General features: G+C 71.2%; 91 protein-coding genes. 33 read left to right on the top strand and 58 right to left on the bottom strand.

Features of this window, described 5'->3' with window-relative positions:
- Window positions 1-240: zf-HC2 domain-containing protein (locus JXZ78_RS30800; protein ID WP_238783475.1), on the bottom strand; the 240-nt coding region annotated here is incomplete at its 3' end.
- Between the two features lie 433 nt (window positions 241-673).
- Window positions 674-1,285 carry an RNA polymerase sigma factor gene (locus tag JXZ78_RS30790; RefSeq protein WP_030021318.1) on the bottom strand — a complete coding sequence of 204 codons (612 nt, stop codon included), beginning with the start codon at window positions 1,283-1,285 and terminating at the stop codon, window positions 674-676.
- A gap of 125 nt (window positions 1,286-1,410) precedes the next feature.
- Here JXZ78_RS30790 and JXZ78_RS30785 point away from each other — a divergent pair, with 125 nt between their 5' ends.
- Window positions 1,411-2,721, top strand: coding sequence for an alpha/beta fold hydrolase (locus tag JXZ78_RS30785; RefSeq protein WP_238783474.1), 1,311 nt, complete (start codon window positions 1,411-1,413; stop codon window positions 2,719-2,721).
- Window positions 2,722-2,742: 21 nt separating this feature from the next.
- Here the strand turns inward: JXZ78_RS30785 and JXZ78_RS30780 are convergent, their stop codons facing one another.
- The 4 genes from JXZ78_RS30780 to JXZ78_RS30765 form a co-directional block, all read right to left on the bottom strand.
- A complete protein-coding gene (locus JXZ78_RS30780; RefSeq protein WP_238783473.1) occupies window positions 2,743-3,801 on the bottom strand; it encodes an aminotransferase class V-fold PLP-dependent enzyme in 1,059 nt (352 codons plus the stop codon).
- A gap of 146 nt (window positions 3,802-3,947) precedes the next feature.
- Complete coding sequence (locus JXZ78_RS30775; protein WP_030021315.1) at window positions 3,948-4,679, bottom strand: DsbA family oxidoreductase; 732 nt, start codon at window positions 4,677-4,679, stop codon at window positions 3,948-3,950.
- Between the two features lie 269 nt (window positions 4,680-4,948).
- Window positions 4,949-5,212 carry a hypothetical protein gene (locus tag JXZ78_RS30770; protein ID WP_157851632.1) on the bottom strand — a complete coding sequence of 88 codons (264 nt, stop codon included), beginning with the start codon at window positions 5,210-5,212 and terminating at the stop codon, window positions 4,949-4,951.
- A 173-nt stretch (window positions 5,213-5,385) separates the two neighbouring features.
- Window positions 5,386-6,720: an NsdA family TPR-like regulatory protein gene (locus JXZ78_RS30765; RefSeq protein ID WP_078624382.1), complete on the bottom strand. Its 1,335-nt coding sequence runs from the start codon at window positions 6,718-6,720 to the stop codon at window positions 5,386-5,388.
- Window positions 6,721-7,307: 587 nt separating this feature from the next.
- Here JXZ78_RS30765 and JXZ78_RS30760 point away from each other — a divergent pair.
- Together JXZ78_RS30760 and JXZ78_RS30755 are read left to right on the top strand one after the other, a co-directional pair.
- The gene (locus JXZ78_RS30760) at window positions 7,308-7,613 is read left to right on the top strand and encodes a hypothetical protein (RefSeq protein WP_238783472.1); all 306 of its coding nucleotides are present in this window, start codon (window positions 7,308-7,310) and stop codon (window positions 7,611-7,613) included.
- 382 nt (window positions 7,614-7,995) lie between these two features.
- On the top strand, window positions 7,996-8,649 hold the full coding sequence (locus JXZ78_RS30755; RefSeq protein WP_030021312.1) for a class I SAM-dependent methyltransferase: 654 nt from the start codon (window positions 7,996-7,998) through the stop codon (window positions 8,647-8,649).
- On the opposite strand, the gene JXZ78_RS30750 is transcribed toward JXZ78_RS30755, so the two are convergent.
- Window positions 8,627-9,178, bottom strand: coding sequence for a GNAT family N-acetyltransferase (locus tag JXZ78_RS30750; RefSeq protein ID WP_030021311.1), 552 nt, complete (start codon window positions 9,176-9,178; stop codon window positions 8,627-8,629). The two genes, JXZ78_RS30755 and JXZ78_RS30750, sit on opposite strands and share 23 nt — an antisense overlap.
- Before the next feature lie 11 nt (window positions 9,179-9,189).
- The gene (locus JXZ78_RS30745) at window positions 9,190-10,782 is read right to left on the bottom strand and encodes an aldehyde dehydrogenase (NADP(+)) (protein ID WP_078624381.1); all 1,593 of its coding nucleotides are present in this window, start codon (window positions 10,780-10,782) and stop codon (window positions 9,190-9,192) included.
- Window positions 10,783-10,909: 127 nt separating this feature from the next.
- Between JXZ78_RS30745 and JXZ78_RS30740 the strand changes: the two genes are divergently transcribed.
- The 5 genes from JXZ78_RS30740 (at window position 10,910) to JXZ78_RS30720 (ending at window position 15,464) form a co-directional block, all read left to right on the top strand.
- Entirely contained in the window at window positions 10,910-11,680 is a 771-nt protein-coding gene (locus JXZ78_RS30740; RefSeq protein WP_030021309.1) for an IclR family transcriptional regulator, read from the top strand.
- Window positions 11,681-11,868: 188 nt separating this feature from the next.
- Window positions 11,869-13,062 carry a sensor histidine kinase gene (locus tag JXZ78_RS30735; protein ID WP_106968833.1) on the top strand — a complete coding sequence of 398 codons (1,194 nt, stop codon included), beginning with the start codon at window positions 11,869-11,871 and terminating at the stop codon, window positions 13,060-13,062.
- 119 nt (window positions 13,063-13,181) lie between these two features.
- Window positions 13,182-13,835 carry a response regulator transcription factor gene (locus JXZ78_RS30730; RefSeq protein WP_030021307.1) on the top strand — a complete coding sequence of 218 codons (654 nt, stop codon included), beginning with the start codon at window positions 13,182-13,184 and terminating at the stop codon, window positions 13,833-13,835.
- A gap of 341 nt (window positions 13,836-14,176) precedes the next feature.
- Window positions 14,177-14,683, top strand: a complete 507-nt coding sequence (locus tag JXZ78_RS30725) for a GVDTG sorting domain-containing protein (protein WP_030021306.1) — start codon at window positions 14,177-14,179, stop codon at window positions 14,681-14,683.
- A gap of 88 nt (window positions 14,684-14,771) precedes the next feature.
- The gene (locus tag JXZ78_RS30720; RefSeq protein ID WP_030021305.1) at window positions 14,772-15,464 is read left to right on the top strand and encodes a class F sortase; all 693 of its coding nucleotides are present in this window, start codon (window positions 14,772-14,774) and stop codon (window positions 15,462-15,464) included.
- A 33-nt stretch (window positions 15,465-15,497) separates the two neighbouring features.
- Here the strand turns inward: JXZ78_RS30720 and JXZ78_RS30715 are convergent, their stop codons facing one another.
- From JXZ78_RS30715 to JXZ78_RS30700, 4 genes are all read right to left on the bottom strand, one after another.
- Window positions 15,498-16,406, bottom strand: a complete 909-nt coding sequence (locus tag JXZ78_RS30715) for a DUF7916 family protein (RefSeq protein ID WP_030021304.1) — start codon at window positions 16,404-16,406, stop codon at window positions 15,498-15,500.
- A 16-nt stretch (window positions 16,407-16,422) separates the two neighbouring features.
- The gene (locus JXZ78_RS30710) at window positions 16,423-16,566 is read right to left on the bottom strand and encodes a hypothetical protein (protein WP_157851631.1); all 144 of its coding nucleotides are present in this window, start codon (window positions 16,564-16,566) and stop codon (window positions 16,423-16,425) included.
- A gap of 146 nt (window positions 16,567-16,712) precedes the next feature.
- The gene (locus JXZ78_RS30705; RefSeq protein WP_030021303.1) at window positions 16,713-17,951 is read right to left on the bottom strand and encodes a glycoside hydrolase family protein; all 1,239 of its coding nucleotides are present in this window, start codon (window positions 17,949-17,951) and stop codon (window positions 16,713-16,715) included.
- The gene (locus tag JXZ78_RS30700) at window positions 17,951-18,898 is read right to left on the bottom strand and encodes a 5-dehydro-4-deoxyglucarate dehydratase (RefSeq protein WP_030021302.1); all 948 of its coding nucleotides are present in this window, start codon (window positions 18,896-18,898) and stop codon (window positions 17,951-17,953) included. Before JXZ78_RS30700 ends, JXZ78_RS30705 begins: the two co-directional genes overlap by 1 nt.
- A 367-nt stretch (window positions 18,899-19,265) precedes the next feature.
- On the opposite strand from JXZ78_RS30700, the gene JXZ78_RS30695 reads away from it, so the two are divergent.
- From JXZ78_RS30695 to JXZ78_RS30685, 3 genes are all read left to right on the top strand, one after another.
- On the top strand, window positions 19,266-20,075 hold the full coding sequence (locus JXZ78_RS30695) for an NAD-dependent epimerase/dehydratase family protein (RefSeq protein ID WP_030021301.1): 810 nt from the start codon (window positions 19,266-19,268) through the stop codon (window positions 20,073-20,075).
- A gap of 132 nt (window positions 20,076-20,207) precedes the next feature.
- Complete coding sequence (locus JXZ78_RS30690) at window positions 20,208-20,480, top strand: GlsB/YeaQ/YmgE family stress response membrane protein (protein WP_030021300.1); 273 nt, start codon at window positions 20,208-20,210, stop codon at window positions 20,478-20,480.
- Window positions 20,481-20,583: 103 nt separating this feature from the next.
- Window positions 20,584-21,843, top strand: coding sequence for a TerD family protein (locus tag JXZ78_RS30685; RefSeq protein WP_238783477.1), 1,260 nt, complete (start codon window positions 20,584-20,586; stop codon window positions 21,841-21,843).
- Between the two features lie 174 nt (window positions 21,844-22,017).
- On the opposite strand, the gene JXZ78_RS30680 is transcribed toward JXZ78_RS30685, so the two are convergent.
- The 3 genes from JXZ78_RS30680 to JXZ78_RS30670 all read right to left on the bottom strand — a co-directional run bounded on the left by JXZ78_RS30680 (window position 22,018) and on the right by JXZ78_RS30670 (window position 24,422).
- Window positions 22,018-22,275, bottom strand: coding sequence for a hypothetical protein (locus JXZ78_RS30680; RefSeq protein WP_157851630.1), 258 nt, complete (start codon window positions 22,273-22,275; stop codon window positions 22,018-22,020).
- A gap of 270 nt (window positions 22,276-22,545) precedes the next feature.
- Complete coding sequence (locus JXZ78_RS30675) at window positions 22,546-23,733, bottom strand: helix-turn-helix domain-containing protein (protein ID WP_030021296.1); 1,188 nt, start codon at window positions 23,731-23,733, stop codon at window positions 22,546-22,548.
- Window positions 23,734-23,783: 50 nt separating this feature from the next.
- The gene (locus JXZ78_RS30670; protein WP_030021295.1) at window positions 23,784-24,422 is read right to left on the bottom strand and encodes an HAD family hydrolase; all 639 of its coding nucleotides are present in this window, start codon (window positions 24,420-24,422) and stop codon (window positions 23,784-23,786) included.
- A 100-nt stretch (window positions 24,423-24,522) separates the two neighbouring features.
- On the opposite strand from JXZ78_RS30670, the gene JXZ78_RS30665 reads away from it, so the two are divergent.
- Window positions 24,523-24,996 (top strand): flavoprotein, encoded by a 474-nt coding sequence (locus tag JXZ78_RS30665; RefSeq protein WP_106968831.1) that lies wholly within the window; start codon window positions 24,523-24,525, stop codon window positions 24,994-24,996.
- A gap of 91 nt (window positions 24,997-25,087) precedes the next feature.
- Here JXZ78_RS30665 and JXZ78_RS30660 read toward each other — a convergent pair whose 3' ends face one another.
- Together JXZ78_RS30660 and JXZ78_RS30655 are read right to left on the bottom strand one after the other, a co-directional pair.
- Complete coding sequence (locus tag JXZ78_RS30660; RefSeq protein ID WP_157851629.1) at window positions 25,088-25,984, bottom strand: hypothetical protein; 897 nt, start codon at window positions 25,982-25,984, stop codon at window positions 25,088-25,090.
- Complete coding sequence (locus JXZ78_RS30655; protein WP_030021292.1) at window positions 25,981-26,889, bottom strand: ABC transporter ATP-binding protein; 909 nt, start codon at window positions 26,887-26,889, stop codon at window positions 25,981-25,983. The genes JXZ78_RS30660 and JXZ78_RS30655 overlap by 4 nt, the downstream gene beginning before the upstream one ends.
- A gap of 525 nt (window positions 26,890-27,414) precedes the next feature.
- Here JXZ78_RS30655 and JXZ78_RS30650 point away from each other — a divergent pair.
- The 4 genes from JXZ78_RS30650 (at window position 27,415) to JXZ78_RS30635 (ending at window position 29,212) form a co-directional block, all read left to right on the top strand.
- On the top strand, window positions 27,415-27,921 hold the full coding sequence (locus tag JXZ78_RS30650; protein WP_157851628.1) for a hypothetical protein: 507 nt from the start codon (window positions 27,415-27,417) through the stop codon (window positions 27,919-27,921).
- 19 nt (window positions 27,922-27,940) lie between these two features.
- Window positions 27,941-28,267: a hypothetical protein gene (locus JXZ78_RS30645; RefSeq protein WP_030021290.1), complete on the top strand. Its 327-nt coding sequence runs from the start codon at window positions 27,941-27,943 to the stop codon at window positions 28,265-28,267.
- 145 nt (window positions 28,268-28,412) lie between these two features.
- Entirely contained in the window at window positions 28,413-28,865 is a 453-nt protein-coding gene (locus tag JXZ78_RS30640) for a hypothetical protein (protein WP_030021289.1), read from the top strand.
- An 80-nt stretch (window positions 28,866-28,945) separates the two neighbouring features.
- Window positions 28,946-29,212, top strand: coding sequence for a hypothetical protein (locus tag JXZ78_RS30635; protein WP_030021288.1), 267 nt, complete (start codon window positions 28,946-28,948; stop codon window positions 29,210-29,212).
- A 27-nt stretch (window positions 29,213-29,239) separates the two neighbouring features.
- Here JXZ78_RS30635 and JXZ78_RS30630 read toward each other — a convergent pair whose 3' ends face one another.
- Both JXZ78_RS30630 and JXZ78_RS30625 read right to left on the bottom strand, forming a co-directional pair.
- Window positions 29,240-30,355, bottom strand: a complete 1,116-nt coding sequence (locus JXZ78_RS30630) for an LLM class flavin-dependent oxidoreductase (RefSeq protein ID WP_050502635.1) — start codon at window positions 30,353-30,355, stop codon at window positions 29,240-29,242.
- A gap of 211 nt (window positions 30,356-30,566) precedes the next feature.
- A complete protein-coding gene (locus tag JXZ78_RS30625; RefSeq protein ID WP_030021286.1) occupies window positions 30,567-32,042 on the bottom strand; it encodes an alkaline phosphatase PhoX in 1,476 nt (491 codons plus the stop codon).
- 503 nt (window positions 32,043-32,545) lie between these two features.
- Between JXZ78_RS30625 and JXZ78_RS30620 the strand changes: the two genes are divergently transcribed.
- Both JXZ78_RS30620 and JXZ78_RS30615 read left to right on the top strand, forming a co-directional pair.
- Window positions 32,546-33,703 carry a chymotrypsin family serine protease gene (locus JXZ78_RS30620; RefSeq protein ID WP_078624378.1) on the top strand — a complete coding sequence of 386 codons (1,158 nt, stop codon included), beginning with the start codon at window positions 32,546-32,548 and terminating at the stop codon, window positions 33,701-33,703.
- 23 nt (window positions 33,704-33,726) lie between these two features.
- Window positions 33,727-34,167 carry a hypothetical protein gene (locus JXZ78_RS30615; protein WP_030021284.1) on the top strand — a complete coding sequence of 147 codons (441 nt, stop codon included), beginning with the start codon at window positions 33,727-33,729 and terminating at the stop codon, window positions 34,165-34,167.
- Between the two features lie 129 nt (window positions 34,168-34,296).
- On the opposite strand, the gene JXZ78_RS30610 is transcribed toward JXZ78_RS30615, so the two are convergent.
- Window positions 34,297-35,787 (bottom strand): hypothetical protein, encoded by a 1,491-nt coding sequence (locus JXZ78_RS30610; RefSeq protein ID WP_238783471.1) that lies wholly within the window; start codon window positions 35,785-35,787, stop codon window positions 34,297-34,299.
- A gap of 356 nt (window positions 35,788-36,143) precedes the next feature.
- Here JXZ78_RS30610 and JXZ78_RS30605 point away from each other — a divergent pair, with 356 nt between their 5' ends.
- The gene (locus tag JXZ78_RS30605; RefSeq protein ID WP_030021283.1) at window positions 36,144-37,955 is read left to right on the top strand and encodes a DUF8508 domain-containing protein; all 1,812 of its coding nucleotides are present in this window, start codon (window positions 36,144-36,146) and stop codon (window positions 37,953-37,955) included.
- An 87-nt stretch (window positions 37,956-38,042) separates the two neighbouring features.
- Here JXZ78_RS30605 and JXZ78_RS30600 read toward each other — a convergent pair whose 3' ends face one another.
- The gene (locus tag JXZ78_RS30600; protein ID WP_030021282.1) at window positions 38,043-38,408 is read right to left on the bottom strand and encodes an EthD domain-containing protein; all 366 of its coding nucleotides are present in this window, start codon (window positions 38,406-38,408) and stop codon (window positions 38,043-38,045) included.
- 141 nt (window positions 38,409-38,549) lie between these two features.
- On the opposite strand from JXZ78_RS30600, the gene JXZ78_RS30595 reads away from it, so the two are divergent.
- The gene (locus JXZ78_RS30595) at window positions 38,550-38,927 is read left to right on the top strand and encodes a MerR family transcriptional regulator (protein WP_030021281.1); all 378 of its coding nucleotides are present in this window, start codon (window positions 38,550-38,552) and stop codon (window positions 38,925-38,927) included.
- A gap of 116 nt (window positions 38,928-39,043) precedes the next feature.
- Window positions 39,044-39,955 (top strand): 4-hydroxy-tetrahydrodipicolinate synthase, encoded by a 912-nt coding sequence (dapA, locus tag JXZ78_RS30590; RefSeq protein ID WP_030021280.1) that lies wholly within the window; start codon window positions 39,044-39,046, stop codon window positions 39,953-39,955.
- Here the strand turns inward: dapA and JXZ78_RS30585 are convergent.
- The 3 genes from JXZ78_RS30585 to JXZ78_RS30575 are packed head-to-tail and all read right to left on the bottom strand — an operon-like array spanning window position 39,912 to window position 41,650.
- Window positions 39,912-40,733, bottom strand: coding sequence for an EI24 domain-containing protein (locus JXZ78_RS30585; protein ID WP_030021279.1), 822 nt, complete (start codon window positions 40,731-40,733; stop codon window positions 39,912-39,914). The genes dapA and JXZ78_RS30585 overlap by 44 nt on opposite strands.
- A gap of 57 nt (window positions 40,734-40,790) precedes the next feature.
- Entirely contained in the window at window positions 40,791-41,504 is a 714-nt protein-coding gene (locus tag JXZ78_RS30580) for a hypothetical protein (RefSeq protein ID WP_030021278.1), read from the bottom strand.
- Window positions 41,501-41,650 carry a hypothetical protein gene (locus tag JXZ78_RS30575; RefSeq protein ID WP_157851627.1) on the bottom strand — a complete coding sequence of 50 codons (150 nt, stop codon included), beginning with the start codon at window positions 41,648-41,650 and terminating at the stop codon, window positions 41,501-41,503. The genes JXZ78_RS30580 and JXZ78_RS30575 overlap by 4 nt, the downstream gene beginning before the upstream one ends.
- A 197-nt stretch (window positions 41,651-41,847) precedes the next feature.
- Between JXZ78_RS30575 and JXZ78_RS30570 the strand changes: the two genes are divergently transcribed.
- Together JXZ78_RS30570 and JXZ78_RS30565 are read left to right on the top strand one after the other, a co-directional pair.
- On the top strand, window positions 41,848-42,171 hold the full coding sequence (locus tag JXZ78_RS30570) for an SUKH-4 family immunity protein (protein WP_033038320.1): 324 nt from the start codon (window positions 41,848-41,850) through the stop codon (window positions 42,169-42,171).
- A gap of 574 nt (window positions 42,172-42,745) precedes the next feature.
- A complete protein-coding gene (locus tag JXZ78_RS30565; RefSeq protein WP_157851626.1) occupies window positions 42,746-43,534 on the top strand; it encodes a hypothetical protein in 789 nt (262 codons plus the stop codon).
- Window positions 43,535-43,599: 65 nt separating this feature from the next.
- Here the strand turns inward: JXZ78_RS30565 and dapD are convergent, their stop codons facing one another.
- The 4 genes from dapD to JXZ78_RS30545 all read right to left on the bottom strand — a co-directional run bounded on the left by dapD (window position 43,600) and on the right by JXZ78_RS30545 (window position 46,758).
- Entirely contained in the window at window positions 43,600-44,598 is a 999-nt protein-coding gene (gene dapD / locus JXZ78_RS30560; protein ID WP_030021275.1) for a 2,3,4,5-tetrahydropyridine-2,6-dicarboxylate N-succinyltransferase, read from the bottom strand.
- A gap of 113 nt (window positions 44,599-44,711) precedes the next feature.
- A complete protein-coding gene (locus JXZ78_RS30555; RefSeq protein WP_050502634.1) occupies window positions 44,712-45,725 on the bottom strand; it encodes a hypothetical protein in 1,014 nt (337 codons plus the stop codon).
- 170 nt (window positions 45,726-45,895) lie between these two features.
- Complete coding sequence (locus JXZ78_RS30550; RefSeq protein WP_030021273.1) at window positions 45,896-46,438, bottom strand: TetR/AcrR family transcriptional regulator; 543 nt, start codon at window positions 46,436-46,438, stop codon at window positions 45,896-45,898.
- Complete coding sequence (locus JXZ78_RS30545; RefSeq protein WP_030021272.1) at window positions 46,438-46,758, bottom strand: DMT family transporter; 321 nt, start codon at window positions 46,756-46,758, stop codon at window positions 46,438-46,440. Before JXZ78_RS30545 ends, JXZ78_RS30550 begins: the two co-directional genes overlap by 1 nt.
- A 78-nt stretch (window positions 46,759-46,836) precedes the next feature.
- On the opposite strand from JXZ78_RS30545, the gene JXZ78_RS30540 reads away from it, so the two are divergent.
- On the top strand, window positions 46,837-47,721 hold the full coding sequence (locus JXZ78_RS30540; protein ID WP_030021271.1) for an alpha/beta fold hydrolase: 885 nt from the start codon (window positions 46,837-46,839) through the stop codon (window positions 47,719-47,721).
- A 6-nt stretch (window positions 47,722-47,727) separates the two neighbouring features.
- On the opposite strand, the gene JXZ78_RS30535 is transcribed toward JXZ78_RS30540, so the two are convergent.
- From JXZ78_RS30535 to JXZ78_RS30525, 3 genes are read right to left on the bottom strand one after another with little or no spacing between them, the layout of a single operon-like run.
- A complete protein-coding gene (locus tag JXZ78_RS30535) occupies window positions 47,728-48,093 on the bottom strand; it encodes a VOC family protein (protein WP_030021270.1) in 366 nt (121 codons plus the stop codon).
- Between the two features lie 53 nt (window positions 48,094-48,146).
- Window positions 48,147-48,302, bottom strand: a complete 156-nt coding sequence (locus tag JXZ78_RS30530; RefSeq protein ID WP_157851625.1) for a hypothetical protein — start codon at window positions 48,300-48,302, stop codon at window positions 48,147-48,149.
- Window positions 48,289-49,113 (bottom strand): helix-turn-helix domain-containing protein, encoded by an 825-nt coding sequence (locus JXZ78_RS30525; RefSeq protein ID WP_030021269.1) that lies wholly within the window; start codon window positions 49,111-49,113, stop codon window positions 48,289-48,291. Before JXZ78_RS30525 ends, JXZ78_RS30530 begins: the two co-directional genes overlap by 14 nt.
- Before the next feature lie 119 nt (window positions 49,114-49,232).
- Here JXZ78_RS30525 and JXZ78_RS30520 point away from each other — a divergent pair, with 119 nt between their 5' ends.
- Entirely contained in the window at window positions 49,233-49,457 is a 225-nt protein-coding gene (locus JXZ78_RS30520; protein ID WP_030021268.1) for a hypothetical protein, read from the top strand.
- Window positions 49,458-49,510: 53 nt separating this feature from the next.
- Here the strand turns inward: JXZ78_RS30520 and JXZ78_RS30515 are convergent, their stop codons facing one another.
- The 11 genes from JXZ78_RS30515 to JXZ78_RS30465 all read right to left on the bottom strand — a co-directional run bounded on the left by JXZ78_RS30515 (window position 49,511) and on the right by JXZ78_RS30465 (window position 59,772).
- Window positions 49,511-51,697, bottom strand: coding sequence for a hypothetical protein (locus tag JXZ78_RS30515; RefSeq protein WP_050502633.1), 2,187 nt, complete (start codon window positions 51,695-51,697; stop codon window positions 49,511-49,513).
- Window positions 51,694-52,320 (bottom strand): ABC transporter ATP-binding protein, encoded by a 627-nt coding sequence (locus tag JXZ78_RS30510; protein WP_078624385.1) that lies wholly within the window; start codon window positions 52,318-52,320, stop codon window positions 51,694-51,696. Before JXZ78_RS30510 ends, JXZ78_RS30515 begins: the two co-directional genes overlap by 4 nt.
- A gap of 139 nt (window positions 52,321-52,459) precedes the next feature.
- Window positions 52,460-52,798 (bottom strand): hypothetical protein, encoded by a 339-nt coding sequence (locus JXZ78_RS30505; protein ID WP_157851624.1) that lies wholly within the window; start codon window positions 52,796-52,798, stop codon window positions 52,460-52,462.
- 297 nt (window positions 52,799-53,095) lie between these two features.
- The gene (locus JXZ78_RS30500; protein WP_030021265.1) at window positions 53,096-53,431 is read right to left on the bottom strand and encodes a metal-sulfur cluster assembly factor; all 336 of its coding nucleotides are present in this window, start codon (window positions 53,429-53,431) and stop codon (window positions 53,096-53,098) included.
- Window positions 53,428-53,886 (bottom strand): Fe-S cluster assembly sulfur transfer protein SufU, encoded by a 459-nt coding sequence (gene sufU, locus JXZ78_RS30495; RefSeq protein ID WP_030021264.1) that lies wholly within the window; start codon window positions 53,884-53,886, stop codon window positions 53,428-53,430. Before sufU ends, JXZ78_RS30500 begins: the two co-directional genes overlap by 4 nt.
- A gap of 20 nt (window positions 53,887-53,906) precedes the next feature.
- Entirely contained in the window at window positions 53,907-55,163 is a 1,257-nt protein-coding gene (locus JXZ78_RS30490; RefSeq protein WP_030021263.1) for a cysteine desulfurase, read from the bottom strand.
- Window positions 55,160-55,924: a Fe-S cluster assembly ATPase SufC gene (sufC, locus tag JXZ78_RS30485; RefSeq protein ID WP_030021262.1), complete on the bottom strand. Its 765-nt coding sequence runs from the start codon at window positions 55,922-55,924 to the stop codon at window positions 55,160-55,162. Before sufC ends, JXZ78_RS30490 begins: the two co-directional genes overlap by 4 nt.
- A gap of 6 nt (window positions 55,925-55,930) precedes the next feature.
- Complete coding sequence (locus tag JXZ78_RS30480; RefSeq protein WP_030021261.1) at window positions 55,931-56,266, bottom strand: non-heme iron oxygenase ferredoxin subunit; 336 nt, start codon at window positions 56,264-56,266, stop codon at window positions 55,931-55,933.
- The gene (sufD, locus tag JXZ78_RS30475; protein WP_030021260.1) at window positions 56,263-57,447 is read right to left on the bottom strand and encodes a Fe-S cluster assembly protein SufD; all 1,185 of its coding nucleotides are present in this window, start codon (window positions 57,445-57,447) and stop codon (window positions 56,263-56,265) included. Before sufD ends, JXZ78_RS30480 begins: the two co-directional genes overlap by 4 nt.
- Window positions 57,448-57,505: 58 nt before the next feature.
- Complete coding sequence (gene sufB, locus JXZ78_RS30470; RefSeq protein ID WP_030021259.1) at window positions 57,506-58,927, bottom strand: Fe-S cluster assembly protein SufB; 1,422 nt, start codon at window positions 58,925-58,927, stop codon at window positions 57,506-57,508.
- Window positions 58,924-59,772 (bottom strand): helix-turn-helix transcriptional regulator, encoded by an 849-nt coding sequence (locus tag JXZ78_RS30465; RefSeq protein ID WP_030021258.1) that lies wholly within the window; start codon window positions 59,770-59,772, stop codon window positions 58,924-58,926. The genes sufB and JXZ78_RS30465 overlap by 4 nt, the downstream gene beginning before the upstream one ends.
- Window positions 59,773-60,131: 359 nt before the next feature.
- Here JXZ78_RS30465 and JXZ78_RS30460 point away from each other — a divergent pair, with 359 nt between their 5' ends.
- The 3 genes from JXZ78_RS30460 (at window position 60,132) to JXZ78_RS30450 (ending at window position 63,077) form a co-directional block, all read left to right on the top strand.
- A complete protein-coding gene (locus JXZ78_RS30460; protein ID WP_030021257.1) occupies window positions 60,132-61,094 on the top strand; it encodes an ABC transporter ATP-binding protein in 963 nt (320 codons plus the stop codon).
- Window positions 61,091-61,897, top strand: a complete 807-nt coding sequence (locus tag JXZ78_RS30455) for an ABC transporter permease (protein WP_030021256.1) — start codon at window positions 61,091-61,093, stop codon at window positions 61,895-61,897. The genes JXZ78_RS30460 and JXZ78_RS30455 overlap by 4 nt, the downstream gene beginning before the upstream one ends.
- A 139-nt stretch (window positions 61,898-62,036) precedes the next feature.
- Window positions 62,037-63,077 (top strand): COX15/CtaA family protein, encoded by a 1,041-nt coding sequence (locus JXZ78_RS30450; protein ID WP_030021255.1) that lies wholly within the window; start codon window positions 62,037-62,039, stop codon window positions 63,075-63,077.
- Here JXZ78_RS30450 and JXZ78_RS30445 read toward each other — a convergent pair.
- The 3 genes from JXZ78_RS30445 to JXZ78_RS30435 all read right to left on the bottom strand — a co-directional run bounded on the left by JXZ78_RS30445 (window position 63,041) and on the right by JXZ78_RS30435 (window position 65,694).
- The gene (locus tag JXZ78_RS30445; RefSeq protein ID WP_030021254.1) at window positions 63,041-64,096 is read right to left on the bottom strand and encodes an amidohydrolase; all 1,056 of its coding nucleotides are present in this window, start codon (window positions 64,094-64,096) and stop codon (window positions 63,041-63,043) included. The genes JXZ78_RS30450 and JXZ78_RS30445 overlap by 37 nt on opposite strands.
- 140 nt (window positions 64,097-64,236) lie before the next feature.
- Window positions 64,237-64,620, bottom strand: a complete 384-nt coding sequence (locus JXZ78_RS30440; protein ID WP_030021253.1) for a hypothetical protein — start codon at window positions 64,618-64,620, stop codon at window positions 64,237-64,239.
- Between the two features lie 120 nt (window positions 64,621-64,740).
- Window positions 64,741-65,694 carry a heme o synthase gene (locus tag JXZ78_RS30435; protein ID WP_030021252.1) on the bottom strand — a complete coding sequence of 318 codons (954 nt, stop codon included), beginning with the start codon at window positions 65,692-65,694 and terminating at the stop codon, window positions 64,741-64,743.
- Window positions 65,695-66,212: 518 nt separating this feature from the next.
- Between JXZ78_RS30435 and tkt the strand changes: the two genes are divergently transcribed.
- From tkt to pgl, 5 genes are read left to right on the top strand one after another with little or no spacing between them, the layout of a single operon-like run.
- Entirely contained in the window at window positions 66,213-68,291 is a 2,079-nt protein-coding gene (gene tkt, locus JXZ78_RS30430; protein ID WP_030021251.1) for a transketolase, read from the top strand.
- Window positions 68,292-68,326: 35 nt separating this feature from the next.
- The gene (gene tal / locus JXZ78_RS30425) at window positions 68,327-69,445 is read left to right on the top strand and encodes a transaldolase (RefSeq protein WP_030021250.1); all 1,119 of its coding nucleotides are present in this window, start codon (window positions 68,327-68,329) and stop codon (window positions 69,443-69,445) included.
- A gap of 6 nt (window positions 69,446-69,451) precedes the next feature.
- On the top strand, window positions 69,452-70,975 hold the full coding sequence (zwf, locus tag JXZ78_RS30420) for a glucose-6-phosphate dehydrogenase (protein ID WP_030021249.1): 1,524 nt from the start codon (window positions 69,452-69,454) through the stop codon (window positions 70,973-70,975).
- Window positions 70,972-72,099 (top strand): glucose-6-phosphate dehydrogenase assembly protein OpcA, encoded by a 1,128-nt coding sequence (opcA, locus tag JXZ78_RS30415; protein WP_238783470.1) that lies wholly within the window; start codon window positions 70,972-70,974, stop codon window positions 72,097-72,099. The genes zwf and opcA overlap by 4 nt, the downstream gene beginning before the upstream one ends.
- Window positions 72,096-72,878 carry a 6-phosphogluconolactonase gene (gene pgl, locus JXZ78_RS30410; RefSeq protein WP_030021247.1) on the top strand — a complete coding sequence of 261 codons (783 nt, stop codon included), beginning with the start codon at window positions 72,096-72,098 and terminating at the stop codon, window positions 72,876-72,878. Before opcA ends, pgl begins: the two co-directional genes overlap by 4 nt.
- 644 nt (window positions 72,879-73,522) lie before the next feature.
- On the opposite strand, the gene JXZ78_RS30405 is transcribed toward pgl, so the two are convergent.
- The 13 genes from JXZ78_RS30405 to uvrC form a co-directional block, all read right to left on the bottom strand.
- Window positions 73,523-73,786, bottom strand: a complete 264-nt coding sequence (locus JXZ78_RS30405) for a hypothetical protein (RefSeq protein ID WP_030017960.1) — start codon at window positions 73,784-73,786, stop codon at window positions 73,523-73,525.
- Window positions 73,786-75,438 (bottom strand): glucose-6-phosphate isomerase, encoded by a 1,653-nt coding sequence (pgi, locus tag JXZ78_RS30400; protein WP_030017961.1) that lies wholly within the window; start codon window positions 75,436-75,438, stop codon window positions 73,786-73,788. Before pgi ends, JXZ78_RS30405 begins: the two co-directional genes overlap by 1 nt.
- 215 nt (window positions 75,439-75,653) lie before the next feature.
- A complete protein-coding gene (locus tag JXZ78_RS30395) occupies window positions 75,654-75,989 on the bottom strand; it encodes an RNA polymerase-binding protein RbpA (RefSeq protein WP_003986538.1) in 336 nt (111 codons plus the stop codon).
- Between the two features lie 157 nt (window positions 75,990-76,146).
- A complete protein-coding gene (gene secG, locus JXZ78_RS30390) occupies window positions 76,147-76,383 on the bottom strand; it encodes a preprotein translocase subunit SecG (RefSeq protein WP_030017964.1) in 237 nt (78 codons plus the stop codon).
- A 133-nt stretch (window positions 76,384-76,516) separates the two neighbouring features.
- Window positions 76,517-77,293: a triose-phosphate isomerase gene (gene tpiA / locus JXZ78_RS30385; RefSeq protein ID WP_030017965.1), complete on the bottom strand. Its 777-nt coding sequence runs from the start codon at window positions 77,291-77,293 to the stop codon at window positions 76,517-76,519.
- Window positions 77,294-77,299: 6 nt separating this feature from the next.
- Window positions 77,300-78,511 carry a phosphoglycerate kinase gene (locus tag JXZ78_RS30380; RefSeq protein WP_030017966.1) on the bottom strand — a complete coding sequence of 404 codons (1,212 nt, stop codon included), beginning with the start codon at window positions 78,509-78,511 and terminating at the stop codon, window positions 77,300-77,302.
- Window positions 78,512-78,625: 114 nt separating this feature from the next.
- Window positions 78,626-79,630: a type I glyceraldehyde-3-phosphate dehydrogenase gene (gap, locus tag JXZ78_RS30375; protein WP_030017967.1), complete on the bottom strand. Its 1,005-nt coding sequence runs from the start codon at window positions 79,628-79,630 to the stop codon at window positions 78,626-78,628.
- 171 nt (window positions 79,631-79,801) lie between these two features.
- Complete coding sequence (locus JXZ78_RS30370) at window positions 79,802-82,759, bottom strand: M14 family metallopeptidase (protein WP_030017968.1); 2,958 nt, start codon at window positions 82,757-82,759, stop codon at window positions 79,802-79,804.
- A gap of 156 nt (window positions 82,760-82,915) precedes the next feature.
- Window positions 82,916-83,812 carry a GNAT family N-acetyltransferase gene (locus JXZ78_RS30365; RefSeq protein WP_030017970.1) on the bottom strand — a complete coding sequence of 299 codons (897 nt, stop codon included), beginning with the start codon at window positions 83,810-83,812 and terminating at the stop codon, window positions 82,916-82,918.
- Between the two features lie 1,118 nt (window positions 83,813-84,930).
- Window positions 84,931-85,920 carry a DNA-binding protein WhiA gene (gene whiA / locus JXZ78_RS30360; protein ID WP_003987139.1) on the bottom strand — a complete coding sequence of 330 codons (990 nt, stop codon included), beginning with the start codon at window positions 85,918-85,920 and terminating at the stop codon, window positions 84,931-84,933.
- Window positions 85,911-86,975: a gluconeogenesis factor YvcK family protein gene (locus JXZ78_RS30355; RefSeq protein ID WP_030023513.1), complete on the bottom strand. Its 1,065-nt coding sequence runs from the start codon at window positions 86,973-86,975 to the stop codon at window positions 85,911-85,913. Before JXZ78_RS30355 ends, whiA begins: the two co-directional genes overlap by 10 nt.
- Entirely contained in the window at window positions 86,972-87,877 is a 906-nt protein-coding gene (gene rapZ, locus JXZ78_RS30350) for an RNase adapter RapZ (protein WP_030023515.1), read from the bottom strand. The genes JXZ78_RS30355 and rapZ overlap by 4 nt, the downstream gene beginning before the upstream one ends.
- Before the next feature lie 86 nt (window positions 87,878-87,963).
- Window positions 87,964-90,087, bottom strand: a complete 2,124-nt coding sequence (gene uvrC / locus JXZ78_RS30345) for an excinuclease ABC subunit UvrC (RefSeq protein WP_030023517.1) — start codon at window positions 90,085-90,087, stop codon at window positions 87,964-87,966.
- Window positions 90,088-90,410: the final 323 nt, after the last annotated feature.

Raw genomic sequence — 90,410 nt, 5'->3', positions numbered from 1 at the left:
GGCACGGGCCGCGGCCATCAGCCGCCCGCGCGCCAGGCCCGCGTTCGCCTTGCGCCCGGCGCCGCGGCCCGTGCCGCCGGGCGCCGGTTCGTCCAGCAGCCGCGCGGTCTCCCGCAGCCGCCGCGCTTCGGCCGCGCAGGGGGCGCAGTCGTGCAGGTGGTCGCGGACCCGCGCGTCGTCGCCCGGCATGTCGGCGCCGAGCGCCCACGCCGCGAGCAGCGCGCTGACCTCCTCGTGCACGGCAGACGGGCCGTCCGCGCCGCCGGGCTCACCGAGGCCGTCCGGACCGGCGGGGTTCCCGGGGGCGTCCGACCCTCCGCTCCCGCCAGAACCACCCGTCCCACCCGAACCACCCGTCCCACCCGAAGCACCAGCTCCACCCGGACCGCTCGCGCCGCCCGTACCACCCATGTCGCCCGGCTCTCCGGTACCTCCCGGACCACCCATGCCGCCCGTCCCCCCGGCACCTCCCGTACCACCCGGACCATCCGCACCGCCCGGACCGTCCGCACCCCCCGGACCGCCCCCCGAACCACCCGACCCACCCCGCCCATTCCTGCCTCCCGCGCCCATCACACACCCCTTCTCGCTGTTCCACCGCCCGGCCGGGCCGCGCGCCCGCCTGTCGTTTCCCTTGCTGCCCGCGGCCGCCGCCCGGCATTCAGAGCCTGTATCAGCACTCGTCCCGCGCCTCGTCGGCCGGGCTGCCGGGGCCGGCCGACGGCCCGGCGAGCCGGTCGGCCAGCGCGCTCAGGGCGTTCCGCAGCCGGGCGACGGCCGCCGTCTCCGCGATGCCCAGTTCCACCGCGACCTGCCGGTACGTACGCCCGGCGAAGCATGCCAGGTGCAGCGCCTCCCGTTCCGGCAGGGGCAGTTCGGTGAGCGCGGTGTGCAGTGCCACCCGCGCCTCCTCGACGGTCTCGGGCGCCGCCTCCTCCCCTTCCGTACCGCACGCCGCGCGCTCCGCCTCCGCCTCCCGGGCCCGGGCCACCGCGCCGTGGTGGCCGCGGATGCTCAGCCAGGCGCGCAGCGAGCCGTGGCCGGGTTCGAAGGCGTACGGGCACGTCCACAGATCGATGAAGACGCGCTGCGTGACCTCGCCGGCGACCGCCGTACTGCCGGTCACCCGCCGGGCCACCGCCCTGACCAGCGCGCTGTAGGCGTCGTACGCCTCGCCCAGCGCGGATTCGTCCCCGTACACCAGCCGCCGGTGCAGCTCCCGGTCGCGCGGCGGGTACCTGGTTGTCCCGTCCACCGGCACCACCTCGTGAGTGTGTGGTGACATTCCTAGCCTTTCGCCTTCCTCCGCGGTAGCCGTCCGTCCGGCCGAATTGCGCGGCGGCCGGTGGGTGCCGCACGATCCGGGGGGCTCCGAAGGGGTGCGGGGCCGAAGAGGACCAAGGAGCAATCATGAGGACCGACCGGCTGCCCGGTGTCGTACTGACCGACCACTTCCTGGACGTGCCGCTGGACCACGCCGTGCCGGACGGTGAGCGGCTGACGGTGTACGGGCGCGAAGCCGTGGCGCCCGGCCGGGAGCACGAGGAACTGCCCTGGCTGGTCTACCTCCAGGGCGGCCCCGGCTACGCGTCGCCGCGTCCGCCGGGCCGGACCTCCTGGCTGACGAGCGCGCTGGACCACTACCGGGTGCTGCTGCTGGACCAGCGGGGCACCGGCCGTTCCACGCCGGCCAACCGGCAGACCCTGCCGCTGCGCGGCGGCCCGCGTGAACAGGCCGATTATCTGGCGCGTTTCCGCGCCGACGCGATCGTGCGGGACGCCGAGCTGTTCCGCCGCGAACTGGCCGGCTCCGACGCGCGGTGGAGCGTCCTGGGGCAGAGCTTCGGCGGCTTCTGCGCCACGACCTATCTCTCGTACGCGCCCGAGGGCCTGCGCGAGGTCATGATCACCGGCGGTCTGCCGGGGCTGCGGGCCACGGCCGAGGACGTCTACCGGGCCGCGTACCCGAGGGTGGCCCGCAAGAACGCCGCGCACTACGCGCGCTACCCGCAGGACGTCGAGCGCGTCCGCCGTATCGCCGCGCACCTGCGGGAACACCCGGCGCGGCTGCCCGGCGGCGGGCTGCTGACGGCGGAGGCGTTCCAGGGGCTCGGCCGGATGCTGGGGACCGGCACCGGCTCGTACGTCCTGCACTACCTGATCGAGGACGCGTGGGTGACCGGCCCCGCCGGCCCCGAACTGGCGGAATCCTTCCTCCAGGCCGTGCAGGGCCACCTCTCCTTCACCGCCGCCCCGCTGTTCGCCGTCCTGCACGAAGCGATCTACGCCCAGCGGTCGGTGGCGTCCGGGGGCACCGGCTGGGCCGCCGAGCGCGTCCGCGCCGAGTTCCCCGAGTTCGACGTCGGCACGGCGCTGGACGGCGGACGGCCCGTCCACTTCACCGGCGAGACGGTCCATCCCTGGCTCTTCGACACCGACCCGTCGCTGCGCCCCCTCAAGGAGACGGCGCAGGCGCTGGCCGAACGCACCGACTGGCCCGATCTGTACGACGCCGACCGCCTCGCGGCCAACGGGGTCCCGGCCGTGGCCGCCGTCTACGCCGACGACATGTACGTCGACACCGCCCACTCCCTGGAGACCGCGCGGGGGATCCGCGGGCTGCGGACCTGGGTGACCAACGAGTGGGAGCACGACGGGCTGCACGCGGGCGGCGGCGTGGTGCTGGACCGTCTGATCCGGATGGTGCGCGGCGAGGTCTGACGGTCAGGGGCGCCGCCCCTGCTACCGCCGCCCCTCCCCCACCACCTCCAGCAACCGGTCCACGTCATCCGACGAGTTGTAGAGATGAAAGGCGGCCCGGAGGCTGCCCGCGCGCACGGCGATCCGTACGCCCGCCGCCGCCAGCCGGTCCGCCGCGTCGGCGAGCCCCGGCACGGACACGATCGCCGAGCCGGGCGCGGGCAGCGGGGTGTGGCCGAGCGCCGCGATCCCCTCGCGGTACCGGTCGGCGAGCGCGGTGTTGTGCGCGTACACGGTCTCGACGCCGATCTCGTTCAGCAGGGCGAGGGACTGCGCGGCGGCCACGTACGAGTAGTGGGCGTGCGGTTCGTCGTAGCGGCGCGCGCCGGGCGCCGGTTCCCGGATCGGCCCGTAGTTGGACTCGTACGGGTCCGCGCCGGCCACCCACCCGGCGTGCAGCGCTTCCAGCCCGTCGTCCCCGCACACCAGGAAGGAGGCGCCACGCGGACACAGCAGCCACTTGAACGCTCCGCACACCACGTAGTCGAAGTCACCGCCCCGCAGCGGCAGCCAGCCCGCGGCTTGCGTGGCGTCCAGGAGGGTGCGCGCTCCGTGAGCCGCGGCAGCGGCCCGTACCGCCTGGATGTCAGCGATCCGCCCGTCCAGCGCCTGCACGGCACTGAAGGCGACGAGCGCCGTACCGGGCCGTACGGCGTCGGCCAGCTCGGCGAGCGGCGCGGTACGGAGCTTGATCCCGGACCGGGCCGCGAACGGGTTGACCAGCGAACTGAACTCCCCTTCGGGCACCAGCACTTCGGCCCCGCTCGGGAGCGAACCGGCGATCAGCGCGGCGTGCACCGCGACCGCCCCGCCGATCGCGACCCGCTCCGGCGCCACGTCCATCAGCCGGGCGAAGGCGGCCCGGGAGGCGTCCGCCGGTCCGAAATAGTCCTGGCCCATGGTCCCGTAGGAGACGGACTCCTCGACGGCCGCACGCAGGGCGGCGGCCGAACGGGCCGGGAGCAGGCCGCTGCCCGCGGTGTTCAGAAATGTCGTCAGGGGCGCGAATTCGTCCCCACCGAGTGGCTCGATGCGCTGCATGTCCCCACTGTGGCCGCCCGGCCGCCCGCCGTCCATCGCGAATTCCGTTTGCACGGCGCCAAGCGGCTCTTATCGGCGCAGCTCAGCGCGGTGCCGCTGCGCCGGGGCCCGCAGGGATCATTTGTCCGTACCGGGGCCCGCCGGGATCAGTGCCCCGACCCCGTACCCGTACCGGGCCGGCACACGTCCCCCTCGCACCCCGGCGCGGCCGCCTCACCGCCGTCTCCGCCCGGCGCGAGTGCGGCACCCTCTTCCCACGCCCGCTCCAACGCCTGCCGGAACACCTCGGCGGGCTGCCCGCCGGAGATCCCGTACCGCCGGTCGATGACGAAGAACGGCACACTCCGCGCGCCCAGCTCCGCCGCCTCCCGCTCGTCGGCCCGCACCGCCTCCGCGTAGGCGTCCCGGTCCGCCAGCACCCGGCGCACGTCTTCCTCGTCCAACCCGGCGGCCACCGCCACCTCGGTCAGCACGTCCCCGTCCCCCAGCGCCCGCGCCTCCGCGAAATTGGCCCGGTACAGCGCGCCGAGCAGCGCGTCCTGGGCACCCCGCTCCTTGGCCAGGTGCAGCAGCCGGTGCAGGTCGAAGGTGTTCCCGTGAATCCGGTCGGACCGGTACCCGAGCCCTTCCCCCGCGGCCGCCTCGGCGACCCGCGCCTCCATGGCCTCGGCCTGCTCCCGCGACACGCCGTACTTCTGCGCGAGCATCTCCAGCACCGGCGTGCCCGCCGCCGGAGCCGCCTCCGGGTCGAGCTCGAAGGACCGGTGGACGATCTCCACCTCGCCCCGGTGCGCGAACCCGTCCAGACCCTTCTCGAAGCGGGCCTTGCCGATGTAGCACCAGGGGCAGGCGATATCCGCCCAGATCTCGACGCGCATGTCAGGTGTTTCCTCAGTTGATCAGTACGAAAGGGGACAGTCGCGGACAACCTTCCGGGGGTGGCGGCTATTCCCCGGCACGGTGGCGGGTGCGGGTGTGAGGCGTCACATGGCGGTACGGACGCCAGGACACGGAGGAGCCCCGCTGCCCCCGCGGCGGGGAGGGCGGGACTCGCGGGCCGGTCGGCCGAGGTCAGGTACTGGTATGCCGGGCGAACTGGACGAGCCGAGTTTGACCCAGCTTCGGGAGGATCTGGCTCAAAAGGAGATCACTCGGCACCCACGGATTTCCGATTCTGGATGCCGGGCAGACGAATATGCGAGCGGACATCCTCACGCCGACCGCGAAACGGCTCGGAGATGTTCGCGGTAAGGTTCGGCGGATACGAATGGACCGGGCCGTCACCGGGCTTATCAACGGCGGCGTTCAAGTGGACGATCTTGGACAGCTCAGGTCCCAGCCCGCGCTCCGCACGCGGGTTGAGTTCTACTGCGGCGTCGGGGTGTTCGGGGGCAAGGCTGCCGCTCGCCACACTGGCGTGTTGAACGGCTGATGGACTGAACAAAGCCTCGCGCCCGCTTCCGTTGACGGGTGCGGGATTGGGCCTGTCGGCTCTGGTGCGCGGCCCACGTAAGGCGTGAGTGAGCCCCGCCGCTCCATGGCCGAGTGGCAGGGCAGCTCAGAACCCAGCAACTCCGGCGGGCCTCAAATGGCTAGAGGTTTTGCCGCCTTGGCTCTCTCGTAAAGCGCATGAGCCAGACGGTTCTTGAGGTATGGGCGGATTTTCTCTCGCATCACCGCGATTCGGTGGTCGCACTGACCTGACCGCACATGAGGGTAAATGTCCAGCACCTTGCCCCACGTCTCGCACGCTGCCTCTAGGTGCCCGATCTCCAGCTGCCGTTCGGCCATAATGGACAAGAACCGGGAGCGGTTGCGCTGGAATGATCGATGGCGAGCTGCGTCAGACTCGCCTAGAGCAACGATGGAACCGCGCACATCCCCTAGTTCGTATGTGACTTGGCCGACGTGGTAGAGCAACGATGATGGGTTGTAGGAAGCGAAAGTCGTTGCGCGAGACTCTGCTTTCTCCATGGCAACTTCGGCTTCCTTCATGTACGACAGTGCGGCGTGCCGATTACCCGTTTGCGCATACGCATGTGCCTGCTGCCCCGCCAGGAAGGCGCGCATCCGTGGTCCCGCTTGAGGGGATGCGGCGGCAGCGGCATCGGCGAGCCGCAAGGCTTCCGCTCCGTGCCCGAGATCAACGGCTTGGACGCTCATACCGCGCAGGGTGGTGCAGTACGTGAGATGATCCCTTGCCGCCCCCGCGAGTTCGAGTGCCTTGACGTAGTACTGCTGTGCGAGATGGTGCTCCCCTTCATCTACGGCCATGTAGCCAGTTAGGTAGCACAGGTCAGACGCGGCGGATCGCATCGCTGCCCGGACTTCTTCCGATCCGTCTGCACTCAGCGCAGGGGCAACAGTGTTGATCAGAAAACTCGCTGCCATGGGGCGCGCATAACGTCCCCCGAACTCATCATCCAGGTCTGATACACGTTCTGTCATGGCAACGACCATCTGAACGTCAGCCATGCCGATTCGTGCCGTTTTCCCAGTCTGTATACCTTCGGCCCTGGCAACAACGTCAGGCCACCCAGGAACCGTCAACGCGACGGAGAAAAGACCGGCGCCGAGCACACCACGACGCGACGGGTCCACGTCCATCCTCCCCAACTCGATCAGCCCTTGCACCGTATTCGTCGGCTCGGATGATTGATCGACTGGATCGGGGAAGCCCGCTTCCCCTCGCGTGATGGGGCGGTTCAGCCGACGAGCGAACGCTTCGACGATGAGGGAGCGGACCGACTCCCGCGGCATCGTGCCACCGAGCCAATGATGCACAGCACTGCCGTTGTATCGCAGGGGCGTTCCCCTCTCGGTGCCCACGCGATTCACAGCTCGCGCGCACTGATCGAAAGTCCAAGCGCTCTCCGTGAACAGCCTGCGCAACCCGGTGTTTCCTGTCCGCTCGGCCATGCTCAACTCCCGGTTTAAAGGCTTTAAACACGCGCCCCCGCGCCAACGGTACCCCCGCTGTCCGTAGGGCAGTTGGCTGGTCAAGCAAACGCTACAGACAGGAGTGAACTTGAACATGCGTCCGCCCCCGCCGCTCCGCAGTGGTGCTGATCAGCCCGAGCCGGCCGAAGGTGCTACCCCCATAGTGACCCTGGAGTCGATGGTGCATCCCGGCTGCCGCGTATGCGTTGCGGCGGAACGGGTTCGAGCGCAGGCCCGGCGCGACGGTCACGCCATGGCAGTCGCCGACGCCAACCAGATCATTCTGGAGCACCCCCACCGGAGCACACCATGATCCGCGGTGCGGAGTTGCCGGAGCTGGACGGTGTACTTGTCCGGCCGTACATCTGCGCGGCCGACCGCTCAAAGACCGCTGATGACACGGCTTGCGCGCTCCCGCTCACCCCGCTTGGCGGACTTCGCGGCCTGCTCGTCTACCGACGCACCCCCAGAAACGGTGACCCCAATTGACCCAACGCACCCCTGGCCCCGGCCGGGAACACCTCACCCGGCTCATGCGCTCACGCGGGCACGACGGTGTGCTCCGTATGCGCACCAGCGGCGACGACGCTGCCCTCAACCTCCCCTGGCCCGAAGGTACGACCATGGCAACCCCCGCCCCCGTGCCGACGCGCATGGAAATTCAGATCACCGGCATCCGGAAGCACTTCGCCGAGTGCGTCACCGAACAGGACGGCGGCGAGATGTGCGACGCCTGCTCCTCCGGCTGGGACAGTCCCCTGCCGGCGAACGCGTGGATTCGCGCCCACGCAGACGAGAAGGGACACACGAAGTTCAAGAAGCACACGGAGGAGGACGTCACCACCTTTACGAAGCCTGCGACGGCGAAGTGAGGGACTAGCGGCGCGGTGCGGTTGAGGCGTCTGTGGCCGTGCTGGGAGCCTTCTTGATCGTCATGGGGATCGTGGCACTCGCCCTTTCCCGCGCGGTGCCCCAACAGCCCGCCCCTGCCCGCCCGGTCGTCTGGGTCCAGCGGCCGGACGGGTGAACCACAGCCCCGCCCGCGTGTGGTCACCGCACCGGGCAGGGCTCCCTGCTCCGCCCAACTCCCCTGCGGACAGGGACAGTGGCGGGCGGGCAGCCTTCCAGGGGGGCTATTCCCCCACCTCAGGGCGGCGGCCCCGTCCGGTGGCCGGCCGGCGGCTCGATCCGGACCGATGGCCGTACGACGCCGGAGCGACCGGCCGCCCCGCCCCTCCGCGGTAACGTCCGCCCATGGAGATGCGCCAGGAGACGCGGGAGTTCTGGGAGCGTGCCGGGGCCGCCAAGACCTTCACCCACCCACTGGATCGGGAGTTGCTGGACGCGTACGTGCCGCGCGATGTGCCGGTGCTGGACTACGGCTGCGGGTACGGGCGGCTGACCTCCGAGCTGCTGGCGGCCGGGTACGCGGACGTGCGGGGGGTGGATGTGTCGCGGGCGTTGGTGGAGCGGGGTGGGCGGGAGCACCCGGAGGCGCGGATCGAGCATTGTCCGAGGTTGCCGCTGCCGTTCGGGGACGGGAGTTTCGGGGCCGCGCTGCTGTTCGCCGTGTTGACGTGTGTGCCCGGTTCCGCACAGCAGCGGGAGATCGTCGCGGAGCTGGGCCGGGTGGTGCGGCCGGGCGGGGTGCTGTACGTCAGCGACATGCCGTTGCAGCGCGACCGGTGGGACGTGGCGCGCTACGAGGAGTACGCGGACCGGTTCGGGACGTACGGGGTGTTCGGGACGCCCGACGGCGGGGTGTTCCGGCACCACGAGCCGGACCGGCTGCGCGGGCTGGTCCGGGCGCACGGCTTCACGGTGGAGGCCGAGCGCACGGACACGGTGCCGACGCTGGACGGGCGCACCGCCGAGCGGCTTCAGATCATCGGGCGGCGGCGGGGCTGAGCGACAGCACGAGGTCGAGGTGGGTGGCGTCCGGGGCGGGGCGGCGGGACGCGTCCGGCTGCCAGCCGTGCCGGGTGTAGAAGGCGCGGGCCCGCTGGTTGTGCCAGTACACGTCCAGGCGGGCGGTGGTGACGCCTGCCGCCCGCCAGCCCGCGACGCAGGCGTCGTGCAGGGCGGAGCCGATGCCGCCGCGCCAGCGGTCCGGGTCCACGTGGAGCTGGAAGAGTTTGACGGTGTCGGCGGGCGCGCCGTCCTCGCGGCGGTAGGAGGCGACGCCGACCACCGCGCCGTCCCGTTCCGCGCACAGCAGGGTGGCGTCCGTACGGGCGAGGCCTTGCGCCCAGCCCTGGCGCCAGCGCTCGCGCTCGGCCGGGTCGTCCAGCTGCGCGTCGGGCACGCGGCCGCGGTAGTACGTCGCGCGGGCGCGCTGGTGCAGGTCCACTATGACGTCGAGGTCGGCGGCCGTGGCCTCCCGGACGAGGGTGGCGGGGGCGGCGGCCGTGGCGGGCGCTTCCGGGGTGTGGGTCATGTGCGCGTACGTCACCTTTCGGGGCGGCCGTCGACTCGGCGGGGCAGGTTCAGCGGGTTGTCCTCGCGCAGCTCCGGCGGGAGCAGGGCGGGCGGGGTGTCCTGGTAGGCGACCGGCCGCAGCCAGCGTTCGACCGCTGTGCCGCCGACGGAGGTGGCGGTGGAGGTGGTGGCCGGGTAGGGGCCGCCGTGGTGCTGGGCGGGGGCCACGGCGACGCCGGTCGGCCAGCCGTTGACGAGCACCCGGCCGGCCAGCGGGGTGAGCGCGGCCAGCAGGCGCGCGCCGCGCCCCGTACCGCCCGTGGCTGCCACGGTCCCCGTGCCGCCTCCGGACGCGCCGGTCCCCGCGTCCCCTCCCGCGCACTCCGCCGCTCCCAGCTGGAGCGTCGCGGTGAGGTTGCCGGGCAGCCGGGCCAGTACGGCGCCGATCTCGGCGTCATCGGTGTAGCGCGCGAGGACGGTGACCGGCCCGAAGCACTCCTCCAGGAGCAGGTCGTGGGTCCCGCCGTCCTCGGCGAGCCGGGCCGCCGGGACGGTGAGGAAGCCCGCGCTGACGGTGTGCTCGCCGCCCGCGCCAGGCGTCACGGGTGCCTGGACGTCCGGCAGCGCGGCCCGTTCCCGTACGCCGTCGAGGAAGGCGTCGCGCATCCGGTGGTCCAGGAGCACTCCGGCCTCGGTGTTGCTGACGGCCTCGGTGAGGGAGCGCTCCAGGCGGTCTCCGGCCGGGCCGCGCGGCGCCAGGACGAGCCCCGGCTTGACGCAGAACTGGCCGGTGCCGAGCGTCATCGAGCCCGCCAGGCCGGTGCCGATCTGCTCGGCGCGCTCGTCGGCGGCGGCCTCGGTGACCACGACCGGGTTGAGGCTGCCGAGTTCGCCGTGGAAGGGGATCGGGTGCGGGCGGGCGGCGGCCGCGTCGTACAGGGCGCGTCCGCCGCGTACCGACCCGGTGAAGCCCGCGGCGGCGACGAGCGGGTGCCGGACCAGCTCGACGCCCGCCTCGAAGCCGTGCACCAGGCCGATGACGCCCGAGGGCAGGCCGACTTCGTTCGCGGCGCGGCGCAGCAGGGCGGCGCTCAGTTCCGAGGTGGCCGGGTGGTCGGGGTGGGCCTTGACGACGACCGGGCAGCCGGCGGCGAGGGCGCTGGCGGTGTCGCCGCCGGGCACCGAGAAGGCGAGCGGGAAGTTGCTGGCCGCGTAGACCGCGACAACGCCGAGCGGGATCTTGTAACGGCGCAGGTCGGGGCGGGGCGGGGTGAGCCCGGGGTCGGCGTGGTCGATCAGTACGTCGAGGAAGGCGCCCTCTTCGACGACATCGGCGAAGGCGCGCAACTGGTAGGTGGTGCGGGACAGTTCGCCGGTCAGCCGCCCCGGGCCGAGCGCGGACTCCGCGTCGGCGGCCTCGACGATCCGCTCCCCGGCCCCGTCCAGCAGGTCGGCGGCGCGGCGCAGCAGGGCGGCCCGGACGCGGCGGTCGGCGAGCGCTCCCCGGGCGTCATGGGCAGCCCGTACGGCGGCCTCGACCTCGGCCGCCGTGGCTTCCACCGCGACCTGCTCGCGCCGCTTCCCGGTACGGGGGTCGACACTCCAGACTGGTGCTGCTGCCACCGCGCGTTCCTCCCGGCGAACCCTTGTCGCGTCCAGGACGCCGTTCGCTATGCTGAACGCCGTCCCAGCTGGTGAATGTGACGTCCGCCGGGACTCTATGGCTGTCCGAACTGAGGGGTCAAGGCCGATGCCCGCTGCCGAGACCACCGGAGCGCAGGTCAAGTCCGCGGTGCGCACGGTGGAGTTGCTGGAGTACTTCGCGGGCCGCCCCGGGATGCACAGCCTGGCCTCCGTCCAGGAGGCCGTCGGCTACCCGAAGTCCAGCCTCTACATGCTGCTGCGCACCCTCGTCGAGCTGGGCTGGGTGGAGACCGACGCCACCGGCACCCGGTACGGCATCGGCGTCCGCGCCCTGCTGGTCGGCACCTCCTACATCGACGGCGACGAGGTGGTGGCCGCCGCCCGCCCCACCCTGGACCGGCTCGCCGACGACACCACCGAGACCATTCACCTGGCCCGGCTGGACGGCACCAACGTCGTCTATCTGGCCACCCGCCAGTCCCAGCACTACCTGCGCCCGTTCACCCGCGTCGGCCGCCGGCTGCCCGCCCACTCCACCTCCCTGGGCAAGGCGCTGCTCGCCACGTACACCGACGACCAGGTACGGGCGCTCCTCCCGGAGAAGCTCGACGCCCTCACCGAGCACACCGTCACCGACCGCGAACGGCTCATCGGGGAACTGCGCCTGGTACGCGAGCAGGGGTACGCCGTCGACCGCGAGGAGAACACGCTCGGCCTGCGCTGCTTCGGTGTGGCGGTCCCCTACCGCACCCCGGCGCGGGACGCGGTCAGCTGCTCGGTGCCGGTGGCCCGGCTGACCCCGGGGCACGAGCAGCTGATCAAGGACGCGCTGCTCGACGCGCGGGACCGGCTGACGCTGGCGACGCGACACCTTTGAGAATCAGCTTGAGGTTCGGTTGGCGGCCCGGTGCGACGTCGGGTCCAGGGGGCGGTGCGACGTCCGGTTCACGGGCCGGTGCGACGTCGGACCGGAAGTCGGGTGCGACGCCCGGCGGGTCGCCGGCAAGCGGAACGCGCCTGTTTCTCGGCCGCTGGGTGCATCTCGTCCTCGGCGGCGCCCTGCTGATGCCGTACTTCCTCCTGGCGACGGTCCTCGTGCCGCTGTTCGTCCCCGGCGTGAACCCGTTCTCCGACTTCCTGTGGCAGTTCGCCGCGTTCGGTGCCGCGCTGCCGCTGGGCGCCCTCAGCGCGCTGCTCTTCCCGGTGCTGCGCACGCTGGAGTCGACCGCGGCGCGGTCGCTGTGCGGCCTGCCCCCGGCGGTGACCGCCGAACTGGCCGAGGAGCCTGCCGATTCGTGGGCGGCCCGGCGGCGTACGGCCTTGTGGTTCGTGGCGCACCTGGCCGCAGGCGGCATCGTCAGCGGCCTGACGCTGTCGGCACCGCCCGCCGCCGTGGTGCTGATCCTCCTGCCGGTGGCGGACCCGCTGCGGCACGAGGAACAAGGCTGGCCCGAGCTGGCGGGCGTGCTCGGCCCGCTGACCGGGCTCGGCCTGCTCGCCCTGGTGGCGGGCGCCACGTGGGCGGGCGGCCGGCTGCTGGCCCGCCTGGCGCCCGTACTGCTGGGCCGTACGCCCGCGGACCGGCTGGCCGCCGCCGAACGCCGGGCCGCCGACCTCGCCTCCCGCAACCGGCTCGCCCGCGAACTGCACGACTCGGTGGGGCACGCGCTCAGCGCGGTCACTCTCCAGGCGGGCGCGGCCCGCCGGGTGCTCGACGCCGACCCCGGATTCGCGCGGCAGGCGCTGCTGGCCATCGAGGAGACCACCCGGAGCGCGGTCGCCGAACTCGACACCGTACTGGGGATCTTGCGGGAGGACGGGGACGGCCCGGCCGGCGCTCCCGCTCCGGCGCTGGACACCCTGGACGCGCTGCTGGACCGCACCCGCGCCGCCGGGCTGCGGATCGACGCGGACGTCGACGACGGGTGCGGGCGGCTGCCGACGCTGGTCTCGCGGGAGGCGTACCGGATCGTGCAGGAAGGTCTCAGCAACGCGCTGCGGCACGCCGGTGCCGTACCGGTCCGGCTGCGGATCGCCCTGGACGCCGACGAACTGAGGATCACGGTGGAGAACCCCATGCGGAGAGAAACGGCGGACACGCCGAGCGACACGGCGGCGGGCACACCCCGCCCCGGCGGCGGGCGCGGCCTGCCCGGCATCGCCGAACGCGCCCGCCTGCTGGGCGGCGAGGCACGGGCCGCGGGCCGGGACGGCGTATGGCGGCTGGCCGTACGGCTCCCTCTGGGGGCGTCCCGGTGAGCGGCACGGACGGGGGGCGCGCGGACGCTCGTACCGACGTGGACGAGGGACGCACGGACGCCCGCACCGGCACGGACGAGGGGCGCGCGGACGCCCGTACCGGCACCGCCCCTCCCCCGTTGCGCATCGTCCTCGCGGACGACGAGCGGATGGTGCGTACGGCGCTGCGCGCGATCCTCGGCGCCGAGCCGGACATGGAGGTCGTCGGCGAGGCGGCCACCGGCGCCGAGGCCGTACCGCTGGTCCGCGAACTGCGGCCGGACATCGTGCTGATGGACGTACGGATGCCGGAGATCGACGGCATCCGCGCGACCGAACAGGTGCTGGCGGCCGTGGCGGATCCGCCACGGATCATCGTGGTGACGACCTTCGAGAACGACGCGTACGTGTACGACGCGCTGCGCGCCGGCGCCAGCGGCTTCCTGCTGAAGCGGGCCGGTGTGGAGGACCTGGTGCAGGCGGTGCGGATGGTGGCACGCAGCGATTCGCTGCTGTTCCCGGCAGCGGTACGGGAGCTGGCCGCCCGGTACGCGGGGGCGCGGGCCGCGGGCGCGTCGGCGCGGGCCCTGCGGGCGCGCCTGTCCGACCGTGAGGCGGACGTGCTGCGGCTGATGACCAAGGGCCTGACGAACGCGGAGATCGCGGGCCGGCTGTCGGTCGGCCCGGCGACGGTCAAGACGCACGTCGCGGGGGTACTGGCCAAGCTGGGGGTGCGGGACCGGACCCAGGCGGTGATCGCGGCGTACGAGAGCGGTTTCGTCCGGCCGGGGTGAGGGGCGGGAAGGGGTCGGCGGACCGGCGCCGAGGGGCACCCGGCCACCCTCCGTGACACCCGATTACGCAGCGCCACTACCACATTCCGCGCGAAATATCCGTCACCCGTTCAACCCAATCCGCAACGTCACCGAACGTCACGACCATCCAGCCTGTGACCTGCCAAAACGTACCCGATCATGCGCGACACGCCGACCGTGCGCGGGAGTTCTGACACCGCGTCAACAGGCTCCCGGCGCGCCCGGCCGTTTACCTCGATTGCAGGAGGCGCGGAACTTCCCCCAACTTCCTTTGCGGCGCTGCGGTGTGCCGCGGTCCGTGCCTCGTGGAGGTTCGTCCCATGCGTTCCACTCGCGTTCTCACCGGTGCCGCACTGTCCGTCGCCGCCCTCGGCCTGTCCACCTCCGCGGCCTTCGCGGCCACCGGCAGCATCGAGGTGACGCCCAACCCGGTCAAGGCCGGCAACTCGGTCAACCTCAACAGCAGTGCCTGCGGCAAGAACGGCTCGGCCACCGTCGACGCCAGCACTCTGGGCGCCGGCCGGATCACGCTGTCGTCGAAGGGCCAGACGCACACCGAAAACGTGCAGGGCTCCGTGCGGGTGCCGGCCGGCACCAAGCCGGGCAACTACGGCATCGGCGGCAAGTGCGCCAACGGGACGGAGATCTCCGGCACGGTACGGGTCACCGCCGGCACCACCCCGCACGGCAGGACGAAGACCGGTCTGGGCACCACCAGTGAGAGCTCAAGCACCACGGAGATCGTCGCCGGTGCGGGCGTACTGCTGGCGGCCGCCGCCGGTGGCGTGTGGATGGTGCGCCGCCGTCGCGCGGACGGCTCGGCCTGATCCTCCGCGGGCCGTCGGACGCGACCGGTCCGGCGGCCCGACGGTCCGCAGCGCACCCGGACACCCGGCTCCCGGAGGCACGACAGCCATGGCACACACCACCCGCCGCCGCGGCGACCAAGGCCTCATAGCCCTGCTCACCGCGGCCGCGATGGGCACCGGCATCTGGCTGATGGGCCACGGCGCCCAGGCTCAGGCGCCGCCGCCGCAACCCTCCGCCGACCAGGGGTTCGCCGCGGGCCCGCGACACCCCGGGCCGTCCGCGGCCCCCGCCCCGCCGCCTCCGCCGATGCCGGCCGCCCGGCCCCTGCGGGTGCGTATCCCGTCGGTCGGCGTGGACGCGCCGCTGACGCGCCTCGGTCTCGACGAGAGCGGCGGCCTGGCGACCCCGCCGCAGGAGGACAAGAACCTCGCCGGCTGGTACGCGGACGGCAACACGCCGGGCACCACCGGCACTTCGCTGATCGCGGGCCACGTCGACAACCGCTCCGGGCCCGCGGTCTTCTACAACCTCGGCTCCCTGAAGAAGAACCACACGGTGGAGATCGTCCGCGCGGACGGCCGGACCGCGGTCTTCTCCGTCGACGCCGTCGAGGTCTACGACGGCGAGGACTTCCCCGACAAGAAGGTCTACGCACCGGCTTCCCGCCCCGAACTACGGCTGATCACCTGCGGCGGCGGCTACAACAAGGCCCGGCAGGAGTACCTGGGCAACGTGGTGGTGTTTGGCCACCTGACCGGTACGAAGCGCGAACCGGCCCCCCGCGCGGGCGACGGCTGAGCCCACCCCGGCACCTCCCCCTTTTTCCCGGCCTCAGCCGGGGATGCGGTTCCCGCGCCCGTTGAGCGCCATCCGGTTCCACGTGTGGCGCCGGCCGCGGACCGCCACGGAGTAGGCGTAGAGCAGTTCCGGATCACACATGCCCGGCAGGAACGCGTCCCCGAAGTGGTGCGCGTCCACACCGATCTCCTTGGCCGTCAGCGCCAGTTGGGGAACGATGTCGGCGTGCGCGCCCTCCTGGCTCGTACCGATCGCCCCCATCACCACCGCGCCCGCGTCCTGGACTGCGGCGACCGCCTCGGCGGCCCGCTCCTTGGTGAGACCGGGCAAAGTGCCGGGCAGCGGCAGGACGACACCGTCGGCGCCCGCGTCCACCAGCGCGGTCAGCCGCCCGGCGGTCACCCGCTCAGGATGCCCCGCGTGGTGCATCTTGCCGGACCACAGCGCCACGTCGTCGCCGAGGCCCCGGCGCAGTTCGTCGGTGACGCGGGCCAGGCCGTCGAAGCTGCCGCCGGTGCCGGGATTGGCGGTCAGACAGAGCAGGGCGGCGCCCATGTCGACCAGGCGGCGGGCCTGCTCGGGCCCGGCCCGGCGGATCTCCGGCACGTCGCCCGGTTCGAGGTTGACGCCGATCGGGCGGCCCACGTACGAGGCGAGATCGGCGAAACTGGTGAAGGTGCCCAGCCCGGGCAGCCGCAGAGACTCCCCGTCCCAGGCCCGCTCGATGAGGTTGAGGACGACGATGTCCGCGCCGAAGGCGGAGACCAGCTCGATGTTGTGCACGCCCGCGTGGCCGTCGGGGTGCGGAGAGAGCGCCGCGCGCTCGGCGAAGACCTCGGCGACCATCGTGCGGCCCTCGGCGGCGGCGACCGCCTCGGTCAGCTCCCGGCCCCGCAGCGAAGCCAGTTCTTCCCGGTCGAGGTCGAGGATGCGCTGTGTCATGACATTCCTTCCAGGGTCATTTCATGGTCGTGCCCGCCGTCGTGCGCGCGGTGCGCTCGCGGGTGCCGGCGACGGCGGGCACATTGGCTTCTCCGGCGCGCGGCCCTGGCCGTACGGCGAGGAGCACGGCCGCGAAACGGGACGCGTTGTAGTAGATCACCGTGCGGGGCGGGCGGAGCGGAACGGGCGCGGTGGTCTTCGCGCAAGGGTTTTCACACGGCGGCGCGGGGCTCGTCCCCCGCGGCAGACGGCACCTGTACGCGCGGCCGCCGGCCTCCACCGTCACCGTTCGGCTGTGAGCGTCCCCTACCGTTTCCGTACGGCCGCCAGCCCACGCCGTACGGCCGCCAGGTCCCCGTCGCCCGCCAGGCCCGCGTGATACAGCCGCAGCTCGTCGGCGCCGAGGGCGGCGGCGTGCGCGGCATCGGCGGCGAGGGAGCCGGGGCGGCCGCCCATCGCCGTGACGACGGTGAGGTTGGCGGCGACGACGGGCGCGGGCGTGTCCGGGAGCGTGGCCGAGCGGGCCCGTACGTCCGCGAACGGCGCCAGCGCGTCCGTACGGGCCGCGTCGTCGCCCGTGCACGGCACCACCACCCCGTCGGCGTGCGTGAGGACGTCCGCCGGGTCGGCGCCCGGGTTCGCGCCGCAGCGGTGCCCGGCCGGGTCGGCGTGCAGCAGCACGCGGAATCCGTCGTCCGCGGCGGCCCGTACGGCCGCGACGACCTCCCTCCGGAGTGTGCGCGCGGCATCGTCGCGCCAGCGCCGTACGAGCCCCGACAGCTCGCCGCCGAGCAGCCGCTCGACTTCGCGCCACTCCCCCGCCCGCCCCTCGCCCGCCTCGCCTCCGCCTCCGTCCGCGCCTGCCCACACCGGCTCCAGCGCCCGTACGACCGCGCCTCGCACCTCCCGCGCCGGCACGCCCAGCGCCGTGCAGCCCGCCTCGCATATCTCGCAGAAGCACAACGACATCAGGTACTGGGCAGCGCCGGAGAGCGCTACGCCGCCGGTCTTGTCGTGGGCGTGCAGGTGCGCCAGCCCATACCAGCCGCAGGACTCCAGCTCGGTGCCGCGCGCGCTGGGCCGTACCGCCGCCTCGGCGGCCAGGTCACACAGATAGGCACGTACCTCGGGCCGGGCGATGCAGGGCGCCCAGGAGTAGCGGTCGCCGTAGGCATTGCGTACGGCGATGGCAGGGTGCTCGGTGCCCAGTCGCGTGTTGTGAGCCAGTACGACCCAGCTGTGCACCTCCAGGCCTGCGTCCGCCAGCGCCCGCACCGCCGCGCCGAAGGGGTCCGGGCCCGCCACCCAGTCCTGCCTGTACGGGCGCAGGGCGCGGCCCGCCCAGCGCTCCGCGTCCGACGGGTACAGGACGGCCGAGTGCCGGGCGGTGACGACGCGGTGGCGGGGGTGACGTGGAGTCAGCGCCCGGGTGGAGTGGTAGGCGGCGGCCAGGGTGACCTGCTGGACACCGAGGTCGGCGACGCGGCGGGCGGCGTCCGGGTCGCCGACCACGTCCCACGGGTAGAAGAACGCGGCGGCGCGCATCATCGGCCGTCCGCCGGGGCGCCGGCCAGCGTCAGGCCCTGTCCGATCAGCGCGGCCAGCGCCTCGACGTGCTCCGGCGCCGGTTCGCCGAGCGGCGGCCGGACCGGCCCGACATCCGTCCCGCGCAGCCGTACCCCCGCCTTGACCAGCGAGACCGCGTACCCCCGCCCCTGATTGCGCAGCTCGACCAGCGGCCGGTAGAAGCCGTCGATCAGCCGGCCGACCGTCGTGTCGTCGCCGTCTTCGAGGGCGCGGTGGAAGGCGGTGGCGATCTCCGGGGCGAAGGCGAAGACGGCCGACGAGTACCGGCGGACGCCGAGCCCGCGGTAGGCGAGGCCGGTCAGCTCGGCGGTGGGCAGCCCGTTGAAGTACAGGAACGTCTCCCCCCTCGCCTCGGTACGCACCGCACTGACGATCCGTTGCAGCAGATCGAGGTCGCCGAGGCCGTCCTTGAGGCCGATGATGCCGGGGGTACGTGCGAAGGCGACCACGGTCTCCGGGGTGAAGACGGCGTTGTCGCGCTGGTAGACGATGACGGGCAGCGCGGTGGCGGCGGCGAGGCCGGTGTAGTGCCGCAGCAGGCCCGCCTGGTCGGCGACGACGAGGTACGGCGGCATGGCCAGCAGCCCGTCGGCGCCGGCCGCCTCGGCGAGCCGGGCGTACCGTACGGCCAGCGCGGTGCCGTACCCGGCGCCGGCCAGCACCGGGACCCGCCCGGCCACTTCCTGGACGGCGGCGGCCACACAGTCCCGGAACTCCTCCGGGGTCAGCGCGTGGAACTCGCCCGTACCGCAGCAGGCGAAGACGGCGGCCGCGCCCGCGTCGACACCGGCGCGTACATGGGCGCGGAAGGCGGCCAGGTTCGGAGCGCCGTCGGGACCGTACGCGGTCACGGGGAAGAACAGCAGTCCGTCGAGGCGCTCGGCGAGCGGCGGGGCTGAGGTCACGGGCTCTCCCTGACAGGCTCGACATGCTCGTGAAGGAGACGCGTACGGGCAGGGTGGCGCCACCACCGATGCACATGCACGTCCCTGACCGGCGTCCATACCCATGAACGCGCTCACGCTAGGGCAGCACTTCCGGCCCGGTCAAGGACCCGAAACGACCGCACCACCCCCGAACCCCCGCCCTCACAACCGGACTTCACTGCCCGTCAAGCATCTTGACCCTCTCCGGCGCGCCTTCCTACGGTGACTACGATCGTCCGCTTACCTGAACGCCGTCCGCGGATGAAGCCGCACGCCCGAGCCCGGACGAAGCCGTACACCTGAGCCCGGACGAAGCCACACGCCCGGGCCCGCCCGGAGGAGCCCCATGCCCGCACCCCGCACCGTCCTGCTCACCGGCGCCGCCGGCGGCCTCGGCACCCTGATGCGCGAACTGCTGCCCCCGTACGGCTACCGGCTCCGGCTCCTCGACCAGCGGACCATCGACGACGCGCCGGACGCCGTCACCGCCGACCTGGCCGACAAGGAAGCCCTCCGCGAGGCCGTGCGCGGCGTGGACGCGATCGTCCACCTCGCCGGGATCTCCCTCGAAGCCCCCTTCGAGAAGATTTTGCGCGCCAACATCGAAGGCACTTACCACCTCTACGAGGCCGCGCGCGAGGAAGGCGTCCGCCGCGTCGTCTTCGCCTCCTCCAACCACGCCGTCGGCTTCACCCCGCGCCCCGCCGACGGCTCCGGCGCGATCCCCGTGGACACCCCGCGCCGCCCCGACACGTACTACGGCCTCTCCAAGGGGTTCGGCGAGGACCTCGCCTCCCTCTACTGGGACCTGCACGGCATCGAGACGGTCTCCGTCCGCATCGGCTCCTGCTTCCCGCGGCCCACCACCGTCCGCATGCTGTCGATCTGGCTGAGCCCGCCGGACTGCGCGCGCCTGCTGCACGCCGCGCTCACCGCCGAAGGCGTCGGCCACACGGTGGTCTACGGCTCCTCCGCCAACACCCGCCTGTGGTGGGACCTGACCACGGCCCGCTCGCTCGGTTACGTGCCGCAGGACGACTCCGAGCCGTACGCGGCCGGCCTCCTCGCCGCGCACGGCGCCCTCGACCCCGACAACCCGGAACACGCCCACCTGGGTGGCTCCTTCTGCGTCGATCCGCCCATCTGGCCGTACTGAGCACCCGCAGCCCTGACGGAAGCGCCCGCGCCACGACCCGACAGCCGCCGACGCAACCCCATCCCGCCTTCCCGGCGTCCTTGTCTACGTATCAATCATTTGCGCAACCGCGCAGGAAACGAGGAACGCACCATGGGTATCGTCAGCTGGCTCGTACTGGGACTGATCGCAGGCGTCATCGCCAAGGTCCTGCTGCCCGGACGGGACCCGGGCGGACTCGTCGGCACCACCCTCATCGGCATCGTCGGCTCCTTCATAGGCGGCTGGCTCTCCACGAAGTTCCTGGACAAGCCGATCCCGAAGGACTTCTTCGAGCCGTCGATGTGGATCGCCGCCATCGCCGGCTCCCTGGTCCTGCTCATCGCCTACCGCCTGCTGTTCGGCAACAGCCGCGAACGGCGCTGAGCCCTCACGGGGCAGCAGCTCCGTCCTGCCCCGTCCGGACCCGTCCGGCTCTCGGTAATGGAACCGCAAAGGAAGGCCACTCGTTATCCCCGGCATGACCGCTATGACTCCTGGCTCGAACCTCCCGCTCACCGCCCCGCGGGTGGCGGTGGACGTCACCGCGCCCGTGCGGCTCGATGTGTCGGGCCTGCTGCTCACCGCCGACGGCAAGGTGCGTTCCGACGACGACTTCGTGTTCTACAACCAGCCGGCCGGCCCGGGCGTGACCCACACGTCCGGCGCGTCCGGCGCGGGCGACACGATCACGGTGGACACCGCCGCGGTGCCCGCCGGCATCGAGAAGATCGTCGTGACCGCCAGCCTGGACGCGCCCGGCGCCACCTTCGCCGGCACCGAACCGACCGGCACGGTCCGCAACGCCGCCGACGGCAGCGTCATCGCCTCCTTCACCCCGCCCCAGCTCGGCGCGGAGACCGCCCTCGTGGTCGTCGAGATCTACCGGCGCAACGGCGCGTGGAAGGTCCGCGCGGTCGGCCAGGGCTATGCGAACGGCCTGGCCGGCATCGCCACGGACTTCGGCGTCAGCGTCGAAGAACCCGCCGCACCCGCCGCTCCTGCGGCACCCGCCCCGGCCCCGCAGGCTCCTCCGGCCGCCCCCATGGCACCCGCCACGCCCCCTTCCGCCCCGCCCGCCGCCCAGTGGGGCCCGCCCACCGGCGCCCCGGCCCCCATGGCCCCGCCGCCCGCGGCAGCCGCTCCCCCGGCACCCCCCGCGCCCGGCACCGGCAAGATCAACCTCGACAAGGGCCGCGTCAGCCTCCAGAAGAACCAGACCGTCTCCCTGGTCAAGGGCGGCCAACCGCTCCTCTCCTCGGTCCGGATGGGCCTGGGCTGGGAGCCCGCCTACCGCGGCAAGGACATCGACCTGGACGCGTCCGTGATCGCCTACGGCCCGGACCGCAAGAAGGTCGACAACTGCTTCTTCGGCAAGCTCCAGATCCTCAACGGCGCCATCCAGCACTCCGGCGACAACCTCACCGGCGAGGGCGCCGGCGACGACGAGGCCATCACCGTCCACCTCGGCGGCATCCCCCCGCAGGTCACCGGCCTGGTCTTCACGGTCAACTCCTTCTCCGGCCAGAAGTTCTCCGACGTCGCCAAGGCCTACTGCCGCCTGCTCGACGCCCAGACCGGCGAAGAACTGGTCCGCTTCGACCTCACCCATTCCGAACCGCGCACGGGCGTGATGATGGCCAAGCTCATCCGCCAGTTCTCCGGCGAATGGGAAATGACCGCCCTGGGCGAATTCGTCGACTCCCGCACGGTCCGAGGGATGGTCAAGCCGGGGGGTGCGGCGCTCTGACGCCCTGATCTCCACCAGGGGCGGCCCCGCGCGAACGGGTGCCGCCCCTGCGCCGTTTCTCCCGCTTCTCGTCGCACCCCGCACACAGCCCGACATCGGCCCCGCCCCCACTGGCCGCATGCACGGTACCGATGACGAACACCTCCCGTACGGAACCGCATTCCGCACACCCGATCACAGCGCGCCCTCCACGGCGATGACAGCCGCCCGCAAGGCCACCGCACTCGTGACCAGCGCCCCCGCTTCCGGCCGCACCCGCCACCACAGCCGCTCACTGCACATCTCCAGCCCCGGCACGTACAGGGCCGCCCCCACCCCCGCATCACCCCACAACGGCAGCCGCACCCCACCGGCCGTACCGGCGGGCACCAGCCAGCACATCCCGGCCGGACGCCGGTGATCCTCAATGATCGCTCCGGAACGCGCTCCCAACGCCCGGAGCACCCTCTCTCCCACAGGCAGCGCCAGCCACACGACATCTACACCGAGGCCATCCACATCACGCACAACCCGCAGCCCGGCCCCTCGGGGAATCCAAGCGGGAAGGCTGCTGGAAGACAGACATGGCGTACCTACCGAGGGACGTACGTGGATTGCGCCAGACACCGCGCTGGACATGGTCATTGCTAGCTCCTGTCGTTCGGACAGGGAGATGCTGACCTGCCGCAGACGGCTCAAGTACCCCTGCGCGGGGTAGTCCGGTCACTCGCCCGCGCGGCACCATTCAGCGAATTTCGACAGGTTCTCAGCGTCGCTACGCTTCAGCCGACGCAGCGTCGCGGCATCCTCGCGCACCCACGCATGTTCCCGGGTATGCTGCGGAGCAATGCGTCGCGCGGTCTGGAGAGAGACAAAGGCCCGATCCGCCTGGCCTGACCAGAGCTGGGCCCGGGCCAGTTCGATATAGAAACCTGATCGGCGTTCCGCAGTGAGGGCATCGGACGGAACCCAGGCACCAATGGTCTCCAGGACACCCCCTACGGAGCCGTCTCCCAAACTCACAGCGACGGACAGTTCATGAATGCGTACGCTGTCCGGGCCGAACCCGGTGCCTTGGTAGGTACCTTCCGGGACGTGCGCGGCGAGGCAACGCGCGTCGGCCAGGTGAGCAGCAGCGATTTCCGCTTTCCCGGCACGCCCGGCAATGACAGCCGCCCGCATGTGCAGAGCGCCACGTGCGGCATCGGCTACCGGGCCGGACGGACGGCGCGGCACGACTACCAATGCATGTTCCAAGGCACTTAAGCCGGCTGCATGGGCTTCAGCGGCAAGGTAAGTCTCAGCCCGTGTATAAGCGACCGCGGCTTCGAGCAGTGGATTGTCTGCCTGCGATGCAGCCCATCTCATGAGGTCGATCAGGCGGGCGGACAGGTCGTAAGCACCGTACTTGTACGCGACTGCATCGGCAGCCAGGTAAGCAGCGACAAGCAACTCGGCGATTTCGGCACGGCGCCACGTGGGCGCGCTGTGGAAGGCACGGCCGAGTTCAGCGAGAAGCCCCACAGCATGGCGTGAGATACGGACGTATTGAGCCGCGAGGCGCCAGACGACGGCCCCGGCGACCTCTTCCCGAAGTTCACTCAGCGGACGCGTGGGGCCGTCCTCCGGCATGTCATAAGTGGCGAGGACCGCGGACAGTTTGGGCATGACCCGGTGCACCCGGTCATCAGCGCGGTCACGTCCGGAGAGCAGGCAAGTGACGTCGACGCCGAGTGCTGCGGCAATAGCGTTCAGGACCCCCTCGCCGACGCCCCGCTCCCCCCTTTCGATCTTGCGTACGGTTCCAAGGGCGATGCCAGCCGCACGGGCAAGTTCCTGCTGCGTGAGGCGGGCCAGCCGACGCTGGTACGCAATCCGCTTTCCTGTACCAGTTGTGCCGTCGGCATTCATGGGTCACTCCGCTCTGGCTGCCTGAAGCACTTACCCAAGTTGCCGGCCGGTCAGCCCGTGACGATGCCCGGCAACTCGTCCAATCCGTTGATCCGCCAGTCGGCCAGTTCCGCTTCCGGGCTCGATGCCCACAAAAATCCGTACGGACCTCGGCGTACATGTGCAGTTCGCAGGCCCGCCGCGTGGGCGGGGGCGACATCGTTGGCCGGGTGATCTCCGACGTACAGGACGCGCTCCGGGGCCGTACCGGCGAGGCCGATGACCTTCTCAAAGAATTCGGTCCGGGGTTTGGCGACGCCCCACTCTCCCGATGTCGCGATGGCGTCGGCAGGCAGATTCAAGCCTCGGAGCAGGTCGCCGGCACGAGGAGTCTGGTTGCCTGCGATCAGGACCCTGACTCCGGCCTCGCGCAGTGCTGCCAATGCGGGTCGCACGTCCGGGTACAGGTCCGTCTCATCGAGATGTTCACCCTGTCCGGCTGCTTCACGCGCACGGTACTCATCGATGATGTCCGTACCTGGTCGCAGCAGGCGAATAGCGTCCGCGTTGTCACGCCCCTGGGCGACCACTGCCCCCACCAAGGCGGAGAGCGTGTGCCGGGGGATGTTCAGCCAGTCCGCCCAGTCGTGCCAGTACCGGTCGTCGCGGACCAGCGTCTCTCCCACATCGAACACCACCGCTTCGATCACCCTGACAGCCTAGGGGCAGTTCTGTCTGCCGGACCTGTGTACATGCAGCTGTACGGCGAGACGCGTTCCGGACGCCGCCGGGCCGAGTGGGGAGGCTGGCATGAGCAAGCAACGAGTGCTCTACATCATCGTTTGCGCGGCCGGCCCCGCTGCCCAAGTCGTCCGCCTGGTTGAAGCCGCCGTGGCCGATGGCTGGGACGTGTGTGTCATCGCCACGCCCGCGGTCGATGCGGGCGGGATTCTGAACGTACCCGCGGTGGAAGCCGCCTCCGGGCGGCCCGTGCGGAGCGACTGGCGTCGGGCGGGTGAGGTGAAGCGCAATCCGCCGCCCGATGCGGTGATCGTCGCGCCCATGACGATGAACTCCGTGAACAAGTGGGCCGCTGGGATCGCCGGCACCTACGCCCTCGGCCTGCTCACCGAAGCCGTCGGGCTGGGGCTGCCGGTGGTCGCGCTGCCGTTCTGGTCCACGGCTCTGGACGCGCACCCGGCCACCCGGCCACCCGGCGCTCGGTGCGGGTGCTGCGCGATCTGGGGGTGCCTGGGAGCCGCACACGCCCGGCACCGGTGGTGAGCAGTTGGACGATTATCCGTGGCGACTGGCGCTGGACGCGGTCGGTGAGGTGGGTGAGGTGGGCGAGGAGCGCCGGCCGGGTGGCCGGAGCTCACGCGGCGGACCGTCGCGCGTAGGCGACCCGGCCGAGCGCGCCCACGGCCAGGGCGAAGAGGACGAACAGCGCCGTAGCGGCTCCGGCGGGCAGGGAGCTGCCGACCAGGGCCTGGGTGAACGGGTCGGTGCCGGGCTCCGCGCGCATCGCGGCCCGGGCCGCGGCGAACGGCAGGACCTCGGTGATGCCGCCGAGGCCGGGGACCTTGCCGAGCAGGAGCCCGGTCAGTCGCTCGGCCAGGATCGGCCACAGCGTCAGGGCCAGGACGGTGGCGACCCGGCTGCGTAGCAGCGCGGCGAGGCCGGCTCCCAGGACGGGCCAGCAGCCCATGACGAGGAGGTAGCGCAGGACCGGGCCGCCGGCTTCGGTCCAGGCCGGTTGGGGTGCGCCGGTGAGGGTGAGTGTGGTTGCGCCCACCGCGGTCTGGAGTACGAGGCTCAAGGCGGCTGCGCTGACGACGGCCGTGACCCCGACCATGAGTTTGGCCGTGTAGGCGAGGCCGCGGCTGCCCACGGTCAGCCAGGTGGTACGTGCTGTCCCGTAACGGAGTTCGCCGGCGACGGGGCCGCTGCCGAAGACGAAGACGAGCAGCAGGGCGCTCAGCGGGACCTGCTGGGCGGTGGGGCTGTGTTGGAGCCAGTCGGCCAGGACGGCGGTGCTGACGGCGAGCGGTCCGCCGTTGGGTGCCGTCGGCAGGTCCGTCCGCAGCAGGATGCCGTTGAGGATGCTGACCACGCACAGGAGTCCCAGCACGATCCGGGTGGAGGCCAGGCCCCGGAGCCGCCGGATCTCGTATCGCACTGCTCGCCGCAGCGCGGTGACGAGGGAAGTGGGGGCGGCGACGGGGGAAGGGAGGACGTGGAGAGGGGGTGTGGCGGGCGCGTGGGGATTCACCGGGCTGCGAACTCCTGCTGTGCGACGGAAAGATAGAACTCTTCCAGGGACGGTCTGCGCTCTTCGAGCCAGTGCAGGGGTATGCCCTGCTCGGCGGCGTAGTCACCGATCCGGAAGCGGTCGATGCCGGATACGCGCGCGGTGCCGGGCCCGGTGGGTTCCAGGACGGCGTCGTGCCGGCGCACCAGGGGGAGCAACCGGTCGAGGTCCGGCCCCTGGACGACGACGTGACCGGTGGCCCGGTCGCCCAGCTCGGCGGCGGTGGCCTGCGCGACGACGCGGCCCTGGGCGAGCACGGTGACCTGGTCGGCGAGCTGTTCGACCTCGGCGAGCAGGTGAGTGGCGATGAGAACGGCCTTGCCGTCGTCGGCCAGTTGCCGCAGGAGCGTACGCAACCAGTGGATGGAGTGCGGGTCGAGCCCGTTGACCGGTTCGTCGAGCACCAGCACGGCCGGGTCGCCGATCAGCGCCTGCGCGATGCCGGCGCGTTGCCCCATACCCAGGGACAGCTTCCCGAGTCGCTGGCCGGCGGCGGCGGTCAGGCCGACGCGCTCCAGGACCGCGCCCACCACCTCGTCGTCGGCCCCCGCGCCGGCGGCGACCATGCGCAAGTGGTCGCGCAGCGTGTGCTTGGGGTGCCCGGCGACGCCGCCCATGACGGCACCGACCACCCGGGCGGGGTCCCGCCAGGCGTGCAGAGGCCGGCCTCCGTAGAGGGTGTGGCCCGTGTCGGGTTTCAACAGACCGAGCATCAGGCGTAGGGCGGTGGTCTTGCCCGCGCCGTTGGCGCCGAGGAATGCGGTCACGCTTCCGGCGGACAGCGTCAGGGATACGTCGTCCACAGCGGCCTTGCCGTTGTACGACTTGCTCAGGTTGTGGGCGACGAGCGCGGCATTCTTGTTCATGAAGCGGGGGTTCTGCTTTTCATGGAGAGCCCTGTCGAATAAACGGGCGATCGAGGTACGTGGGGCCGTATCGGCCGCGCCGGGCGGAGAAATGGTGTGCGGCGGCCCGCATCGCCTGCATTGAGGCGGGGCGTAAAGACTCTCTAATGCGTTGGCCAAGCGATGCAACTCTCGCCAGGCGGTTGAGAGGTAGGTCACCCAGCCCGGACGAGGGGTGCCGCCGGGGACGCTCGCCTCCCGCGCTCACCACCGAGTCTTGTCGTGAACATCTCCCGCGAAGTCTTACTTGAGGGCGCGAGAGGCGTCTATGACCATGGAAGCGATGGCTATCACGGAAACAAACCTTGACTTACAAGGGTGACCTGAGTCACAAAACACCATCACGGCTTGAAACTTTTGGTCTGGACCATGGACAGTCATCTCGTCCCGGCCTGACCAGCCGGGCGATTGGCAACAGGTAAAGCCCGAAATCCATTCGGGCCCCCGAGACCTGCCAAAGTTGTTTTCATGAAGAGGGGGTATCACGTGAACCGTAAGCACCTTCGGATGGCCGCTGCTGTTTCCCTGGCCGCTGTGGCGCTCGGAGTCTCGGCGCCTATGGCTTCAGCTGTGGAAGCACACCGGGCGCAGTCGCAGACCGCGACAGCGCTTCCCGTTTCCGACGCGGAGGCCGACCGCATTGCGGCGGCCATCGGGCAGCTGCCCGAAAGCCCGACGGCCGACGCGCTCGCCGAGGCGTTCTTCCCTGGCGACTCGCGTGCTCGGCACGACCTCGCCGCGGCGCTCTCCAGTACGACGCCTCAGCATCCGGCGTTGGCGGATGCCCAGCACGCGTGGCCCGTAAAGGTCGCCAAGCTGGTCTGGAAGTACGGCGCCGGTGTCGTCACCGGCGCCATCAAGGCCGCGAAGAACGGCGCGGGCGCGCTGAAGGAATACCTGAAGACGACCAAGCTGGCTCGCGATCCCAGCGAGATGCAGGCGTTCATCAACACCATCCTGGAGTTCTTCAGCGCACCGGCCCGCACCCGCTGACCGGGGCCGGTGATGGCTCATGAGTGAACGGGACCGACAGGGCTTCGCCTGGCCGGCGAAGACGCGGTGCGCCGTGTGGGCTGCGGGCAGCGGCCTCCTGGCGCTGCTGGGAATCTTCGCCGAATCCGCTCCCGCCCTGGTGGGCGCGGCTGTCGTCAGCCCTCTCGCGCTCTATTTCCTGACCGACGTCATCGGCGCACCCATGCCGCTCGGAGACTCGCTGCGTCTGTCGTACCGACGGATCGCGGACAGCGTGCGCGCAGCGCTGCGCGCCCCCTGGGAGCGGGGACTCCTGGCGGCTCTCGCACTGGCCGCGCTGTTCCTGGTCGGACGCACGGTGCTCTGACCGGGAACCGCACCCGGCCGAACCACCGAACGGGCGGACGAACGATCGCCGGCCCGTATCGGCATGTACACCACCAGACAGGTGGGCGGAGGAGAACTTTGACCGGTACCGCCCCCGCCCACCTCCCTGTATCACGGAGGATAACGTGAACAAGCGCCTGCGGATCGCCGCAAGCACCGCTGCGGCCGCTGTGGCCCTCGGCATCGCCGCCCCTGCGGCAAACGCCGTCGAGCACAACCGTCACGCGGCCACGCCCACCCTGACCGCGGCCGAGCTCGCGGCCCACAAGGCCGCGTCCCCGGCCACCGCCACCAACGGCGAAGCGAATCTGACCGCCGAGCAGATCGCCGAACTCGCCGCCGCGGCACAGCAGGTCGACGAGGCGCAGCACGCGAGCGCCAAGGTCGAAGCCCTCAAGGCCCTGCTCAAGAAGTCGGGTGACCTCCTCAAGCCGGCCATCGCCGCGGCCAAGCGGGGCACTGACGCCTTCAACCGCTGGGTGAACAGCCTGTCCAACTGGAACCCGGCCAAGTGGGTCATCAAGGCGTCCCCCGGCATGGTCCTGGATGAGCTGATCGGCTGGCTGACCGGCCAGTAAGAGCCAGTAAGAACCGTCCCACCGGTGCCGGGCAGTCCTCCCGGAGGGCTGCCCGGCACCGGCAGCAGTGGAGGAACCGCATGCCCAAGTCCCGGCAGCAAAGAGTCGAAGACGCCCTGTGGTCAGCACCGATCGTCCTGGTGATGCTGGCCTATCTGTCGTTCCGCATCGTGCAGAACGACATCGGCCGAACCGTGGGGTGGGGGTTGTACGGCCTGGGGTGGGCGCTCGTCATCGGGGGCTACGCGCGCCTCGCGGCAAAGCGCCGACGCCCGGGAGCCGGCGGAGTGCTGGCCGTTGTCTTCCTCGGCGCGTTCGGCCTGCTGTTCTGGGTCAACCACGGATAAGCGCTCGCGGGCCCGGCCGAGCCCGGCCTACGCCACCTTCCGCTCCGGCCGGGCCGCCCCCGTCAACCCCACCACCCGTGCCAATCGCTCATAAGACTCCATCAGCCCAGCGCGGTCGTACGTGCTGGTCGTCACCAGAAACTCGTCGGCGGCGGTCTCGGTGAGGAGGGTGTCGAGCTGGGTGGCGACGTCCGCTTCCGTGCCGTGAATGTGGCCGGTGAGGGCGGACTCGTACAGGTCGCGTTGTCTGGGCGGCATGGACGGTTCGCGGGCGGCAATGGACTCGGCCGGTTCCAGGGGCGGGAAGACGCCGTGGGTGCGGGAGTAGGCCATCGACCAGGCTTCGGGGAGCAGGAGCTCGCGGGCCGCCTCGCGGGTTTCGGCCACGGCGACCGTGCCGGAGACGATGACGTACGGGTGGGGCCGGAGCGGGGAGGGCTCGAAGGCGGCGCGGTAGCGGTCGATGGCGGCCCGCATCGCCTCGCGGCCGCGCAGGTCGCCGATGACCAGGGCCAGTCCGGCGCGGGCGGCGATGTCCGCGCCCGCGCCGGTGGCCAGGACGAAGGCGGGGACGTGCAGGCCCTCCGCCGGGCGGGCGTGCACCTGGGGGTGGGGGCGCGGGCCGTCGGTGAAGTAGGCGGTCAGTTCGGCGAGTTGGGAGGCGAAGGAGTCGGCGGCGTCCTTGTCGGTGCCGAGGGCGCGGCGGATGCCGTCGGTGAAGCCGACGGACCGGCCGAGGCCCATGTCGATGCGGCCGGGGAAGAGCGACGCGAGGACGCCGAACTGTTCGGCGACGACCAGCGGGCGGTGGTTGGGCAGCATGACGCCGCCCGTTCCGACCCGGATACGGGAGGTCGCGGAGGCCACCGCGGCGGCGAGCACGGTCGGTGCCGAGCCGGCGACGCCCGGCACGCTGTGGTGCTCGGAGACCCAGAAGCGGTGGTAGCCGAGCGCTTCGGCGTGCCGCGCGAGGTCCACCGTGTCGCGGAGCGCCTCGGCCTCCGGGTGGCCCTCGCGGGTGCGGGAGCGGTCGAGGAGGGAGAAGGGGGTACGGAGGCGGGGGGCCTGGTCGCCGGGCGCGTCCGGAGTCCCGGCCGGCTCCTTCCCGGGTGCCTGGGTCGTCGTGCTCTTCCGCGTGCTCACCCTCGGTACAACGTGCGTGTTCCGGCCGGGATTCCTGGTGGGGCGCGCCAGGTACGCCGCGTACGCCGGGTACGCCGCGTACGCCGGGTACGCCGGGTACGCCGGGTACGCCGGGTACACCGGGTACACCGGGTACACCGGGTACACCGGGTACACCGGGTACACCGGGTACACCGGGTACGCCGCACCAGGATCCCCGGCCGCGCGGCGGTCAGCGCTGCCGTCGCCAGGGCCCCGTGATCGCCAGCATGATCCCCGGCTGCTGGATGTTGGCGAAGAGGGTGCGGCCGTCCGGGGAGAAGACCGGGCCGGTGAATTCGCTGTATTCGGGGTCGTCGGCGGTGCCGATGTTGAGGTCGTTGCGGGCGACCGGGTACGTACGGCCGTCGTCCGTGGCGCCGAAGAGGTGCTGGACGCCCTCGCCGTCCTCGGCGATGAGCAGGCCGCCGTACGGGGAGACGGTGATGTTGTCGGGGCCGTCGAAGGCGCCGTCCCGGCCGGGGTCGGGGTTGACGCCGAGCAGCACCTTCAGGGTCAGGGTGCGGCGGCGCGGATCGTAGAACCAGACCTGGCCGTCGTGGCGCGCCGGGCTCTCCTCGCGGGCGTACGAGGAGACGACGTACGCGCCGCCGTCGGCCCACCACATGCCTTCCAGCTTGCGGGCGCGGGTGATCATCTTGTCGGCGAACTGCCGGCGTACGGGGGTGTGGCGGGCGTCGCGGTCGGGGACCTCGATCCAGTCGACGCCGTAGACCGTGCCGGTCCTCGTCGCGCGGGAGAGGTCGTCCACGAAGCGGCCGCCGGAGTCGTAGCAGCGGGGCGCGGCCAGGACGCCCGCGTCGTCGGCGAGCGTGCGCAGCCGGCCGCGGCCGTGCTGGAAGCCGTGCGGCGGGGTCCAGCGGTAGAGGAGGCCGTTGGGGCGGTCGGCGTCCTCGGTGAGGTACAGGTGGCCGCGCCCGGGGTCGACGACGACGGCCTCGTGGGCGTAGCGGCCCAGGGCCTTGACGGGGCGGGGAGCCCGGGTGGGGTGAGGGTCGTGCGGGGCGAGGGGGTCGACCTCGAAGACGTAGCCGTGGTCCTTGGTCATGCCGTTCCGGCCGGCCTTGTCCTCGGTCTCCTCGCAGGTCAGCCACGTCCCCCAGGGAGTGCGTCCGCCGGCGCAGTTGGTGGAGGTGCCGGCGATGCCGACCCGTTCGCAGACGTGCGAGCCGTCCCGGGAAATCTCGACCACGGTGCAGCCGCCTGCTGCCGCCGGGTCGTAGACCAGGCCGTCGGCGAGCGGTACGGGGTGCGGCCACTGCGCGCGCGGCCCCTTCAGCTCGTGGTTGTTGACGAGCAGGGTGGTGCCGCGCGGGCCCGGGAAGGTGGCGGTGCCGTCGTGGTGGGAGGGGGTGGGCTCACCGCTCTCCAGAGTGGTGACCCCGGCCCGGGTGATGATCCGGTACGAGAATCCGGCGGGCAGCGCCAGGATGCCCGCCGGGTCGGGGATCAGCGGTCCGTACCCCGGTGCGCGCCCTCGTGCGCCGGCGGCCGGGGCGGGCGCGTCCGCTTCGGGAAGCCCCTGTTCCGGGAGCTCCCGCCCGACGGCGCCGGGCGCGGTGGCCAGGACACCCACGCTGCCGGTCAGTGCGACGCCGGCACCGGCGGCGGTGGAGCGCTTGGCGAAGTCTCTGCGGGTGAGCGGCATGGTCATCTCCTGGACGGCCGGTTCGGTGTGCTCTGGCCCTGCGCCGCACACCCTCGCGCGCCCCGGCGAACACCGGTTGAACCCCGCACGACCCCGCGATGTCCGCAAGCGTGCCTCCTCGGCCCGGAAAACCATGGCAAACAAGGTCATCAGCGGCATCTGCACAGCAAACGCAAGATTTATCGCGTACCTCCTTGACCGCCGACCGGCCCGGCAATAGACAGTCCCTACCTGCATCACCCGTAGGGAGAGCGGAGAATCCGCGGCTGCACGGAGCTGCCCGGGGAGCAGTCCGTGCCGGGTTCCCGCCCTCCCCTGAGAGCCTGCCGCCGTGCGCGGCCCGGGCTCGTGAAGCGAACGCGGTCCCGCCCCGCAGCCGTGGCCGCCCGTCGCAGGAGCACTCCCGCCCGTAGGAGGGCTCCCGCCCGTACGGTCCGTCCGTACGGCCCGGGCGCACGGCTGAGAGCCGCGCGGGACGCCCACCGGGGAAGAGGTGGTCTGGTGTGAACCAGCCCGAGATGATGCGCGGACCCACCGGAGGTCAGGTCAGCGACACCTCCCGCCAACAGGCACTTTCCGACTTCATGCACCCGCAGAACCCGACCGCGAACGTCGTCGGCTTCGGGCACGGGGTGAAGTGGAGCAACGGCGAGCCCACGGGCGAGGAAGCCGTCCTGGTCTTCGTCACGCAGAAGGTCCCGGAGTCGATGCTCCCCGAACGGGACGTCATCCCCCGGGAGATGGACGACGGCACCCCGACCGACGTCCTGGCCGTCGGCCACATCTCCGCGCAGGCCCAGCAGCGCGTACCGGGCGCCCAGGGCCGGTCGATGACGCAGGAGCAGGGCCTCGGCAGCAACGGCGGCCGGATGGGCGCGCTCGCCCAGCCGCTGCTCGAAGAGCTGAGCCAGCTCGGCAGCGCCCTGGAGCCGCAGCTCCTCAAGCGCCGGATGCGGCCCTGCCCGGCCGGCTTCTCCGTCGGCAACGTGCAGGTCACCGCGGGCACGCTGGGCAGCGTGGTGTACGACTTCCTGCCCGGCGCGCAGACCAACCCGCCGGCGCCCGGCCTCGGCGTACCGGGCAAGTTCTACATCCTGAGCAACAACCACGTCCTGGCGGACTCCAACCGGGCGCCGCTGGGCAGCTCCGTGCTCCAGCCGGGCAAGTTCGACGGCGGTACGGACCCGGCGGACCGGATCGGCACGCTGGACCGTTTCATCTCGATCCAGTTCGCCCCGCAGATCCCGCTGACGCAGCACAACAACGTGGTGGACGCGGCCCTCGCGAAGATCGAGTTCGAGGACGCCACCCGGCAGCAGTACTTCAGCGGCGCGCCGCGCGCGTGGCGCCGCAAGTCGTCGGTCGCGGTGGGCGACCTGGTCAAGAAGACCGGCCGGACCACCAACATCAGCTTCGGGCGGATCGTCTCCACCGACGCCACGGTCGACGTCAACTACGGCACGGCCGGCACGGCGCGCTTCAAGGACCAGATCATGACCACGAACATCTCGGCGGGCGGCGACTCCGGTTCGCTGGTCACCTCGCTCGACAACGTCGCGGTCGGTCTGCTCTTCGCGGGCTCGTCGACGGTCACCGTCGTCAACCACATCGAGACCGTCCGCACGCTGCTGCGCGTCGAGATCGCCGAGCAGCTGGCCTGACCCACCGAGCCCGAGGGAGAGCCATGACAAGCGCAGCGCAGAAGAGGAAGGGTCCGGGCCGCGAGCACCAGTTCGTCAACGCCCAGGGGTCCGAGGTCAAGACCCGTGACGAGGCGTTCGCCGTACAGCGCGAGATCTCGGCCGAAGCCCTCCAGGTCACCCAGAAGATGGCGCTCCACAACCAGGCGCTCACCTTCGACATGGAGGTCAACTACAACCCGAACACCAACGCCATCACGGGCGGCCGGATCACCTCCGGCATCTGCGGCGCCCCGTGGGACATCACCGGCGGCTCGATCGGCAGCTCGTTGCGGATCGAGGGCAAGCGGCCGGGGACCGGCGGCAACTGCGCCACGACGGTCACCATCATCGGCCAGTTCCAGGTCCCGCTGTCCTACCGCGGCACCTACGGCTTCAACGGCCAGTCCACCACGTTCAACTGCGTGACGCAGCTGGTCTGCTGACCGCGCACCGCCGCGGAACGCGCCGGCGGGCGGCGGGAGCACCGAGGTGCTCCGGCCGCCCGCCGGTCACGTGGAGCCGGGAGGCCCCTCATGGCAGGGGGGCTTCCCCTGCCAGGAAGCCGCGACCGCTCAGCCGCCCTGCCGGGACCGCGCCTTGAACGCGGCCTTGCGGGCCTCCTTGGCGGTCTTCTTGTCCGGGTGGAGGCGGCCCATGGCTTCCAGCACGTCGGAGGTCGCCGGGTGGTCCACCCGCCAGGCGGCGTCGAAGAAGCCGTTGTGCTGACCGACCACGCCCTCGACGAGGCCGCGCAGCTCGGCCGCGCTCTCCTCGTCGGCCTCGGCCGCGCCGAGCTGTGCCGCGATGGTGTCCACGGTCAGCCAGAAGATCATGTCCTGGGTCGGCTCGGGGATGTCGGCCGCACCGCGCTCGGCGAGCCAGACCCGGGCCAGACCGCCGAGCTGCCCGTCGTCGAGCACCTCGCGCAGCGCGGGCTCGGCCTCCGCCCCGGCCAGCGACAGCGTCTGCTGGCAGGCCAGCCGGCGCCGCGGCCCGCCCTCGTCGTCGCCGCGGGCGGCCGAGAGCAGGTCACGGGCGGCGTCGACGGGCGTACGGGCGGCGAGCCACTGCTCGGACTCGGCCTGCGCCAGGGGCTCCGGGTAGTCGGGCAGCGCGTCCAGGAGGACGTCGGCGCCCTTGTCGGTGAGGTCGCCGACGGCCGGCGCGTCGACGCCCGCGTCCAGCATCCGGGCGCGTACGGCGTAGACGCCGAGCGGGGTGAGCCGGACCATGCCGTACCGGGAGACGTCCTCGTCCTCCAGCGGCTCGGCCGCGCGCGTCGTGCTGCCGTCCTCGTCCAGCTCCTCGATGAGCGCCTCGTCCACCGGCTGGTAGTCGACCAGGCCGATCGGCTGGAGCACCCGGAACTGGTCGTCGAGCCGCATCATCGCCTCGGAGACCTCTTCGAGGATGTCGTCGGTGGGCTCGTCCATGTCGTCGGGGACGATCATGGAGGCGGCGAGGGCGGGCAGCGGCACGGACTGCTCGGGGTCCTCGTTCAGGGCGGTGAGCAGGTAGAGGTTGCCGAGGATGCCGTCCAGCAGCTCGGCCTCCTCCTCCGGGTTCCAGTCGATCGCGTCCAGGTCCAGTTCGCTGCCCTCGGCGATCTGGTCGGCGATGTCGGACAGGTCCGGCGCCACGGCGTCGGCCAGTACGGTCTCCATGCCGCCGAGCCAGATGTCGAGGATGTCCTGCGGGCTGCCGGAGGTCAGCAGGGACAGTTCCTCGCCGGGAGCGGCGGTGCCGGTGGCGGCGTCGTCGGGCAGCTCGTCGCCGTCCTCCGCGCTCTCCTCGATCTCCACCAGACCGGTGTCGACCGCGAGCTGCCAGGCTTCGGCGGCGTACCCGACGCCGTCCTCGTCCCCGGCCAGGCCGAGGTGGTCGACGGCGCCGGGCAGCTGCTCCTCAAGAAGCTCGCCGCCGACTCCGACGGGGACACCGGCCTCGGCCCAGCGGGCCAGCTGCGCGGCACGGGCGAAGAGCGGTGCGCTCAGCGCGTCCCGCGCCAGCTCCGCGTCGGAGTGCAGCCGCACCGGCGGCAGGGTGGGGCGGTCTGCGGACATCTCGGGCTCAGCTCCTCGTGCGGACTACGGCTCGTGCGAAGCCCCAGCGTAGACGGAATTCCGTGCATCTCGGGCGGTTCACCTTGGTTTCCGTTCCCGTACACCCGGCGAGCCTTGACAACTGCCGTGGCCACGCAAGAGATTGACGCGCGTAGAGGCTGCCGGACCGTTTCCGCTCCGCTGCGTTCACGCCTTTCGCATGCTGTTTCTCACCCTCGCCCGCCTTCCGGAGGCTCTCCGTGTCCGCGCAGATACCGCCGCACGCTTCGTCCCGTACGCCTCGTACACCCCGTGCACCCCGTACACCCCGTACACACCGCACAGCCCTTTCATCCCGATCGCCCCGCCGCCGCGCCCTGCGCAGGCCCGCCACACTGACCGCGCTGGTCGCCGCCGCCCTGACCGGCGGGCTGCTCGCCGTCCCGCAGACCGCCTCCGCCGCGGTCACCCGTATCCACGACATCCAGGGCGCCACCCGGCTCTCGCCCTTCGCGGGCAAGCAGGTCGCCGACGTGCCCGGCACGGTCACGGCGGTACGGGCCTTCGGCTCGGCCCGCGGCTTCTGGGTGCAGGACCCGCGGCCGGACCGCGACCCGGCCACCAGCGAGGCGGTCTTCGTCTTCACCGGCAAGCAGACACCGAAGGCCACCGTCGGCGATTCCGTACGGGTCTCCGGCACGGTCAGCGAGTACTACCCGGGCGGCGAGCCGGCCGGCCTCCAGTCCGTCACCGAGATCACCGACGCCGCCTGGACCGTGGCCTCCTCCGGCAACCCGCTCCCGGCGGCCGTCGAGCTCACCGCCGCCACCGTGCCGGACCGCTACGCCCCGTCCGCGGGCGGCAAGAGCATCGAGGACCTGCCGCTGCGCCCGGCCGCGTACGCCCTGGACCGCTACGAGTCCCTGGAAGGCATGCGGGTATCACTCGCCGACGCCTCCGTCGTCGGCCCCACCACCTCCCACAACGAACTGTGGGCGACCGCCGAGCCCCGCCACGGCCGCACCGTGCGCGGCGGCGCGCTGTACGGCTCGTACCGGGACCCCAACCCCGGCCGCATCAAGATCACATCACTCATCCCCTTCGCCCAGCGGCCCTTCCCCGTCGCCGACACCGGCGACCGGCTGACCGGCACCACCGCGGGCCCGCTGGACTACGACAACTTCGGCGGGTACGGGATCGCCGCCACCGAGCTGGGCACGCTCGACGACCGCGGCCCGGCCCGCGAGACCACCCGCAAGCAGCGCGCCGACGAGCTGGCCGTGGCCACCTACAACGTCGAGAACCTCTCCCCCAAGACGCCGCCCGCCAAGTTCGCGCGCCTGGCCGAGGCGCTGGTGAAGAACCTCGCGTCGCCGGACGTCGTGGCGCTGGAGGAGGTGCAGGACGACAACGGCCCCACGAACGACGGAACCGTTTCGGCGGACGCGACGCTCCAGCGGCTCACCGACGCCGTCAAGGCGGCCGGCGGCCCCTCCTACGCGTGGCGGCAGATCGACCCGGTGAACAACCAGGACGGCGGCCAGCCCGGCGGCAACATCCGCACCGCGTTCCTCTTCAACCCCGCCCGTGTCTCGTTCACGGACGTCGCCGGGGGCGACGCCACCACTCCCGTCAAGGTGACCGGCTCGCACGGCACGCCGCGCCTCTCCGCCTCGCCGGGCCGTATCGACCCCGGCAACGCGGCCTGGGCCAACAGCCGCAAGCCGCTCGTGGGCCAGTTCTGCTTCCGGGGCCGCCCGGTCTTCGTCGTCGCCAACCACTTCAACTCCAAGGGCGGCGACCAGGGCCTCGACAGCCGCTTCCAGCCCCCGGCCCGTACGTCGGAGACCCAGCGCGTCCAGCAGGCGAAGGCCGTGCACAGCTTCGTCGAGGACGTCCTGGCCGTGGACCCGAAGGCCGACGTCGTGGTGGCCGGCGACCTCAACGACTTCCAGTTCTCCCCCGCTCTCAAGGCCCTGACCGCCGGCGGCGTCCTCACCGACCTCGTCGACCGCCTGCCGCGCGGCGAGCGCTACGGCTACGTCTACCAGGGCAACTCGCAGGTACTGGACCACATGCTCACCAGCCGCCACCTGCGCCGCGTGGACTACGACATCGTCCACATCAACGCGGAGTACGCGGACCAGTCGAGCGACCACGACCCGCAGGTGCTGCGACTGAAGCGGTAGCGCGCACCCCGCGGTGTTTCCTCGAAGGTCGCGCAGCCACGCGCGGAGGGGACGCCCCGGCCACAGGACAGGCACAGGCCCCGGCGATCATGGAGTTGCGAGCGGGCAGCCCAAAGGCTGGATCACGACCCTTTCCTCGGTGACCATCACCGCCACCGAACTCATATCGATGAACTTGCTCTCGTCCGGGTTCACCAACTCCTTGTAGTTCCGGGACGCGAAGAAGGCGTCGTGATCCACCCAGCTTTCGAACCAGATCTCCGTGAGGCCGTCGTAGGCGGGACCCGGATAGCCGTCAGCGGGTACCGGGTGGGAGACGGTGTACTTCTTCACGTACTGCCGCGCTTCCGGAATGGAGGTGAACAACGGGGCGTGGCGGTCCCGGTGATATTCGACAAAGTCCTCGACTGTCATTCCGTGGATACGGTTGATCATGAAAGCGAACTTGATCACGGGATTCTCTCTTTCGTGCTCGTCACGGCGAGAGGCCGACGACCGGCCCCGGCGACGGGTCGCGAGCGGTGGGGTTAACCTAAACGCTCACATCGATGTCAGGGGCAAGTTCCTGTGACCCAGTGCACACGAGGGGTTGAGATGCGGATCGGTGAGCTGGCCATCCGGACCGGAGCAAGCCGTCGATCGCTGCGCTACTACGAGGAACAGGGCTTGCTGGCCAGTACAAGGTCCCCCAGTGGCCAGCGGCACTACGATGATGATCACGTCCAGCGGGTGGCGCTGATTCAGACATTCCTGGCCGCCGGAATGTCCAGCAGAACCATCGCCCAGATGGTTCCCTGCATGACGGAGCCCACCATGGACAGGGCGCGGAAAGCCTTGACCGCAATGGATCAGGAGCGGACCCGCCTTTCCTTCACGATTGACAGCCTGACCGCCGCCAGAGAAGCACTTGACGGCCTGATCGACGTCAACCGGAACTATCTGGCGAACGCGGATGACGCGGCCCGGCGGTGAGCCGTTCAGGTACGTCGAGGCGCCCGGTCCACCCACGCGACCTCTCAGCGCTCCTTAACCTTCTAGCCAGTACAACTAAGTAGACCTGAAGACCGCGATGGGGTCAGACTCCGCTCATGAGTACCTCCGACACTCCGAGCGCCGTCCCCCCGCCGCCCTTCGGCCGCACCGTCGTCGCCATGGTCACCCCGTTCCGCACCGACGGCACACCGGATCTCGACGGCGCCCGGAGCCTGGCCGCGCGCCTCGTCGCCGAAGGCTGCGACGGCATCGTCCTGAGCGGCACCACCGGCGAGTCCCCGACCACCACCGACACCGAGAAGGAGGCCCTGGTGCGGGCCGTCGCCGAGGCGGTCGGCGACCGGGTGCGGATCACCGCCGGGGTCGGCACCAGCGACACCCGGCACGGCACCGAGCTGGCCCGCGCCGCCGAACGGGCAGGCGCGCACGGCCTGTTGGTACTCCCCCCGCCGTACTCGCGGCCGGGCCAGGAAGCCGCCGCACACCACCTGCGCACGGTCGCGGACGCCACCGGCCTGCCCGTGATGCTCTACGACATCCCCGGGCGCACCGGCACCGCCCTGGCCGCCGACACCCTGCTGCGCCTCGCGGGACACCCGCGCGTCCGGGGCGTCAAGGACTGCGCGTACGACCTCATGAAGACCGCGAAGGTACTGGCAGCGACCGACTTGGCGTACTACGCGGGCTGCGACGAGCAGACCCTCCCGCTGCGGGCGATCGGCGCCGTCGGCTGCGTCAGCACCGTCGCCAACGCCGCGCCCCGGGAGGTACGGGCGGTCCTCGACGCGTACGACGCCGGCGACCCGGCGGAGGCCACCCGCCGCTACCTCCGCCTCGTCCCGCTCGTCGAAGCGATGACGGGCACCGAGCACCCCGGCGCGGTCACCGCGAAGGCGCTGCTGAACGCGCTCGGGCTGCCCGCGGGACCGGTCCGCGCGCCACTGCTGGCGGCCGGGCCGGAGGTCACCAGCGCGCTGCTGGCGGCGCTGAAGGAAGCCCAGCGGTAGTCCCGGCCGCCTCCTGCGGGTCCTCTTCCCCCGCCTCCCCGCCGTCATCGGTGAGGTCCCGCACGAGAAGCGTCGCCCCGGCCACCGCGCCGGGCATCAGGAACACCGCCACGAACGGCACCAGGAAGGCCAGCACCAGCGGCGTACCGAACCCCACAGCGAGCCCCTTACGCCCCCGCAGCATCCGCAGCCGCTCCCGCACCGGGATACCGCGCCGCTGCATCGCCACCGAAGTCAGCTCCACCGTCAGGAAGAACCCCGACACACAGAACCCGATCGCGGGCACCAAGGTCTGCCCGACGACCGGCACGAACCCCAGCACAAAGAAAAGCAGCCCGAACCCGGCCGCCCGCACCAGCACATGCACACTGTCCTTGAGCGAGACCCACACCTCCCGCCACAACGACATCCCCGTACCCGGCGGGCAGCTGCCCTCGCTCTCCTCCACCTTCTCCGACAGCGACTCGTAGAACGGGTCGCCGATCAGCAGCGTGACGGCGGTGAAGGTCAGGACGGACAGCAGCAGCCCGCCCGCGAAGAGCAGCGCGACGAACAGCCCGCGCAGCACCCCCCGCCAGGGCGATCCCCAGCCGTCCGCGAAGGGCGTCGCCCAGGCCGCGAGGTCACCCGCGAAGAAGGCCAGCGCGACCAGCGCCCCCGCGTACAGCACGAGCGCGATGAGCGCGGGAATCATCCCGAACCCCCACCACCGGCCGTGCCGGGCAACCCAGCGCTGCCCTTTCCCCAGGTACCCCGTTCCCGCCACAAGATCGCGCATGGGCGTCAGCCTAATCGGCGCCCGGCCGGCCTCCGTCTCCGTACGGTACGGATCCGGTTACGAAACCTTGCCGCCACCGGCGAACCGGGCCAGCTGCCGCTGCAACCAGTCGAGCCGGGCCTGCATGAGCGAGGCCTCGGCGGCCAGCTCGGGCACCGACCGCACCTCGGTCACCGCCTCCCCCTTCGCGTCCGCCTCCCCCGCCTCCGGCTCACCACCCGCCACGATGCGCAGCGGCCCGCCCCCGCACCGTACGAACTCCGCGAAGTTCACCGCGGCCCACGGCGCGAACGCCGTACGCCCGCGCCGGTCCGCGCACTCCGCGCACACGGCCGTCAACACGCGCCAGCCCGTACGCCCCCATCCCGCGTCCGCGAACCCCGACGGCATCCGGCCGCACGCACACGCACCGACCCGCGCCACCCGCACCCGCTGCCGCTCGTACCGCATCCCGCGCTCGAAGCGGATGTACGCGCCGAGCACGGTGACCTCCAGCAGCACCGCTCGCCGATACTCACTCGCACACGCCAGGGCGAGCGCCTGGTCGAACGTGTGCAAGCAGTAGAACCCGCAGTCACAACGCAGCGCCGGGCAGCGATGACGCCTCCCGTACACACAGCGCGCCTCATCCACGAACCCGTACGGCAGCGCGCCACCGAGCGACACCCCGGCAAAACCGGCCCGCTTCCCGTCGTGGGAGATCACCGGATGCGCGAGCTTGAACCCGACGGGCGGACTGGCGGGCCGCTCCTCGGGCAGCCGCAGCCTCATCGCCCGGCCGGCACCGGCTCCTGCCGGGACGCTTCGACGACCGCCTCACCCGCGTCCTCGACCCCCACAGCCCTCGTGTCCGGCACGTCCTCCCCGCACTCCACGTCCTCCGCGACACCGACAGCAAGCGCTTTACCCAACTTCACGACGCCTCCCGGTACGGATCGGTTTGTCCGTTCGAGTCAATGGTGACGCAAGGGAGGCCGGGTTGGCACGGTCACATACCGGCCACAGCACCCGCCGCGTACGTGCCACGTGCCGTGTGCGACGCACGGTGCTCAGTGGGAGCTGATTCAAGAACAATGATTCAAGAACAATGCAGTGCCCTGATAGAAGAGAGTCCATGTCGCATCCCGTCCCGCCGGAACCGGTACAGCCCGTCCCCGCCACTGCCGAAGAGGCATTGGCTGCCGCTCGTGCACGATTCGCAGTACTGGATCCGCAAGGAAACCCGGCGCCTTTGTACGTGGCGGATTTCGACACCGGCTTCCTCGTCCACGCCGTCATGCCCCCACCGCCGCCCGGCACGCAGGCGCCGTCGGGTGGCAGTCACATGGTGATTTCCAAAATCGACGGAGCCGTCACCTTCGTTCCCAACTTCCCGCCGGACTCCGCGATCGAGCTGTACCGCAGCCTGCAGCGGCCAGTACGCACCTCCGGAGGGTGAGAAGTAGGCGTCGACGCGATTGCGCTCCGGCACGAGATTCAGCGAAAAGACGCCACCGGCCTCACCGCCGAGCAGGTCATGCGGCAGGCCCTCACGGCGCTCGGAGCCGACCTGTCCGCGGACGAGCGGGACGGCTGGCGTTTCGCGCTCGGTTCGTGGCCCGAGGAGCGGTTGCTGCTGGTCGTCAACGCCCATCGTGCCGGGCCGACACGGCGGTCGTACGAGCCGGAGCGGTTGGTGACCCGGACCCTTCCGTGGCTGGCGCGTGGCAAGTTGGCCGTGGTGGTCCAGGTGGTTCCTGAATTGCTGCCGACCCGCGCCGACCCGCGTCGATCCCCGAATGGTGTTTCGGATGTCCGCGGATGCACGCCGTACAAGCGGGAACGTACGACCGAGGTTTTCCGGGACGGACGCGTCATCGCCCACCTGCCGCAGACGACGCTCATGGACGCGGCACGGAGCAGCGGCCGCCGGGTGGCTACCACGCGCACTATCTGCGGGCCGGGAGATTCGCCGCCCTGGCGGAGGTGCGCTGGCAGGGCGACCCGCCCTTGTCGGTTTGCAGCAGCGGACGTTGGACGGAGAACAGCTGTTGTACGTCTCGGTCTGGGACTCGGAGACGGGCGCCCCTGTCGCCGGCCCTTGGGAGAACGACGAGATTCCGCAGGAGATGCGTGCGGATCTCACCTGGCCCGCGTCACGCACGGACGGCTCCGCTTCGCCGGCTCTCGTCCGAGAGCTGTTCGGCTCGTCGTCCCCCCGGCGAAGCAAGCAGGATTTTCTCCTGCCCTGCGCTCCGTTGGCGGTGGGTGACGTCGTCGTTTTCGGGGGCGATTCGGGGCTGGTCGCCATCCGGCCGGCGGACGGAGTGGACGTCTCCGGCTTCGGTGCCCGGCAGCAGCCCCTGAGCTGGGATTACGCGGACGCGGGCGCGAGCAGTCCGATCGACGCGCCGGCCCCGGGACACGAGGACGTCAGCACCCTGTTCGGTGAGGACGTGCTCCACCCCGTCGAGGCCGAGGATTTCCCGAGCCGGCTCACCCACGCGGCGGCCCGCGAACGTCTCCTGGAATTCGGGTTGCCGCGCATGACCGAAGGAGCGATGGGGCTTTTCCCGTACGGCAACCGCGTTCCCACGAAGCCGGGCGAGGATCACCTCGCCGCTCTTCCCGCCGCGCACAGCCTCGAAGATTTCCTCACCATGGTCGCGCTGTGGGTCACCGGGCTGCGTACGCGGAGCCTTCTGCCCCCGGCCAGTTCCGAGCGGGAGCCGGTCGCCTATTGGGTCCTGGGAGCGCTGGCCGAAGTCGGCCAGGCGGGCAGTGAGCAGCCCGCCTGGTCGTACGTACTCCACCACACCTGACGCCGGTCAACCGGAGGTGGGGAAAGGCGCTCGGGCGGCCGCGGCGCGCGGCCGCCCGGGGGTGATCAGTTGTGGCTGTGCAGCACGTCGTTCAGGCCGCCCCAGTTGGCCTTGTTGGGGCGGGCCTCGACGGTGCCGGTGGTGGAGTTGCGGCGGAAGAGGATGTTGTCGGCGCCGGAGAGTTCGGCGGCCTTGACGATCTGGCCGTCGGGCATGGTGACGCGGGTGCCCGCGGTCACGTACAGGCCGGCCTCGACCACGCACTCGTCGCCCAGCGCGATGCCGATGCCGGACTCCGCGCCGAGCAGGCAGCGCTCGCCGATCGAGATGATCTGCTTGCCGCCGCCGGACAGGGTGCCCATGGTGGAGGCACCGCCGCCGATGTCCGAGCCGTCACCGATGAGGACGCCCGCGGAGATGCGGCCCTCGACCATCGACGTGCCGAGGGTGCCCGCGTTGAAGTTGACGAAGCCCTCGTGCATGACGGTGGTGCCGGCGGCGAGGTGCGCGCCGAGCCGGACGCGGTCCGCGTCGGCGATCCGTACGCCCGCCGGCATGACGTAGTCCGTCATCCGCGGGAACTTGTCGACGCTGGTCACCTGGAGGTGCAGGCCCTCGGCGCGGGCGTTCAGGCGCGCGGTCTCCAGCCGGTCGACGGGCACCGGGCCGATCGAGGTCCAGGCGACGTTGGCCAGCAGGCCGAACATGCCCTCCAGGCTCTGGCCGTGCGGCTTGACCAGCCGGTGGCTGAGCAGGTGCAGGCGCAGGTACACGTCGTGCGCGTCCAGCGGCTTGTCGTCCAGCGAGGAGATGACCGTACGGACGGCCACGACCTCGACCCCACGGCGCGGGTCCGGGCCGACCGCCTTCGGCGCGGCCTCGCCGAGCAGCTCGACGGCGCGCTCGTCGGTCAGCCGCTCGGTCCCGGCGGGGCCGGGGTCGGCCACCAGCTCGGGCGCGGGGAACCAGGTGTCGAGGACGGTGCCGTCGGTGGTGACGGTCGCGAGTCCGGCGGCGACGGCGCCAGTCGTACGGGAGGGGGTGGAGGTAGCAGCATCGGTCATGTCGAAAACTTAACCGGGAGAGGGCTGCGGAGGCGAACCGGTCCCGGGGGCCGGGACGCGGGGTCAGGCCAGGCCCCCCGGGGCCCGGCCCCTGGCCCGCCGCGGCCCGGCACCTATATCCGGCTCACCGTGCCGCATCCGGTGCTCTTGTCCCCGCTCAGCTCCTTGCTGCGGTCGTACGGATCGACGGTCGGGCCCGACGTCATGGGCCCCGACCGGCTGTCCGGGAACTGCGGGTGCAGGAAGCCGTCGTACACCTCGCAGGCGGTGTTGCCGAAGTCGGAGTCGAAGCGGGCCAGCGCCAGCTTGCCCGGCGTCGCCTGGAAGCGTTCGGGGTCGTTGACCTCGAAGTCCACCACCCGGCGGACCACCGTACGGGTCACCTCGGAGGCGCCCTGGGCGGCTCGTACGACCGGGTAGACGAAGGTGTAGTCGGCGTGGACCGCCAGCGCGCCGTCCTGCCCCTCCTCGAACGTCATCCGCCCCCGCGTCTTAACGACGTCGCCGGCGGGCCGCACCTCGTGCGGGTCGAAACGGGTGAACAGGCGCAACGGGTCGTGCTCCCGGCCCGGCTCGGCCAGCCAGGCTTCGAGGTCCTGCCGCGTTCCGGGCTGGAGCGGATCAAGGAGGTCCAGCGCCGCCGCCGACCGCTCGCCGCGCAGCGTGCGCGGGTTCAGGTTGGCGTCGACCAGGAGTTCCTTCGCCTGCCGCAGTACCGCCGCGACCTCGTCCTTCGACAACCGCCCCACGGCCTTGGCCGCCGGCGGCACGATGCCCGCCACGCCGTCCGCGTACCGTACGGCGGGCGAGCCGGCGAAGGGTTCTTTCAGGGTGGGGGTGGCGGGGAACGCCTCGCCGTCCGGCGCGGCGCCGGGCGCCGCGGTCTCGGCCGGCAGCGGCTCGGCCACGGTGTCGCCGCCGACCACGCCGGACAGCTTCGACCGGATGTCCCCGGGGTTCACGGCGAACGTCACCACCCCAGCGGCGACGATCACCGCCGCCACGCCGGTACGTATCCGCTTCCGCCGCCGCGCGGCCTTCCCGTCACGGTCCCGCCAGGCCGGTCCGGTGTACCAGTTCTCGGTACCGTCCGCCTGCTCGCCCGCGCCCCGGGCCTTTCTCTTCACGTGTTCCGCTCGCCTCGTACCGCCGGGTGGCCACGGGCACGAAGCGCCGTACGAACCCCCCAGATGATCATTAACGAACAAGATCTACACGGGAACGGACACACGCCACAAGTTGAGTGCTGAAGGAACGGGGCCCCGGACGGCCTCGGCGGCCATCCCCTGCCACCGCCTCACCCGATCACCCGCGCCACCGCGTCCCGCACCTCCGACCGGTCGAACTCCCGCCCCGTCAGCAAGTACTGCAACGCCAGCCCGTCGATCAGCCCCACCAGCGCCCGCGCGGTGCCCTCGTCGCCGGTCCGCCGCCGCAACAGTCCGACCATGTCGTCGATGCACTCGGCCGCGAGCGGGCGCACCACCTCGTGCCGCAGCGCCGCGAGATACAGCTCGTACTCCAGCTCCACCTGCGCCCGGTCGCCGCCCAGCAGTTCCTCCTCGACCAGCCTCGTCAGCTCGTCCGCGAGCGGAACCGAGGGGTCCACCCCCCGCTCCCACTCCTCGATCCCGGCCAGCCACTCCGCGTTGGACTGCCGCAACGCCGCCACCAGCAGATCGTCCAGCGAGGCGAAGTGGTACGTGGTGGACCCCAGCGGTACGTCCGCCTCGGCCGCCACGGCGCGGTGACTGAGCCCGGCGATGCCCCGCCTGCCCACCACACGGATCGCCGCGTCGATGATCCGCTGCCGCCGGTCCGGGTCGTAACGGCGCGGCATCAGTGCGCCCCGCCCAGATTCAGCACGACGACCCCCGCGATCACCAGCAGCAGCCCGACGATCCGCGCGGTACTCGCGGCCTCCCCCAGGAACACCATCCCGATCGCGGCGACCACCGCCGTCCCTGCCCCGGCCCAGATCGCGTACGCCGTACCGACGTCCATCGACTTCAGTGTCTTGGCGAGCAGCGTGAACGCGACGATGTAGCCCAGCACGGTCCCCAGCGAGGGCCACAGCTTGCTGAAGCCGTCGCTGTACTTCATCGCGGTCGTCGCGAGGATCTCGGAGACGATCGCTCCGGCAAGCGTCAGATACACCATACGTACGAGCGTACACAACGTTGCGTACGGACGTACACAAGGAAAAGTCGGGTGCGAGGCGCCCTGCTCCTGGCCATGATGTTGATCGTGTCGGAATATGTGGATGCACCTGATCGGCTGGGCACGAGCACTCTGCCTGACGGGAGGTTGCTCGGCTGGGCCGAGTGGGGGCCGCTGGACGGCGTGCCGGTTCTGCTGTGTCCGGGCGCGGCTACGAGCCGGTGGCTGGGCTTCGGCGCGGGCGTTGTCGACGCGCTCGGAGTGCGCCTCGTCTCCGTGGACCGTCCGGGGCTCGGCGCCTCGACGCCCGCCCCCGGGCGCACGTTCTCCGGGTTCGCCGACGACATGCGGCACCTCTGCCTGTTGCGTGGGCTGGGGCACCCGGCTGTGGTCGGGAACTCGCAAGGCGCCCCCTTCGCTCTCGCCTGCGCCGCGGCGGGGGTGGCCTCGGCACTGGCCGTCGTCTCCGGTGCGGACGAGGTCGCCGCGCCGCAATTCGCTTCCGTTCTGGAGCCGGGCCTGCGCGGTCTCGTCGAGCGGACCGCGCGCGATCCGGCCGGCGCCGAAGAGCTGTTCGCGAGCTTCACCGCGGACGCGATGTGGAACATGGTCATGGCCGGAAGCCCGCAGTGCGACCTCGCCGTGTACCAGGAACCTGATTTCGCGGCCGGTTACCGAAGGGCCTTGAACGAGGCATTCGCTCAAGGCGCCGCCGGATACGCCCGCGACACGGTCCTGGCGATGGGACGGTGGCCCTTCCCGCTCGCCGAGATCCATGTCCCGGTCGACATCTGGTACGGCGAGCAGGACACCAGCCATTCGCCCGACAACGGGGCCCTGCTCGCTGCACGTATACCCGGCGCACGTCGTCATGTCGTGCCGGGAGCCGGCGGGGCGCTGCTGTGGACACATGCCCGGCCGGTCCTCACGACTCTGGTCGAGAGAACTCCGGCAGGTAGGTGACGTCGGTCAGTCCAGCAACGACTTCTTCGGCCGCAGCACGCAGAATTCGTTGCCCTCAGGATCTGCCAGCACCACCCACGACACATCGTCCCCCTGCCCCACATCCGCCCGGCGCGCCCCGAGCCCGATGATCCGCTCGACCTCGGCGGCCTGGTCGTCCGGCGAGAGTTCGATGTGCAGCCGGTTCTTCACCGACTTCGCCTCCGGTACGGCGAGGAAACCGATGCCCGGCAGCGCGTTCTCGTCCACCGCGATGATCACTTCTTCCTCGTCCTCGTACACGATGCGCCAGTCCAGCACCTGGGCCCAGAAGGTGGCGAGCCCCTTCAGGTCGTGCGCGTCGATGGAGAGCTGCAACAGAGAAACGGCCATGTCCGCCAGTGTGCCTGGCGGGCATGGCCGTGTCAGGAGGGCGGACGGGGCGATCAGGTGGAGAAGTCGCCGCGGTTGAGGGCGCCGACGAACCCGGCCACCCCCTCCGCCACCGCTAGGCGGCACCCCTCACTGCCACCGCCCTCGACTCGATGTACGACATGTCGCCAGCAAACGGCCTCCGCGACGACGCGCTCATCGCTCATCATGTTCGTACTCCTCCGCAACAGACTTGATCAGGGCCAGCGAGTCTGCATGCGACATGGCATCGCTCAGGGCGAGAGCGTAGGCGGTCTGCCCGTTGCGCACTAATACCGGATCATCGTGCAGGGCTCCGGTGTACAGCGCCTCCACGTAGGCGATGGGCGGCGCGTCGTCGAAGCACAGGAGCATGAGGTCGCTTTCCAGCAACGGGTGCGCGCCGACCGAGAAGGGGAGAACGTGCAGGCGGACACGCTCACGATCACCCAACTCCCCAATGTGGCGCAGCTGAGCAGCCATGACAGCTGGCCCCCCGACTGGTCGGCGCAACACCGCTTCGTCAATGAGTTCCCACAGCACGGGCGGGTTCGGAGCATCGAGAACCTTGGCGCGCCGCAGCCGAGTGACGACCGCGTTGTCACATTGCTCGCGGCTCTTCGGCGGAAAGAACGACGCGAAAACCGCACGTGCGTACGCCTCGGTTTGGAGCAAGCCGGGCACCAATGTGGCCCCGTACTCGCGAATCATCGTGGTTTGCTGCTCGAACAGCCTCACCTGCTCGAAATCATCGGCTATGAGCTTCCCGTCGAGCGTCGGCAGAAAACGGGCGAGAACGCCACTCGTCCCCAGCACTTGGTCCAGACGCCGCGCATCGTCCGACGAAGGCTTGCGGCGCCCCGCCTCGATGTGAGCGATGTGCGTGCGGGACATGATGGCCAGTTCGCTGAGCTTTTCCTGGGTGAGGCCGGCCGCCTCCCGCTGCGCTTTCAACTCCTCTCCGTAGGCCGTACGGGACTTCGGAATGCGCATACCGGCCATACGGGCAACTCCCTTGTGTGACCCGTTTTCTGTCACGCCCTACTTACTGGCGAGCGTACGCGCGCGAGTCCACTCTGTAAGCGGAAACAACCACCCGCCCCCCTACGGAGGTACCGCGCGTGAACAGCCGCTTCGAAAAGCTCTCCCCCGCCGAAACCGCCCGCGAAATCATGTGCGACCTCGGCGAAGCCGCCCGCGCGGTCGGCATCCAGTTCCCCAGCCTCCGGCTGGACCCGCACCCGGTCGCCGGGCTGGGCGCGCCCGCACACCTCATCGAGACCGGGCGTATCAACATCGTCACCGCGATGCAGATGACCGAGGTCTTCCGGGTGGCGAGCAAGTAGACGCGGAAACGGCTGTGCCCGCCGGAGAACCCCGGGGGCACAGCCGCTCCTGATCAGTCGGCGCGAGGTCGCCACATCCGCGCGCGGCGAGCGGCCGTGGCGCCGCCGGCAACCGTTGCCGCAGCGGCCAAGAGTGCCGTGGACAGCAGGACGGCCGTGACCAGGTTCCAGGACAGGGTCGCGCCGCCTTCTCCCCCCGTGACGGGCTGGACCAGGATGACGTGCGCGACGGCGCCGACCGCGCCCGCGCCCAGGAGCGGGGCTCCCAGGCACCAGAACGCCGTCGTGTGGAAGATCCTGCTCCGGCCGGTGAGCACGGTGAGCGGGGCGAGGGTCTGCGAGAAGCGCAGGAATTCGGAGAGCGACGCGAGTGCCATGGCGGTCAGCAGGACGACCGTGCCGATGGTGCCGAGGAAGGGAATCCACCGGGAGTGGTATCCGACGGCGAAGGACTTCGCTCCGTCCTCGGCCACCGGCTCGGCGAGGGCCTTCACACTCAGGTGGAGGTGCGCGGCGCGTTTGACGGCCGGGATGTCCATGGGCTTGTCGCTGTCGGTGAACACGACGGCCTGTAACCCCTCGGACCGGTTGACGGCGACGACCGGCCCGGTACGGACGATGGCGGGCGTCGGACCGAAACTCTGGTAGCCGGACACGCGCAAGCGCTGGTCGAGGTCACCGTACGGTACGTGCGCCTCCTGTCCGGCGGCAGGGCACGGCAGTCGTAGTGCGCGAAGGCTGTCGCACGGCCCCTGGAGGATCCGGCTGCCGCTGGAACCGTCCGGCCGGATGTCTCCCGCGCTGACGGCGACGGCGTGCGCCCCGGCGGGAAGCGCGCCGGTGAAGGCGTCCGTGAGCCGCGTGGCCGACGTCTGCACGAGCGCCATGGTCCGGCCTTGTACGGACTTCAGCTGTTCCTCGTCACCGGAGCGGGCGAACAGCAGGCTGGTGATGATCTGGGTCTGTCCGACGACGCCGATGGCGATGACCATGGCGGCCACCAGACGCACCACCGTGCCGGGGCGGGCCGCGGTGGTGCGGGCGGCTATCAGGCGTGCCGGGTCGCCGCTGCGGTGCGGTGATCTCGACGCCCGGCCGCTGAGGCGCGAAGCGGTCCAGCCGATCACCCAGGGGAGGGTCGCCCACACGCCGACGACCGCGAACAGGTAGGCGGCCGCGGAGCGTTGCGCGCCAAAACTCTTCGATGTCAGGGCCAGGACGAGAAAGGCCGGGCAGGAGCCCAGGGCCAGCAGTCGCAGCAGTCCGCTGCCCGCCGCACGGGGTTTGGTGGACGTTCCCTGGCGCACGGCGGCCGGACGCAGCAGGAGGATCAGGCCGAGCATCCCCAGGGCGGAGGCCGCCACGGCGACCGCCAGGGTCCCGCCGGCTCGTCGCAGGTCCGGAGCGTACAACGTGTAGTCGATCCAGGGCAGTTCGATGTCTGTCAGCAGGAACGGCACCGTGAGGAGGGCCGCGACCGCGGCACCGGCGCACACGGGCCGGACCGCGGCCCCGATGTCCATACAGGCGCGTGCCGTCCGGCCGGCGCCGAGAGTGCGCAGCAGTGCGTCGCGGCGGTCTCTTCCGGCGGCACCCATTCTGGCCGCCGCTGCCGCCAGCCCCAGGGCGGGGAGGCCGAGCAGTACGCCGATCACGGCCAGCATGGACGACCGTGGTCCGACGACCCGCAGGTCGCCGAAGGCGGGGCCGGGCCCTCCGTACCCGACGATCTTCTCCATCCGCGCGGTGCCGAGCATGGCCGTGGTGGGGCGCACATAGGCCAGTCGTTCGCCCGGCGATGCCAGCCCTTCGGCCGAGATGGTGCCGACCCGGGTGCCGTAGCGGCGGGGGAAGTCCTCGTTCGCGGGCCCGTCGGCCAGCGCCGGCGACAGGAACACCTCACCGGGGCCCGGCCATCGTGCGACCCCGGGCGGCAACGGCGCGTCCTCGGTGAGGGGAGCGATGACGACCACGGTGAACTGGCGCCCTTGGTAGCCGTCCCAGTACCGGCTCCACAGCGCCGCGGGACGGTCACCCTGCTCGGCGAAGGCGGGTACGCGGGCGTTCCCCCGCTGTTCCCGGCCCTCCCACGTAGCAGCCGTGGCGGCCAGCGAGCAGAGCGTCACGGCGACGACCGCCGTCGCGGCCAGCAGGGCCAAGGAGCGTGCCCGGCCTCCCTCGGCGGACCGCCCTGCCGCCCGGCCGATGCGCAGCATGTGGCGCATCCGGCCGTGCTTCACCGCGCACCTGCGAGGGCACCTTGTTCCAGGTGCATGACCCGGTCGGCCCGGTTCGCCACCAAGGGGTCGTGTGTCACGACGAGCAGCCCGCACCGGCGTGAGGCCGGTACGGCGAACAGCGTCCCGGCCACGTGGTCCCGCGACTCCGCGTCGAGCGCGCCGGTGGGTTCGTCCGCCAGGAGCAGCGACGGACTGCCGATCAGGGCCCGCGCCACGGCGACCCGCTGCCGCTCGCCGCCGGACAGGTCACCGGTCGCCGTGCCGGCGGCGGGCACGCCCAGTTCGTCCAGGAGTTTCCGGCCGTCGGCATAGGCGCGGTCGCGGTCCGCGCCGTCCAGCAGGGCGGGCAGTGCGACATTTTCCACGGGAGTGAGTTCGGGCAGCAGTTCTCCGAATTGGAAGATCATGCCTATGTGCTTCCGCCGGTGCTCCGTCAGATGGCGACCCCGTAACCGCGCCACATTTCGCCCCGCTACGGAAACTGTTCCCGCGTCAGGCCGGACCAGCCCCAGGACGACGGAGAGGAGAGTGCTCTTCCCGGATCCGGACGGCCCCATGACGGCCACCGATTCGCCGGCGCGCACCGCGAGTCCGAGCCCTTCGAACAAGCGTCGGCCCCCCACTTCGTACCGCAGTGCATGAATGTCCAGGGGCAACAACGCTTCCGTCACGCCGCCCGCCTTTCGGAGAAGGAAATCGGCAACGCGCTGCCCGGGCGGAGAAGATCCCGGGCAGCGCTCTGGCAGAGCAGGCCGTTACGGCTCAGTGGTCGTCGCTCCACCAGTTGGAGCAGTCGTCCGGCCATTTGTCGATCTCCGTGCAGACGCGCATGTCCCACACCGTGCCGCCCTTGTTGCTGTACACCTTGGTGCCTCGGCCGCTGTGGTTCCACAGGGTGTACAGCGAGTTGCTGGGCCGGTTGCGGTTGTACTCGGCCTTCACCGAGTTGCCGTCTCCCTTGGTGTCCTGGAGGCCGACCTGCTTCCCGCCGCCCGTGCGCCACGAGTGCGCACCCGAGGTGTAGCGGTCCATGTCCGCGAAGGCGGTGGTGGATCCCGCTGCTATGGCGACCCCCGCGATCACCACGGCAGCCCGTGTCACTAATCGCCCGGTTCTCCTCATGGAGCGTCCTTCCGCTGCGACGAAGACACCCTCCGGCCGGTGCCGAAGGGTACGGAACGCCGACGAGCATTACAGCCGAGGAGCGCGGAAGTAAGCATTGTTCCGGTCGTTCGCACCGGCAGGGCGGGGGCCATCCGGGACGGCATACCGGAGGAAATCTTTCCGGGGCACATGTCGCGTTTTCCGCCGCGCGCCCGGAATTCGAAAACGGCTGTGCCCGCCGGAGAAATCCCGGCGGGCACAGCCGCGAAATGTTCCCTGGGGGAACCGGAAAGATCAGACGTTGAAGCCGAGCGCCCGCAGCTGCTCACGCCCGTCATCGGTGATTTTGTCCGGGCCCCACGGCGGCATCCAGACCCAGTTGATCTTCAGCTCGTTGACGATGCCGTCCGTGGCGGACTTCGCCTGGTCCTCGATGACGTCGGTCAGCGGGCAGGCCGCCGAGGTGAGCGTCATGTCGATGGTGGCGATGTTGGCGTCGTCCACGTGGATGCCGTAGATCAGGCCCAGGTTGACGACGTCGATGCCCAGCTCGGGGTCGACCACGTCGTAAAGGGCCTCGCGGACCTCTTCCTCCGAGGCCGGCTTGGTGGTCACTGCGTTGTCGGTCATGCGGTTTTCGCCTCCTCGGAGAGGGCCTTGGCGGTGGCGTCCTTCCAAGCCATCCAGCTCAGCAGGGCGCACTTGACGCGGGCCGGGTACTTCGAGACGCCGGCGAACGCGACGGCGTCCTCCAGCACCTCCTCCATCGCGTCGTCCGGCTCCAGCTGGCCGCGGGACTGCATCAGCTCCAGGAAGGTCTCCTGGATCTTCTGCGCCTCGCCCAGCTCCTTGCCGACCAGCAGGTCGTTGAGCACGGACGCGCTGGCCTGGCTGATGGAGCAGCCCTGGCCCTCGTACGACACGTCTTCCACGGTCGCACCGTCGAGCCGTACGCGCAGGGTGATCTCGTCACCGCAGGTCGGGTTGACGTGGTGGACTTCGGCGTCGCCGTCCCGAAGACCACGCCCGTGCGGGTGCTTGTAGTGGTCCAGGATCACGTCCTGGTACATGGAATCCAGCTTCACGGCTCAGTCAGTCCTCGTCCTCATCCGAAGAAGTTACGGACGTGCTCCAGCCCCTCGACGAGGGCGTCGACCTCGGCCGGAGTGGAGTACAGGTAGAAAGACGCCCGCGTGGTCGCGGGAATTCCGTACCGCAGGCAGACCGGCCGCGCGCAGTGGTGGCCGACCCGGACCGCGATGCCCTGCTCGTCCAGCACCTGGCCCACGTCGTGCGGGTGGATGTCACCGAGCGTGAAGGAGATCGTCGCGCCGCGGTCCTCGGCCGTGGCGGGACCGATGATGCGCAGGTCCGGGACCTCCAGCAGCCGCTGGACGGCGTACTCGGTGATCGCGTGCTCGTGCGCGGCGATGTTCTCCATGCCGATCGAGGTGAGGTAGTCCACGGCCGCGCCGAGGCCGACGGCCTGCGCGATCGGGGGCGTGCCCGCCTCGAACTTGTGGGGCGCGGGGGCATAGGTCGAGGAGTGCATCGAGACGGTCTCGATCATCTCGCCGCCACCCAGGAACGGGGGGAGGTCCTCCAGGAGTTCCTGGCGGCCCCACAGGACGCCGATGCCGGTCGGGCCGCACATCTTGTGGCCGGTGAAGGCCACGAAGTCGGCCTGGAGGGCCTGCACGTCCAGCACCATGTGCGGGGCGGCCTGCGAGGCGTCGATGCAGACCAGCGCGCCGACCTCCTGGGCGCGGCGGATGATCGCCTCGACCGGGTTGACGGTGCCCAGCAGGTTGGAGACGAGCGTGAAGGAGACGATCTTCGTGCGGTCGGTGATGACCTCGTCGATCGTGTCCAGGTCGAGCCGGCCGTCGTCGGTCAGCCCGAACCACTTCAGCTTCGCGCCGGTGCGCTGCGAGAGCAGCTGCCACGGCACGATGTTGGAGTGGTGCTCCATCTCGGTGATGACGATCTCGGTGTCGTGGTCGACCCGGTACGGCTCGTCCGCCCAGCCGAGCATGTTGGCCACGAGGTTGAGCGACTCCGAGGCGTTCTTGGTGAAGATCACCTCGTCGCGGCTGGGCGCGTTGACGAAGGCGGCGACCTTGTCGCGCGCGCCCTCGTACAGCGCCGTGGCCTCCTCGGCGAGCACGTGCACGCCGCGGTGGACGTTGGCGTTGTAGCGCTCGTAGTACCCGTTCAGCGCGTCGAGCACCTGGCGGGGCTTCTGGGAGGTGGCCGCGTTGTCCAGGTACACGACCTTCTTCCCGTCATGGATCCGTCGGTCCAGGATCGGGAAGTCCTTGCGGATCGCCTCTGTGTCGAGGAGGCCCGGCAGCTTTGTCACGCGGTTGCGCCACCCTTCACGTACTCCTCGTAGCCCTCGGCCTCCAGCTTGTCCGCCAGCTCCGGGCCGCCGGACTCGGCGATCCGGCCGTTGGCGAAGACGTGGACGTGGTCGGGCTTGATGTACCGGAGAATCCGGGTGTAGTGGGTGATCAGCAGGGTGCCCACGTCACCGGACTCGCGGACGCGGTTGACGCCCTCGGAGACGACGCGCAGCGCGTCGACGTCCAGGCCGGAGTCGGTCTCGTCGAGGATCGCGATCTTCGGCTTGAGCAGCTCCAGCTGAAGGATCTCGTGGCGCTTCTTCTCGCCGCCGGAGAAGCCCTCGTTGACGTTGCGCTCGGCGAAGGCCGGGTCCATGGACAGCCGCTCCATGGCCTCCTTGACCTCCTTGACCCACGTACGCAGCTTCGGGGCCTCGCCGCGGATGGCGGTGGCCGACGTACGCAGGAAGTTGGAGACCGAGACGCCGGGGACCTCGACCGGGTACTGCATGGCGAGGAAGACGCCGGCGCGGGCGCGCTCGTCGACGGACATCTCCAGGACGTCCTCGCCGTCGAGGGTGACGGTGCCGCCGGTGATCGTGTACTTGGGGTGACCCGCCAGCGAGTAGGCGAGGGTGGACTTGCCGGAGCCGTTGGGGCCCATGATGGCGTGCGTCTCGCCCTGCTTCACGGTCAGGTCGACGCCCTTCAGGATCTCGCGCGAGCCGTTCTCGGCTTCGACGGAGACGTGCAGGTCGTGGATCTCAAGCGTTGCCATGGGGACTCAGGACTCCTGGGTGACGGAGACGAGCACGGAAGCGTCCGCGCCTTCTCCTTCGATCTTTACGGGGTATACGGGGACGGGCTGCGTGGCGGGGAGCCCGGACGGCTTGCCGGTGCGCAGGTCGAAGCTGGAGCCGTGCAGCCAGCACTCGATCGCGCAGTCGTCCACCTCGCCCTCGGACAGGGAGACGTTCGCGTGCGAGCAGATGTCGTTGATCGCGAACACCTCCCCGTCGGTGCGGACGAGGGAGACCGGCACGCCGTCGATCTCGACACGCTTGGGGCTGTCCTCCTCCAGGTCGGCCAGCCCGCAGGCGCGTACGTAGGCCGGGCTCATGCCACGGACGCTTCCAGCTCGGCCTCGATCTTGGCGATCAGGCGCTCCTCGACGTCCGGCAGGCCGATCTGCTGGACGAGCTCGGTGAAGAAGCCGCGGACGACCAGCCGGCGGGCCTCGTCGGCCGGGATGCCGCGGGCCATCAGGTAGAACAGCTGCTCGTCGTCGAAGCGGCCGGTCGCCGAGGCGTGGCCGGCGCCGACGATCTCGCCGGTCTCGATCTCCAGGTTGGGCACCGAGTCGACCCGCGCGCCGTCGGTCAGCACGAGGTTGCGGTTGAGCTCGTAGGTGTCCGTGCCGGTGGCGGCGGCCCGGATGAGCACGTCGCCGATCCAGACGGCGTGCGCGTCCTGGCCCTGGAGGGCGCCCTTGTAGACGACGTTGGAGCGGCAGTTGGCCGCCTCGTGGTCGACGAAGAGGCGGTGCTCCTGGTGCTGGCCGTTGTCGGTGAAGTACAGACCGTAGAACTCGGCCTCACCGCCGGGGGCCGCGTAGGTGACACGCGGGTGCAGCCGGACCACGTCGCCGCCGAAGGTGACGACCACGGACTTGAAGCCGGCGTCCCGGCCGACCAGCGCGTTGTGCTGGCCGACGTGGACGGCGGTGTCGTCCCAGTCCTGCACGGAGACGACGGTCAGCTTGGCGCCGTCGCCGATGAGGTAGTCGACGTTGGCGGCGAGCGTCGCGTCGCCGGTGTGGTCGATGACGACGACGGCCTCGGCGAACGCGCCCAGCTCGATGACCTGGTGGCCGTAGGCCGTGCCGCCCTCGCCGTGCACCGCGATGCGGATCGGCTCGGTGAGCACCGTCTCCTTGGGCACCGTGATGACGGACGCCTTCTCGAAGGAGCTGTACGCCTGGGCGGCGATCCGGTCGACGGGCTTGCCGGCCTTGCCGACCCGCGGGTCGTCGCGCTCGACGAGCTCGTGGGTGACGCCCTCGGGCGCCGTGATGTCGATCTTCAGGTCGGCGCCGGACGCGACGGCGGTGCCGTCGTGCAGGCCCTTCAGGCGCGCGAGGGGGGTGAAGCGCCACTCCTCCTCGCGGCCGTGCGGCACCGGGAAGTCCGCCACGTCGTAGGACGGCGGGGCGCTCATCCGGGTGGCGACGGTGGACTCGGCGGCCACCGCGATCGAACCGGTGGTCGTGGACCCCGCCGGGATTGTCTGAGCCTCAGCCATGGCTGTCGTGGTGCTCTCTTCCTCGTGAGAATTCAGTCGCTGCGTTGCGCGGAGGGCGTCAGCCGACCGCGCCTTCCATCTGCAGCTCGATCAGCCGGTTCAGCTCCAGCGCGTACTCCATGGGCAGCTCGCGGGCGATCGGCTCGACGAAGCCGCGCACGATCATCGCCATCGCCTCGTCCTCGGACAGGCCGCGCGCCATCAGGTAGAAGAGCTGGTCGTCGCTGACCTTGGAGACGGTCGCCTCGTGGCCCATGGTGACGTCGTCCTCGCGGACGTCCACGTACGGGTAGGTGTCCGAGCGGGAGACGGTGTCGACGAGCAGGGCGTCGCACAGCACGTTGGACTTGGAGCCCTCGGCGCCCTCGCCGATCTCGATCAGGCCGCGGTAGGACGTACGGCCGCCGCCCCGCGCCACCGACTTGGAGACGATGTTGGAGGACGTACGGGGGGCCATGTGGACCATCTTGGCGCCCGCGTCCTGGTGCTGGCCCTCGCCCGCGAAGGCGATGGACAGGGTCTCGCCCTTGGCGTGCTCGCCCATCAGGTAGACGGCCGGGTACTTCATCGTGACCTTGGAGCCGATGTTGCCGTCGACCCACTCCATGGTCGCGCCCTCGTAGGCGACGGCGCGCTTGGTGACCAGGTTGTAGACGTTGTTCGACCAGTTCTGGATCGTCGTGTAGCGGCAGCGGCCGCCCTTCTTCACGATGATCTCGACGACCGCGGAGTGCAGCGAGTCGGACTTGTAGATCGGGGCGGTGCAGCCCTCGACGTAGTGGACGTAGGCGTCCTCGTCGACGATGATCAGCGTCCGCTCGAACTGACCCATGTTCTCGGTGTTGATGCGGAAGTACGCCTGGAGCGGGATGTCCACGTGCACGCCCTTGGGGACGTAGATGAACGAGCCGCCCGACCAGACCGCGGTGTTCAGCGAGGCGAACTTGTTGTCGCCGGCCGGGATCACCGTGCCGAAGTACTCCTTGAAGAGCTCCGGGTGCTCCTTGAGCGCGGTGTCGGTGTCCAGGAACAGGACGCCCTGCTGCTCCAGGTCCTCACGGATCTGGTGGTAGACCACCTCGGACTCGTACTGCGCGGCCACACCCGCGACCAGCCGCTGCTTCTCCGCCTCGGGGATGCCCAGCTTGTCGTAGGTGTTCTTGATGTCCTCGGGCAGGTCCTCCCAGGAGGCGGCCTGCTGCTCCGTGGAACGCACGAAGTACTTGATGTTGTCGAAGTCGATGCCCGACAGGTCCGAGCCCCAGTTCGGCATGGGCTTCTTGTCGAAGAGCTTCAGGCCCTTGAGGCGGAGCTTGAGCATCCACTCAGGCTCGTTCTTCTTGCCCGAGATGTCGCGGACGACCTCCTCGGACAGGCCGCGCTTGGCGGAAGCGCCGGCCACGTCGGAGTCGGCCCAGCCGTATTCGTACGTGCCCAGGCCCTCAAGCTCAGGGTGAGCAGTCTCCGTGGGGAGAGTCATGCGGGGTTCCTCCCGGCCGTGCTTGCAGAAGCATTGGTGGTCTTGGTGGTGCGGTGGGCGGTCTTGCCGGCGGCCTCGCGGCCCTTCGGGACGAAGGTCGTGCAGACACCGTCGCCGTGGGCGATGGTGGCAAGACGTTGCACGTGGGTCCCCAGCAGGCGGGAGAAGACCTCGGTCTCCGCCTCGCACAGCTGCGGGAACTGCTCGGCGACGTGGGCGACCGGGCAGTGGTGCTGGCAGAGCTGTTCACCCAGCTGATGACTGGGCGCGCTGCGTGCCGTAGCAGCGTACCCGTCCGCGGTCAACGCCTCGGCAAGCGCCTGCGTACGTCCTTCAGGGGACGCGGACTCCACGCTCGCGCGGTAGCCCTCGGCCAGCGCGGCGAAGCGGGCGCGGGCGAACGCCGCGATCGCGGCCTCGCCCAGCTCGCCGCCGCCCGCGCTCTCCGCGATCCAGCGCAGCGCGTCGGCGGCGAGCTGGTCGTAGGACTGGTCGAAGGCGTCCCGGCCGCAGTCGGTGAGCGCGAAGACCTTGGCCGGGCGGCCGCGGGTGCGCGCGCCGTAGACGCGCTTCTCGCGGGGCTCGACCACGTTCTCCGCGACGAGGGTGTCGAGGTGGCGGCGGACGGCCGCCTGGGTCAGCTCCAGCCTGAGGGCCAGCTCGGCCGCGGTGGACGGACCGTGGTCGAGGATGGAACGCGCGACGCGGTTGCGCGTGCCCTGCTGTTCGTCGTGGTGCGGCGCGGCACCGGACGCGGACCGCGCCGAGCGTGCGGGCGCGGGGCCGTCCGGCCCGCCGGCCGGGCGGGCCGCGGTGCCTTCCTGTTCCTCGCTCGCGTATTTCACAACGCCATTGTTGCGTAATTCCTCAGGCCAAGACAACCCTCGGCGGGATCACGGACCGGTGGCCTCGATCACTTAGGGTCACCTAATCGCCGCACCGGCCCGGGCTTCGCACGAGTGTGCCGACACCCCTGTTGAGCTGCGGATTCACTGGTTCCATCGACAGCCGGAGGGGCGCCCGGCACCCCCGTCCCGGAGCCCGGATGATCTACACCCCGCAAAGGCCGCTCCACTCCCCCACCCGAAGGAGTTCGCACTTTTTGTCGCGCCGGTCCGTCTTTTCCGGTTCCTGATCCGGCAGGAGCCCGCACCTTTTCGCCCCCGCTCCTGCGGGCACCCCCGCGCTTCGTAGACTGCCGGTCATGCGCAGCGCCTCCTCCGGGGACACCCCCCGGACCCCCGGCCGTCCGCCTGCCGTCGAGGTCACCGGCCTGGTCAAGCGGTACGGGACCAAGACCGCGGTGGACGGCCTCGACCTCAGGGTCGAGGCGGGCTCGGTCACCGCCGTCCTCGGACCCAACGGCGCCGGGAAGACCACCACCGTCGAGATCTGCGAGGGCTACCGCCGCCCCGACGCGGGCACCGTCCGCGTCCTGGGCCTGGACCCGGTCGCCGACGCCGCGGCGCTACGGCCCCGTATCGGCGTGATGCTCCAGTCCGGCGGCGTCTACGCGGGCGCCCGTGCCGAGGAGATGCTGCGGCACACCGCCGGGCTGCACGCGCACCCCGTCGACGTGGACCTGCTGATGGACCGGCTGGGACTGGGCAGCTGCGGCCGTACGCATTACCGGCGGCTGTCCGGCGGGCAGCAGCAGCGGCTCGCGCTGGCCATGGCCGTCGTGGGCCGTCCCGAGCTGGTCTTCCTGGACGAGCCGACGGCCGGGCTGGACCCGCAGGCCCGGCACGCCACCTGGGACCTCGTACGGGAACTGCGCGCCGACGGCGTCAGCACCGTACTGACCACCCACTTCATGGACGAGGCCGAGCAGCTCGCCGACGACGTCGCGATCATCGACGGCGGCCGGGTGATCGCCCAGGGCAGCCCCGAGGAGCTGTGCAAGGGCGGCGCCGAGAACACCCTGCGCTTCACCGGACGGCCCGGCCTCGACCTGAACGCGCTGCTCAAGGCGCTGCCCGCGGAGAGCGCCGCGGCCGAGCTGACACCCGGCACGTACCGGGTGACCGGCACGATCGATCCGCAGCTGCTGGCGACCGTCGCCTCCTGGTGCGCGCAGCACGGCGTGCTGCCGGACGCCATAGCGGTCGAGCGGCACACCCTGGAGGACGTCTTCCTCGAACTGACCGGCAAGGAGCTGCGTTCATGACCGCCACCGGCACGACGGACGGGGGCGGCGCGGCCCGCACCGCCGGCACCTTCGCCCCCCGGCCCGGCGCGGCGCCGCTGTCCCGGATGATCCGCGCGCAGGCCCTCCTCGAAACAAAGATGCTGCTGCGCAACGGCGAGCAGCTGCTGCTGACCGTCATCATTCCGACGCTGCTGCTGGTGCTGTTCTCCGCCGTCGACATCGTCGACACGGGCGAGGGCAAGGCCGTCGACTTCCTGGCGCCCGGCATCCTGGCCCTGGCGGTGCTGTCCACCGCCTTCACCGGGCAGGCCATCGCGACCGGCTTCGAGCGCCGGTACGGGGTCCTGAAGCGGCTGGCCGCGTCGCCGCTGCCGCGCTGGGCGCTGATGACGGCGAAGACCTGTTCGGTGCTGGTGACCGAGATCCTCCAGGTCGTACTGCTGACGGTGATCGCGTTCGCGCTGGGGTGGTCCCCGCACGGCAATCCGCTGTCGGTGGTGCTGCTGCTGGTCCTCGGCACGGCGGCGTTCTCCGGCCTTGGCCTGCTGATGGCGGGCACGCTCAAGGCAGAGGCGACGCTGGCGGCGGCCAACCTCGTCTTCCTGCTGCTGCTGGTGGGCGGCGGCGTGATCGTGCCGCTGGACAAGTTCCCGGACGCGGCGCAGTCGGTGCTCGGGCTGCTGCCGATCTCCGCGCTGTCGGACGGCCTGCGGGACGTTCTCCAGCACGGCGCGGGCGTGCCGTGGGCCGACCTGGGCATCCTCGCGGTGTGGGCGGTGCTCGGGCTGGGCGCGGCGGCCAAGTTCTTCCGCTGGGAGTAGCGGCGCTTCCGGCGGCAGCAGCGGCCTCCTGCGGGGAGCAGGCCGTCGGGAACCGGTGTGACCTGCGGTTGCGCAAGAGGCCCGCGCGTTGCCCACCCCCTCGTGAAACTTTGCACAAGCCGCCGCCTACGATGGCTGCGTGCCGAACACGTGGAACCCCTTTGAGCTGATCGCGCGCCGCTGGCAGCCCAGTGCCGCCTTCGTACGGCGGGCCGCGCTGGCCACCGTCGTGATGTCCGTCGTCATCGTCGTGACCGGCGGCGCCGTCCGGCTCACCCAGTCCGGGCTGGGCTGCTCGACCTGGCCCAAGTGCACCCCGGACAGCCTGACGCCGACCTCCGCGATGGGCATCAACGGCCTCATCGAGTTCGGCAACCGCCTGCTGACGTACGTGCTGTGCGCGTTCATCGGCGTGTTCATCATCGCGGCACGGGCGCGCGCGCCCCGGCGCCGCTCGCTCACCCGGCTCGGCTGGGCGATGTTCTGGATCGTCATGGGCAACGCCGTCTGGGGCGGCATCGTCGTCCTGACCGGCCTGAACCCGTACCTCGTCGCCGCGCACTTCCTCCTCACCACCGCCCTGCTCACGGTCTCCGTGCTGGCCTGGCGGCGCGCCGCCGAGGGCGACGAGGAGCCGCGCGACCTGGTCGCCCGCCCGGTGCGCCAGCTCGCCGGGCTGCTGGTCCTGGCGACCGGCGTGCTCACCGTCATCGGCACGGTCGTCACCGGCGCCGGACCGCACGCGGGCGACGCCAAGAAGGTGCACCGCATCCCGGTGGACTGGCACGAGATCACCCAGCTGCACGTCGACTTCGTCTACATCGTCGTCGGCCTGTCGGTGGCCCTGTGGTTCACGCTGCGCGCCGTCAAGGCACCGGCCGCGCCGCGCCGCATGATGCTGGAGCTGTTCGGCTGCATCCTGCTCCAGGGCGTCATCGGCTACGTCCAGTACTTCGCGGGCCTGCCGGAGATCGTCGTCGGCCTGCACATGCTCGTCTCGACGCTGGTGTGGATCTGCGTGCTGCGCATCTACCTGGCGCTGCGTGACCGCGGCCCCGTACCGGCCGGTACGGGCGACTCCCCCGCCGACGGCGTCGGCACCGCTGCGGCCGCGAGCGCCGAGGTGCCCGCCCCCGCCGCACCTCAGCCGGCCGCCGGCACCTCCTCCTCCAGCCGGTAGACGCGGCGCGCGGTCCCGGACGCGACCATGGCGGCGATCCGCCCCGCGTCCGCCCGCGCGCACATGCCCTCCTCCGCCCACTCCCGTACGACCCGCTCGACGGCCCGTACGAAGAAGCGCGCGCCCGTCACGTACAGCTCGGGCAGCGCCCGCGCCCCTGTAGAGAACATCAGCTTGCCGAACGGGGCCTGCCTGAGCGTTTCCCCGGGGTCCGGCCCGGCGTCCGCGTAGACGTGCGGATGGACCGCGGCCAGCTGCGCCGCACGGCGGTGGTGCGGCGGCCGGGGCAGCAGCACCAGGTCCGTACCGATACCGGTGGTGGCCTGGAGGAATCCCGCCAGCGGCAGCGGGTCGGGACCGTGCAGCTGTACGGGTACGCCGGTGGCGACCGCGCTCCACAGCAGGTGCCGCAGCAGCGACGGCTCGGTCAATCGCTCCCCCGGCCTGCGGCCCCGCAGCCATCGTTCGGCCGCGCGCCGCACCTCGGCCGCCTCGGGGGCGCGGCCCTCGCAGAAGGCGGCGCCGGAGGCGAAGGCGGTGGCGTCCTGGGCGGCCGCGTAGATCGCTTCCGCCGTGTAGCCGACGAAGGAGCCGACGCTGCCGGAGGTGTCCGCGATCTGCTCGGCGAGCGGTTCGAGCCGTACGACCTCGTGGGCGCCCGCCTCCGCTGCGGCGGCCAGCTCACCGGCCGTGGTCAGCTCGCTGGGAGCGCCGGTCTCCAGCAGGAACGTTCCGATACCGGCGCCGCGCAGCAGTAGGCGGCTCGCGTGGAAGGCGCCCAGCTCCCGCCTGCGGGCCAGATAGCGGGCGGGCGGACAGTGCGCCTCCAGGCCCAGCAGGGGCGGGCACCAGCGGCGTACGCCGAGGCCGGTCCAGCTGTCGAAGAAGGTGGTGCCGGCCGGTGCCGGGCCGTGGCCGCCCGAGGCGGCGGCCAGATGCGCCTCGAAGGCGCCGAGCCCCAGGTCCCCGTGGAGCGCGCCGTGGCTGTGCTGGTCCACGAGCGGTGGCAGTCGGTCCATCCGCCCCTCCTCGCTGAAGCCTCCCGGGACCGAAGGCGCCCACGGCGCCGAAAGCCCACCCGGCGCGGCACGGTCGCCGCCCCTGGTGGGCTCAACGGACGACGCGGCCGTCAGGTAGCGGGCCCGGCCCGGCCCCGGCCTCAGGGGTTGGCCGGGCCACCCACCTGGATGCCCGCCATCCGCGACCATTCGTACGGACCGGTGCGTACCTTGGCCGCCAGCTCGCCGTCGAACTCCTCGTGCAGGGTGACCCCGGCCCGCTCGGCCGCGGCCCGTGCGACGTCCTGTGTCCCGGCGACGAGGTTGCCCCACTGGCCGTCGGCGCCGACCAGCGCGATCCGGACGCTGCCGCGGGCGATGTGGGCGAGCTGGCCGTCGGCGCTGCCGCCGTGGGAGGCGGCGAACGCCGCGATGTCCTTGGCCAGCCGGGCAGTCCGCCGCTCGGCCCGCTTGTCCGCCCGGCCCGGCGCGGGCTGCCCGCCGGCCTGCTCGTCCGCCGTGTCCGCCTGCTGAATGTCTGCCATGGACAGAATGCTACCCGCCGGTAATCAGCGGCGGAAGGGCCGTCCGGGGCACCGCGCACACGCCGCGGGCCCGCCACGAACGGATCGTGACGGGCCCGGCGGACATCTCGGCGCAAGCTCCTACCAGCGCAGGAACGGGTCCACGGCGATGGCGACGAACAGCAGCGACACATAGGTGATCGACCAGTGGAACAGCCGCATCTCCTTCAGCTTGGCCCCGGTGATCCCGGCCTTGGCGCGGGCCTGGAGACCGTGCGCCTCCTTCAGCCAGAAGGCGCCGCAGAGCACCGCCACCACCGTGTAGAACCAGCCGGTGTAGCCGAGCGGCTGGAGGAGCAGCGACACCAGGACCATCACCCAGCTGTACGCCACGATCTGCCGCGCCACGGCCTTGTTGCCCGCGATGACCGGCAGCATCGGCACGCCGACCCGCTCGTAGTCGTCCTTGGCCTTCATCGACAGCGGCCAGTAGTGCGGCGGCGTCCAGAAGAAGATGACGAGGAAGAGGACGGCGGAGGCCCAGGAGACGGTGTTGGTCACCGCGGACCAGCCGATGAAGACCGGCATGCAGCCCGCGATGCCGCCCCAGACGATGTTCTGCGCGGTACGCCGCTTGAGGATCATCGTGTAGACGACGACGTAGAACAGCAGGGCCGCGAGCGACAGCACCGCCGACAGCGGGTTGACCAGGAACCAGAACCAGGCCGTCGAGCCGACCGCCAGTGCGGTCGCGAAGACCAGGCACTCGCGGGGCGAGACCATTCCGGTGACCAGCGGCCGCTGCGAGGTGCGGTCCATCAGGGCGTCGATGTCGCGGTCGATGTACATGTTGTACGCGGCCGCGCCGCCGGCGGAGAGATAGCCGCCCACACAGGTGGCCAGCACCAGCCAGAGGTCGGGGACACCACCGGCCGCCAGGAACATCACCGGCACCGTCGTCATGAGCAGCAGCTCGATGACGCGCGGCTTGGTCAGCGCCACGAACGCCTTGACACGGGCCCCGAACGGACGGTGACCTGAACCCTGCGGGCCCTGGGCTAGGACCCCGGCAGGACGGGATTCGACGGCCGTCACGCACACCCCTGGAAGTAACATCAGCGGCTTGCGCCGCGAAGATAAGGCCAGCAAGCGTTCCCGGCCGTGAAGACCCGGTTAAGGCTTGCGCGTACCACGCCACTTTAGACGTTGGCCATACGACGGCCTTCGCGGGGGTGGGGTCGTGTTGAGGGGGTACCGGGGTCAGTGGGGCCGTACCCCCGGCGAGTCCCTGGGCGTGCCGCGCCCCGGCCCCGGCACCCTCCCGTGCCCCGCCGCCGCCGCGCACGGGCGCGCCTCCGTGGGCGCTTCGCCCGCCGTTCACGCCGTTCAGGAGGCGAAGGCGGGCGCCGCCCGGCAGTCTGGAGTGGTGGCCGTCTCGTCCGGGGCGGGAATGTCCGGAGTCCGGATTTGGTTGCCTAAGGCGTCGAGTTTCCCCGGGTGAGCCGTCGACGCTCCGTCGAAAAGACGGCCGTGGATGCAGGGGTAGGCTCGACAACGCCCGGCGGACAAACCGTCCCCGGCATTCGACATGTGGAGAGGAGCCCTGACTCAGGGTGAGCACCAAGCCGACCACCACAGATTTCGAGTGGACCGACCTGGACCAGCGGGCCGTCGATACCGTCCGCGTCCTGGCCATGGATTCCGTGCAGAAGGTCGGTAACGGCCATCCGGGTACCGCCATGAGCCTCGCGCCGGCCGCTTACGTTCTCTTCCAGAAGCTGATGCGGCACGACCCGGCGGACGCGAAGTGGGCCGGCCGCGACCGGTTCGTCCTCTCCGCGGGCCACTCCAGCCTGACCCTCTACATCCAGCTCTACCTGGCCGGCTACGGCCTGGAGCTGGACGACCTGAAGGCCTTCCGCACCTGGGGCTCGAAGACCCCCGGTCACCCGGAGTACGGCCACACGGTCGGCGTGGAGACCACGACCGGCCCGCTCGGCCAGGGTGTCGCCAACGGCGTGGGCATGGCCATGGCCGCCCGCTACGAGCGCGGCCTGTTCGACCCGGAGGCGGCGCCCGGCACCTCGCCGTTCGACCACACCGTCTGGGTCATCGCCGGTGACGGCTGCCTCCAGGAGGGCGTCTCGGCCGAGGCCTCCTCGCTCGCGGGCCACCAGAAGCTCGGCAACCTCGTACTGCTGTGGGACGACAACCACATCTCCATCGAGGGCGACACCGAGACCGCGGTCTCCGAGGACACGATCAAGCGCTACGAGTCGTACGGCTGGCACGTCCAGCGCGTCGACCAGCTGCCCAGCGGTGACCTCGACCCGGTGGGCCTGGCCAAGGCCCTGAAGGCGGCCCAGGAGGAGACCGAGCGTCCCTCGTTCATCGCGGCCCGCTCGATCATCGCCTGGCCCGCCCCGAACGCCCAGAACACCGAGGCCGCGCACGGCTCCGCGCTGGGTGCCGAAGAGGTCGCGGCCACCAAGAAGGTGCTGGGCTTCGACCCGGAGAAGTCCTTCGAGGTCTCCGACGAGGTCATCGAGCACACCCGCGCCGCCTGGAAGCGCGGCAGCGAGGCGCACGCCGCGTGGGACGAGAAGCTCGACGCCTGGCGCGCGGCCAACCCGGAGCGCGCCGCCCAGTTCGACCGCATCCAGGCGGGCGAGCTGCCGGACGGCTGGGAGAAGGCGCTGCCCGCCTTCGAGACCGGCAAGGGCGTCGCCACCCGCGCCGCCTCCGGCAAGGTCCTCCAGGCGCTGGGCGCGGTCGTGCCCGAGCTGTGGGGCGGCTCCGCCGACCTCGCCGGCTCGAACAACACCACGATCGACAAGAACTCGTCGTTCCTGCCCGAGGGCAACCCGCTGCCCGAGGCCAGCCCGTACGGCCGCACGGTCCACTACGGCATCCGCGAGCACGCCATGGGCTCGACCATGAACGGCATCGCGCTGCACGGCAACACCCGCATCTACGGCGGCACCTTCCTGGTGTTCTCCGACTACATGCGCCCCGCCGTCCGGCTCGCCGCGCTCATGCAACTGCCGGTGACCTACGTGTGGACGCACGACTCCATCGGTCTCGGCGAGGACGGCCCGACCCACCAGCCGGTCGAGCACCTGTCCGCGCTGCGCGCCATCCCGGGCCTGAACATCGTCCGCCCGGCCGACGCCAACGAGACCGCCACCGCCTGGGCCGAGATCCTGCGCCGCCACCAGAGCAAGCCGGCGCCGCACGGCCTCGCGCTCACCCGCCAGGGCGTACCGACGTACGAGGCGAACCCCGCCGCGGCCAAGGGCGGCTACGTGCTGTTCGAGGCCGAGGGCGGCGAGCCGCAGGTCATCCTGATCGGCACCGGCTCCGAGGTGCAGCTCGCCGTCGAGGCGCGCGAGGCGCTGCAGGCCGAGGGCATTCCGACGCGCGTCGTCTCGATGCCGTCGGTCGAGTGGTTCGAGGAGCAGGACCAGGGGTACCGCGACAGCGTGCTGCTGCCGACGGTCAAGGCCCGGGTCGCGGTCGAGGCCGGCATCGGTCTGACCTGGCACCGCTACGTGGGCGCCCAGGGCCGCATCGTCTCGCTGGAGCACTTCGGTGCCTCGGCGGACGCCAAGGTCCTCTTCCACGAGTTCGGCTTCACCGCCGACGCGGTCGCCACGGCGGCCCGGGAATCCCTCGCAGCGGCCCAGCGCTGACGCCCGTACACGATCAAGTAGGAGATGCAAACCCCATGACAGACGCACTCAAGCGCCTCTCCGACGAAGGCGTCGCGATCTGGCTGGACGACCTGTCCCGCAAGCGGATCACGTCCGGCAACCTGGCCGAGCTGATCGACCAGCAGCACGTCGTCGGTGTCACCACCAACCCGTCGATCTTCCAGAAGGCCATCTCGCAGGGCGACGGGTACGACACCCAGCTCACCGACCTCGCGGCCCGCAAGGTGACCGTCGAGGAAGCCATCCGGATGATCACCACGGCGGACGTCCGGGACGCGGCCGACATCCTGCGCCCGGTCTTCGACGCCACCGACGGCCAGGACGGCCGGGTCTCCATCGAGGTCGACCCGCGCCTGGCGCACGACACCCGCGCCACCGTCGCCGAGGCCAAGCAGCTGGCCTGGCTGGTGGACCGCCCCAACGCGCTGATCAAGATCCCGGCCACCAAGGCGGGCCTCCCGGCGATCACCGAGACGATCGCCCGGGGCATCAGCGTCAACGTCACGCTGATCTTCTCGCTGGAGCGCTACCGCGCGGTCATGGACGCCTACCTGGAGGGCCTGGAGAAGGCCAAGGCCGCGGGCCTGGACCTGTCCAAGATCCACTCGGTGGCTTCCTTCTTCGTGTCCCGCGTGGACACCGAGACCGACAAGCGTCTGGACGCGATCGGCACCGACGAGGCCAAGGCCCTGAAGAGCAAGGCCGCCGTCGCCAACGCGCGCCTGGCCTACCAGGCGTACGAGGAGGTCTTCTCCTCGGACCGCTGGAACGCGCTGGACAAGGCGCACGCCAACAAGCAGCGTCCGCTGTGGGCCTCGACCGGCGTCAAGGACCCGTCGCTCAAGGACACCATGTACGTCGAGGAGCTGGTGGCGCCGAACACGGTCAACACCATGCCCGAGGCCACCCTGGAAGCCACCGGCGACCACGGCGAGATCTCCGGCGACAAGGTGCGCGGCAGCTACGAGCAGGCGCAGGCCGACCTCGACGCGCTGAAGAAGCTCGGCATCTCGTACGACGACGTCGTGCAGGTGCTGGAGGACGAGGGCGTCGAGAAGTTCGAGGCGTCCTGGAACGACCTGCTCAAGTCCACTGAGGCGGAGCTCAAGCGCCTCGCTCCTTCGGAGGGCTGACCCACCTTGTCCAGCAGCAATCCGCTGCGTGACGCCGCGGACCGACGGCTCCCGCGTATCGCGGGGCCGTCGGGCCTGGTCATCTTCGGCGTCACGGGCGATTTGTCCCGTAAAAAGCTGATGCCTGCCGTCTACGACCTGGCGAACCGCGGGCTGCTGCCGCCGGGCTTCTCCCTCATCGGCTTCGCCCGCCGCGAGTGGGAGCACCAGGACTTCGCGCAGGAGGTGTACGAGGCCGTCAAACAGCACTCCCGTACACCGTTCCGCGAAGAGGTCTGGCAGCAGCTCGTCCAGGGCTGCCGGTTCGTCCAGGGCAACTTCGACGACGACGAGGCCTTCGAGACCCTCAAGGACACCATCGAGGAACTCGACAAGGCCCAGGGCACCGGCGGCAACTTCGCCTTCTACCTGTCCGTGCCGCCCAAGTTCTTCCCCACGGTCGTCCAGCAGCTCAAGAAGCACGGCCTGGCCGACCAGCAGGGCGACTGCTGGCGCCGCGCGGTCATCGAGAAGCCCTTCGGCCACGACCTGGCCAGCGCCCAGGAACTGAACCGCATCGTCCACGAGGTCTTCCCGCCCGAGTCGGTCTTCCGGATCGACCACTACCTGGGCAAGGAGACGGTCCAGAACATCCTGGCGCTGCGCTTCGCCAACACCCTCTTCGAGCCGCTCTGGAACCGGTCCTACGTCGACCACATCCAGATCACCATGGCCGAGGACATCGGCATCGGCGGCCGCGCGGGCTACTACGACGGCATCGGCGCCGCGCGTGACGTCATCCAGAACCACCTCCTCCAGCTGCTCGCGCTGACCGCCATGGAGGAGCCCGCCTCCTTCGACGCGGACGCGCTGGTCGCCGAGAAGACCAAGGTGCTCGGTGCCGTACGGCTCCCCGCCGACCTGGGCAAGGAGACCGTCCGCGCCCAGTACGCGGCCGGCTGGCAGGGCGGCGAGAAGGTCGTCGGCTACCTGGAGGAGGACGGCATCGACCCGAACTCCCGTACCGACACCTACGCCGCGATCAAGCTGGAGGTGGACAACCGCCGCTGGGCGGGCGTCCCCTTCTACCTGCGCACCGGCAAGCGCCTGGGCCGCCGCGTCACGGAGATCGCGGTCGTCTTCCAGCGCGCGCCGCACTCCCCCTTCGACCACACCGCCACCGAAGAACTGGGCGCGAACGCCCTGGTCATCCGCGTCCAGCCGGACGAGGGCGTGACCATGCGCTTCGGGTCGAAGGTGCCCGGCACCTCCATGGAGGTACGGGACGTCTCGATGGACTTTGCCTACGGCGAGTCCTTCACCGAGTCCAGCCCGGAGGCATACGAGCGCCTGATCCTGGACGTCCTGCTCGGTGACGCCAACCTCTTCCCGCGCGTCGAGGAGGTCGAGCAGTCCTGGCGGATTCTCGACCCGATCGAGGAGTACTGGGACGAGCACGGCAAGCCCGCGCAGTACACGGCCGGGACCTGGGGACCGGACGAGGCGGACGAAATGCTCGCACGAGACGGACGGAGCTGGCGTCGGCCATGAAGATCGATCTGACGGAAACCACGGCCAGCAAGGTCAACAAGGCGCTGGTCCAGGGCCGTCGTACCATCGGCACCCCCGCCATCGGCATGGTGCTCACCCTCGTCATCGTCACCGACGAGGAGAACGCCTACGACGCCCTGAAGGCCGCCAACGAGGCGTCCCGCGAGCACCCCTCGCGCACCCTCGTCGTCATCAAGCGCGTCAGCCGGTCGCCCCGCGACCGCGCCAAGGCCCGCCTGGACGCCGAGGTCCGCGTCGGCGCGGACGCCGGTACGGGTGAGACGGTCGTCCTGCGGCTCTACGGCGAGGCCATCAACCACGCCCAGTCCGTGGTCCTGCCGCTGCTCCTGCCGGACGCCCCGGTCGTCGTGTGGTGGCCGGTCAACGCCCCGGTGGACGCGGCACGCGACCCGCTCGGGGCGCTCGCCCAGCGGCGTGTCACCGACATGTACACCGCCGAGAACCCGATCCGGGAGCTGGCCGAGCGCGCCGACGCGTACTCGCCCGGCGACACGGACCTGTCCTGGACCCGCATCACGCCCTGGCGCTCGATGCTGGCCGCGGCGCTCGACCAGCTGCCCTGCAAGGTCGCCGAGGTCGAGGTCGAGGGCGAGGAGTTCAACCCCAGCGTCGAACTCCTCGGCATGTGGCTCGCGGACCGCCTCGGCGTCCCCGTCCGACGGCTCCTCTCGGCCGGCCCCGGCCTGACGGCCGTCCGGATGGAGACCGACTGCGGCCCGGTCGCGCTCGACCGCGCGGACGGCTCGCTGGCCACGCTCTCCATGCAGGGCCAGCCCGACCGCAACGTCGCGCTCAAGCGGCGCGAGACCTCGGAACTCCTGGCGGAGGAGCTGCGCCGGCTCGACCCGGACGACACGTACGCCTCGGCGCTGAAGTACGGCGTCGACCGGCTCGGCGAGCCGCAGCGGGCACAGACGCCGCTGGCGGCGAGGGCGGCCGAGTCGTCCGACGAACCGGCTCCCGCTGACGCGGCGGATCCGGCGAAGGCGGCGGACACCAAGTCCGAGGCGTCGGAGGGCTCCGAGTCCTCCGGCACCAAGGCCAAGGCGCCCGCCAAGAAGTCCGCCTCCAAGAAGGCGGCCTCCAAGGCGGCATCCGAGTGAGCGCGCCGCAGGTCGTCGTCCACCGCGACAAGGAGCTGATGGCCAAGGCCGCGGCGGCCCGGCTGATCACGAAGATCGTGGACGCGCAGGCCGCCCGCGGCACCGCCTCCATCGTCCTGACGGGCGGCCGCAACGGCAACGGGCTGCTCGCGGCCCTCGCCGAGGCGCCCGCCCGGGACGCGGTGGCCTGGGACCGGGTGGACCTGTGGTGGGGCGACGACCGGTTCCTGCCGTACGAGGACCCGGAACGCAACTACACGCAGGCCCGCAAGGTCCTGCTGGACAGCGTTCAGCTGGACCCGACGCGGGTGCACGCGATGCCCCCGTCCCACGGCGCGTGGGGCAACGACGCGGACGCCGCGGCGGAGGCGTACGCGGCCGAGCTGAGCGACGCTGCGCTCCCCGGGGACCACGGTCACGTCCCGTCCTTCGACGTCCTCATGCTGGGCGTCGGCCCGGACACCCACGTCGCGTCGCTCTTCCCGGAGCTGCCGGCCGTCCGTGAGACGCAACGCACGGTCGTCGCCGTACACGGCGCCCCCAAGCCCCCGCCCACCCGCCTCTCCCTCACCCTGCCCGCGATCCGCGCGGCACGGGAGGTCTGGCTGCTGGCGGCGGGCGAGGACAAGGCGAAGGCCGTGGCGATGGCGCTCTCCGGCGCCGGGGAGATCCAGGCTCCGGCCGCGGGCGCGTACGGCCGCAGCCGCACCCTGTGGCTCCTCGACAAGGCGGCCGCCACGCAACTGCCGCGCGGGCTGTATCCGCCGGCTTCGGCCTGACACCGCCGAACGAAGCACGCCGAACGGCCCCGTTCCCGGGTGGGAGCGGGGCCGTTCGGCGTGGTGTCCAACTGAGCAAGGGGGTTTCGGCGCCTGGTGGCGGGCTGGGCGCCGTGGCCGACTCCCTGCCCTTACCGGGCGGCGCTCCCCGTACCGGGGTACGGGACCGGCCCTACGGACTTCGTCCTACGGCCCGCCCCCTTCCGTCGTATGGCGACGAACGGCCGGTGGGGGCAGACGTCCCCCACCCACGCCGCGAAAGCCGACCGTGTACGGGAGGGTGCGGGACCGTAGGACGAAGTCCGTAGGGCCCGGGCCCGCGCCACGGTCGGGCTGCCCGCGGTACGGCGGAGTTTCGGCGCCCGACGGCGGGTTGGACTCCGTGGCCGACTGGCTGCCTGTGCTGGGCGGCGCCTCCCGTACCGGGGTACGGGACCGGGCCTCCAGACTCCGTCCTACGGCCCGCCCCCTCCCGTCGTACGGCGACGGACGGCCGGTGGGGGCAGGCGTCCCCCCACCCTCGTACGTGTCAGCCGACCGTGTACGGGAGGGTGCGGGACCGTAGGACGAAGTCTGTAGGGCCCGGGCCCGCGCCGGGCTGAGACCGGGAAGCCGGCCCGCGAGCGGGCCCCCGCCTCAGCTCGTCACGACCGTCGTTCCTGTTCCTGGCGGACCATCGCGTTGGCGAGGTGGCCGGGGTCCTGGAGATCGCCCACCGCGACCCCCGACACCTCGGTGTCATGCGTGTCGTACCGGCCCAGGGCATGTTCCTTGTCGCCCTGTACCGCTTCGAGGTGACGGACCGCCACGTCGCGCTGCTCGCCCTCCGGGAGGCTCTGGAGCCATGCCCGGTTCTCCGGGGTGAGGAGGTCCAGGAAGCTCGCCAGGACCTCCTCCTCCGCCGCCATCAGCGGCCCCGCATCGCGCGGTACGTGGCCACCAGGGACTTCGTCGAGGCGTCCAGGCCCTCGACGTCCGCGCCCTCGGTCAGCGCGGGCTCGACCCGCTTGGCCAGTACCTTGCCCAACTCCACGCCCCACTGGTCGAAGGAGTCGATGTTCCAGATGGCGCCCTGGACGAAGACCTTGTGCTCGTACAGGGCGATGAGCTGGCCGAGGACGGAGGGGGTGAGCTCCTCGGCCAGGATGGTGGTGGTGGGGCGGTTGCCCTGGAAGGTCTTGTGCGGGACCAATTCCTCGGGCACGCCCTCGGCCCGTACCTCGTCCGGGGTCTTGCCGAAGGCCAGCGCCTGGCCCTGGGCGAAGAGGTTGGCCATCAGCAGGTCGTGCTGGGCGACCAGGCCCGGCTGGAGATCCTCGACCGGCTTGGCGAAACCGATGAGGTCGGCGGGGATGAGCTTCGTGCCCTGGTGGAGGAGCTGGTAGTACGCGTGCTGACCGTTGGTGCCGGGCGTGCCCCACACGACCGGGCCGGTCTGCCAGTGCACCGGGTTGCCCTCGCGGTCCACGGACTTGCCGTTGGACTCCATGTCCAGCTGCTGGAGGTACGCGGTGAACTTGGAGAGGTAGTGGCTGTACGGCAGGACCGCGTGCGACTGGGCGTCCCAGAAGTTGCCGTACCAGACGCCCAGGAGGCCGAGCAGGAGCGGGACGTTCTCCTCGGCGGGGGCGCACCGGAAGTGCTCGTCGACGAGGTGGAAACCGGCCAGCATCTCGCGGAACCGCTCCGGACCGATCGCGATCATGAGCGAGAGGCCGATCGCGGAGTCGTAGGAGTAACGGCCGCCGACCCAGTCCCAGAACTCGAACATGTTGTCGGTGTCGATGCCGAAGTCGGCGACCTTCTCGGCGTTGGTCGACAGCGCGACGAAGTGCTTGGCCACCGCGTCCTCGCCGGCCCGCAGGCCGGTCAGCAGCCAGTTGCGGGCGGAGGTGGCGTTGGTGATCGTCTCGATGGTGGTGAAGGTCTTCGAGGCGACGATGAAGAGCGTCTCCGCGGGGTCGAGGTCGCGGACGGCCTCGTGCAGGTCCGCGCCGTCCACGTTGGAGACGAAACGGAACTGCATGTCACGGTGGGAGTAGGCGCGCAGCGCCTCGTACGCCATCGCCGGGCCCAGGTCGGAGCCGCCGATACCGATGTTGACGACCGTCTTGATGCGCTTGCCGGTGTGGCCCTTCCACTCGCCCGAGCGCACCCGGTCGGTGAAGATCTGCATCTTGCGCAGCACGGCGTGCACGGCGGGGGCGACGTTCTCGCCGTCCACCTCGACGGTGGCGGACTCGGGGGCGCGCAGCGCGGTGTGCAGCACGGCCCGGTTCTCGGTGACGTTGATCCTGTCGCCGCGGAACATCGCGTCCCGCAGTTCGGCGACGCCCCGGGCCGCGGCCAGCTCACGCAGCAGGCGCAGCGTCTCGTCGGTGACCAGGTGCTTGGAGTAGTCCAGGTGCAGGTCGCCGACCTTGAGGGTGTAGCGTCCGGCGCGCTCCGGGTCCTGGTCGAACAGCTCGCGCAGTCGCACCTCCCCGAGCTGCTCCCGGTGCTTGTTCAGCGCGGTCCACTCAGGCGTCTGGTCGAGCCTGTTGCGGCCTTCTGCGTTCATCTCGGACATCAGCCTTCTTCTTCTCGTACCGGCCCCGCCGTCTCCCAACCTAATTGATCAGGGAGCGGGATGAGGTGTCCCCCCGCTGTCGGCCGCCCCGGCGAACCGTTTCAGCACCTCCGCCGGTACCCCGCCGGCCGGCCCGGTACGCGGACGGCCCGGCCGGGAGGGGTGCGTCCCCTCCGGCCGGGCCGGTCGTGGTGTGTGCTGGTCCGTCAGATCTCTCCGCGCAGCTTGGCGAGGGCCTCGGCGAGGATCGCCTCGCCGTCGGCGTCGCTCCGGCGCTCCCGGACGTACGCGAGGTGCGTCTTGTACGGTTCGGTGCGCGGCGGGTCCGGCGGGTTGTCCCGGTCCTTGCCTGCCGGGAAGCCGCAGCGCGGGCAGTCCCAGGTGTCAGGAATCTGCGCGTCGCCGGCGAAGCTGGGCTGAGTCTCGTGCCCGTTCGAGCACCAGAAGGAGATGCGGATGCGCGGCGCGGACTCGCCTCGCTCGGCCTCCCCCATCGGCCCCGCCCCGACCCGACTTCCTCGGATCGCGTTGCCACTTGCCACGGTTGTAACTCCCTGCGTAATGGTGCTGCGAAGCATCGAACAGCAGTCGCGCTGCGAGCGCCCCAGTCTACGTAAGGCCCAACGCGCGTCCAGTGACAGGAGTTACACCCCCACCGAGGACGCCGCCCTCATGATAGGCCGCGTCCTCGACAGTTCGTCAGCTGTCCAGCTTCATCAGGACGCCGAGTACGACGATGCAGGCGAACCAGAACAGGGCGATCACGATGGTGATGCGGTCCAGGTTGCGCTCCGCGACGGAGGATCCGCCGACCGAGGACTGCATGCCGCCGCCGAACATGTCGGACAGGCCGCCGCCCTTCCCCTTGTGCATGAGCACCAGCATCATCAGCAGCAGGCTGAAGACGATGAGGGCTACCGAGAACCCGATGACCACGACTGGACCAACTCTCTAGGACTGACGGACGGGACGTACCGAAGAAGATCGAATGGTACGGGGCCGGGCGGCGCACATGGCACCGGGACCGGCCCCGACAGGGTACGACGGGCCTGGCCCGTCGTCATAGCCGCTACTGGTCGCGGAACCGGACGATCTTGACGAACTCGTCCACGTCCAGCGCCGCGCCGCCGATCAGGGCGCCGTCCACGTCCGGCTGCGCCATGATCGCGGCGACGTTGCCGGACTTGACCGAGCCGCCGTACTGGATGCGGACCTTGTCGGCCAGCTCCTGGCTGTACAGCTCGGCGAGGCGGCGGCGGATCGCGCCGCAGACCTCCTGCGCGTCCTCGGGCGTGGCGACCTCGCCGGTGCCGATGGCCCACACGGGCTCGTAGGCGATGACGATGGTCTCGGCCTGCTCGGCCGGCACGTCCTTCAGGCCGCCGTCGACCTGGGCGAGGGTGTGCTCGACCTGGTTGCCGGCCTTGCGGACGTCCAGGCCCTCGCCGACGCACAGGATCGGGGTGATGCCGTGCTTGAAGGCGGCCTTGACCTTGGCGTTGCAGATCTCTTCGTTCTCGCCGTGGTACTGGCGGCGCTCGCTGTGGCCGACGGCCACGTAGCTGCACTTGAGCTTGGCCAGCATGCCGCCGGAGATCTCACCGGTGTACGCGCCGGAGTCCTGCGCCGAGAGGTCCTGGGCGCCGTACTTGATCTTCAGCTTGTCGCCGTCGACCAGCGTCTGCACCGAGCGGAGGTCGGTGAAGGGCGGCAGGACCGCGACCTCGGTGGCCTCGTAGTCCTTGTCGGCGAGTGCGAAGGCGAGCTTCTGGACGTGTGCGATGGCCTCAAGGTGGTTGAGGTTCATCTTCCAGTTGCCCGCCATCAGCGGGGTACGGTCAGTCACGGTTCTTCAGTCCTCCAGAGCGGCAAGGCCGGGGAGCGTCTTGCCTTCGAGGTATTCGAGGCTGGCGCCGCCGCCGGTCGAGATGTGGCCGAAAGCATTCTCGTCGAAGCCGAGCGAGCGCACCGCGGCGGCCGAGTCGCCGCCGCCGACGACGGTGAAGCCGTCGCAGTTCAGCAGGGCCCGCGCGATGGCGGTGGTGCCACCGGCGTAGTCGGGGTGCTCGGCGACGCCTACGGGGCCGTTCCAGAAGACGGTCTCGGCGTCGGCGATCTTCGAGGCGAACAGCTCCCGGGTCTTCGGGCCGATGTCCAGGCCCTCCTTGTCGGAGGGGATCTTGTCGGCGTCGACCGTGACGTAGTCGGCCGGGGCCTTCGTCTTCAGGTCGGGGAAGTCGGCCGAGGCCAGGATGTCGACGGGCAGCACCAGCTCGACGCCGTTCGCCGCCGCCCGCTCCATGTACTCGGTCACCTTCGGGATCTGGTCCTCCTGGAGGAGGGAGATGCCGACCTCGTAGCCCTTGGCCTTGAGGAAGGTGTACGCCATGCCGCCGCCGATCAGCAGCCGGTCGGCCTTGCCGAGCAGCTCGTCGATGACGGCGAGCTTGTCGGAGACCTTGGCGCCGCCGAGCACGACCACGTAGGGGCGCTTGACGTCCTCGGTGAGCTTCTTCAGGACGGTGACCTCGGCGGCGATCAGGTCGCCCGCGGCGTGCGGCAGGCGGGCCGGCAGGTCGTAGACCGAGGCGTGCTTGCGGTGCACGGCGCCGAAGCCGTCACCGACGTACACGTCCGCGAGGTCCGCGAGCTGGTCCGCGAAGGCGCCGCGCTCGGCGTCGTCCTTGCTGGTCTCGCCCGGGTTGAAGCGCAGGTTCTCCAGGACGGCGACCTCGCCCTCCCCGAGCCCGGCGACGACGGAGCGGGCGGACTCGCCGACCGTGTCGGTGGCGAAGGCGACGTCGCGGCCGATCAGCTCACCGAGGCGCTCGGCGGCCGGGCGCAGCGAGAAGGCCGGGTCGGGGGCGCCCTTGGGACGGCCCAGGTGGGAGGCGACGATCACCTTGGCGCCGAGCTGCGCGAGCTTGGCGATCGTCGGCTGGACGGCGCGGATGCGGCCGTCGTCGGTGATGCTGGTGCCGTCCAGCGGCACATTGAGGTCCGCGCGGACGAAGACCCGCTTGCCGGACAGCCCGTCCTGGGCGAGATCGTCGATCGTCTTCATGCGAAGTGACTCCGTTGCGTAGGTCGGTCATGGGAGGGGGCCCGTACGGCGCTTCGGTGCGCCCTACGAGCCCCTTCCGCACATCTACGTGCCCTGGCCTTGATCAGGCAGGTGTCAGAGCTGGCCGCCGACGAAGGTGGTCAGGTCCACCAGGCGGTTGGAGTAGCCCCACTCGTTGTCGTACCAGCCGATGACCTTGACGCTCTTGCCCTGCGCCATCGTCAGGGAGGAGTCGAAGGTGCAGGAGGCCGGCCAGTTGACGATGTCCGAGGAGACGATCGGGTCCTCGGTGTACTCCAGGATGCCCTTGAGCTGGCCCTCGGCCGCCTTCTGGAAGGCGGCGTTGATCTCGTCCTTGGTGACCTCGCGCTCCAGCTCGATGACCAGGTCGGTCACGGAGCCGGTGGGGACCGGGACGCGCATGGCGATGCCGTCCAGCTTGCCCTCGAGCTGCGGGAGGACCAGCGCGGTGGCCTTGGCGGCACCGGTCGTGGTCGGGATGATGTTCTCCGCGGCGGCGCGGGCGCGGCGCAGGTCCGAGTGCGGGAAGTCCAGGATGCGCTGGTCGTTGGTGTACGCGTGGACGGTCGTCATCAGGCCCTTGACGATGCCGAAGTTCTCGTCGAGAACCTTGGCCATCGGCGCCACGCAGTTGGTGGTGCAGGAGGCGTTGGAGATGACGTGGTGGTTGGCCGCGTCGTACTTGTCCTGGTTGACGCCCATCACGATCGTGATGTCCTCACCCTTGGCGGGCGCGGAGATCAGGACCTTCTTGGCGCCGGCCTGGATGTGCTTCTCGGCGTCGGCCTTCTTGGTGAAGATGCCGGTCGACTCGATGACGATGTCGGCGCCCAGCTCGCCCCAGGGCAGGTTGGCGGGGTCGCGCTCGGCCATCGTCTTGAAGGTCTGCTTGCCGACCGTGATGGTGTCGTCGGTGTGGCTGACGTCGTGCTTCAGACGACCCAGGATGGTGTCGTACTTCAGCAGGTGAACCAGGGTGGCGTTGTCGGTCAGGTCGTTGACACCGACGATCTCGATGTCCGCACCCTGCTCCAGGAGCGCGCGGAAGTAGTTGCGACCAATGCGGCCGAATCCGTTGATGCCTACGCGGATCGTCACGAACCGATCTCCTCGTTGGTGCGCCGGTGCAGTACCGGCGAGCTGTATGGGATGTCCCCGACCGCCTCCGACCCTACCCCCAATACGAGACGTACGTGACATTGACAGGGGCGGTCCGGGCCCACTCTGGGGCCACGGGCCGCCCTGTTCGCCGAGAGAGGACGGGCGCGGTCAGCCGTCGAGGGCCTTGAGCGCCGCGCCGGTCAGTTCCGCCCGTTCCGCGGCGGTCTGTACATGCTCCAGGCCGAAGCCCAGCAGGACGGTGTTCCGGGTGGTCACCGCGCCGGCGGCCCGGAACAGCTCCTTGGAGCGGGCCCAGTCGCCCGTGGCGGGCGGGCTGCCGGCGGGCGGCCCGGGGACGGCCCAGGGCCCGAGCGAGGTCTCGAAGCCCTCCAGCGGCTCGCCGCCGGTGCCGGTGGTGAGCCTGGTGTTGTCCACGAAGACGCCGCGGCCGCCGGTGCTGGGGTCGGTGATGTACGAGAGCGCCAGCTCGACGCGCTGCCCGGCGTAGGCGGACAGGTCGACGGCGACCGGCCGCCAGCCGTCCGAGGCGCCGGTGAAGCGGTTCCACGCACCGGTGCTGCCGGTGTTGCGGCACTCGGTGCCGGTACGGGTCAGGTAGTGCTGGAGGAAGGGGTGCGCGGCCAGGTAGTAGCCCGCTCCGCACTCGGCGGGCACGTCGGTGCGGGTGCCGCCGTTCGCGTCGGGCAGCGTCGTCCAGTCGTCCCGGCCCACGGTGTGCGCCTCGACGACGGCGTTGTCGTACCCGTCCTCGGTGTCGTGGCTGAGCATGAACTGGAGGGTGGGCCGGTCGGCCGCGGTCACGCCGGTCAGGTCCACGGTGCGGGACAGCCGCATCCAGGAGGTGTCGCGGTGCTGTGCGGCGGCGAACCAGTCACCCTCGTACGGCTGGAACGGCGTCCGTACTCCCGGGTAGTCGCCGGCCGCGGCGCTGGCGAACTGGGGGAACGTGGCCGGTGGCAGCTCGTCGGAGATCACCGAGTGGGCGCCCGCGGAATCCAGCGGGTTGCCCGGCGCGTCGCCGAGCTTCACCTCCGCGCCGGCCAGCTTGCCGGCGCCCTTGAAGGCGGGCGGGTTCTTGACGGGGACGCGGCTGCCGGCGCCCAGGTAGTACTGGCTGAAGTCGTCGGTCACGGCCCGGCCGACCACGGCGGTGCCGCCCGCCTGCTCACCCGCAGCGAGCAGCTTGCCGCCCTCGTTGAGGTAGTCGCGTACGGCCAGCAGGGTGGCGCCGCCCGGGCGGCCCGGTCCGGTGTACCAGACGACGTTGTCGAAGTGGCTCAGGACACCGAGCGCGTCCGGGGCACCCCGTCGGGCGACGTCCCAGACCGCGGCGCGGTGGCCGTTCGCGGCGAGCGCCTTGGTGTAGGCGGCGGTGTGCTGCGCGGGGGTGGTGCCGCCCTCCTCGGCGAGGACGAGGGTGTCGGCACGCGGCCGCTCGGCGACGGTGTAGGTGAAAGGTTCACTCTTGGTGGTCTTGCCGTCGCGCGTCCAACCGGAGAACCACACCTCGACCTTGTCCCCCGGATCGGCCCCTTCGACGGACGCCCGGTACTGGTCGAAGTGGAGGTTGTCCTCGCCCCCGTAGGTCTCGCCGCCCTTCCACGCCGCCAGCTCCTCCGTGTGCCGGCGGCCGTCGTTGACGCGGTAGTTCAGCTCCTTGTCCCGTACGGACTTGCGCGCGGTGACGGCGACTTCCTGGTCCTCGCCGCGGGCGTAGGAGGTGGTGAACGCGTGCGGGGTGAAGTCCGGCGCCTTCATCCCTACGGACGAGACGGGCTGGTCGGGGCGCCGGGCGCTCTCGGCGACGGAGAGCGCGAAGGGGATGTTCTTCTCGAACTCCGCCTGGATGAGCTTCTCGGAGTCGGGGAAGTTGAAGACGGACTGGCAGTCGGCGGCGTTCCACTCGTCGTTCGGGTCGGCGTCGGAGGCCGTCTGACAGGTCGACATCTCCGGGGTGAACATGGGAATGCCGTTGACGTTGGACGCGTGGCCGTCGGCCTCACCGTTGGTGATGTACAACTCGGAGGAGACCTGCGGGCGGTAGCCGGGGATCGCGGGCTTCTCAGGCGTGCCGGCCAGCGCCCGGTAGAGGACGTCGTCCGGAGTGGGCGTGGCCACCTGCCAGCCGACGCCGTACAGGATCAACTCGGCGGCGGAGTGGTAGTTGATGGCGTACCGGAAACCGATGCGCTTCTCGAAGGCGTCCAGCGCCTTGGTCTCGGGCTCGGAGGCGGCGGCCGGGCCGCGGTAGGTCTCGCCCGCCGGGTTCGGGGACGAACCCTCGTTGTCGTAGCCCCACTTGTAGGAGAAGTTGCGGTTGAGGTCGACGCCGTCGCCGGGGGTGATCCTGCCGTCGCCGTTGTTGTCGCGCAGGTTCTTGCGCCACAGGCGGTTCTGCGGGCTCTCGAAGGTGTAGTCGTAACCGTCCGGGTTGGCGGAGAGCAGGAACCACAGCTCGGTGGTGTCGAGGATCTTGGTCAGCCGCGGGTCCTTGCCGTACCCGGCCAGGTAGTACTGCATCAGCCGCCGGGTCATCTCGGGAGTGATCCACTCCCGGGCGTGCTGGTTGGACGCGTACAGCACCGCGGGCTTGGCGCCGTCCGCGGTCTTCTCGGCGTTCTTGGTGAGCTTCAGGGCCATGATGTCGCGGCCCTTGACGGTCTTGCCGATGCTGACGACCTTGGCGAGGTCGCGGTGGTGCCGCGCGGTGTCGATCATCTCCTTCATCAGGCCGTTGGCACCCAGGTACGGGCGGAAGACCCCGTCCCCCTGAGCCCTGAGCCTGCGCTGCGTCTCCGCCGGCACGATCTTGCGCGTCAGCTCCACGCCCTGTTGGCGCAGCCCGGCGGCCTGCCCGGCGGAGAGGTACACCTCGACCTCCGCCTTACCGGTGCTCGGCACCTGCGCGCTCAGCTCGTGGCCGTCCACCCCCGCTTTGAGCAGCAGCGGCACCTGCGCCTTGGTGACCTCGGCCGTCCAGACCCCGACCGCGTCCCGCCCCGCCCCGTCCTCCGCCCGCGCCTGCGCCTGCGCGGCGGGCACCGCCACCACCCCTCCCAGCAGCAACGCCGCTGCCGCGAGTAAGGATCTCGCCCTGCGTCTCATGAGCCCCCCTTGCCGTCGTCCCTCTCGTGAATAGGCGTTCGACAGACTGGTCACGCTGCATGATCATGTCAATACGGGGTGTGGCGAATGGCGGATGTGCGACCTAGAAGCTCTTGGAGACGTCGCACCACCGTGCGCTGCGCGCGCCCGCGCGGTTCACAGGAAGTGGCCGTCGGCCAGGTAGGGCGCCGGGACGGGCAGGCCGCGGACGGCGATGTAGCCCTCCTGGCCGATGGCGAGCCCCGCGGCGAGACCGACGTCGACCGCCCACTCGTTGGGGGCGGTGATGCAGTTGACGAGGGTACGGCCGTCCGACGCGGCCAGCGCCTCCCACAGCAGCCGCTGCGCGGTGTCGGCACACGCGGCGGCCAGCAGCGCGGCCCGTCCCCGGCCGTCGACGTAGACATACCCCGGCCTGCTCCGCTCCCGGGACACGACCAGCCGGTGGGTGGCGAGCAGACGGCCGTGGTCAGGGCCGTGCCCGGCACCCCGCAGCTCCCGGTCCAGCCGGTCCATCCACGGGAAGTCCTCCGCCCGCCCCTCCCGGAGGCCGTCGACAGCCGGGAGGGCGGACCGGTCGACGGTGCCGACCATGCGCATCTGCGGGTGGAGCGAGAACCCGGCGAGCCGGTACCGGCGGGTCGCGCCGGGGTGGACACTTGACGAGAAGATGCCGGGGCTCCCGTCGGCGTGCGCGAGAACGGCGTCCAGCAGGCGCTTGCCGATGCCCCGGCGCTGGTGGCCGGGCAGCACACCGTAGGTGGCGAGATACCACAGCGACTCACGCTTCTGCGAAACGGCGAAGCCGACCACATGGTCCACGCCTGCGCCCGCTTCCGCTTCCACCGCGACTCGACAGCCGTCCGGGTCCGTACCCAGGTAATAGCGCATCAGGTCGGTCCACTGCCGAGCAGCTGCGGCGGACCGCAACTCCGGCTCCGGGTCACTGACCCTGCGATCACGCCGATCGGCATCCAGAAACGTCAGCGCCGAGGCCCGCTCCACCGCCGGAAGATCCTCTTCGCGCATCGGCCTGATCCGTACCGCGTCCATCACCTCAGGCTAGACAGCGGCCGCCCTGGGGCGCACATGCTTTCCCGGGCCACGAGCGGATCTGCGGCCTGTTCCCTCCCGTACGCGTCAGGCCGACGCCTACCCGGTGCGGCGGACACCTGCCCCCACCGGCCGTCAGTCGCCGTACGGCGGAAGGGTCCGGACCGTAGGACGAAGTCTGGAGGGCCGGTCCCGTACCCGGACCGAGGAGAGCGCCGCCCGGCCCAGGCAGCCAGTCGGCCACGGAGTCCAACCCGCCGTCGGGCGCCGAAACTCCGCGGTACTGCGGGCAGCCCGACCGTGGCGCGGGCCCGGGCCCTACAGACTTCGTCCTACGGTCCCGCACCCTCCCGTACGTGTTCGGCTTTCGCGGCGTGGGTGGGGGGACGCCTGCCCCCACCGGCCGTCCGTCGCCGTACGGCGGAAGGGGGCGGGCCGTAGGACGAAGTCTGGAGGCCCGGTCCCGTACCCCGGTACGGGAGGCGCCGCCCGGCACAGGCAGCCAGTCGGCCACGGAGCCCGACCCGCCGTCGGGCGCCGAAACTCCGCCGGACTGCGGGCAGCCCGCCTGTGGCGCGCGCCCGGGCCCTACAGACTTCGTCCTACGGTCCCGCACCCTCCCGTACGTGTTCGGCTTTCGCGGCGTGGGTGGGGGGACGCCTGCCCCCACCGGCCGTCGGACGCCGTACGACGGAAGGGGGCGGGCCGTAGGACGAAGTCTGTAGGACCGGTCCCGTACCCCGGTACGGGAGGCGCCGCCCAGCACAGGCAGCCAGTCGGCCACGAAGCCCGACCCGCCACCGGGCGCCGAAACTCCGCCGTACCGCGGGCAGCCCGACCGTGGCGCGGGCCCGGGCCCTACAGACTTCGTCCTACGGTCCCGCACCCTCCCGTACACGGTCGGCTGACACGTACGAGGGTGGGGGGACGCCTGCCCCCACCGGCCGTCGGACGCCGTACGGCGGAAGGGGGCGGGCCGTAGGACGAAGTCTGGAGGCCCGGTCCCGTACCCCGGTACGGGGAGCGCCGCCCGGTACGGGCAGGGAGTCGGCCACGGCGCCCAGCCCGCCACCGGGCACCGAAACCCCTACCCGGCCTCCGGCGCGGAACGCGCCATCTCAGCCGACCATGCCGTCCGCCATCTCCTCCGACAGGTTGGACTCCGTGCCGGGGATGCCCAGGTCCTGGGCGCGCTTGTCGGCCATGGCCAGAAGGCGGCGGATGCGGCCCGCGACGGCGTCCTTGGTCAGGGGCGGGTCCGCGAGGGCGCCCAGTTCCTCCAGGGAGGCCTGCTTGTGGTCCATGCGCAGGCGGCCGGCCGCGGCGAGGTGCTCGGGGACCTCTTCGCCGAGGATCTCCAGGGCGCGCTGGACCCGGGCGCCCGCGGCGACCGCGGCGCGGGCCGAGCGGCGCAGGTTGGCGTCGTCGAAGTTGGCGAGGCGGTTGGCCGTGGCGCGGACCTCGCGGCGCATCCGGCGTTCCTCCCAGGCCAGTACGGACTCGTGGGCCCCCAGGCGCGTCAACAGCGCGCCAATCGCATCACCGTCACGGACGACGACGCGGTCCACGCCGCGTACCTCGCGGGCCTTGGCGCCGATGCCGAGCCGGCGGGCGGCGCCGACCAGGGCGAGGGCGGCCTCGGGTCCGGGGCAGGTGACCTCCAGGGAGGAGGAGCGGCCGGGCTCGGTGAGCGAGCCGTGGGCGAGGAAGGCCCCGCGCCAGGCCGCCTCGGCGTCACAGGTGGCTCCGGAGACGACCTGCGGGGGCAGGCCGCGGATGGGCCTTCCACGGCCGTCGACCAGGCCGGTCTGGCGGGCGAGCTGATCGCCGCCGGCGACGACCCGTACGACGTAGCGGCTGCCGCGCCGCAGGCCGCCGGGGGCCATCACCACCAGGTCGGAGGAGTGGCCGAAGATCTCCAGGATGTCCTTGCGCAGCCGTCGGGCGGCGATGCCCGTGTCCAGCTCCGCCTCGATCACGATCCGGCCGCTGACCAGGTGCAGACCACCCGCGAACCGCAGGATCGACGAGACCTCCGACTTCCGGCAGCAGGTCCGGGTGACGGGGAGCCGGGAGATTTCGTCCTTCACCGCTGCCGTCATCGCCATGGGCCGATCCTTCCATGCATCCGAAAAATACGGTCGTACGCGGCGGCCAGCAGCTCCGGGTCGTGCCGGGCGGCACCCTTGTGGGTCTCCGCCGTGCCGCAGGGGCTGCCGGGCGCGGCGACCTCCGCCAGCTCGACCTCGCTGCCCACGAGCTGTTTGGCAGCGACGGTCAGGCTCTCGGTGTCGGGCACGGCGGCCCGGTCGGCCAGCACCACGTCGAAGGCGAGTTTAGGGGCGTGTCGGGCCAAAACCTCCAAATGACGCTGCGGGGAAAAGCCATCGGTTTCGCCGGGCTGGGGTGCGAGGTTCAGCGAGAGGACCTTACGGGCCTTGGTCTCCTCCAGCGCCTCGCGCAGCTCGGGGACGAGCAGGTGCGGGATGACGGAGGAGAACCAGGAGCCGGGGCCGAGCACCACCCAGTCCGCGTCGCGGACCGCGGCGACGACCTCGGGCACGGCGGGCGGGTCCTCCGGGACGAGGTGCACGGACTGCACCTCGCCGGGGGTCAGGGCGACCGTGGCCTGGCCGCGGACCGTGGAGACCTCGTCCGGGCGGGTCTCGTCGTGGCCCTTGACCAGGGCCTGGAGCTCCAGGGGTACGGCGGACATGGGCAGCACCCGGCCGTGCGCGCCGAGCAGCTTGCCGACCAGGTCCAGGGCCTGGACGTGGTCGCCGAGCTGTTCCCACAGGGCGACGATGAGAAGGTTGCCGACGGCGTGGTCGTGCAGCTCGCCCTCGCTGGTGAAGCGGTGCTGGATCACCCGGGACCAGGTCTGGCCCCAGTCGTCGTCCCCGCACAGCGCGGCGAGCGCCTTGCGCAGGTCGCCGGGCGGCAGGACGCCCAGCTCGTCGCGCAGCCGGCCGCTGGAACCGCCGTCGTCGGCGACCGTGACCACGGCGGTCAGGTCGCCGGTGATGCGGCGCAGCGCGGCCAGCGAGGCGGACAGGCCCATGCCGCCGCCGAGCGCCACGACCTTGGGCGTGGCGCCCCTGCCGGAGCGGCTGCCCGGGACCAGCTTGCGGACCCGGCGCAGCCGCAGGGGGCGGGCGGTCATTCGCGCCCCATGTCCCGGTGGACGACGACGGTCTCGACGCCTTCGGAGACCAGGCGGTGGGCGAGCTTCTCGGACATGGCGACGCTGCGGTGCTTGCCGCCCGTACAGCCGACGGCGATGGTCACGTACCGCTTGCCCTCGCGGCGGTAACCCTCGGCGACGATGCGCAGCAGCTCCGCGTAGCCGTCCAGGAACTCCTTGGCACCGGGCTGGCCGAAGACGTAGCCGGAGACCTCGTCGTTCAGGCCGGTGTAGGGGCGCAGCTCGGGGACCCAGTGCGGGTTGGGGATGAAGCGGCAGTCGATGACCATGTCGGCGTCGACGGGCAGGCCGTACTTGAAGCCGAAGGACATGACCGTCGCGCGGAGCTCGGGCACCTCCTCGCCGGCGAACTGGGCGTCCATCTTGGCGCGCAGTTCGTGGACGTTCAGGCTGGAGGTGTCGATGACCAGGTCGGCGTCGCCGCGCAGCTCGCGCAGCAGGTCGCGTTCGGCGGCGATGCCGTCCACGATGCGCCCGTCGCCCTGGAGGGGGTGCGGGCGGCGGACGGACTCGAAGCGGCGCACCAGGGCCTCGTCGGAGGACTCCAGGAAGACGATGCGGCGCTTGACGCTCTGCGCGTCGAGGGTGGCCAGGGACTCCTTGAGGTTGTCGAAGAAGCGCCGGCCGCGGACGTCCACGACGACGGCGATCCGGGCGACGTTGCCCTGCGAGCGGGCGCCCAGCTCGACCATGGGCGGGATCAGCTCGGGCGGGATGTTGTCGACGACGAACCAGCCGAGGTCCTCCAGGCACTTGGCGGCCGTGCTGCGGCCGGCCCCGGACATCCCGGAGATGATCACCAGCTCGGGGATGGCGGCGCTCTCGCCCGTGTCGGCATCGCGCATCGTGCCCGTACTCACCTGTGCACCGTCTCTCTCGGTCGTGCGGGAAGGCCGGGTGTCCTGGGCTTCCCGCGTGTCGTGCCTGTGCTGCTCGGTACTGCTGCTCATCGTTCCTGCCCCCGTTCTGACGACAACGCGGCCGGCGGGGTCGCGTCATCCTCAATGATCTCTCCTGTGGCGGTGTTCACGGCCGGGGCGGCCGGAGCCGCTCCGGCCAGCGCCGCCGCGATCGTCTCGGCCGTCTTGCGGCCGATCCCCGGCACCTCGCAGATGTCCTCGATCCGCGCGGCGCGCAGCCGCTTGACCGAGCCGAAGTGCTTCAGCAGGGCCTGTCGGCGACTCTCGCCGAGACCGGGGACGCTGTCCAGCGGCCCGGTCTTGAGGCGCTTGCCGCGCTTGTTGCGCTGGTAGGCGATGGCAAAGCGGTGGGCTTCGTCACGGACGCGCTGGAGGAGGTAGAGGCCTTCGCTGCTGCGGGGCAGGACGACGGGGTCGTCCTCGTCGGGCACCCAGACCTCTTCGAGGCGCTTGGCCAGGCCGCAGACGGCGACGTCGTCGATGCCCAGCTCGGACAGGGCCCGCTGGGCGGCGGCGACCTGCGGCTGGCCGCCGTCCACGACGACGAGCTGCGGCGGGTACGCGAAGCGCTTGGGGCGGCCCTCCTCGTCGGTGGGGCCGGTGACCACGGGCGCGTCCTCGTCGGCGGGGCCGGTGACGGGACCGGCCGCGGGCCCTGCGGTGGATTCGGTGGCGGGCCCGGCGGTGAGTCCGGCGGCGGCCGTCTCGTCCTCGCCGGCGGGCGCCTCCTCGTCCCACTCCCCCGTCTGCTGCTTCTCCTGGAGGTAGCGCCGGAAGCGGCGGCCGACGACTTCGTGCATGGCCCGGACGTCGTCCTGGCCCTCGAAGGTCTTGATCTGGAAGCGGCGGTACTCGCTCTTGCGGGCCAGGCCGTCCTCGAAGACCACCATCGAGGCCACCACGTCGTCGCCCTGGAGGTGGGAGATGTCGAAGCACTCGATGCGCAGCGGCACCGAGTCCAGGCCGAGGGCCTGGGCGATCTCCTCCAGGGCGCGGGAGCGGGTGGTCAGGTCGGAGGCGCGCTTGGTCTTGTGCAGGGCCAGGGCCTGCTGCGCGTTGCGCTGGACCGTGGCCATCAGGTCCTTCTTGTCGCCGCGCTGCGGGATACGCAGCGAGACGTTGGAGCCGCGGCGCTCCGTGAGCCACTGCTGGACCGGTTCGACCGGGTCGGGCAGGGCCGGGACCAGCACTTCCTTGGGCACGGCGTCGCCGCTCTCCTCGCCGTACAGCTGCTGGAGGGCGTGCTCGACGAGGGCGGCGGTGTCCACGTTCTCGACCTTGTCGGTGACCCAGCCGCGCTGGCCGCGCACCCGGCCGCCGCGGACGTGGAAGATCTGCACGGCCGCTTCCAGCTCGTCCTCGGCGAGGGCGATCAGATCGGCGTCGGTGGCGTCGGCGAGCACCACGGCGCTCTTCTCCATGGCCCGCCGGAGCGCGTCCACGTCGTCACGCAGCCGAGCGGCCCGCTCGTACTCCATCTCCTCGGCCGCCTCCTGCATGGACTTCTCCAGGCGGCGGATGTACGCACCCGTGCGGCCGGCCATGAAGTCGCAGAACTCCTCGGCCAGTTCGCGGTGCTCTTCGGGGGAGACGCGGCCGACGCAGGGGGCCGAGCACTTGCCGATGTAGCCGAGCAGACAGGGGCGGCCGATCTGGGCGGAGCGCTTGAAGACCCCGGCGGAGCAGGTCCGTACGGGGAAGACGCGCAGCATCAGGTCGACGGTCTCGCGGATGGCCCAGGCCTGGCCGTACGGGCCGAAGTAGCGCACGCCCTTCTTCTTGGCGCCGCGCATGACCCGGACCCTGGGGTACTCCTCGTTGAGGGTGACGGCCAGATACGGATAGCTCTTGTCGTCGCGGTACTTGACGTTGAACCGCGGGTCGTACTCCTTGATCCAGGTGTATTCGAGCTGGAGCGCCTCGACCTCGGTGTTGACGACCGTCCACTCGACGGAGGCCGCGGTGGTGACCATCGTGCGGGTACGCGGGTGGAGGTTGGCCAGGTCCTGGAAGTAGCTGGACAGGCGCTGGCGCAGGCTCTTGGCCTTGCCGACGTAGATGACGCGGCGGTGCTCGTCACGGAATCTGTAGACCCCGGGCGAGTCGGGGATCTGTCCCGGCTTGGGTCGGTAACTGCTGGGGTCTGCCATGCCGCCCACCCTACTTGGGGGCAGTGACAGCGGGCGGACCGTGGGCCGCTGCGGGCATGCACGCCGGGGGTACGGCGCGGGAAGAGGCGCTGCCGCATGCGCGGGCGCGGGGCGTCCGGACCGGGCGGGTGGTGTTCGCCCGGCCCGGACGGGTGGGGTCCGTCCGGGCCGGGCGCCGGGGCGGCACCCCGGGAGGGCCTCAGCGGCTGTGGCGCCTGCGCAGCGCCGCGGCGCCGGAGAGCCCCAGGGCGAGCAGGGCGGCGGTGCCCGCGACGGCCGAGGCGGCGGTCACCGGGCCGCTGCTGTCGCCCGCCGCGGCGCCG

The sequence above is a fragment of the Streptomyces monomycini genome (assembly GCF_022271435.1).
Lineage (GTDB): Bacteria > Actinomycetota > Actinomycetes > Streptomycetales > Streptomycetaceae > Streptomyces > Streptomyces monomycini.
The sequence above is the reverse complement of the archived record's forward strand: the minus strand, read 5'-3'. Positions and strand labels throughout refer to the sequence as shown.

Coding starts and splice junctions, on each gene's coding strand:
- JXZ78_RS30460 (WP_030021257.1), top strand. CDS start 60,132: ATGCGCAGCGCCTCCTCCGGGGACACCCCCCGGACCCCCGGCCGTCCG.
- sufC (WP_030021262.1), bottom strand. CDS start 55,924: ATGGCAACGCTTGAGATCCACGACCTGCACGTCTCCGTCGAAGCCGAG.
- JXZ78_RS30635 (WP_030021288.1), top strand. CDS start 28,946: ATGCCCAAGTCCCGGCAGCAAAGAGTCGAAGACGCCCTGTGGTCAGCA.
- JXZ78_RS30675 (WP_030021296.1), bottom strand. CDS start 23,733: ATGAATGCCGACGGCACAACTGGTACAGGAAAGCGGATTGCGTACCAG.
- JXZ78_RS30690 (WP_030021300.1), top strand. CDS start 20,208: ATGGGTATCGTCAGCTGGCTCGTACTGGGACTGATCGCAGGCGTCATC.
- JXZ78_RS30645 (WP_030021290.1), top strand. CDS start 27,941: ATGAGTGAACGGGACCGACAGGGCTTCGCCTGGCCGGCGAAGACGCGG.
- JXZ78_RS30780 (WP_238783473.1), bottom strand. CDS start 3,801: ATGCAGCGCATCGAGCCACTCGGTGGGGACGAATTCGCGCCCCTGACG.
- JXZ78_RS30455 (WP_030021256.1), top strand. CDS start 61,091: ATGACCGCCACCGGCACGACGGACGGGGGCGGCGCGGCCCGCACCGCC.
- JXZ78_RS30790 (WP_030021318.1), bottom strand. CDS start 1,285: ATGTCACCACACACTCACGAGGTGGTGCCGGTGGACGGGACAACCAGG.
- JXZ78_RS30765 (WP_078624382.1), bottom strand. CDS start 6,720: ATGGCCGAGCGGACAGGAAACACCGGGTTGCGCAGGCTGTTCACGGAG.
- dapA (WP_030021280.1), top strand. CDS start 39,044: ATGAGTACCTCCGACACTCCGAGCGCCGTCCCCCCGCCGCCCTTCGGC.
- JXZ78_RS30750 (WP_030021311.1), bottom strand. CDS start 9,178: ATGACCCACACCCCGGAAGCGCCCGCCACGGCCGCCGCCCCCGCCACC.
- JXZ78_RS30480 (WP_030021261.1), bottom strand. CDS start 56,266: ATGAGCCCGGCCTACGTACGCGCCTGCGGGCTGGCCGACCTGGAGGAG.
- JXZ78_RS30535 (WP_030021270.1), bottom strand. CDS start 48,093: ATGGCCGTTTCTCTGTTGCAGCTCTCCATCGACGCGCACGACCTGAAG.
- JXZ78_RS30570 (WP_033038320.1), top strand. CDS start 41,848: ATGTCGCATCCCGTCCCGCCGGAACCGGTACAGCCCGTCCCCGCCACT.
- JXZ78_RS30615 (WP_030021284.1), top strand. CDS start 33,727: ATGACAAGCGCAGCGCAGAAGAGGAAGGGTCCGGGCCGCGAGCACCAG.
- JXZ78_RS30695 (WP_030021301.1), top strand. CDS start 19,266: ATGCCCGCACCCCGCACCGTCCTGCTCACCGGCGCCGCCGGCGGCCTC.
- JXZ78_RS30540 (WP_030021271.1), top strand. CDS start 46,837: ATGTTGATCGTGTCGGAATATGTGGATGCACCTGATCGGCTGGGCACG.
- JXZ78_RS30445 (WP_030021254.1), bottom strand. CDS start 64,096: ATGGACCGACTGCCACCGCTCGTGGACCAGCACAGCCACGGCGCGCTC.
- uvrC (WP_030023517.1), bottom strand. CDS start 90,087: ATGGCAGACCCCAGCAGTTACCGACCCAAGCCGGGACAGATCCCCGAC.
- JXZ78_RS30755 (WP_030021312.1), top strand. CDS start 7,996: ATGGAGATGCGCCAGGAGACGCGGGAGTTCTGGGAGCGTGCCGGGGCC.
- JXZ78_RS30785 (WP_238783474.1), top strand. CDS start 1,411: ATGAGGACCGACCGGCTGCCCGGTGTCGTACTGACCGACCACTTCCTG.
- JXZ78_RS30715 (WP_030021304.1), bottom strand. CDS start 16,406: ATGACACAGCGCATCCTCGACCTCGACCGGGAAGAACTGGCTTCGCTG.
- JXZ78_RS30525 (WP_030021269.1), bottom strand. CDS start 49,113: ATGGCCGGTATGCGCATTCCGAAGTCCCGTACGGCCTACGGAGAGGAG.
- JXZ78_RS30595 (WP_030021281.1), top strand. CDS start 38,550: ATGCGGATCGGTGAGCTGGCCATCCGGACCGGAGCAAGCCGTCGATCG.
- opcA (WP_238783470.1), top strand. CDS start 70,972: ATGAAGATCGATCTGACGGAAACCACGGCCAGCAAGGTCAACAAGGCG.
- JXZ78_RS30545 (WP_030021272.1), bottom strand. CDS start 46,758: ATGGTGTATCTGACGCTTGCCGGAGCGATCGTCTCCGAGATCCTCGCG.
- JXZ78_RS30380 (WP_030017966.1), bottom strand. CDS start 78,511: ATGAAGACGATCGACGATCTCGCCCAGGACGGGCTGTCCGGCAAGCGG.
- JXZ78_RS30705 (WP_030021303.1), bottom strand. CDS start 17,951: ATGCGCGCCGCCGCGTTCTTCTACCCGTGGGACGTGGTCGGCGACCCG.
- sufB (WP_030021259.1), bottom strand. CDS start 58,927: ATGACTCTCCCCACGGAGACTGCTCACCCTGAGCTTGAGGGCCTGGGC.
- JXZ78_RS30585 (WP_030021279.1), bottom strand. CDS start 40,733: ATGCGCGATCTTGTGGCGGGAACGGGGTACCTGGGGAAAGGGCAGCGC.
- JXZ78_RS30365 (WP_030017970.1), bottom strand. CDS start 83,812: ATGGACGCGGTACGGATCAGGCCGATGCGCGAAGAGGATCTTCCGGCG.
- JXZ78_RS30550 (WP_030021273.1), bottom strand. CDS start 46,438: ATGCCGCGCCGTTACGACCCGGACCGGCGGCAGCGGATCATCGACGCG.
- JXZ78_RS30370 (WP_030017968.1), bottom strand. CDS start 82,759: ATGAGACGCAGGGCGAGATCCTTACTCGCGGCAGCGGCGTTGCTGCTG.
- JXZ78_RS30740 (WP_030021309.1), top strand. CDS start 10,910: ATGCCCGCTGCCGAGACCACCGGAGCGCAGGTCAAGTCCGCGGTGCGC.
- JXZ78_RS30720 (WP_030021305.1), top strand. CDS start 14,772: ATGGCACACACCACCCGCCGCCGCGGCGACCAAGGCCTCATAGCCCTG.
- JXZ78_RS30665 (WP_106968831.1), top strand. CDS start 24,523: ATGAGCAAGCAACGAGTGCTCTACATCATCGTTTGCGCGGCCGGCCCC.
- JXZ78_RS30610 (WP_238783471.1), bottom strand. CDS start 35,787: ATGTCCGCAGACCGCCCCACCCTGCCGCCGGTGCGGCTGCACTCCGAC.
- JXZ78_RS30735 (WP_106968833.1), top strand. CDS start 11,869: ATGCCGTACTTCCTCCTGGCGACGGTCCTCGTGCCGCTGTTCGTCCCC.
- JXZ78_RS30655 (WP_030021292.1), bottom strand. CDS start 26,889: ATGAACAAGAATGCCGCGCTCGTCGCCCACAACCTGAGCAAGTCGTAC.
- sufD (WP_030021260.1), bottom strand. CDS start 57,447: ATGGCTGAGGCTCAGACAATCCCGGCGGGGTCCACGACCACCGGTTCG.
- JXZ78_RS30440 (WP_030021253.1), bottom strand. CDS start 64,620: ATGGCAGACATTCAGCAGGCGGACACGGCGGACGAGCAGGCCGGCGGG.
- JXZ78_RS30625 (WP_030021286.1), bottom strand. CDS start 32,042: ATGCCGCTCACCCGCAGAGACTTCGCCAAGCGCTCCACCGCCGCCGGT.
- JXZ78_RS30355 (WP_030023513.1), bottom strand. CDS start 86,975: ATGACCGCCCGCCCCCTGCGGCTGCGCCGGGTCCGCAAGCTGGTCCCG.
- pgi (WP_030017961.1), bottom strand. CDS start 75,438: ATGAACGCAGAAGGCCGCAACAGGCTCGACCAGACGCCTGAGTGGACC.
- JXZ78_RS30405 (WP_030017960.1), bottom strand. CDS start 73,786: ATGGCGGCGGAGGAGGAGGTCCTGGCGAGCTTCCTGGACCTCCTCACC.
- JXZ78_RS30500 (WP_030021265.1), bottom strand. CDS start 53,431: ATGACCGACAACGCAGTGACCACCAAGCCGGCCTCGGAGGAAGAGGTC.
- JXZ78_RS30760 (WP_238783472.1), top strand. CDS start 7,308: ATGCGCACCAGCGGCGACGACGCTGCCCTCAACCTCCCCTGGCCCGAA.
- JXZ78_RS30530 (WP_157851625.1), bottom strand. CDS start 48,302: ATGATGAGCGATGAGCGCGTCGTCGCGGAGGCCGTTTGCTGGCGACAT.
- tal (WP_030021250.1), top strand. CDS start 68,327: ATGACAGACGCACTCAAGCGCCTCTCCGACGAAGGCGTCGCGATCTGG.
- JXZ78_RS30580 (WP_030021278.1), bottom strand. CDS start 41,504: ATGAGGCTGCGGCTGCCCGAGGAGCGGCCCGCCAGTCCGCCCGTCGGG.
- JXZ78_RS30775 (WP_030021315.1), bottom strand. CDS start 4,679: ATGCGCGTCGAGATCTGGGCGGATATCGCCTGCCCCTGGTGCTACATC.
- JXZ78_RS30685 (WP_238783477.1), top strand. CDS start 20,584: ATGACTCCTGGCTCGAACCTCCCGCTCACCGCCCCGCGGGTGGCGGTG.
- whiA (WP_003987139.1), bottom strand. CDS start 85,920: ATGGCGATGACGGCAGCGGTGAAGGACGAAATCTCCCGGCTCCCCGTC.
- dapD (WP_030021275.1), bottom strand. CDS start 44,598: ATGACCGATGCTGCTACCTCCACCCCCTCCCGTACGACTGGCGCCGTC.
- JXZ78_RS30725 (WP_030021306.1), top strand. CDS start 14,177: ATGCGTTCCACTCGCGTTCTCACCGGTGCCGCACTGTCCGTCGCCGCC.